We start from the raw sequence: 115,343 nt of genomic DNA on the forward strand, positions 1-115,343 counted from the left end.
TACGGTTAATTGAACCAAGTTATTATCAATAATCTGCTGCACGAGATCAAGTGTTCCATTTGGCCCGAAAGCTCCGAATTGTGCCCACTGCTTCACGTCGCCACCGTCAGTAAATTGTCTCTGTAAACTCAGGTTGTTTTTATCGTCAGGCGTCAAGTTCGACTCATCTTTACTCTCCAATGCTTTCTTTATTCGTTGCTGGATGGCGACGTTTTTGGTAGGCGGCTCAATCCAAAGTGACGGATAGTTCCATATTGCTATGCCACTATACTTACCTTGGAGTGAAACTACTTCATTATTCACGTAATATTTGTTCAATAAATAATTGGCCATTTTCACGATGGCTTCCGGATGTTCTGCTCCTTTACGTACAACATAATAGCCGGAAGTCGAGAAATTACCTGGCGACAATGCCTGCTGACCGTCCGTCGACACGAGCGCAATATGTTTCCAGCGCATAGACGGATTCTTATTAAGCGCATCTTGGAGCGGATAATATGGATTCCACCATGTACCATAGAAGAGGCCAATCTGGTTCGAAGCGATTGATTCGGAAACCTTGCCTGAGTCTTTGACACCGAATTCGGTGTCCATGAGTCCATTTTTATACATATCCTGCAGCTTCGATAACACAGTCTTAACTTCCGGCTGTATGCCGCCGAATGCCGCCTTGCCATTCTCATCTTTGATCCAAATGGTCGGATATTGGTGATAAGCGGAGAAGAAACCTTCTAACGAAGCGAGTCCGCCCCACAAATCCTTCGTTATTCCAAGACCGAATGTATCCTTCTTACCGTTTCCGTCCGGATCATTCTCCACGAATGCTTTTGCAATCGCAGCGACATCATCCAATGTCTGAGGGTCTTTCAGATTCAGCTTCTCCAGCCAATCCTCACGAACCCATAGATTGCTCTCGCCCATGGCCGGTGAGCCGGGGAGCGGAAGCGCCATTAGTTTTCCGTCAAATGTAGCCGACTTGATCGCGAACGGATCCTCCGCAATCGTCTTCGTCAATATATCGGAGGAATATTGCGGTAATATATCTGTTAAGTCCTCGATTAATCCTGATTCCACCAAATTGTTTAACTGCGTACCGTTTACTCTCATGAAATCCGGTATGTCTCCGGATGCGATGGTCACATTTAATTTTTGGTCGTATTGGCCGCCCGGCACTGTCCAAGCATTCTTCACTTTGATGCCAAGCTTCTCCTGCTCTTCCTTCGTCCAGACGTTATCATCGATATTCTCTCCATCGGCAAACACTGTGCCGTCCGGAATCGATCGGCCTGTTGTGATTTCAATCGGCGGGTCATATTTGCCTAAAGGGTCCACCACGGATGACGAAACATTGTCTGTGCTGCCAGTGTTGTCTGTGTTTGCAGTCGAAGCTTCAGAATTACCGCTGTTATTAGATGAATCAGCAGCAGCTTTCGAATTTGAATTCGAACCGTTATTGTTGCTGCATGCTGCCATCACTACTAGGATCATAATCATTGCTGCGAATGCGGTCTGCTTAAACACTGCCCTCATCGGTTTCCCTCCATACAAATCGTATTTGGAGAACGAGTGCACTCGCTCTATGACTAGATTATAAGAGAGCGCTTACAACTGGCGATACAACTGAATTTTTTACTTTCTTAATGTTTATTGACTTCTTTATAACGCATCTCACGAAATTCCTGCGGGCTAATATGAAATGCTTTTTTGAAAAACTGTGTGAAATAGGCCGGCGACACGCAGCCGACTGCTGCGGCAATTTCATGAACCTTCATTGTAGTGCTGCCAAGCAGCTCCTTTGCCTTTGCCAATCTAGCCTCGTTGATGTAGGCAAGCAGATTCGTCCCCGTAGTCTGCTTAAATAATCGAGATAGATATGATGGATTAAAATGAACCCTTTCAGCCAGCGTTACTAGGGATAAATCCTCACCGAGGTGCTCATGGATATACTGTTTCGTCTGATTCATCGCCGAGATAGTTCGGTTCTCGTCTTCATTCCGGCGCAAATCAAATAGCGCATCGGCAAGCAGTCCATAATAATCGCTGGCTTGTCTCCAATCCAAGCGCGGATCAGCAGCCATCAGTTTATCCAGATTAATAGCGGATCCTATCTTATCCCGCAGCTGTCTGCGGTTGACGTATGACAGAAACATGAGATTAATGGCACAGTTAAGCTCCATATCGTAGGGTGAGACACCAATATAGTTCGGCTGTACTCCTTCTGTTATCCGTAGTAGTAGCTTATGAAACTCCTCACGGTGTCCGCTCTCGAGACAGGTTTCCAATGTAGACAGCCATTTATGTCTCGGCTGCGCCTGCAGGCTGTTCATCTCTGCTATGTCTGCGAATTTCCGCTTGATCGGCAGCAGATAGATATTCATTCCGGAGCCCGAATCCGTATAGAAGGCCGTGCGAACCTCGTCATATCTGCGAGCGACTTCCTCCCATCCGGCTGGACACGTATCCACTACAAATGATATAGAAAGTCCAAGCGATTCGAAGCAAAGCTTCTGATATGCTTCCAACGATCCTTTGATGTACAGCGCATTTTGCTCGTATTGATCCGGCGAACCTTCATCCCCTGCGGCTTGAATGAACCACACCATGATCGAGCGCTCACAGACGCTGTGCATCCGTATCAATTCCTGCGAGATGCACTTGCCTGCCAAGAAGTGCAAGGTAAAGAACATTCGCATCTTCTCTAGCGCAGATTGCGTTTTGGGAAGCTGATCAATTCGTCCTACAACAAGCTGAACCGCCTGAATCGGGTCCATGTCGATTCCAAGCTCAATAAACTTCTCACGTCGTTCATCCCCATTCATCGGCTCCCCATGAAGCATGTCCATCCAGAACTCGCGCTGCATAAGCGGAATCACATCACGCATCCCTTCCCGGGAGGCTTGAAGCAAATCCGCAATCCGATTGTCTTGTTGAATTTTAGTCAGCGTCTTCTCCACGAGCTCCGTTATTTTCTCAAAGCCTTCGGTTTTCAGTATATAGCCGTCCACTTCCTGCCTAATCGCCGTGTACGCAAAATCGAAACTGTTATAGCCGGTTAAAAATATGATTTTACAATTTGGCCAACGCTGCCTAATTTTCTCTACCAGCTGTATCCCATTCATACCAGGCATTTGAATATCCGACATGACAATATCGATTTGCGTGCGGTTCAGCCAATCCATCGCTTCATACGCAGAGTAGGCTTTATATACATCCAGTTCCAGATGAGTAGCCTGTGACAACATCATATACAAGCCATCGACAATATCGGGCTCGTCATCAACGATCAGCATCCGGTTCATCAGCATCTGCTCCCTCCCATTTAATCGCAGCCGTCACCTTTAGTCCGCCCAATGCACCTATGGATACGGAGATTCCGCTATTCTTGCCAAATTTTAACCGAAGACGACGATGAACATTAAGCAGCCCCGTCGTTTCCTGCTCTTCATTCCAATGGTCGGTCAGGAGCGAGTTTAGCTGCGCTGCTTCTTTCGGTGTTATTTCTTCACCGTTGTCCTCAATTGAAATCAATAACATCCCATGACTAGTGTGAAAGGATACCTGAAGAAGACCACCTTTGATTTTGTTCTTTAATCCGTGCGAGAATACGTTCTCAATAAGAGGCTGTACGATAAGTCTCGGTACACGAAACGCATGGTAATCACTAGGCAGATCTGCAAATTCTACATTAATACGATTACGGAAACGGCGTGCTTGAATCAAACAATAGATTTGAGCATGCTCGATATCTTTTGCAAGCGGCACCTCTTCATCCGCACTTCGAGTTACGTATTCCAGATAACTACCTAACTGTTTGGTAAAAACGCTCACGTTCTCATAGTCCTCTGCATTTACCATGTGGTGGAGAATAAAGAAGCTGTTATACAGAAAATGAGGACTGATCTGTGATTGCAGATGCTTAAGCTCGGCACGCTGCGCCAATATTTTTTGCCGGTACACTTGATCGATGAGGGTACTCAGATTTCTCACCATTAAGTTAAACCGGGTGTACAGATACTTGAACTCGTCGTTACCGCGGTGTTCGATCTGAATGTTAAATTCACCGTATTCTACTTTGCGGAACGAGCGTACCAGCTCTAATAACGGACGATGTATAATTCGATAAATCGATATACCAACGACGGCAATGAGAATGGCGATCATGATCGTAAATAACCAGAACCAATACACGTAATCCTTCAGCTTGTGGAACACGCCTGATTCAGGCAAATATTTAACCGCGGTCAAATGCAATGTTTTCGACACGGAATAAAACACCATATATCGCTTTCCATTGATTCGAAGAGAGACGCTGCCTACTTCCTTCTCCTTTGAAAGCTGCATCACACGATCTGCTAAGCCGTAACTTAGCGACTCACCACCCTCAGCATGTACATCTGCAAGAATACCTTGATTTCCGATCAGAAAGCCTCCGCTTTCGTTCTGGTCACTGACCATGACAGGCTTTAGTGTGTCCTGCAGAGTCTTTCTATTGAGTTTAATATTCATAATGTAAAGAGGATTTCGGTTGCCACTGCTCGGTGTAGGGAAACGAGACGTTAAGATGAAGTTGTCTTCGTCCCGGATAAAAGGGGTTGAGGTGCTCTTGCTGCTCATCTTTATGGCTGCGAGATCTCTCTCATCTAGGAGGTTGTAATCATTTTCTGCGGATACTTTAAAGTTAAATGGAAGAATATAGCTGATTACGTCGACAATCATAGCGCTGCTGCTTTTCACTGCATTAAGATGCTGCTGCAGCCTTAAGATCGCTTGGTTGCGTTCATATTTATTCATAGAGCCCGGAATCGTAGCTAGCAAATAGAGATTTTCATCGTTTAACGTTTCATACTGCAATGTCTGAATGCGACTGATTTCTTTCTCCAAATTTTCCCGATAGTTAATAACTTGCGCTTGCATCGACTCCGATATCGCCCCTCGAACCGTATCGACGCCCCAATAATACATGACGACGCCAACCAAGTAGGCAAGTCCAAACACAAGTGTTAGTACCAGTAACAGACGGAAAAAGATTGAGTTGGGCCATCGCAATCCCCTCTTAACGCCTCTCAACATGAGAAACCCCTCCTGCTAGTCCGGCCATAGATTCACAATTATGCTCGTCCATCAGTACTTTTCGACTTTATATAAACGTTCTCCTTTACAGCGCTCTATAGCGATTGGGATCAACCTTGGACTAAATCTGTACAAATTTTCTCCTGACATAGGCATTTAACCATTACAGACAAGTGTCAACAGGGTATAACCATCAATAATCGATAGGAGTTGGTTTTCATAGAGTTGGGGATATAGACCAGTGCGAGCCATCTGCCTTGTACATATAAATACAGTACATCCTTGCTCTAGCAGCAATTTAGAAGGAGGCGAATCTATGAAAATGGATCACGACGGTCTGCGGCGATAATCCAAATTTGAAAGGAGAATGAGAGAATAGAGAACATCTAGAAGAGAGGTACTGCATGCACGACTTAATGGCGATCATTACAATTTGCACCTTCTTCCTGACGATAGGCTTTATCTATTGGAAGCCGAACGTCAACGAGGCGATACCGGCAACTGTAGGTGCTTTCATCGTCTTGCTCACAGGCACCGTCTCCATGACGGACCTAGGAGCCATTACGGAAACAATCAGCGGAGCTGCGATCACGATTATGGCAACCATTGTTATGGCGATCGTGCTCGAAAGTTTTGGTTTCTTCAACTGGGCGGCTGAAATTCTGACAAGACGGGCACGAGGGTCAGGTATTAGGCTGTTCTGGCTGACCAACCTATTTTGTTTTCTCATGACGCTCTTTGTCAACAATGATGGCAGCATTCTGATTACGACCCCGATCCTGCTCATGCTGCTAAAGAGCATGGGACTGAAAAATCATCAAAAGATTCCCTATCTGCTTTCCGGCGCTCTGATCGCAACAGCATCGAGTGCTCCGATCGGCGTTAGTAACATCGTCAACCTGATAGCGCTCAAAATCGTTCACATGGATCTCTACATGCACACAGCCATGATGTTCGTACCTGCCTCACTTGGGCTCGCGCTGATGGCTTTGCTCCTATTTGCCATCTTCTACAAGACACTTCCGAAGAAATTACCCCCAGTCCAGCCGTGGGGTTTAACACCGGGCGGCCATCCGCTTAAAGGGTCTAAAGAGGACATGCCTAAAGAAAACCGCTCGAAATTCATGCGCAATGTGCTTATTTTCGTCTTCTGTGTCCGCGTTAGTTTGTTTGTCGCTTCGTTCATTCATTTCCCTGTCTCCTTGATGGCTGTTATCGGCTCTGCCTTCCTGCTGACATGGCGCTGGATATACTTGAAGGTTCCCCCTACGGATATGATCAAAAAAACACCTTGGTATATTCTCATCTTTGCTTTCAGTATGTACGTGATCATCTATGGACTGCGTAATCTGGGGCTAACGGAATGGCTTATCCACTTGCTTCAGCCGCTTGTCTCCGGAGGTCTGCTGCATGCCAGCGTACTAATGGGCATGCTGCTGACTGTACTATCCAATTTGTTCAACAATCACCCTGCTCTGATGGTTGGCACGCTGACATTGACCAATATGGGACTCGACCCGCTGACGCTGAAAATCGCCTATCTCGCAAGCGTCATTGGCAGTGACGTCGGTTCACTGCTGCTGCCGATCGGAACGCTGGCTACGATCATGTGGATGCATATTATCCGAAAAGGCGGCGTGAAAATCAGTTGGGGACAGTACTTGAAGGTTACCGTGGTTGTCATTCCGGTCACCGTAATCGTTTCGTTGATCTTGCTTAGTTACTGGGTAACTTGGCTGTTCTAAGGATTAGAACAATAGAGCTGGCCATTAAGGGCTTGGAGGGACCCATTTGAACGAATTATATAATCCTTATCACAAAAAAATTGACCTCCCCGGCTAGGAAGGCCATGAAAACAATTCGTGTATAGCTACAGTTTATGTAACGGAACGAAAAATAGCGTGGGTAGATGAACTACGTGAAAAAACCACTCCGAATCCCGGAGTGGTTTCTTTATGAGTACTTATACCGTTATACGAGATGGCAAGCGACGCTGTGATCGTTCCCTACATTTCTGAACAGCGGCACTTCCTCCCGGCAACGGGCTACCGCAAAGGGACATCGAGTATGAAACTTGCAGCCGGTCGGTGGATCCGCCGGGTTCGGCAGCTCCCCGCTTAGCACGATTCGCTCGCGCTTCAGTTTCGGGATCGGGATCGGCACGGCCGAGAGCAAAGCCTTGGTGTACGGATGCAGCGGATTGCGGAACAGCTCGTCGCGAGAAGCGGTCTCCATCATCGAGCCCAGATACATGACGCCGATATGGGAGCATAAATGCTCGACGACACTTAAATCATGAGAAATGAATAAATACGTTAATCCCTGTTTCTCTTGCATCTTGCGAAATAAATTAATAATCTGTGCCTGAATGGATACATCCAGTGCAGAGACCGGCTCGTCCGCAATGATCAGATCAGGATTCAAGACCAGGGCTCGAGCGATGCCGACGCGCTGGCGCTGACCGCCTGAGAATTCATGCGGAAACCGATCGATGTGATAGGACGACAATCCGCAAGCGGCCAGAACATCCATGACCCGATCGCGTATCTCTTCCTGCGGCACGAGACCATGGTCGAGCAGCGCCTCGCCAATCGCATCGCCGATACGAACGCGGGGATTCAGCGAGCTGTACGGATCCTGGAAAATAAGCTGCATTTTCGGGCGAAGTCTGCGTAATTCCTCGGGAGGCAAATTATAGAGATCAACGCCTTTGAACTTCACTTCACCGGCCGTTTTGTCCGTCAGTCGCAGGATCGTGCGCCCTACCGTGCTTTTCCCGCTTCCGGATTCTCCAACAAGACCAAAGGTTTCGCCCTGCTTAATCGAGAAGCTGATATCGTCAACGGCCTTGACGTTGCCTACGGTGCGGCTGAACAGACCGGATTTGATCGGAAAATATTTCTTTAGCCCGTTCACCTCGAGCAGTGGTTGTTGTACCTCAGACATACGCGATCGCCTCCTCATACAACCAGCATGCGACCTTTTGCCCATTTCCGACTTCCTTCAATTCGGGCTGCTTTGTTCTGCAAATGTCCATGCAATGCGCGCACCGGTCATGAAAGTAGCAGGATGGGACGAGCTCCAGCGGATTCGGAACCTGGCCCGGAATGGAATACAGCTCTTCTTGGCGCTGGTTGATAATGGGCTTGGATTTCAGCAAGCCTTGCGTGTACGGGTGTTTCGGACTTTCGAACAAGGCGACAACTTCGCCTTCCTCTACGACTTTCCCCGCATACATGACCACGACATAATCCGCCATCTCCGCCACGACGCCAAGATCATGCGTAATGAGCAATATGGACATGTTGGATTCGTCCTTGAATCGGCGCAGCATATCGAGAATTTGAGCTTGAATCGTAACGTCAAGCGCAGTCGTCGGTTCATCGGCGATAAGCAGCTTCGGACCGCATGAGATCGCGATGGCGATCATGATTCGCTGCAGCATGCCGCCGCTTAGCTCATGCGGATACGAATCCGCAATTTGCTCCGCGCGCGCGATGCCTACTTCGCCAATGAGCTCAATTGCCCGCTTCCGCGCAGCTTTCCTGCTGAGCTTAAGATGCTCCATCAACGGCTCCATCAGCTGCTCCCCGATTCGGAGCACAGGATTGAGTGAGGTCATCGGTTCTTGGAAAATCATTGCGATTTCATTGCCCCGAACGGTACGGAGTTCATTGCGGCTCAGCGTAAGCAAGTTTTCGCCTTGAAATGAAATCCTTCCGCCAACCACCTGACCTGCCGGCGCTTCGACCAAGCCCATCACCGACATCGCAGTGATGCTCTTCCCGCTGCCTGATTCCCCGACGATACAGACGATCTCGCCTTGGCGAACCTGTAAGCTGACGTCATCTACAGCTCGAACGACACCTTCCTCGGTTTTGAAAATCGTGCTTAAGTGCTCTATATCAAGTACGTTATCCATGCTCACGTACACCTACCTTTTCTGCTTAGGATCCAAGACATCCCTTAATCCATCCCCGAAGATATTAATCGCGATGACAGTCGCGAATATCGAGAAACCGGGCGGAATCCAAAGCCACGGATGGTCTTGAAAGTCGATCATATTGTTAGCGGCATCGATCATATTGCCCCACGTTGGTGTTGGCGCCATGACCCCGAGTCCGAAATAACTTAGGACGGATTCGTATAGAATCGCCCCGCCGATGTTTAATGTGGCAATGACGATGAGTAGCGGTACCAAGTTCGGTAACAAGTGATTGAATAGCTTCCTTCGGTCACGAAGACCGAGGACGACGGTTGCTTGCATATATTCTCGTTCACGCAGGCTAAGCATCTGGCCGCGAACCATCCTGGCAAGCCCAGGCCAGCCGACAATACTTAGCATCAGCATGACGATATACATGCGATAATCCGTCGGTATTTTCCACTCTGACAGCAGCGCGCCTAAGATGAACAGAAGCGGAAGGCTTGGAATCGTCAACAGCAAATCTGCCAGACGCATGATGATTTGATCGACGATCCCCCGATAATAGCCGGCAATAACCCCAAGCAGGGAGCCAACGAAAACCGACAGCACCATCGAAGCCAATCCGACGGTCAATGAAATTCGTCCCGCTTGCAGTGCACGGGTCAGTACGTCGCGTCCCAGCGCGTCCGTGCCCAGCCAGTGCTTGAGATTCGGCGCTTTATTCATAAAGGCCATATTGATTTTGTTATCCGTGTACGGCGAGAACAACGGACCGATGAAGCAAGCCGCGAACATGAACGCCACGACAACAAAACCAAACACAGCCAGCTTATTCTTGAGCAGTCGCCTCAAGGATTGTCTCCATAGCGACGTATATACAGGTTTAGGTTTAGGGGACGACAAAACTGCAGTCCCCTCACTATGAGTCGTTGACATCCGATTGGACCTCCTACAGCCTGACCCGCGGGTCGGCGACATGGTACAGAATGTCCGAGACCAACGTGCCGATGACGGTCAAAATAGCAATAAACAAAGTGAATCCCATGAGCAGCGGATAATCCCGCAAGCCGAAGGATTGCATATAAAGCTGCCCGATGCCCGGCCAGTTGAAAATTTTCTCGATAATCAACGAACCCCCGAACAGCGCGGGAAGCTCAAAGCCGACCAGCGTGATGGCGGGCAGCAGCGCGTTGCGCAGCGCATGCGTGAACAACACCTTGCGTTCTTTTAACCCCTTCGCGCGGGCCGTACGGATATAATCCTGTTTAATTACGTCAATCATATTACTGCGGAAGTAGCGCGTCAGAGAACCGACTCCGAGCAGCGTCATGACCATGACCGGAAGAATCATATGGTGTACGACTTCTTTGACATAGGCCAGCCCCGTTGCATTGCTGCCCGTCGTCATCATGCCGCCCGGAGGCAGCCACTTCCAATCGACGGCCAGAATCTTGATCAGGAAGAGACCGATGAAGAACGAAGGGATGGACATCGCGGCGAAGAGTGCCACCATGACGAACGTATCGAACCATGAATACTGCTTGTACGCGGCGATTACGCCGACGACGACCGCGATCAGCCAAGTCAGAAACGTGGAAACGGCCGCAAGCAGGAATGAATTCCAAATATATTGGTTAAACAAAGTGAGAACCGGTTTCTGCTGTGACAACGAATAACCGAAATTGCCGTGGAACGCATTCTTCATCCAGATCGCATACCGCTCGATCACAGGCTTATTCAGCCCATAGATCTCCCGAAGCTCTGCTTTGCGCTCTGGCGTCAGCTTGATATTTCCCGTGATGAAATCTCCAGGCGTCAACGCGTACAGGCAAAATATCAAGAAGGAAGAAGCGAACAATATGACGATGATATATAGGATACGCTTCGTAATGTACGTGCTCATAATCGACTCCTTAACCTGCTATTCCCTGCCCGGGATAACCCGAACAGGGAATAGCATTCGTTTGTATCGTTATTGGCTCAGCGTCCAATTCGGCAAGCTTGGGGCAAGACCGTTGAACGGGCTGACGCTTAGATTCTGAATCCGTCCGTTATAGGCGTACACGCTCTTCTTATAATTCGTGAAAATGATCGGCAGCTGATCGTTCAGCAGCTTGTAAATATCCTTGTACACGGCTTTGCGCTCTTCAATATTCGAAGTTGCCAAACCTTTCGCATACAATTCCTTGAAGGTTGCATCATCGTAGCCTGCAATTTCGCCATCAACGAATTGCAGCAAGCCATCAGATGGATCGGTCAAGAGCGAAGTCGAGAAGGAAGCCATGTCATAATCGCCGCCTTCCACCTTAGATACAAGCGCGTTGAAATCCGCGAATACTTCAGGCTCGAATTTGATGCCCAGCGCTTCGAAATCTTCTTTGGCTACAGCGATAAAGACATCCGTTTCCGGCTTTTTGTAGCCCAAGTAATGGATCGTCAGCTTCTTGCCATCTTTCTCGCGAATGCCGTCAGCGCCTGCTTTCCAGCCAGCTTGATCCAAGAGCTCCTTGGCTTTCTCCGGATCGAACTTATACGGATTGATGCCTTCCTCCGTATATGACCATGAGATCGGAGAAGAAGGAATGTTCGCTACTTGGCCTGCCCCCTGCGCAGCATCTACATAGATACTTTGACGGTCCAAGCCGTAGGTGAGCGCTTGACGGACCAGCTTATCCTGCAATGCAGGATGCTTCAGGTTCATTTGAAGATAGCCATATGTGCTTGGCGTATAGGGAAGAATATTGACGAAGCCAAGTGCTTTCAGCTTATCGATATTTTCCTTTGTAGCCGTGAACGACGCATAATCGACCTCGCCTGTTTCCAGGTACTGCCACGTATCGCCCTGTGCTGTTTTGTATATAAAATGCTCTGTTTTCGGTTTACCGTCGAAATAATTCTCGTTCGCGATCATGCGGACTTCCTGGCCCGGAATAAATTTCTCCAGCTTATAAGGCCCGGTGCCCAGCGGACTGCCGCTTAACTTCTTCATGTAATCCAATTGTCCTTGCTTGTAGTCCTTGCCGTAATACGCCTTGGACAGCACGTCTGATCCGAGCAGAGTCAACGCACTGGCGTTCGGCTTCTCAAGCACGACGGATATCGTCTGCGGGTCGATGACCTTGATCCCCGAGATACTGTTCGCCGTACCTGCTTTATAGGCATCGCCGCCTTGGACATGCAGCGTGTTGACCATGGAGTCGCCGTCGTACGACTTGTCGTACAGGATCGTCCACGTAAAGGCGACGTCTTCAGCCGTAAGCGGCGAACCGTCACTGAATTTCAAATCCTTGCGAAGATGATACGTATAAGTCAAGTTGTCCGCGGATACTTCCCATTTCTCGGCCAAGCCGGGAATCGGAAGGCCTTTGTCGTCGACTTTGACTAGCGGCGTGTAAAGCAACGACGAGACGTTGCCGTCATATCCGCTTTGTTGGAAGTATGGAGTGAACGCGCCGCTTGGATCGGTTAAGCCGACGATGATCGTATCCGTGCGCTGCTTGGCGATGTCCGGAAGTTTAGTCATGTCTGACGCTGTGAAGAGGCCGGAAGCATCCTCTGCCGGAGCGGTTGTGTTCGCCGCATTGTTCGTTGCAGGCTGATTCACTTCCGTCTGGTTGGCAGCCCCCGTGTTATTATTATTGCCGCAAGCAGATAACAAGATGGCGCTCGCAAGTATGGCTGTTGATAAGGTTGCAATTTTTCTTTTCATGATACCCTCCTGGATTAGGCAGCTTTTGGCGCCTCTTTAATTCCGATAGAATTACTCGACTTTCTTCGTCCTTATTATAGGATTGAAATTCGGTTCTGTAAATAGAGAACTCGAAATTAATTCTTTATCTAAAGAATATATAAAGAATTGATTCGAAAAACCCGCTCGTTCGGATATGATGCAGCAAACGAAAAAACCGCTTCCGCACCGTGAAATCACGTGTGTGGAAGCGGTTAATTTATGAAAGCTGATCTTCTATCAATCCTCAGCCCTGCTCGATATACCCCAAGATTTTGCTATGAACCTGCTCCAAGGCGCTCGTTCTTAAGCTATAAGTAGTAAGCGTCTCCCCTTCGAAGTGCGCCGAAAGCATGCCGGCATATCGAAGCTTTGCAATATGATCATGGGTGATCCCTTTGGATAATTCCATATGGCGCACGATTTCGATGAACGAGCGCGGCCCTTGATTGAGATATCTCAAAATCTTCAACCGGCTCTTCTCTGCCACGCTTCGGATCATGCGATACTCATGTGGCGCCAGAAACTCGTCGTCCTCCGCATAAATTCGGGCTGCGTAATGGCAAATGGTAACTTTGCCAAAGCTGAAAATCACGTTGATCGGCTGAAAATGATACTGCGGCATAAGAATCAATTGCTCCAGTCCGTTGACCGGTGCGAACGACAGCCCGTTCGTCGTCTCATCGACGAAGGCAATCGGATCCGCCGACTGAAGCGCTTCCTTGCGTGAGCGCGCTTGCTCTTGAAGCCCTTCCAGAATAAAAGGATCGATATGGTGAAAATATTGGTCATTCCACTGCTCGAACAGATTGACGGTATGATCGCGAAATTCCCCCATCTGATCCGGGAACTGGTTACCGTAAGCGGACATTAATTCATAAAGTTCTCCCGCCGTCATCCCTTTGAGCCACTCGATGAAATCGACGACATTTTCTCCCGGGCATAAATGTACGAGTAAATACGTCAGCTTCCAGTCGCCGTCGATCTGAACACGATCCAGTAAATCCGCTAATTCAGGCGTGATCATTTGGCGGACCTGATTGGCCCAGGACGGAGTTAAATCGAGCTTTTTATGCGATTTACGGCAAACATAGGCATGCAAGCTGCCCATGATTTCGTATAATGGTTTGAATCTCACGTCCAAGCTATATACCATGACGTAACGCCCCTCTCTGCCTATCATTATAGCAACTCATCTTCGCTGAGCACCACTTCGTTTTTTTTCGGGTTCACCATCACAAAAAAAATAACCTTCCTGGCTAGGAAGGCCGTTAAATAGATTCTAGCATAGCGAATGCGCTGTGCGGATCGGATTTTGGGCTGTCCTCACTCCGTCAATGTCTGCTGCTCGCTGCGCTCCGCTCGAAGCACAATCGGACCTACAATGAGCGCAAGCAAAAGCAGGGCAACGCCCGTAAGAAGCGAGATTCCATAGCTTTGCAGCCAATACGGGCTGTCTTCGATTTGCTTATATAGCCAGCCCCCGAAGAGCGGGCCGACAAAACCTGTCACGCCGGTAAGCGCCGAGAACACGGCAACATACATCGGTCGATCAGACTTTGGCGTATCGCCGATAATAAAGTTAAAGACAAGCAAGTTGTAGCCGCCAAGTCCCGCGCCGAGCGCGATATTCACGATGGTCAGGACAAGCAGGACGGGCAGAAACTCAATCCCAACCCAGAGAACGCAAGAGCCCGCAACGATCGGCAGCGCCCATAGCAGCAGCGTCCGCGAATCAAATCTAGTATTCAAATTGCCCCAGTAATAGTAGCTGAACATCGTCGTAAGCATCTGCACCGTCGTGAGCACCGTAATGCCCCACTTGCTGATGTGCAGCGTTTCTAGCATCACATACGAGAATAACGGGATCACCGCATTTTGCAGCAAAATAAATACCGCAATGAATATCGTCGCTTTCATATACCCTCTATCTCTAAGAGGTTTGAGGAAGAGCGCTGCCGAGCTTGATGCAGCCGATTTCTCGAACGGGGGATTAGGGTAACGCCACAGCTCAATTCCATTCCAGACCGCGCACAATGCACTGACAATGTAGAGAACGGCAAACCCGGTCTCCGCGTTCATCCGCTCCAGAATCTGACCGCCGACAAGCAATGTTATACTGCCGACAGCCCAGTGAATCGTGTTTCGGATGCCGAAATAACGTCCGCGCACCTGCGCCGGCACCATATCCGCAACGATCGAGGTCCAGAAGACCGTACTGGTGGAGGCACTGATAAAGGAGATCAGAAATAAACCGATGAAGACGTCGACCTGTAGCTCCTCAGAGACGAAGAACGGAATAAGCCCCGTCGCAACCCAGAACAGTCGATGGACCGCACCGAATATCGTGAGGAGCAGCTTGCGATTATTTAATCGTTGCATGTAGAAAGCCGCCACCAACTGCACGAGATTGGCAAGCGCAGGAATAGCCATGACCAGCCCGACATCCGATGCCGAGCCACCCAAATAGACAACATAAATGGTTAAGATAGGACCGCCAAGCAGGTTCGCGATTATAACGGCCGGTATGCCTTCCATGATGGAAGTCAGTAATCCCCTGCGCTGATCAGACATTTGCTTACGGCGAAATACAGACATTAAGTGATCCCAGAAATTCATGCGGTTATCTCCCTCGTGATGTTACCCTCTAAATGGCCGCGCTATATATTATGTTAAACGAGCAGTTCGCCAAGTGTGCGCACCATAACACCTGTACCACCTTTAACTTCCCATGAACGATCCCGCTCCAGCCATGCTGTACCGCCGATATCCAAATGCACCCAAGGCTTCTCTTCTGCGAACGCGCCGATGAATAAACCGCCGATGCTTGCGCCTCCGTAACGCCCGCCGCCATTCTTCATATCCGCGGCATCGCTGTCCAGCTGCTTACGGAATTCAGGGAATGCAGGCATCGGCCAGATCCGTTCCCCCGCTCGCTTGGATGCGAGAATAACCTGCTGCTGCAGCGTCTCATCATTCGTGACGACGCCTGTCGCAATATCGCCAAGCGCCACCATAACCGCTCCGGTTAAGGTCGCAACGTCAATCAGCTTCGTCGCTCCGCGGCGGATGGCTGTCGTCAGTCCGTCAGCCAGAACGAGCCGACCCTCCGCATCCGTATTTACAATTTCAACTGTCGTACCGTTCATCATGGTCAGGACGTCGCCTGGCTTCATCGCTCGATCAGACGGCATATTCTCCGCAGTCGGAATGACGATGACCGCGTTAAGCTTAGGACGCAGCTCGCCAAGGACACGCACAAGTCCAAGTACGGCAGCAGCGCCGCCCATATCGGAAATCATCTCCTCCATGCCAAGGCCCTTCTTCAAGGATATCCCGCCTGTATCGAAGGTGATGCCTTTACCGATGATGCCCCATTTGTCCTCGTCACCCGGAGCGCCTTCATACTGAATGACAATCATCCGCGGCGGGTGAATACTGCCTTTGCCAACGCCAATAAGTCCGCCCATGCCGAGCTTCTCACAAGTCTGTTCATCCATGACTTCAACATCAAGGCTGTATGCCTGTGCCAGCGTCTTCGCTTCGTTCGCCAACACTTCCGGCGTCAGCGTGTTGCCTGGCAAGTTGATTAAATCCCGAGCAAACACAACGGATTCTGCGAATACAACACCGCGGCGGGTACCGTTCTCCCATTGCTCCGACGCTGCTGCTGCGAGCGGCTCCGGTAATGTCTGTGTTAAAGTAAACGCTACTTTATTCACGAGCGACTGCCTGCGGTTGTCGATTTTCTTCGCCGTCTTACGTGTGAATAAGCCGAGAATATAGCCTTCCGTCATCGCCTGCGCAGCCTGACACACCGTGAACACGGCTGTTCCAATGGCCAGCGCTTGAGGCAGCAGCTGTTGTACGCTCACTGCCTTTAACCGTTTGGCCGCTTTAGCCGCAGTCGCCGCTGCATCCCGCAATCCATCAACCGTTAGATGGTCTTGCGATGAGATCCCGACGAAGATTACATGGGATTCCGGCCGCAGCCCTAGCGTTGGCAGCACAAGCGTTTCGCGGAGATCGCCCTTGAAGAGCTCCTTCTCCACATGCTTCCGCAGCGCTTCATCCAGCTGTGGATGGATGCCCGCCACCGCCCCACCGGGCTGCTTTAATTCTTCTTTACTGATGAAGGATATGACGACATCGGCAGCATCAGCTGCACTGCGTACGTTCTTTGTCTCATATGTAAATGTGATATTCATCGTGTGTAAACAACTCCTGTCTTGTCACTCATAGGCTGCACAATGCTTATCAACACAAAAAAACCGGGTTTCCCCGATTTCCTGGTTCGTCCTTGTCATGCAGCTCTGATGTACAACAAGCATGATCAGCCTCTGCAAGACAACTTCTGCAATTGACACGGGTTATACCCCGATTCTAATCCTTTATTCCGCCAATGGCAAATAGATATTGAACTCCGTACCTTCACCGCTGCTGCTCGAAACACGGATCTTCCCGCCGTGGTTACGGACGATGCGGTAGCTGACCGAAAGGCCCAATCCCGTACCCGCCGCTTTCGTCGTGAAGAAGGGGTCGAACAGCTTGGATTTCGTCACGACATCCATACCTTTCCCATTATCGCGGATCGTAATTTCGGCATCTTTGCCGTCTCGCCTGGTAATAATGTCAATGCGACCGCTCCGCTCGCCGCCTAATTCGTCTATTGCGTCCATAGCGTTGCGAACGATGTTCAATATAACCTGCTTAACCTGTTTCACATCAATCGAAGTGGAGAGCTCTTCGTCGTAGGTTTCCAGATGAATTTGGCAGCCCTTCATGAGCGCCTCGCTGTCGGAGAGGAGAATGACTTCTTTCAGCAATGAATTAATAAGCACCTTCTGCTTCATCGGGGCAGATGGCTTCGAAGAGTTCAGAAACTCATAAATAATATCGTTTGCGCGATCAATTTCAGTCAAGATGATACGGGAATATTCTTCTTTCCCTAACTGGGTGAGGTGAGGCTTTAAGAGTTGGATAAAACCACGGATGGAAGTAAGAGGATTGCGAATTTCATGTGCGATGGCAGCTGCGATCTTCCCCAGCATTGCCAGTTTATCGTTCTGATAAGCCGATTGTTCAATCTGCTTATATTCGGTGACATCTTTAACACTGAATAAATAGTCGCCGTCCAGCTGGTCTCCATACGTCACGGTTACGAGCAGGAAACGTCCATTCACGTCTTGAAACTCCAGGTAGCGGCTTCTTCGCAGAAACATTTCTTTATAGAGCCTGAGAATAATGCGCTTCTTGCTCCTGCTAAGCTGGTTATGCCATAAAATATCCGTTAAATTGCAGCCGATTAGCGTCTTCCGAGGGATATCGAGCAGCTTGGCCATTTGAACATTGATAAAAGAAACAATGCCATCGCTATCCAGAATCGCAATGCCGCTGTCCATATGCTGCAGTACATTCTCATATTTATTCTTCACCATGCGGAAAGAACGGTGCGAGCTGAGCAGCATGTCCCGCATCTCGCTGAAACGCTGCTCCGGCGTTTGCTCCGGTTGGAGACGGAAGCGGAAAGCAACCATAAGCTCGATCAGAAAAATAAAAGATCGGCTGTACAGTTTGAGTGCTTCCTCGGAGTCAACGTTGGCCACGAGCATCTGCATCGATTCTTCATGAATCGCGATGATATCTTCCGGATGGATGCCATGAAGCAGCTTTCCGATTTCAGTCGCTTCAAAAAGCGATGCCTCGCTGCCGCTTCGAATATATTCAGCTAGCGCTGGGAAATATCGCTTTCGAATGGCTTGCATTGATTTACTCCTCTCCTGCTGCACAGTTCGGTGAATCCATGCGCAATGGAGAAATAATCCATTTACGGATTGTAATCATGGTTCCTCGCAACTGATCATGAGACTGCTCAATATCGTCTGCCAGTTTCTCTACCGACTGAAGATGGATTCGACTGGATCCGCGATAATGATCGAAAAGTCTGACTTCAATGCCGCTCGCAGGTTCCCCTTTGGAAGGACTGATTTGCCGAATGGTCATATGTCCCTTCTCCGAGAAAGAAATGAGCTGAAGTGCCAGCTCGGAAATCGTATAGGCAATTAACGTCTGATCAACCAGACTGAAACCGATCGCCTTCGCGATGTCTCTTCCTCTTTGTCGTGCCTTAATCGCATCAGCCTTTTCTCGAATATGGAGCATTTCCACGTTATTTCTCGCCTCCGCACATCAAAAAATTGCTTTCTTTATGCAGGTTCCGAGCCCGAGATCGCTTACAATAATCATAGTAATTACGTCCATTTTCTGTCAACAGGAGATACTGTCGAATCCTACCGAATAAACGTAGTACGAAAGGCGCAGTCGATGTCTGCGCCTTCAGTAACCTATGCTAATTGTGTTTCCCTTGTCCGCGTCCGTTCTTCCCCTCGTTGTTCCCCTCGCCGCTGCTGCTATCGTTTTTCTTCCCCGTGTCTTTGTTACTATCATTACTATTATCTTTACTGTTGTTCTTACCCGAGCCGCTGCTATTGCGATCGTCCTGTTTGTTATCATCCTTAGAAACGCCATTATGACGACCACTGGAAGTGTTTTTCACTTCGCCCTGGCCGCCTTTATGGTCGTTGCTGCGATCATCGTTCTTGCGATCGTCAACGTTTGGCTTATTTTCACTTTTTCCGTTGTCATCACGACTGTTGTCGCCGGGTTTGTCATCCTTAGAAATGACATTCCCCTTCTGAGGCGGTTTCTGAGCAGGCCCCCCGATCGTGATGCCTCCGCCAGAGGAATGATCCCAGCGATTCCAGCCGTTGCTGATGACCTTATTGTTATCCTTATTGTTGTTGCCTTTGAAATTGCCTTTATAATTCCCCTTGTTATCACCCTTAGTGTTGCCCTTACCGCTTCCTTTATTGTTCCCTTTGTTGTCGTCCTTCTTGTTGCCGGCGTTAAAGCCTTTGCCGGAGCCGCTGCTTGCAGAATCCTTCTTATCGTTCGATCCCGATTTGTTATCGGAGCCCGAATGATTGCCGCGGTGTTCCTCGCTGCTCTCCCGCTTCTCTTGCTCTTTCTTCAGCAGCTCTCTTAACTTCTCTCTCTGCTGTTCCTTCTGCTGCTCCCAAGCTTGCTTCGATGGAGCCGTTGTCGGTTGATCCGGTTTTTTGGCCGTATCCCCTTGTTCTTGACCGCTCTTCGCTGTAGACGCCGCCTGCTTGTTATCTTCATTGATAACGGCCTTCACGCCGCCCCACGGTTTCGCCGTCTTGTGAATCGATTGCGTTTTGAGCTCTTCAATCGACACCTTATGGCCCTGCTGCTTCGCCATGAGGTAAAATGCCAGCTTGCCTGCAGACAGACCTTCCTGCTTCGCCTCTTCTCGAATCTCTTTAGGCGCTGAAAGTGTCGTCACTTCAACCTTCAACTTGCGTCCTTTATCCGTCTTCGAAAGCGATTTGCGCACTGCAGCATCCATATGTGTCGTAACCGTATTCTCGTATTCTGACACTTTCGGATTCGCTACCAGCACACTTGTAATAATGACGTCGCCTTCTCCGCTGTTCAGATAAGGGCCGGCACTAATGCGATCCATAATGGCTTCCGTGACTTGCTCGAGCGTCAGCCCTTTATACGCCATACCTTCCGTTACATCTACGCCGTCATCGTTGATCGCACGCAGCTCTTCAACATGCTCATCCTCTGTGATACCAAGCTCGATACTTGGATTCACATCCATGGTCAGGTAAGCGACAACCTGCGGTCCCTGATTCATGTGGTTTAGCAGAAACGGAACAAAGAGGAGAAGCAGAATCGCTGCCGCGCCTGCACTAAAGCTGTACAGTTTTCGTGGCTGGGCGAATCTTCGCTGCTCGGTGAAACTAAACTCTTCGCCAACCTGAGGCTTCCGGCCTGTCGGTACTTTGCGGAATTGGCCATCCGGCATTAGAAGGATTACGTACTTGGGGCCTGTTTCCATCACAATTCCACGACTCATGCTCTCACTCCTTTCACCTGGGGTTGTTCCTGCTGTGGTGGTTCTTGGGGCTGTATATATTCCTGCAGATAAGGATAATCGCCATTATGTAGCAGTGCTATGGCTATTATGTATTTACGATTTCGCTCAATCGTTTTACGGGATACGCCTGCCATCTCGCATAACTCTTTAATGGGCAGCTTCTGCTTCGTCTCCATAATTTCGTAGAGCTCCGGAGCATTAGCCAGCAGCTTGCTGATCGAGATAAGGAGAATCCTTGAATCGGAATGCTTCGGCGATAGATCCGGCAGTTCGCTAAACGAAATTCCAAACTGCTTCAGCCGGCTGTCATACTCACCGATTTCAAGCCGCCTAGCCTCCATATCCTGCGAAACGGAGTAACGCTGCAAGGCTTCCTTCATCTCTATCGGATTGACGGTCATTTCTTCGTCGTCATCCTGATCAAAGGCGCTGTACGGAACAGTGCCGGAATGCCTTTGTTCTTTTCGCACATAGTCAATAAGCCTACGCCGAATGACCGTTTCGGCAAAGCCGAGAAACGATTTTCCTGCTTGACTTGAGAATTGTTCTACCGCTTCGTCGAAAGCAGCCAGCGCTATGCTGAACTCATCCGAACGAGTAGGATCAATATATCTTTTGCAGAATCGACTTGTCACCTTCGCGATATACGGCTTATACGACGCGATAAAATCATTGCGCGAAGCTTCGCCGCTGCGAATCATCTCCACCATTTCTTCCGGAGTGATTTTGGTATCTAGGGTGACAGCGGACGTATCAGGCTTACCGCCAAAAATCCGTTTGAACAGAACAAGTAACAACCGCTCCACCTCACATTTACATTTTTCGTGATATCCCTTTAGCTTGAGGGGGTCGAACACATTGGTATATAAAAGAAAAAGCCTCCTTCGTCAGGAGGCGTTTCGTAATTAACAATATCCTTCGGAGGTTCGTCGCTGCAGTAGCTTATTACGCCGCTGGTTTAACACGCCGAGCCGCTTTTTCAATTCCGCTTCCCAAGCCTCATCTGCGATTTGCTTCGCAAAGCTTAAGAGATCAAGTGCCATATCAATTTGGTTCGTCACGACATCCATTGGATCTTCGTTCTCATTGTTCACACAGTTCTCGAACAGTTCTTTCTCTTCTTGCTCTACATATTCAATAAAGTCGACTTCCGATGCGCCGTCGCCATGTGCATACTCAGCAAGAATCTCATATTCATTCTCAATCATGTGATGAATTTCAACGCGATGACATACTGGACAGAAAAGAATAGGAACATTATGAATATGCGTGCGAAAATGCTTCAGCGTGCCATTCGTGCCGATCATGCTTGCTCCACAGCAAAAGCTCATGTCAGTCTCCTCCTTAGCCTCCATTACCCTTCATCAAAACATCTGAAACTTTGTATAACTTATTCGCGCCTCTCTGGCAAAATTCCTGCTTTCCTGCGTTTCCAGAGTATAGAAAAACCCGGGGCCTCTTAGAGGACCCGGGTTGATCGTATACAAGATGTCGATTCTTATTTCGCAACCAGGTGAGCATCGCCTGGTTTCCAGTTGATTGGGCACAGACCGCCGGATTGCAGAGCTTGCAATACGCGGAAAGTTTCTTCAACGCTGCGGCCAACGTTGTTGTGGTTAACAACTTGGTATTGGATTTCGCCTTCTGGATTGATGATGAACAAACCGCGAAGCGCGATACCTTCTTCTTCGATCAAGACGCCGTAGTCACGAGCAACGTTCTTCGTGATGTCAGCAGCAAGCGGGAAGTTCAGTTGGCCAAGACCGTTGTCATTAACCGGTGTGTTGATCCAAGCGCGGTGGGAGTGTTTGCTGTCCACGGATACGCCAAGGATTTCTGCGCCGACTTTGCTGAATTGACCAGCAGCTTCGGAAAGTGCTGTAATTTCAGTTGGGCATACGAATGTGAAATCTAGAGGATAGAAGAAAAGGACCAGCCATTTGCCTTTGTAATCGGAAAGTGCTGCTGTGCTGAAATCTTGACCATTACCTGTTACTGTCTCCATCGAGAAATCCGGAGCAAGACGACCTACCAAACGTTCTGCCATTGTTGTTACCTCCTAAGATTGTGCGATGCGTTCGGAAATGAATCAGGCTTGTACCTAAAATCGCTTCCGAAGCTTACGCTTCATAATTTTGCGCTAGCAGCGCTATCGTGTGCTGCAATAGAACTCATTGTTGACTACGTTTAGAATAATACCAACACTTTATAACAAAGTCAATATTGAAATTATTACTTTTTTATAATTATTCTAAATTACTTCTTCAATGCTGCGATAATTAGATCGCCCATTTCAACGGTGCCGATCGCTTTGCTCTTATCGACAGCGATGTCACCTGTACGGTGGCCAGCGTCAAGCACGGATTTAACCGCATCTTCGATGCATTGTGCTGCTTCCGCGTAACCGAAGGTCAAACGGTACATCAGCGCAACCGAAAGGATTGTAGCGATCGGGTTCGAGATCCCTTGACCGGCAATGTCAGGCGCGGAGCCATGTACCGGCTCATACAAGCCGAAGCTGCCTTCGCCAAGCGAAGCGGAGGAAAGCATACCGATGGAACCGGTCAGCATAGCTGCCTCGTCACTGATGATATCGCCGAACATGTTCTCCGTTACGATAACGTCGAAGCTCGAAGGACGGCGAAGCAATTGCATGGCGCAGTTGTCGACCAGTACGTGCTCAAGCTCAACATCCGGGTACTCAGGAGCGATCCGGTTTACTACTTCGCGCCACAGACGGGAAGTTTCCAGTACGTTTGCTTTATCGACAGACGCCAGCTTCTTACGGCGAGTTTGGGCAATTTCGAAGCCTTGGCGAGCAATACGCTCAACTTCTTGAACGTTGTAAACGCAAGTATCTACTGCTTCTTCACCGTGCGCACCTTCGCGGCGGAATTTCTCACCGAAGTAGATGCCGCCTGTCAGCTCGCGCACAACGATCAGGTCTGTGCCTTCAAGCACTTCCGGCTTCAATGTAGAAGCTTCCATCAAGCAGTCAAATACGTTAGCTGGGCGAATGTTCGAGAACAAGCCAAGCGCTTTACGAATACCGAGCAAGCCGGTTTCCGGGCGAAGCTCTTTCGGATTGTTATCCCATTTCGGTCCGCCAACTGCTCCAAGGAGAACAGCATCGGCATTCTTACAAATGTCGAGCGTTTCTTGCGGAAGCGGAGTCCCTTTCTCGTCGATCGCGATCCCGCCGAACAAACCATGCTCAAACTCGAATTGGAAGCCGAACAGCTCCTCTGTTTTCTTCATTACTTTAATCGCTTCGCCAACAACCTCCGGCCCAATTCCGTCACCGGCGATAACTGCAATCTTTTTCACGTCTGCCATGTCTGATTGACTCTCCTTTTATTCGGGACTTGAGAAGAAACCCTTGTCACCGCCTAGTGCGGCGCAGTAAGTCTCTTCTATTGCCATCCTTTGATTATGATTCTCAGTCTACTCCTAGTTGTACCATAAGAAGCCGACAATGACAAAGATATGAAAGCTATGACTTTTATAGGCTGAGTGTATAAGCCTCGATTTATGTACATTCAAACCTATCCGCGTAGCTGAATGCTGCTGCATGTCCAGTCCTAATCGTTCACGCAAACCAATTAGCTTCCGAATGCTGCATGTCCAACCCCAATCGTTCACGCAACGCAAACCAATCAGCTTGGCCGAATGTGCTGCGAGAAAGTTGCATCTCGAGAAATCTAACGAACCACTGGGGCCTTATTTGCGAGGATATAACCTCTCGTAAATTCTAACGAACCACTGAGGCCTTATTTAGCCGAAAAAGGCTCTTGGAAGCGCTGATTGGCCCGAATAAGACCTGTACGGTTCGTTACAATTTATATTGGATCAAAATGGGGCAAATAAGGCCTCCTGGGTTCGTTAGCGTATCGGGGAGGCAACTTTAAAATAAGTCATTGTCCTTCGCTCGCTGAGCCGCTTCTTTGCTGCTCTTGCCGCCGAGCTTGCGCAGGATGTTATTCACATGGTTCTTGACCGTGCGCAGCGAAAGAAATGATTTCTCTGCGATCTGCGTCTGACTGTAGCCTTCGTGAATCATCGACAGCAGCTGAACCTCCGATGGCGTCAGCATCCGTTTGAACTTATCCGTTTCATATTCACGCTCGAGCTTCTTGAGCCGCCTGAACTCTTCGAGCATCAGTCTGGCCGCAGAGCCGTCTATCGCCGATCGATCCTCTGCTGCTTTGCGCACAGCACTTGGAATCGAAGTAAAGTCCGACTTCACCAAATAATTGACCGCACCGGCACGGAATGCCTCCACGACAAAAGCGCGATCCTCCATCGAGGTAAGCATAATCACGCGCGCATTGGAAGCGACCGACAGCTCCGCTGCCAGCCGTAATCCCTCCGGACTGTCTGCCAGCATAATATCAAGCAGAATGACATCCGGATTCCGTTCAGCCACAACGGTGAGTGCCGCATCCGCATGATCAGCTTCGCCGACGACTTCCATATCCGGCTCACCATTCAAATAGGCGATCAGTCCTCTGCGCCAGTCCGGATCGTCCTCGACCAGCACGATCGAAATTGCTTTCTCGCTCATCTCTGTGCTCCTTTCACCCGTTTGACCGCTTTAAAATGAAACCGGACCACCGTGCCGACACCCGCCTCGCTGCTGATACGCAGTTCCCCGCCTTGGCGGCTCATCAGTTGGGCACAGTAAGCCAGTCCCAGACCGAAATTCATCGCTTTGCCGCTCTTCGTCGTGAAGAACGGCTCAATGACTTTCCGCAGATGCGATCGCTCGATACCTGCGCCCGTATCGCTGATCTCGATCGTGCTGCCGCGTTTGCCGCCGATCACGGCAACGGCTAAGTTCCCGCCGCCGGGCATCGCATCGAGCGCATTTTGCAGCACATTATGTATCGCTTCCGACGTTTGCTCCGCATCGGCAATAGCCAGCGCTTGTTCGTCGTAGTGCACAGTTACGGCTATACCGCGGCTGCTTGTTTGCTCCTCAAGCATCGCCAGCTGGCCGCGTACCAGCTCCTTCAGGCGAACCTCCTGCAGCTGCAGACGCAGTTCCTGCGTCCGTTCATGCACGCTGCGAATCATCGCTTCAATATGTGCGGCCGCTGCGCTGATGACGCTCAGATCGCTGCGCAGCTCCTCATTCGCGCCTGCTTCGCGGTTCATTTTATCGGTAAACAGTTTGATTTTCCCGATATCGTTCTTGATCGCATGGTTCAGCATAGCTGTACCGCTCGTAATCGCCCGCAGCGAGTAATTCAATTGCCTGCGCTCAATGAGCAGCTGAACACCAAGGAACCCGAAATTAAACAGAGCAAAGATGAAGATGACGAAAGCAATGCTGATCGGCCATACGTTATATCGCCAGAGTCTATATAGGCCAAACAATGGCATAATGAAATTCATCGTCAGCGCGATGAGTACAGCCGGCAGCACCGCGATTAAGAGCACCGCATGAGCGCGGCGCTCCGCCGGATGCACATGCGACTTGATCAGCACCAGTATCGCGCCAAAGATGAAATACGGGATCGCCCAGATGGCGAGTATATTGTAATGCACGGGATACGACTCCGCTATTGGCAGCGCGAGCATCCCGAGCGGCAGGATAGCCGCTGCTGCCGGCAATCTGCGAGAAAGCATCGCCGGTACTCGTTCCGAATTATAGGCTGCCCCAAAGCACAGAAATCCGAAAGGCAATCCGTAGTAGCTTGTCCACGAGCACGTGCGCTGGATGATCCGCAGCACATGCTCGCCTGATACATCGATATCTTGATTGGCCAGCATGGCGGTAATCCAGCCTTCGAGCACGGATGCCAGCGCTCCCATTCCTCCGCAGAAGGCGACTAGGCTGAGCCAGCGGCCGGCAGCATTCCTCCGATTCGCCGTCACAAGCAGCACTGAAGTAATCCATAGCACAATCCACACGAACAGCATCGATTAACGTTCCCCCAATCGGCACAGCGCTCACATCTCAGGCTTCGGACCTGAGGCAACGACGATTGTCGATTTTTCTATATTATAGCATGGCTGCAGCTGATTGGTTTGCGTATCCAACCGGATACGCAACATTCAGCTAATCGGATTGGTTTGCGTATCCAATCGGATACGCAGCATTCAGCTAATCGGATTGGTTTGCGTATACATTCGAGGTTGGTTAACCCCACTAACCACAAAAAAACGCCCTGACAGGCCGATAATCGGCCGCCAGAGCGTCATTCACTTTAACAAACTAGATCAAGCTCATTTTGTCGCGTCTGCCCGGGGACTTCCGCTTCTCTACGAGACGGTTCAATGCGTCGATGTAAGCACGCGCGCTCGCTTCCAAAATATCCGTGCTGAGGCCGCGGCCTTGAGCGGATACTTCATCTTGCTTCAGCACAACATGCACCTCGCCAAGCGCATCTTTACCATGCGAAACGGATTTGATGGAGTAGTCCTCCAGCTCCACCGTTTCCGCCGTCAGCGCATCAATTGCGTTGTAAATCGCATCTACGGAGCCATTGCCTTCTGCGGATTGCTCTTTCACTTCGCCTTCTGCAGTGCGAACGCGGATCGTAGCATTAGGTACGGATTTGTTGCTATAGCTGACTTCGATCGTCTCAAGCGAATACACCTCAGGCGTATCGGTGAGCTTCTCTTCCAGCATCGCGCGAATATCTTCGTCCATGACGTTCTTCTTCTTGTCCGCCAGGTCTTTGAATTTCGCGAAAGCTGTGTTTACCGCTTCGTCATCAAGCTCATAGCCAAGGTCAATCAGCTTCTCACGGAAAGCAGCGCGTCCGGAATGCTTGCCAAGCACGAGCTTGGAATCACGCAGGCCGATCGACTCCGGAGAGATGATTTCGTATGTCGTTTTCTCTTTCAGCATGCCATCCTGATGGATACCAGACTCATGCGCAAACGCGTTCGCGCCTACGATGGCCTTGTTGCCAGGGACAACCATGCCCGTGAGCTTGCTCACAAGACGGCTTGTTTTTGCAATTTCCTTCAAGTTGAGCGACGTTGTCGCACCGAAGTAATCCGCACGCGTAGCAAGCGCCATTGCAACCTCTTCGAGTGCCGTGTTACCGGCGCGTTCGCCGATTCCGTTGATTGTACCCTCGATTTGATCCGCACCGTTTAGAATCGCTGCCAGTGCATTAGCTGTCGCCATGCCAAGATCGTCATGACAGTGTGCGCTGAGCTGAATTTTCTCGATGCCCGGCACCTGCTCCTTGAGCGTCTTGAAGATATGACCATACTCGGACGGATTCATATAGCCAACCGTATCCGGAATATTGACAACCGTTGCGCCTGCACGAATCGCCATGTCCGTAACTTGACACAAGAAATCAAGCTCCGTACGGCCCGCATCCTCAGGCGAAAATTCGATTTTGCTAAAATATTGCTTCGCATAACGGATCGCACGTTCCGCTGTCTCCAGCACTTGATCCTTCTCCATACGCAGCTTGTGCTTACGATGAATTGGGCTGGTCGCAAGGAACAGATGGATACAAGGGTCTTGAGCGCCTTTCAGCGCTTCAACTACCGCATCAATGTCCTGCTCGCGAGAACGCGACAGGCCGATGACAGAGGCATTCTTGACGGCACGCGCAACGGCATTAACCGCTGCAAGATCGCCCGGAGACGCAGCCGGGAAGCCGGCTTCGATCCGATCGACACCGAGCTTCTCCAGTTGGTACGCAATCTCAACCTTTTCCTTCGTGTTGAGGTTAACGCCCGGAGATTGCTCGCCGTCACGAAGCGTCGTATCGAAAATATAGATTTTACGCATTAGTTACACCTCGGACTCAAGAATAATCCCGGATAGCGAAACGGCCCTGACGCCTCCAGAATGGAGACGCAGGGACCGGTCACTTTATCCGGGTATGCATATTTATACATTCAACCGCAGAATGCTCGCATTCGAAACGTCTGGAATGCTATCCAATCTGCATAACCGGTTACGCGGATAATGCCTTATTATTTCTTGATCCAGTGCATCAATTCACGAAGTTGACCGCCAACCACTTCGATTGGGTGTTGTGCTTCGTTTCGGCGAGTAGCCGTCATGAATGCATTGTTGGATTGGTTTTCCAAGATGAAGTCGCGAGCGAATTTACCTTGTTGGATATCTGTAAGAACAGCTTTCATAGCTTTCTTCGTCTCGTCAGTTACAATGCGAGGACCAGTTACATAGTCGCCGTATTCAGCTGTGTTGGAGATGGAATCACGCATAGTGGAAAGGCCGCCTTCATACATCAGGTCAACGATAAGCTTCAGCTCATGCAGACACTCGAAGTATGCCATTTCCGGAGCATAACCTGCTTCAACAAGCGTTTCGAAGCCCGCTTTAACAAGTGCAGTTGCGCCGCCGCAAAGTACCGCTTGCTCGCCGAACAGATCTGTTTCTGTTTCTTCGCGGAACGAAGTTTCGATAACGCCTGCACGAGTACAGCCGATACCTTTTGCGTATGCAAGACCGATTGCTTTTGCATTGCCGGTAGCATCTTGCTCGATTGCGATAAGACCAGGTACGCCAAAGCCTTCAACATAAGTACGGCGAACCATGTGGCCCGGGGACTTAGGAGCAACTAGCAATACATCTGTGTCTTTACGAGGTTTGATTTGGCCAAAGTGAACGTTGAAACCGTGGGAGAACATCAAAGCTGCGCCTTGTTTCAGGTTCGGCTCGATTTCTTCTTTGTAAACGCGAGCTTGCGTTTCGTCAGGCATCAAAATTTGAACAACATCAGCAAGTTTTACAGCTTCGCCAACGGACAATACTTCAAAGCCGTCGTTTTTAGCTTTCTCAGCAGATTTACCAGCGCGAAGGCCGATAATTACTTTCAGACCGCTGTCACGAAGATTTTGTGCTTGAGCATGACCTTGGGAACCGTAACCGATAACTGCGATTGTTTTGCCTTGCAGAACGCTTTGGTCTGCATCTTTCTCATAGTACAATGTAACTGCCATGTGAATGTTGCCTCCTTTAATTTAACCCTTTTGAGCGGGTGTTACAGAAGGGACTTCATCCGCAAATACTAGCACCAAACAATGCGTATTCCCTCACTCTAACCCCCGCTCAAAAGCGGTTTCGACCTGTTGGATTTGGTCTGATGATATACTTGCATGCTTCTTCTAGGTTACCTATGACTAGTTATCTAGCGTTTCCACGGATCATAGCCGTTACACCTGTACGAGACAGCTCGCGAATGCCATAAGGCTTAAGCAGCTCGATCATCGCATCGATTTTCTCCGTATCGCCTACTACTTGCACCATTAGCGACGTTGTGCCGATATCGACAACAGCGGCACGGAAGGTTTCTACTACGCCAAGAATTTCAGGGCGGGACGTTGGTTCCGCACTTACTTTAATAAGCGCAAGCTCGCGGCCAACCATTGGATTGGCGCTCAAGTCCACGACTTTAATAACGTCGATGAGCTTGTACAGCTGCTTGATGACTTGCTCAAGCATCTTGTCATCGCCGGTCGTGACGATGACCATCCGGGACAAGCCGGCTTCCTCGCTCGTCCCTACTGTGATGCTTTCAATGTTGAAGCCACGGCGTCCAAACAAACCGGAAACGCGCTGGAGGACACCTGGCTGATCGTTTACGAGAACTGCTACCGTATGTCTCTTCATCATTCGGAATCCCCCATTAGCATTTGGTCAATTGTGGAGCCTTGTGTAACCATCGGATACACATTCTCATGTTTGCGAACGACAAACTCCACTACTGCCGGTCCCGGATGATTCATGGCTTCTTGCCAAACCGCACGCGCATCTTCTTTATTAGAAGCGCGGAATCCGCGAACGCCGTAAGCATCAGCCAATTTCACAAAATCAGGGCTGCCGGAGAGATCGATATGGCTGTAACGGTTGTCATAAATCAGCTCTTGCCATTGACGAACCATGCCGAGCACCTGATTGTTAATGATAACCACTTTTACCGGAATGTTGTTGATGGCACAGATCGCAAGCTCTTGCGCGCACATCTGCATACCGCCGTCACCATTAATAGAGATAACAAGACGATCCGGATTCGCCATTTGAGCACCGATTGCAGATGGGAAACCAAAGCCCATCGTACCAAGACCACCGGAAGTTACCCACGAGCGCGGCTGATTGAATTTGTAGTACTGTGCGGCCCACATTTGGTGCTGGCCGACGTCAGTCGTTACAATCGCTTCACCCTTCGACTCTTCGTAAAGCATTTCGATAACCCATTGCGGCTTCAGCTCTTCATCGGAATCCGTGTAGCTGAAAGGAACTTCCTTGCAGGATTTAGCAAGCTGCTCACGCCATGCATCGGCTTTCTCCGCATATTTCACTTCTTTGTTAGCGATTTGAAGAACCGTCTTCACATCACCGACAATCGGAATGTCCGTCGGAACGTTCTTACCGATTTCCGCTGGGTCGATATCGATGTGAACGATCTTCGCTTTCGGCGCGAAGCCGGATAGTTTGCCCGTTACGCGGTCATCGAAGCGTGCACCGATATTGATCAGCAAATCCGCCGATTGAATCGCTGTATTGGCTGTGAACGTACCGTGCATACCCGGCATGCCGAGCCATAGCTCGTTACCGCTTGGGAATGCGCCTAGTCCAAGCAATGTCGTCGTAATTGGAATACCCGATTTCGTAATGAACTCAAGCAGTTCCTCATGTCCGCCGGAGTAAACAACGCCTCCGCCTGCCAATACGATCGGACGCTCAGCTTCCGTGATCGCTTTAATCATTTTCTCAACTTGCAGTTTATTCGGCGTAACCGTTGGGTTATAACCGCGGATGCTCACTTCCGTTACCGGCTCGAACAATGCAAGCTCGGCGGAAACATCCTTCGGAATATCGATCAATACGGGACCTTTACGGCCGGTATTGGCGATGTGGAACGCTTCATGAATGATACGAGGCAAATCAGCAGCCTTACGTACCAGATAGCTATGTTTCGTAATCGGCATCGTAATGCCGGTGATGTCAGCCTCTTGGAAAGCATCCGTACCGATAAGTGTTGTCGCTACGTTGCCGGTAATGACGACAAGCGGCACCGAGTCCATATACGCAGTTGCGATTCCTGTGACGAGATTCGTAGCTCCCGGTCCTGATGTTGCGATACATACGCCAACTTTTCCGCTAGCCCGCGCATAGCCGTCGGCCGCATGAATGGCGCCTTGCTCGTGACGGGTCAGCAGATGCTGAAAATCCGAAAATCCGTGCATGGCATCATAAATGTACAACACGGCTCCGCCTGGATAGCCGAACACGCACTCCACATCCTCCAGCACCAAGCTGCGAAGCAAAATTTCTGAGCCGGTGATAACCTCCGGTTTTCTCAGGTTTTCCTTAATTTCTTCTTTTGACCTTAACGTTGCATGTTGAGCGACCATTAAGTCGTCCTCCCTTCCTAGGTGAAACGAGTTAGATATTAGAAAAACAAAAAAACCTTTCGTTCCCAGACGTCTATTGCGTCTAGGGACGAAAGGTTTAGCTTCCGTGGTACCACCCAAATATGTTATACGCCTCACAGCGAATAACCTCATGAGGTAAGAACGAACCATCGTTCATTACCTTGGCACAATAACGTGTGCCTTACGATTTCCCCTAATACGATCAATCAAGATCTTTTCAGGGAAACAGCTCCGAGGTGAGCTCGTTGGAAAGGGGTATTGGCGTCGGTTTCAGCAGATCCGATCGCTCTCTGGAGCAAAAGAGCCCTTAACACTTCGTCCTCTTCATAGCCGTTTACTTATTAGCTTATCGTTTATTATATGCTCCACAATTTCATTCGTCAAGGACTTGCTACAGCATAATTATAAAAAGTTATGTATACGCCATTCTTAGGCGCGCCTCTCCGCTAGCAGCTACATAAGATGAAGAATCATGCGCCATAGTGAAAAGGCCGCTGCGCTGAACTTCTTCATCAACAGAATCCACGGAAAGCAGGATGCCCTATGATTCGAGCAAGGCGAGCACGCACGGATGACGAGGAGATCATCCGTTTAATCAAAACCGAGCTCATACCGCTTTCGTATACAGCTTCGCCGAAAGATGCGCAAACCATTCGCGAGCTGCCCAAACGTCTAAGCGATGGCGTATCTCTCGTTTATTCACGGTCAAAAAGAAGCATTCCGCTTGGCGTCATCCATTACTACACGCGGGGTGACGTACTCCTCTTCGACATGCTCGTCGTCCATCCGCAGCATCGCGGCAAACAAATCGGTACGCTTCTTATAGCTAAAGCGGAAGCAAACGCCAAAGAAAAAGGCTGCAGCTTCGCCAGATTGTTCGTTGACCATGGAAATCCAAAAGCCCAGCGGCTCTATTCGAGGCTGGGCTATCAGACCGTCCGCTTCATTCATCAGGTTCGCTGCTACGAGATGGTTAAATCATTAGTAACCTAGATTCGTTAGTTCGATAACGGTTGCGATTAGTAGTATGGGGTATTATTGTAACCGGCAATCGGCTGACAATCGCAGCCGCCGCCCGGGTAGCCGCCTGGACCGCCAAAGCCCGGTCCGCCGTAGCCTGGTCCGCCGTAGCCTGGACCACCAAAGCCCGGTCCACCGAAGCCCGGTCCGTAGCCTGGTCCGCCGAAGCCGCCGCCCCAGCCAAAGCCACCGCCGGCGAATAAACCGATCGCAAGCAGATCGAATAATACTAGTGCTATTATCGCTCTCGTTTGAACCTCTTTGCCGTTGCTAAGCGGCATGAGCTGCAATTGATTTTGATGGGCGCGAACGAGTTTACCAGTGACGACAGAACCGTCTTTGCGAACCGCATAGACCGTTTTGCCGACCATCTTCTGAACTTGTTCTTTCGTAACGCGTTGCATAAGGATTTCCCTCCTCAACATAGCTTACAATGCATGTGATTTGCCTCCGACGACAAATGCGCATAGAGGTCATTTATCTCGGAAGTATAAACGGCGTTGTCCTATACTCTATTCACTAGCATCGGAATGCGATTGTACCGCTGTCCATATAGAAAAAAACAAAAAAAGCGCCTTTCCGCTGAGCGGAAGGACGCTTTTATCATAAAACGGTAATCCGAAGACTACGCGTTTACTTTTTGTTTTGCAAGGTTTGCAAACGTGTTGAACGAGTTGATGTCGTTAACTGCAAGGTCAGCAAGCATTTTGCGGTTTACTTCGATGCCCGCAAGTTTCAAACCGTACATGAATTTGCTGTAGGACAGGCCGTTTTGACGAGCTGCAGCATTGATACGAACGATCCACAGTTTGCGGATGTCACGTTTGTGTTGACGACGGTCGCGGTATGCGTAAAGCAAGGATTTCATTACTTGCTCTTTTGCTGTTTTAAACAGGCGATGCTTTGAACCGAAATAACCTTTTGCTAGCTTCAAAATTCTTTTACGACGACGTGCGCGGACGAATCCGCCTTTAACTCTTGCCATGAGTAGAAACCTCCCGAGTAATAGTTATACGAATTAGATCGATCTAATTAACCTTTAATGTTTGCCAGGCCTTGTTGCAGACGTTTGAAATCGCCTTTAGCCAGGTTTGGTTGAGTGTTCAGAACACGCTTCTGACGGGACGATTTGCCGGAAAGAAGGTGGTTTTTGTAAGCTTTGTAACGAATTACTTTACCAGTACCCGTAATTTTGAAACGATCTTTCAAACTGCTGTGAGTTTTCATTTTAGGCATGTGGTGTTCCTCCTCAAAGAATGTTAGTTTGTCGGTTTCGGTGCCAAAATCATAATCATACTGCGGCCCTCAAGTTTAGGAACACGCTCCATGACGCACAGATCAGCAACCTCTGTTGCAAGCCGATCAAGAATCTTCTGACCGACCGAAGCATGTGTAATTTCACGCCCGCGGAAACGGACCGAACATTTCACTTTATCGCCTTCACCCAGAAACTTTACAACATTGCGGAATTTTGTTTGGTAATCGTTCTCGTCGATGTTAGCACGGAACCAAACTTCCTTCGTGTCTACAATCTTCTGATTCTTGCGAGCTTCTTTTTCTTTCTTTTGCTGCTCATAACGGAATTTGCCATAGTCCATAATCCGGCACACCGGCGGTTTCGCTGTCGGTGCAACGTTCACTAGGTCCAAGTTCAAATCGATTGCCAATTGCAGTGCCTCGCGGAAAAGCTTGATGCCTAGTTGTTCGCCTTCAGCACCGACTACACGCACTTCTCTGGCCCGAATTTCATCGTTGATTTGATGTTCCCTGCTAATAACCTGCCACCTCCAAAAAATTATGAATCACGCAAGCAAAAATCAAAAAATGCGGATCCGCTCGGGACCCGCATTCCAATAATCAAGATTGTTGGCTGTTCAAGCAGCTGTTAAGCTGAAGCCTGTTCCAATCATCGATCGCGAACCATTCGGCCATCGCCGAGTAGGTGAGAAGCGGGTGCCTCTACTTGTGCGTATACATGTGTGAATAATTCTGTAAGACATGTTACTGAAATACTATAGCATAGCCTATTCAGGAATGTCAAGCATCGATTAACGAAGCTGACCCGAAGCTCACTAGACCTGTTTGCTCTGCACTTCTTCCAAGCGAAGTACACGCGTATGCTGCGTATGGCTCCATTGCTTGTTGTTTTGGGTGAAGAATGCGTAGCATGTGATCGGCAGCCAAGAAAGTTGGAATATCACCATGGAGAACAGATGTGCATACATCTTCCCTGAGCGGATGCCTTCAAGCATCATAACGAGCGGGAACATGATTACTGTAGCAACAATCGCAACACCTGCTACCCAATACGGCAAGTAGTAGTAGATGGATGAAAAAGCATTCTTAGCCGGGATAATATTATCCATCCACAGCAGTGCCGTAACCAAGAAGCCGATAAATGTGTTGTACACCGAGATCGAGTACAGCGCCGCATCAAACTTTACGAAGCTGCGTTCTTTAATACTTGCCCATAGCAGCGGGAAGAAATAACTGCGAGCTACGGTAAAGTGACCTTGCATCCAGCGCAGACGCTGTCTGGAAGAAGCCTTGAAGCTAAGCGGCTTCTCGTCGTAAACTTTGGCATCGTAATTCAAGACCGGATGAATGCCGCGTTTCACGCAGCGCATCGAGAACTCCAAGTCTTCAACGAGACTTGTTGCACCCCAGCCCATTTCTTTCATGAGCGCGGTATCAAAGCACATGCCCGTGCCGCCAAGATAGTTGGCCATGTTCAAGTTTCTGCGGGACAGCTGCCACAACCGGTTGCAATACCAGTAGGTGATTGCATAAGAAGCCGTAACCCAGGAATCCGTTGGGTTCTTCGTATCCAAGTAGCCTTGGATAACTTTGTGGCCTTCGCATAGATCATTGTTCATATGAATCAAGAAGTCATTGCCGACCAAGTTATCTGCGTCGAACATCACGATGGCATCATACTGACGGGGCATTGCCCACAATTCCTTCAGCATCCATTCGATCGCATGGCCTTTGCCGCGCAGATGCGGGTTCTTACGTTCGCATGCTTGCACGCCATAGCTGCGGACGATTTCTGCCGTGTTGTCCGTGCAGTTGTCGCAAATGACGAAGATATCGTAAAGTTCCTTTGGATAATCCAGCTTTTTTAAGTTTTCGACAAGCGCTCCGACTACCTGTGCTTCATTGTGCGCAGCGACCAGCACGGCAAAGGATTTCTGCGGTGCATGCTTCACTTCCTTACGTTTCCTTACAATACCGAACAGGGAAATGCTGAATTGATAAACGCCGACAAACGCCAAAAAGATTTGAAACATAATAATGATTGTATTAACCATTATTTTTTACTACCCCCTTGAGACCCCATTTTTATATTCTCTCTAGTTTTGTTTGATCTCGCTGTCAGTCAATCGCGGAAGTTCTTTTTTTATATTCCGCAACCCTACTGATTTTCCACACAATTTGTCCTTTTGTCAAAAGTAGAAATCGTCGCTTAATCGCCAAGAAGTCGAAGAAAAGCGCTTGCATTGGGTGTTGACGGGACTGATACCTTGTTTTCGTCCGTTTCACCCTTATTTTCAGCCATTTACGATAAAAACATGTTTCTTTTTCAATAAACGAATTGAATTGGCAAAGGTTTCATGTTAATTAACCCCTAGTGTGACGATTTGTTGAACTCGGGACTTCGCTTTCCGCTTGCCGGAACCTCATTAGAAGCTCTTCGAATATGGCATCCCAGGATTGTCTGAGGCTATGTGCCAATCCCCTCGCCGTGAATCGTTTGCGAAGCTCAGGGTTACGATACATGCGTTCCAGCGCCGCACTGAAGGCGTTTACGTTGCCGGCCTCGCACCTCAAACCGCTCCACTCGTGGACAACCGTATCCACCACACCTCCCGTATCCGCACAGATGACAGGCGTACCGCAAGCCATGGCTTCCAATACGACATTGCCGAAAGTTTCGGTGGGTGACGGAAACAGCATGACATCCGCTGCCGCATACCATTGCTGAAGCGCCGGCATCGCCGTAAATCCAAGAAAGCAAGTCGAAATCCCCTCGCGGATAGCTTGCTGCTTCAAGGTATTCATGGATGGACCGTCGCCGGCTATAACGAATACGGCGTCTTTACACACCTCTCGTTGAAACTTTGCAAATGCGGCAATCGCGCAATCCACGTTCTTTTCAGGTGCAAGTCTGCCTACATAAAGCACGATGAAGCGGTCCTTCGGAATGTGATACTGCGCCAGCAGCGAGGCTCTATCCACGTTCGGATGAAAGCTCTTCGTATCCATTCCCCGCGTCCAAACGGCTAAACGCTGTTCATCCCACCCCCGTTCCTTCAGCTCAAGAAGCGTCGATGCGGAGGGTACGAAAATGAACCTGCATTCCTGATGAAACCATTCCATATACCTCCATAACATCTTAACCATCCAACGGGTATTGTAAAACGCCAAATAGCGGTCAAAATGTGTATGATAGGAAGCAACCAGCGGTATTCGGTGTTTATGCGCGTAACGAATGCCGCAAAGCCCAAGATTAAATGGAGTCGCTACATGAATGATTGTAGGTCGGAACGCTTGCAAAGTGCGATGAATATGAATCGGATTCGGCAGCGCAAGGCGGCATTCAGGATAGAGGAAAAATGGCATGCTGGCAAACCGTGTGACCATAGATTCAGGTTGTTTATGCGTGGCAGCAGCAGGTTGAGGAGCGAAAACAAGGCATGGAATTTCGCGGCGGCGCAGGTACTGCTCCCACCGCTCGAGCGTTCGTGCCACTCCGTTAACCTCAGGAGTGTAAGTATCCGTAAATAAAGCAAGACGCATCGGTCATCGCCTCCATCCGCTAGTACCGCCTATATGCGCGGCCAGCTTGTGGAGCCAGTTTACACGAGTTGTATTCCCAATGTATCAATGCCAAATGAAGAGTACGTGAAGATTGGTGGCAGGTAGCTTGTACGATCCAATGATTATATTGAAGCATTAAATTTACTTCATAATCGGTTATTTATTCGTTAATACGGCAGAAACAATTCCAACCTATACTTGATTTGCAGGCGGCAAGTGCTTGGTAGCTTGCAGCCGGTAAATAGGCGTGACATTTGCATACAACCAGGAGGAGGATTCACGTGGTCAATGTCGTGTTCTGGGCTTTAACACAGGAGCAGCGCTTATTATTATGGGCTAATCGCAGATCGGCACACAGAGCTGTCAACCGGTTATTAGGGGGATGGCTGGGGACGATTACCCATGCAGGCGGGGCAACGTTCACTTTACTGACTGCATTGCTATGCGGTCTGGCCGCACCCGGCATATGGGCAACCGCCGGATGGCAAGCTTTCGCCGCCACCATAATCAGTCATATTCCCGTTGCCATCATGAAGCGCAAATTCAGCAGACTCCGTCCCTATCAAGCATTGAGCAGTGTGCATGTATGCAAAAAGCCGCTGCGCGACTCTTCGTTTCCTTCGGGTCACACAACGGCTATATTCGCTTGGCTCTTGCCTTGGCTTGTGGCCGAAACCACAATGCTGCCGATCATTCTGCCGGCAGCGGTCATCCTCGGTGTATCCGTAGGCTGGTCAAGAATGTATCTCGGCCTTCATTATCCTTCCGATATTGCGGCAGGTGCCGTAATTGGCTCGTTCGTCTCGTTGTCTGTATCCGCAGCTTGGTCACTCTTCTGAGCAGCGGCCAGCTTGGCCTCTTTATGGGCCGCGATCGCCTTCTCGCCGATCACAACCTCGACGCGGTGAATATTGTTGCCCTTCTCGACGAACTTCGCTTCATATTCCGTCAGCACGAGATCATCGCGGAGCGTTTCTTTATGAAGATGAAGCGAGATATTACGCATGTGCAGTTCCATGTCTGCGAAGCTGTTGAGCGAGAATTCGAATAACAGCTGCGAGTCCGTCTTGAAATGAATCTCCCCGTATTCATTTAGAATCTCTGTATACTTCTTCACGAAGCGCGGGTGCGTCAGTCTTCTGCGCCCGTGCTTTGCTTTGGGCCATGGATCGCTGAAATTCAAGTGGATGCGCTGAATTTCCCCAGGCGCAAACATCTCTTCAATGCCTTCAATATTCGCACGCAGCAATGCGAGGTTCGGCGGTTGCGTTACGCCTTCCTTCTCCCATGCTAACCTCGCTTTATCACTTGCACGGCGAATCAACTCATCGTACATATCAACGCCGATGAAATTAATATGAGGGTTCCGAACGCTCATGTCGCTGATAAACCGGCCTTTCCCCATTCCGAGCTCCACATAGATCGGGTTATCGTTGCCGAAAAATTCACGCCAGCGTCCTTTATGTGGCGCAGCATCCAGCACCACAAGCTCTGGCTGTGCTTCCAAGCTCTCCAGTATTCCTTTTCTTCCTCTAAGACGCATAATAATTGATTCCTCCATTGTGAAATGCTGAATGCTGTACGAGCAACCGCTCGTCCAAACCAATCAGCGTTGCCAAATGCTGAACGAGCATTCAGCGCTACTAAACTTATTGTGCCCAAATCCGCATCACTTGTAAAGTCGCGGCCAGGCGGCCATACCCAGTTGCTGAGCATATAAAAAGCCGAGGGCGCAGTTAGCGCCTTCGGCTGAAGTTCATTCTGATGCGAATAGCCTTGTTTAGTTGAGCAATTGGTTCTGAGCGGTCTCTTGCGATTCCAAGATGTCATGCAGCTTCTTCCGAGCGGAAACCTCAACATTATGATTACCGTAAAAACGGATACCTGCGAGGGACATAAGCTCTTTTCTCGTTAATTCGACCGTAACTTTCTCGTCACCATGCGGAATTTTAACTTGTGAATCCATTCCTCATCACCTCAACTTGATTATTTTCAAGCACATTTCCAGAAAATCGACCTGCTATGACAAGTGGTTGGAAGAGGGTTAAAAGTAGTGTTTTTGCTGTTCTGTCGCACTTTTAATATAACACTTCATGTTAGGTTTAGCAAGCCCTTTTCTAATCTTTTTTACAGCATTGCGCCTATTTTGAAACCGCTTTTTTGCTTCTAATAAAGTGCGAAAAAGTCGCCGCTTACACCCTCAACGTAGCGTTTTGTCTCTTTTTTCGTTATGATTGGGGATATAAGATTTAATAAAAGCAAGAGGAGCCTACCAATGAAAGTGCAAACTCAGCCGGATGCCGACTCCCTACAGCCTAGCCTGTGGAGCGACAAAAGGTTTCATACATGGAATAACGAAATGCGAGAGCAATTCGGGGGCAAAGTGTTCAAGGTTATGCTGGATGCCGGCTTTACCTGCCCGAACCGGGACGGGAAGATCGCGACAGGCGGCTGTACCTTCTGCAGTGCACGGGGCTCAGGTGATTTTGCGGGCAGCCGCAGAGACGACTTAGTGACCCAATTCAATAAAATCCGAGACTTGCAGCATCAGAAATGGCCGGAAGCGCAATATATCGGGTATTTCCAAGCGTATACGAATACGTATGCGCCTGTTGAAGAGCTTCGGGAATATTACGAGGCGATCCTCGTTCAGCCCGGCGTTGTCGGCTTGTCCATTGCGACACGGCCGGATTGCTTGCCGGATGATGTCGTCGATTATTTGGCTGAGCTGAATGAGCGGACTTATCTGTGGGTCGAGATGGGACTTCAAACGATTCATGAGTCCACTTCCACGCTGATTAACCGCGCGCATGATACGGCCTGCTACGAGGATGCGGTTAAGCGCCTTCGGGCTCGCGGCATTCGCGTTTGTGCGCATATTATTTACGGCCTGCCTCAGGAAACGCATGAAATGATGCTCGATACCGGCAAAGCTGTTGCGGCTATGGATGTGCAGGGTATTAAAATCCACCTGCTTCATCTTATGCGCAAGACGCCGATGGTCAAGCAATATGAAGCAGGCCTACTCCGCTTCCTGGATCAAGACGAATATGTGAAGCTGATCGTTGATACGCTGGAGCTGCTGCCGCCGGAAATGATTGTTCACCGGCTTACGGGCGACGCGCCCCGCGATCTGCTTATCGGTCCGATGTGGAGTCTTAAGAAATGGGAAGTGCTGAACGCGATCGACCGCGAGCTGACCACGCGCAATACATGGCAAGGCCGCTTGTGGGAGGCGCAGTAGGATGGGTTTCCTAAGCGTACTCAGCATGGCTCATAAGCTCGTCAAGGAGCGTGTCTCGCCTGGCGACATCGTCATTGACGCGACCTGCGGCAACGGCGTAGATACGCTGTTCCTGGCGGAGCTCGTTGGCCCGCGCGGGACCGTCTATGCCTTCGACATCCAGGAGGAAGCGCTGGAGCGGACGAAGCAGCGATTGAACGGAAGCGCAGCAGGCGACGGGCATGCGGCGGCGGACAAGCCGGACAAGCCCCATTCAAAGCAGCATGCTCCGGTTAAGGCAGCGCTCCACCTCGTTCATGCGAGTCACGCCGATATGGTGTCGCATCTCTCTGCCGATGCGTACGGGAAGGCGGCTGCGGTGATGTTTAACCTCGGCTATCTGCCCGGCGCGGATCAGTCCGTCATTACGACGCCTGATGGCACACTCGCCGCTCTCGAGGCCGCACTTTCAGCCCTTCGGCCTTCCGGCATCGTGACCGTCGTGCTTTATCCCGGCCACCCCGGCGGCGCCGAGGAGGCCGATGCTGCCCTGCAATGGGCATCCGCGCTGCCTCAGTCGCTGGCGCAGACGGTGGTGTACCGTATGGCGCAGAAAGCAGAGGCACCTTATTTACTTGCAATCGAGAAAAGGCAGACGTAAGACAAGCTAGCTTCGAAGCTATACTAGATTAGCCAAATTATAAGGAGGTTGCTATTCATGGCAGTTCGTAAACTTGAGCATGTTGGCATTATGGTTTCAGATTTGGAGAAGTCGATCGCTTTCTATACCGAGATTGTTGGTTTGAAATACCTTTACACCTTGAAGCACTCCAACAATGTTATCCGCCTTGCTTTCTTGGCCGGTACCGATGGCGAGGAATCCGAAATCGAACTGATCGAAGGCTATGACGGCCAATTGTCAGATGAAGGTCGCACGCATCATGTTGCATTCTCGGTCGACGATGTGGATGCAGAATTTAAACGCATCACGGATCTTGGCGTCCCGCTTAAAGATACCGAAATTACAATGCTGCCGAATGGCGCGCGTTATTTCTTCTTCTATGGCCCTGATGGCGAATTCCTAGAAATGTTCCAGCCTGCTGCACAACCGCAAGCCTTATTGTAGTTTGAGGAAACCAGGAAGTTTAGACAGAGGAGTGATTCGATTGACACAGACTTACCCATTGCAATTTAAACCCGAAATGAAAGAACGGATCTGGGGCGGCCGCGCGCTGGAGCAATTCGGCCTTGAGCTTCCGGAAGGCTCCATCGGCGAAGGCTGGATGATCGGCGATCATCCGAACGGCACAACCAAAGTCATGAACGGCGAACTGGCCGGACTTGGACTGAACGACATCCGCGAGAAATACGGACGTGAATATTTTGGTACAAAAGGCTACACCGAGCATGGTCGTTTCCCGCTCCTGATCAAGCTGCTGGATTGCAATGACGATCTGTCCATCCAGGTGCATCCTACCGATGCTTATGAAGGACTGCCAGAAGGTGAGCTTGGCAAAACCGAAATGTGGTACATACTGGCTGCAGAGCCCGGCGCCAAAATCATCTATGGTCTCAAAGAAGGCGTAGACCGCGCAGCCCTTGCTTCTGCCATTGAAGAAGGCCGCGTCATGGATTGCCTGCAAGAAGTACCGGTCGAAGCCGGAGATGCGTTCTACATCCCGGCGGGTACAGTTCACGCGCTGTGTGCAGGCGTTGTAGTCGCTGAAATTCAGCAAAACTCCGACACCACTTACCGGGTGTTTGACTACAATCGTCCGGGTCTGGATGGCAAGCTTCGCGAGCTGCATGTCGAAGATTCCCTCAACGTTACTGCGTACGAAGGCGCAGGGGCGAGCCGCATGAAGACCGATTCGATCGGCGACAATGAATGGCTCACCATCGCGGAATCCCCTTATTTCGTCGTTGAGAAAGGGCTTGTACGCGCGCCTTGGAGCCTGACAACGACACCCGAATCATTTGTTATTCTGGTCATTGCTGAAGGAACCGGCTCGCTGAGCTGGGATGGCGGCACACAAGCGGTTAAAGCAGGCGAATGCTTCTTGCTTCCTGCAAGCCTTGGCAGCTATGAGCTGGACGGCAGCATGACCGTTCTGCGCAGCGTTACGCCTTAATACGAACAACGAAGAGGCTGGCTTTCGAATCATCTGTTTAGATGATGGCGAAAGCCAGCCTCTTTTGTAACTACCTGCCTCATACCTTGATAACAAACGGAGCAACAAGCACCTTCCCCTGGTACTGAAACTGTGCCCATAGCTTATACAAGCCTGCCTTAGGGAACTGCGTATGAAACATCACGCTTGAGCTTGAGCTCATCCCGGTAACGGCATGTACATGCAAATACTGCGTGGCACTTTCATCCAGGATGACGCAATGTCCCGCTGTCCCCAGATAAGGCTCCAGCTTTATGGACTTTCCGGTAGCGGCATCCTTCAACGTAAAGTTAAGCATCGCCATTTCCCCTGCCTGCAGTTCCTTCAGGTCAGGCATGCCCGTAAGGGTAACCTCTACGCCGGAAACGATCGTTTGCATGGACTCGCTAACCGAAAGCTTCTCTCTGGCCGGCTCCGTACCGCCAACCGTGAGCCACTTCTTATATACCGTAAGCCCGGCGTCATCCGGCATAAATTCCGAAATGAGCAGAAACCGGCCGCCATGCGGGAAGCTCAGCCTCACCTTGAATTTCCCTTGTCCTTCATGGACGGGATGCACATGCGAGAACGTGGCTAAATCTGCGCTCACCACAATGAGATGCATCAGCTTCGTCATATCCTCGGTGAAGCGCTCCGCCGGTACACCGGACGGATCAAGCACTTGCAGTTCTAATTCAATCTCCCGCCCGCTCTCAACCAACTTCTCTTCGGCTACAATCACCTTATATCCCCGGTCAGACACATTGGTCATCTGATCCTGCTGCAAATAGTGAAGCAAACCGCTGGTCGGCGGATCAATCTCAACATTGCGAAGTGGTTTGGCCGTACACCCGCCTAAGAGTAACACTACTAAACCGCCGAAAACCAGCCATCTCGGCATTAAGCTCCCTTGCCGCATCCGGGGCGACTACCCTTTCCCTTTCGAAGCAGACAGGAAATGAACGCCCAGCGAAAGCAACGTCGCCTCTACAATTGAGCCTGACCATAGCTCTGCCGACCATCCGATGCCATCCACCGCATTCATGTACCCGAAATAAAAGCCCCACAGCGCAATCGGCAGCGCCGCTGCGATGATCCGCTGCGCCCACATTCTGCCTTCGCCGGCCCTCAAATAACGATAAAGCAGATCACCCAGCAGCCCTGCAGCACCTGCAATAATAATCGACTGGTAGTACACGAACCCGTCCAGTACATTCATCATCGTCGTGATCATCGCAAACAGCAGCGTCATAGTGCCAAATGGCAGCTGCCACCGTTTCATGAGCAGAAACACCGGATACATATAGATAAGCGTATCCAGCAATATGTAGGTAAGACCGCGCATCTCGTTACTTTCAGATACGATCCCGCCATTAAAGTGACTGACATACCAGTCTACGACAGCGGCTGCCGGCAAATTGTAACGGAACGTCCAGGCGTACATGAGGAAGAAGCTGACGGCACCTACGGTAATGACCAGGGATAGAAAAGCAGGCGTGAACTCCACCCAGCTTGGTTTTGTCATTTTCTCATTATGCCAGCTGGCCCGAAACGGACTCGATAATATCAAGATTCCGCCTAACAGCAGCATCAGATGCGAGGGACTCAGCAGCGCCGCCGTGCTTTGTTCAATACCGAACACAATATGCCAGTACATATCGAACAGTCCGCCAAGCAAGAAGATCGCAACGCCGATTAAACCGAGCCCGTAACCGACCGGTGCAGCCTTCAACCAAGGCGCGCCGGTCGTCCGCTTGGAGCGGTACAGCAGCCAGCACATCCAAATCGCCGAAACCATAAAACCCGAATACAGAATCGCATGCCATGGGGTAAAGAACGTTTCGACGACCCCGTGATTATGAGCAAATCCATCCACGAAAATACCGCCGATCAGCCAAATCCCAAATACGATCGTCCAATAGTCTTTCGCCGTGCTTACTCGTACTACGCGTGTATTCATTGCTTGCATCGGAACTGGTTGCATAGCGCGTCCCTCCGGATTTGTCATTTCGCAAAAGCTGAAAACGCCTTCACCATCTTGTCTTATTGTACTATGCGGAACTGCTTTCCCACTACTGGGCCAGCTAAAAAAAGAAGACCGCCGATTAAACGGCAGTCTCCTTGTCCCTCTTCCAAACGCCTCTTCGTTCCAGCAACGCCACAATAGCCGCAGCCGCAAATATCGTTAATAGACAGACGAGCGGATAACCATAGCGTCCGAAGGTAATAAATGGTAGATGAATGAACCAATAATAGAGAAAGGGCAGCAGCACCGGCAAAATCAACTTCAGGCGTCTGCGGATGCCTATCACGACGAGCCCTGCGAAGCCAACAAGCACATACAGCCAGTGCACCACGTTGATTGCCGGTCTAGGCAAACCCGGTACCGGCTTGGAGTAGAATGGACTCTCGAAGAGCTGGATGGACTTCCCGACCGTAAACCAGTACGCATAATCATATGTGTGATGTTTGAAGCCATAAGCAATAACGCGCTGCGCAGCCCGTTTCTCCGCGCTGTCGCTGCCCGAGAAGAGCTTCTGATCCTTGTACTCCGGATATTGCTCGAAGAACCCTTTTGGCGGATTGGCCCGTTTGATCAGCGCTCCCAGCAGCATAGGATTACCGGTGGACTTGGTGAATGGAATAAATTCATGAAAGTCGACGTAGTTGCGAACCCACCACGGCGAGAGCAGCAGCATGCTGCACACCCCAACGATAGCGGTATACTTGAAAATTTCCATCCAGCTGTAACGCTTCACCAGCCAGATAATCAGCAAGCAAATCGGAATCAGTGCGCATTGCGGTTTGACATAACAGGCGAGCCCCAGCATAATGCCAACAAACACATAAGCGGATGCTTTTCTACGCTGCAACGCATAAATCATGCTGCAAATCAGCAACAAAAAGAGCAGTTTAAACGTCGATTCCGTTAGAATCGCACCGGAGGCAAATAAGTTAGGCACATAAAGCGCATCGAGCAATACAGCCACGACAGCGACGCGTCTACCCAGCATTTCACGGGCAATGATGAAAATAAGATAAACCGAGGCCGCTTGCATCAAGCACTGGAGCAAACGGAAGCTCATCACCGCAGCATCGCGATCCAGAAACGACATAAATCCGCTAAGCACAACCGGAACCACCGGCATGATATAGTTGGTCGGGTTCATACCGCTGTTATACACAAGCGTATGATGCTCGAGCAGAACCTGCGCGGCATGTACATATTTGACATCATCATTGTTGCGTTTCTCATAGGAACCAAGCAGGAAATGGTCGCCGAGCGACAAGACCGTAATCACATGGATGAGTAAAACCGACGCCATTAGAATCCAAACGAACTTCCGCATCCGGGACGTTTCGGACCGTAGTGAAAACAAAGCAAAACTCCCTTTCCAATTAACTGGTATTCTATAAAGGACCGTTTTCTATTATACTATAAAAGATTTGTTGAAAAGCAAGCCGCGTTTCTAGAAGGATGGGAAAGAAGGTAATTCGATATGCAGCAACAACGGAGCAGTGATATATTGGTCATTATTCCTGCCTACAACGAAGAAGATACGCTTGCCCGCACCGTGCAGGAGCTCAAACGACACACACCCTATGATTTTGTCGTGATAGATGACGGTTCTAAGGATCGTACGCCTGAGATCATTCGCAGAGAGGGATTTCCGTCCCTTCGCCATGCGGTGAATCTCGGAATCGGCGGCTCTATGCAAAGCGGCTACAAGTATGCGGACCGCGGCGGCTATAAATATGCGATTCAACTGGATGCGGATGGGCAGCATCGCCCTGCCGACATTGAGAAGCTTGTAAACGAAATTACAAGCCATGACTATGACATGGTCATTGGCTCGCGTTTTGTCGAGCAGAGCAGCTACAAGGGAAGCCTCTCCCGCCGACTCGGGATTTTCTACTTTCACTGGCTCATTCGAATGCTGACAGGCGTACCGGTCTACGACCCTACTTCCGGCTTTCGCATCGTCGGACGCCGAGCCATTGAGCTGTTCTCACGCACCTACCCGACGGATTATCCGGAGGTCGAAGTGCTCGTCAGCTTGTCCAAGCGAGGTTATAAGCTCAAAGAGATCAGCGTGGAAATGCGCAACCGCCAAGGCGGCTCTTCCTCCATCAACTGGTCCAAATCGATTTATTATATGATGAAGGTTACGATGTTCTCGCTTATTCGCAAAAGCTTCTCTTAAACGAAAGGAACCGCCCTAGATGAATCAGCTTGTCGCTATTCTCATTACTTTGTTTTTCCTTGGGCTTATCGTTTCGTTCACGGTAACCCATAAATTAAAGGATCGCTACGCGTTCCTTTGGCTGATCACCGCTATTGCCGGCGTATTGGCCGCGGCTTGCATTCCGCTGCTTAATCGGTTTGCCTTATGGATCGGCATCGCGTACATGCCTACCTTCGTCTTTCTGGTCACCATTATCTTCATTCTCGCGCTGCTTGTGCGGCAGACGATGAGCTTGTCGAACCAGTCGGAGAAAATGAAGACGTTAACGCAGGAGTTCGCCGTCATGGAGAAGAAGCTGCTTGATCTTCAGAAGACTGTGGAAGGACGTGAGACGCTGTGAACGTGGTCCAATTCCTTCTCATTCTGGCCAATACGCTCATGCTTGTAAGCGGGCAGTTTCTATGGAAATACGGACTCATGCAGCGCGCGAAACCTTTCGAATCCCTGCGGACGATTCTTGAGCTGATGTTCTCGCCTTATATCATGGGCGGATTGTTCATCTACGGCTGCGCAACGGTATTGTGGCTGTTTATCGTATCGAAGGTTGATCTCAGCTTGGCTTATCCCATCCAGAGCCTCGCGTACATAATTTCCATCATCGGCGCTTATTACCTGTTCGGAGAGTCGTTGTCGGCACTCAAAATCATCGGCTGTCTGCTCATTCTTGCAGGCGTCGCGTGCATCGGCTTATCCGCTCGTTATGCATAAAAGCTAAAAAGCACGGTAAAGCTCGGGAGCGATCGGCTCCGAACTTTACCGTGCTTTATTTGTTTGGCTGCGCTTGTTCAGCTGCTTGCCGCTCTGCGCACTAGTTCTGCTCGTTCTCGTTCTCGCCGATCCCGCAGGAATCATCGGTGCAAACACCTGCGCTGCCATTTGAAGAAGGATCTAGAATGATCAGCGGTTTCTCCTCTTCCCAGCCTTTCTGCAGGACATCGAGGAACACATCGCTTTGAAGCGCCCCGGCCACCGCATATTTGCGGTTGATGACGAAGAACGGAACACCGTTCGCGCCAAGCATGTTTGCCTCGCTGCACTCCGCTTGCACATCGGCTTTAAACGCATCGCCGCTCAGCATCGTTTCCACTTCATCCGGGTTCAAGCCGGCTTCAACCGCGATGCCTTTGAGCGTATCCAATTCGGCAATATGCTTGGAATCGGTAAAATACGCCTTGAACAGCAGCTCCGCTACCTCTGTCCGTTTGCCATGCGTGCCCGCAAAATGAATCAAACGATGCGCATCAAGCGAGTTCGCCGGAATCGCATGCTCGAAGTTGAACGTAAGCCCCTGCGCCGCGGCTTGCTGCACCAAGTTCTCATGCAGTTGAATGGAGCGCTCGCGGCTTACGCCGTATTTGTCCGCTACCAATCCATACACATCGTGCTTCGGATATTTCTCCGCATTCGGGTCCAGTTGGAAGCTGCGATAGATAACCTCCACCTGATCTTTATGCTCAAACTGATCTAGTCCCTTCTCGAAGAGACGTTTGCCGATATAGCAAAACGGACACGCGATGTCCGACCAAATTTCCACTTTCATCTTAGCTTCACTCCTTCATCTGATAAGCCCATTATAGCCGCTTTGGCAGGTGTAGGACAACGTTTGGAAGCGTTCAACCGCTCGACTCCCGCCTCCTCCATTCGCTTGGGGGACAGCCGATTACTTTCCGGAATACATTCGTAAAGTGCTGGCTGGTCTTAAATCCAAGATCATGCGCAATTGCAATTATGGATAGGCTCGAGTTCAACAGAAGCTCGCAGGCTTGTTCAATCCGGACACGCTCCATGTAGGCAGCAGGCGATTGCCCGAACAGCTCCTGGAATAATTTATAGAAGTGCGACTCGCTCACTTGAACCGCCTGCGCCATCTCCGCAATTGAGAATCGTTTCTCCGGTGTTTTCTCCAATTGCTGAACGAGCTCCGTCATCTTTCCCCTCCATTCCGGTTCAATCGTCTTCACCGGAACCGGCTGCAGCAGTCCGAGCAGAATATCCAGCATCTGATGATGGGCAAACAGCCTCTTCGCCGGTCCATCGGATTCTAACGTCGCCTTCAGCCGCGCGAATTGCTCATGCACCCGATCATCGGCACGAAATACATGCGGCAGCTGCTGCAGACCGGCCTTGATGAAGTTACGCTCCTGCAAGCCTAAGTTGAACCAACCAGCGTCGCATGCAGGGTCCGTTATGATAAACCACCAAATGCGGCTAGGCTCGATATGGTTGAATCTGGCCTTATGCAGCTCTCCCGGAGCTGTGAAGAACCATTGCCCTGCACTGGTAGGATATTGCACGCCATCTACTTCCCAAGTAACGCTGCCATGCTCCAAATAGACAAATTCATAGCCGATCATGTGACGATGCAAGGTGAGCTGATAGGCCTCCGAATATTTTTGACAGCCCAGCACGATCAGCTCCGGAATAATGCTGGTTCCCACTGCATCCATCCCCATCCTTTCATCATAATCAGGCGGATAGATCCAGCGCATCGATGTCGGCGATTGTTTCCTTGCCATCCCGCTCCCCCCTCTCCATACTCGCTGATGTGTCTAAAACTATTTAATAATTTCTGGAAAGCCAGCTAGCGTTTCATCCCTTACACTTAGAAGCAGCAACGCTATTCTGAGTCAATAAGGGGTAATCATATGAGTGAAATCTCAAAACGGGATTACAGCATTCTAGGACCTGAAAGAGAGAAAGCGATCGCGAAAGGGCTTGTATCCGCCGAGTGGTACAAATGTCCCGTTCCCCGTAAACGCATGAAGGAGCTTATGGTCCGCAGAAACGCTCCGGCGCTTCGAGACACGCTGTTATGGTTCATCTTCCTCGCAGTATCAGGTTACCTTGCTTATTTATCTTGGGGAACCTGGTGGGCGATTCCCGCATTTGCGCTCTACGGCGTCATCTATTCCACTTCTGCCGTCTCGAAATGGCATGAATCTTGTCATGGTACACCTTTTCGAACGTCGTGGATGAATGAAGCCTTATACCAGCTATGCTCCTTCCTCATCCTCATTCAAGCGACGAATTATCGCTGGAGTCACGTGCGGCATCATACCGATACGATCATTGTCGGCAGCGATCCGGAAATTATGGAGCCTCGCCCCCCGATGTGGAGCCGGCTGCTCAAGATGATTTTCCGTTTCGGCGATATCATCGGTACGTTTAAATCCTTATTCCGGCATGCTTTCGGCCGCCTGACCAATGGCGAGAAGGAACTGATCCCTGCAACCGAATATCGCTCGCTGTTCTGGGAAGCACGTATCTTCATACTCGTTTATGCTGCTATTATCGGGCTGTGTTTCTATACGCAGAGCCTGCTGCCGCTTATGTTCGTCGGTTTACCTGCGTTCTACGGCTTCTTCCTGATGACAGCTCTAAATTCGACTCAGCATCTTGGCTTATACGAGGACACGCTTGATCACCGCTTATGCTGCCGGACCTTCTATACGAACCCTATTATTCGCTTTCTGTATACCAACATGAACTACCATATGGAGCACCATATGTTCCCGATGGTACCGTATTATAACTTGCCTGCACTGCATCAAGAGATCAAGAATGATTGTCCGGCCGCCGCATCAAGCTTCACAGCCGCCCTGCGTGAAACGATTGCAGCCCTATGGCATGCACGGAAAGACCCGACGTATGTCGTACCTAAATACCGCGTATTTGCCGAGAACATTGCACAAGCCCATTCAACCAGCCATTATGTACGAACAGGAGAACAATCATGACAACTTTACTAGCTTGGATAGAAGTTTGCAGCAGCTCCGACATCGATACAGAGGACGTCATTCGCTTCGATCATGGCGAACGCACCTTTGCCATCTATAGATCGCAAGAGGGCGACTTCTACGCAACGGACGGCTATTGCACGCATGAGAAGGTCCATCTCGAAGGCGGTCTTGTCATGGGCAGCACCATTGAGTGTCCCAAGCATAATGGCCGGTTTAATATCACGACCGGCGAACCGGTTCGCAAGCCGGCATGCAAAGCGCTCCAAACCTACCCCGTGAAAGTCCAAGACGACAAAGTTTTTATTCAACTGGACTAGCGCGTGCACGCTCAGACAAAGAGAAATGTACGTGATGAAGGGCAGCTAACGTCCTTTATCACGTACATTTTTTTATGCCATCGCAGACATTGATTATCTTACTGCTTCCGAAACTGCAGCGCCGTTCCCATTTGAATGCAACCGAATCGCGAATCTAAACTTGGTATTCTCCTCGTACCACATGCGGAAATTCGTGCCCCAAACATTATTGTGCAGGTTAAAATGCATGCCGCCATCTAATGGAGCGAATGTTTGATCGAATTGAAGCATTCTCTTCTCTCCCGGAGATAGCACCGGAGCATCCAACGTTTCCAAGTGGACCCTCCCATCGCTTCCGTGGTAATGCACGCCTGAATGAACGGCATGAAGACTGCGGTTGCCGTTCTTAACAACCTCAAGCGGCGAAACACGTTCCCCCAGCTTATCCATCTTCCAAAGGTTCGGGTTATCTACCTTCAAAGCAAAAGAGAACCAGCTTGCCTCCGGCAGACGGTATGCTTGTTTATCGAACCAGCTTAATTCGACCTCGATTGTCTTCTCTTGTTTGAAGAACCGATACAGAATCTGAAGCTTCTTGGGAGCGCCATGTGTCTGCGAGGCTTCTTGGCTCATAGTAAGCTGCAAACTAACTTCGTCAAACTGCTCGTCTTCCCGGACGACTGCATGACTGATTCGTGGTGAAAATCGCTTATTTTCCGGTCTAGGCTCCGCAAACTCCATGCCTGGCTTGCCGAAGTCCGGCTCCGACCAGAAATACGTTTCAGCCCAATTCACAACGTAATCTCTATACCAATTTTGGTAGTGATTCATACCAAACGTTTCATATTCGAATACGCCTAACCGATGCTCATCGTCAGCCCAAACTTTGCCCAGCTCGTCAACAAGCCGAATAATCGATCCGTCGGTTCCAAAATCCACATTGAAGCAGCCTAGACGTTGCTGCTGTCCCAAGGAGATATCGCGACCATTCGCATGAAACGTTTCATCCGGCGCTAACATCAACAGCGCTTGACGCGCTTCGTTTTGCAAGTCTGACGATAACATCGATATCGCCTGCGTGACGTAATTCCGTTGCTCCTCCCATGAACTTTCAAGCAGGCTGAAGCTCTTTCCCGAAGCAGCTTCGAACTTCTCCGAGTGGTCGCCGCCATAAATGCCGAAATAGCCATAACGAGGATGGATGGCATCCTTCGTGACGACATCGGCTTGCCTTGCCGCATGGAAGTCATGCACCGAATAATGCTTGAAATCGGTCAAATGTGTCTTCTCGTCCATCCCCCATGTATGTTCGGGAATGAGCATGAGCTGATCGCAGAAGTCGGCATATTGCCGGCTGCCTGCATCCAATCGGCCTTCTTCCACCCACTTACTTCGGAGCTTTAAGAGCTCTCGATAATGGGCGATTTTCAGCGGATCGGAGGCTGCCCCGTGAATCCATGAATCGCCAATTTCCTCGGTAATGACCGGGAATTGATCTTTCATAGCTATCAGTTTCTCGGCGAACGCATCCATTGTCGAGGCTTCGATCATTGCTCCAGGGAATTGTTCGGCAAGCTGCGCGAACTGTTTCCGAATATCCGCTGCCTTCGGCGGCCCCATATTATCGTTCGTATGCGCGAACACAAGCACTTCATCCAAACCGTCGATTAACGTCATATTGCCGTAACTGCCGGCATAGTTAACAACGATTTCCGATCCGTCTTGTGCTCGCCATACGAATACTTCCGGAACGTTCGGTTTCGTCGAAGCATAGTTAACGCCAAGGTGCAAGTATTGGATACCGGACTTCGCCATATAGGGAACCATGCCGATCGTATGCCCAGGTACATCCGTCATCTTTGCCGCGATCGTCCGTTTGCCATACTTCTCATCCAGCCGACGCGCGATCGACAAACCATGCTCGAATAAAGCCGGATCCATTAATTCCGTGTGCGTTGTAAACGGCAGTCCGTGCCAAACGATACTGCCCGCAGCAATCCCATCTTCCATGCGTTGTTTCTGTTCGGGATCGGCCGTTTTCAGAAATTCATGAATAAGCCATGAGCCGGTTGTCCAAACAAACCTTTCCATGCCTTGTTCGCGATTGAACTCGTCAGCCAGATCGAGCGCTTGAGGAATAAAGGAATGAAAATATTGATCCACGACATGGCTTGCCAAATCCGTAAACCCAATATCAAGATGCGTTTTAAATACAACATGAACTTTACGTATGTTGTTCATCCCTATCGTACCTCCTACTTATTCTTTAACAGATCCAAGCACGATGCCGTGAACAAAATATTTCTGAAGAAACGGATAGATTGCCAACAGCGGAATCATCGCCACGATCAGCTTCGCTGAATTGAGCGTCTTGTCAGACGCCTTCGATAGCTCAATTAATTGATCCGTCGTCAGCGATTTCATCAACTCCGGATCAATCCGTACGACAAGCTGTTGAATGTAGGTCTGCAGCGGATAGAGAGAAGGCTTATTCATGTAGATGAGTCCGTCGAAGAATGAATTCCAATGGCCGACAATGCTGAATAGCGTTACAGTCGCCAAGGCTGGCATCGATACGGGAATAAAGATACTCACTAGTGTACGCCACGGACCGGAACCGTCAACGATTGCAGCTTCTTCCAGCTCTTTAGGTAAATTTCTAAAGAAATTCATAATGAGAATGACATTAAAGATGGGTACTGCCCCTGGCAAAACGAGCGACCATAGCGTGTTCTGCAAATTTAGTTCCGTCACTGTCATATACAGCGGAATGAGTCCACCGGAGAAGAGCATGCAGAACACCAGATACCACATATAAATTTTTCTGCCCGGAAACATCTTGTTATCTCTTGCTAACGGATAAGCCATGATGACGGTCAGTACGAAGTTGATCACACCGCCAAGCAGCACTCGTTTTACGGAAATATAGAAGGCTGTAAAAAATTTATGATCTTCCAAAATAATTTTATACGATGTTAAATTGAAGCCAACAGGCCAGGCAAATACTCTACCGGCATTCACAGCAGCTTTGTCACTGAAGGACAGTGCAATCGTGTACCAGAGCGGGAACAACGAAATGCACGCAATAATGATCAAAGCCAAATAGATAAACATATCAGCGCTGCGGCTGCTCCACGATTTTGAAAAAACCATGCCCAGACCCCTTTTCTTAGAAGATGCGATAGTTGGCAAATTTGTCGGCCATTTTATTAGAGAGCGCGATCAATATTATAGCGATCACAGACTTCATTAGCCCGACAGAGGTGGCAAGTCCGTATTGTTGATCCACAAGGCCCATGCGGTATACGTACGTATCGATAATATCGCCGGACGAGTAAACGAGCGGATTGTACAGATTAAACACTTGATCGAAGCCGGCGTTCAAAATATTGCCCAGGCTAAGCGTGGATAGCAGCACGATTGTCGGCATAATGCCGGGAATCGTGACATGCCATAGCTTGCGGAACCTGGATGCGCCATCGATCTCGGCTGCTTCATAGAGCGAAGGATTAATGCCTGCAAGCGCAGCTAAGTAGACAACAGCGCTAAAACCAAATTCCTTCAGCACATCGCTCCATACGATAATATGACGAAAATAATGATTGCTGGCGAGGAACATAATAGGCTCCATGTGAAAAAATCCAGTAATCTGGTTGACAATTCCGTCTATAGATAGCATCGCAATCAGTATGCCGGATAGAATAACCCAGGACATAAAGTGCGGCAAATATACGATAGTTTGAACTAACCGTTTGAACGCACGCGCTCGAATTTCATGCAGCAGCAAGGCGAACGTAATTGGAATAATAATGCCCAGAACAATCTTCATTGAAGCGATAACTAATGTATTGATGAACACCTGTCTACTGCCCGGAAGCTGAAGCATGAATGTAAAGTTATCCAATCCGACCCATGTCTGCTCAAAGATCGGAATACCCGGTATAAAATCCTGAAACGCAATAACGGTACCAAACAGTGGAATCGTACTGAAAATGATGAGCAGCACGATGCCCGGAAGCAGCATCAGGTGATAGTTTAGTAGCCATTTCTTCGATATCATCGGTGTTCCACCTGTCCTATGGAATGATATAAGGGAAGCGCCAGCATATCGCATTGGCGCTTCCCCATCTTACTATTTGCTTATTTCTTCTTTCACTTCTTCGCTAATACGTTTACCGCCAAGCGTATTCCATTGCTCTACAAACTTATCGAAGCTGTCTAGAGGCTGCTCGCCCATAATGATCTTCAGGAACGTTTCGTTCTCGAGCTTCTCCAGAATGGACCACTTCGTTTGCATCGACTTTGTTTTTCCGAAGTACAGGTTATTAGAGAATACAACATTGTCGGCATTCATAAGCTTCGCGCCTTCGAATCTTGCCGTAGCGTTGGCCCAAGCGGCTAGATCCTTCTTCGGATTAGCTTGATTCGTAAAGTAATCCTTGTACCAGCCTTTAAGCTCCGTATCCAATGTCGAATCATCTTTTGCGTCTACGGCAGCTTGAGCTTGTGCATGCGTATCATATACTGTAGTTTCCGGGCCAACTTGAAGCGAGAATGGCCACAGCTCCCATTTCTGCTGAACAGCAGGTTGATCCTTATACAGATCAGCCGCCTCCGGGTCAATCTTACGAATACCGTTATATTCCACATTCAGTACGCGTACAACCGCATCCGGATGCTCATAGCCTTTTCTTACGACAAGGTATTGACCTGTTGGATCCTGGTCAACCGTATTGAACTTGCCTTCGCTATCAAGAGGAGCGATAAACGGCTTCCATTCCGCTTTCGGATCATTTTTGACCGAGTCGTTCAGCGGCCAGTAGGAAATCCACCATGGACCAAAGACGATACCGACTTGGTTGTTAGCTACAACTTCAGCCGGATCTTTACGGATCGCGAACTCTTTGTCGATTAAGCCTTGCTTATACATTTCACTCAATTTGCCGAGTGCCGTCTTCATCTCAGGCAATGTCGAGCTGTATACGACGTTGTCTGCAGCGTCCTTCAGCCATTGGCCTTTAAACGCGTGGAATGTGCTCAAAATGGGGTCGAAGCCCGAGAAGTTGTTCCAGCCGGCAAGCGAAGGAACACCGCTAATGCCAAGCGTTTTACCGTTGCCGGCAGCATCGTTGTCGATAAATGTTTTAGCTACCGACATCAGCTCGTCAACTGTCTTAGGCGCTTGCAAGTTATATTTGTCCAGCCAGTCCTGGCGAACCCACATAATATTGTATTGCTGACCGATATTCGTATTGGGAAGCGCCATCAATTTACCGTCAAATGTCGCTCTTTTAAGCACGCGTTCGCCATAGGAATCGTAGTAGCCTTTAATGAGCGGGCTGATGTTGTTGTTATAAGCGTCCGTCAAATCTTCAATAAGATCGGCTGCTACGAGCTGCTTGAGCTGCTGCTCATTCACGAGGAATGCATCCGGCAAATCTCGGCTCGCCATGGATACACCAAGCTTCTGCTCGTAAGCTTCAGGCGTTTCCACCTGCCATGCATGCGTTACCTTCACATTCAATTTCTTATCGACCCAGCGAGTGAACTCGTTGTCCTCAACCGTATCACCGTTTTGGAAGGTGACATTTTTGGAGTTAATCGCTTTCGCAATTGAAAGTGAAATAGGTTGATCGAATTTACCGAACGGGTCTGGCTGTGCTGCGTCCGACGCCGTATTCGTTGCAGTATCCGCCCCGGCATTCGTTGAGGAATTGGCTGTGTTGGTATTTTTGCTGCCATCTGAGTTGCTGGCGTCGTTCCCGTTATTGCCTCCGCAAGCGCTTACCAAAAGCATTAACGATACTAAACTGAGTGCTGCCCATTTGCTATTGCCCTTCATCTTTCAGCCCCCTTGATGATCTATATCACTACGTCTTTATCTTACCTTTGGCAGAGCAAATAAAGTGAGAGAAGCCTGCTGTTCCTAGTTAGAATTTGGTTCTTCATTTACCGGGGATGACCACTAATAATCTCATTTTCTCACCTGTTGTAACCATTTTCGCACCCTTCTTGCACCCAATGCGTTAAAAAGGGATCTTCAGCGTTACCGTCGTTCCCTGCCCGATCCGGCTGTCTATCGCGAATAGACAGTCATCGCCGTAGTGGGCTTGAATGACTCTTTTGACATAATCGAGTCCAATGCCGAGACCGGAATCGCGCAGCGGATTTTTCTCTTCCAGCATGACTTTGGCGATCTCCTCCGCTGTCATCCCTTCGCCGTTATCGATGACTTCGATGATCAAGTAATGATCGCTGACTTTATGAATGTCGAGCGTTATTTTTCCATTCTCGTCGCTTAGGCCGTGATAGAGCGCATTCTCAACGATCGGCTGCAGAATGAAGCGGGGAACGTCCGTATCGAGCAGCCCCTCATCAATGTCGGTAACGACCTGGAACTCGCAATCGTACCTGACACGCTGAAGCGCGATATAGTCTTGTATGGCTGCCAATTCATCTCGGAGCGGCACGATTTCTCCTTTTTTTCCAAGGTTATAGTGAAGAATGCGGGTAAAGACCGATACAAACTGGTCGATCTCCGTTTGGCCCTTCATCCGGGCAAGCCATTGGATCGTATTTAAGGTGTTGTGAATAAAGTGCGGGTTGATTTGATACAGCAGCTTCTCCACCTCTAATTGCCGCTTGTTCGTTTCTCTCAGCTCGATATCTCCGATCAGATCCTGAATCCGGGTTCTCATCTGATAGGATTTTTGCATGACAATATCAAACTCTTTAATGTTGGTGTAGCTAACCGGAGAATCGAATTTGCTGCTTGCGAGCAGTTGAATGTCATGGCCGACTTTCTTTAAGGGACGATAAACCGTTCGCCACAGCGCATAAGCAGACAACAGACTGACGAATAGGCTGCCGGAACCAATTAAGATATATTTGACCAGCCATTTATGGAACTCTTTCTCGAAATCTTGTTTCGCAATGACGACCATCAGCGTCCATCCTTGCTCATTAGGTTGACCGAAGATATAGTAGTCCCCTTGTTTCTCTTTAAACGTGCCGCCTGTGCCGGCGGTCGCAAACGGTTGTCCAACCTGATATTTCTCCGGAAAATCGCTGTAAACGATGCTGCCTTGATCATTGATCAGTACATTAGAAGCCTTCATGCCATATTGCTGCTTGTCCATGATTTGTTCGAACAATTTATTATTCGTTTCCACGTACAGGTACACTTGGTCTTCCCCCGTTAAATACACGGGCCTTACCAATGAAAATACAATCTTCTTCTTTCCATAACGATACAGCGTTTCATGCGGCCCGTAGAAGGTCACGGCTTTCCCCGCTGCCAGACGAGGCAGTTTATCGAAGCTGAAATTGCGATCCACAACCAGATTCTCAAACTTGACCTCTTTCTTTTTCGGAAAATAATAAAACATAACGCCGAGATTGGGGTTCGTAAAGTTAACCAGGTTCAAGTTTTGCTGGATATCTTGACTCAGCTCCATTTGCTGATAGATGCTCTCCGTCGTCAAATAATCCGTCAATTTCTGACCGACGTTGCCTTCATTGGTGAGCTGCAGCGAAGCGTAATCCATATTGTTCAGCGTACTGTTCAAGTTGTAGCTGCCCTGGTTGAGCGAGTTGAATAAACCGCTTTCAATTTTCTTGCTCGTGATTTCTTCAATCGATAGATACGATACCCATCCTAGCAGAGCTAATGGAATGAATGCGCTGAGCAGCAGAATGAGAATGAGTTTATTTTTGAGCGATCGTGCTCTCCGTTGTTTGGGTATAGGTGCGTTCACAATGTCCTCCCGCTTTTCTTCCCGAACTGTTTTCGATGATCCAGCGGATTTCTCCCGAACTGTTTGAAGAAGACGCGGCTAAAATATTTTTCATCCTGAAAACCCGTTTTTTCGGCAATGGTGTAGATCGGCAGCAGCGTTGACTCGATCAAGACAACTGCCTTCTCCAAACGCAAATGTTTGGTGTACTCGCTATAAGGCTTCCCTACGATATCTTTAAAGCACCGGCTGAAATAGCTGCCGCTCATTAAGAACTTTGCCGCCAATTCATCGCGATTAAAGTCATAGTCGCTGCTTTCACGGATAAGGCGGATAGCTTTCATAACAAGGATGATAATATCTGTAGAGTAAGGAAACGCTCCCGTTTTATCGCGCAAAGCTTCTCGTAAAGCTGCGAGCCACGCCGAGGTTTGTTGCCAGAAGTAAAGCGTATCTTTATCTGCCAGAATGTCTCCAAATCCATCCTCGCTTAATACGGTGAACCAAAGGGCAAGGTGCTCATCGATCAGCTTCATGATCGTATCGCGACTAGGTCTTAAATCGGCGATTGCTACGAGAATTGCTTGGAACGCTTCATCCTCATAAATCCAGTTCATCTCTCTCCAATTGCTATACAGCTTGTCCCAGTCATTCGAGCGTTTCGTTTCGTCCAATAGCGGCATGTTCAAAGAAATGAAACCGAATTTCTGACCAGGCTGAAAGTCATAATAGATTTGCTGGGATGTTTCAGACTGGACTGCTTTGCTGATCGCATGAACCGATTCTTGGCTTGCGCCTTCAATATCCACCCATAGCCAGTTCTCATGACGGGTTATAAATTGCCGGGTGTCGCTGTCGATTTCTTGATGCTCCTTGCGGAACAGCCACATGCCGCTGCTTAGATCAAGGACATGCTCGGATCTGTTTATCTCGGCGGGGAATGCAGTTTGATGCGATGTGCCGGCAGCAGCCATGTCAACCAGCAGTCCGAAATGCTGGCCTCCCGGTTTCTCCTTTCGATACGAGCCTGCGCTTTCGTGTTCAATACGGTCTAAGATCCGGCCGATGATCTCTTCGATCTTCTCTGTATCGAGCTGCGTCTTAACGATATAATCCAATGCGCCCAAGCGCAGCGCCTCTTGAATGTAGTCAAAGTCCTGATGGCAAGTAAGCACAACCATTCTGGTCTGGTGAAATTGCTCCCGTATGGCTTTCATAAGCTCGATGCCATTCATAACCGGCATAGTCAAATCTATAAAAATAAGATCAACCTGATGCTGATGCATAAACTCGAGCGCTAATTTTCCATTGACCGCTTCACCAATGATTTCGATCTCGAATTGCTCCCAGGGTACGATTGATATAAAGCCTTTCCGGGCCAGTTTCTCATCGTCTACGACGAGTGCTGTAATCATTAAAATCCCCCCTTTTGCTGGTATCTATAGAAAAGCCGCCTCAGGAACAGGCGGCTTTTTGAACTCCCTAAGTACACCTTAAGCTTTTACTTTGTTTTTCGCGCAGTTACTAAAGGCTGATAATACCCGGATTCGGTTGGCATCAACCACTCGATTTCCGAGAATCCCGCTTTCATCAACATCGTCGTTAATTCTTCACGCAATAAAGCTCTGTACCTGGTTTTATAATGCTTCGTTATCCAATTTTCGTTTATTTCTTGCATAATAAACTGGTTCGTCTGATAGGTTGTCGCATCATCTGCCCAATCCCAAACCTGAAAAACAATACGCTTACCCTGGTCGAAAATACGCGGCTCTGTAGCTCTGGGCTTTTCTCGTGCCAGCTCATCGTAATCCCGGATTGTGATCAGAAGAACGCCGTCATCATTAACTTTCGCGTACATATTGGTTAGAGCGAGATATAAATCTTCATCCGTCAGGAGGTGCGGGACTGCATTGTCTGCGGAAAGAACGACATTAAACGTACCTGAAACCTCTCGTGCCAACGAACGAAAATCAGCGACTCCAAAGTTGATTTCAACCCCGCAAGCTGCTGCCTCTTTTGTTGCTCTATCTATCGAAACTGAGCTTAAATCAGTGCCCGATACTTGAAATCCATGCTTAGCAAGCCCAATGGCTTGTGTGCCGATCCCGCAGGAGCAGTCAAGAAGCGAGAGCCCCGCTTTGTCCGGAGCTGCCATCTTTGCATGAATGATTTTGCTTAAAACCTCACCTTGTCTAGCAATAGCCTGATTCCAATCCACGAAAATGAGGTGATACGCTTCAGCCAGGTCATCATAAAAGTCTAAAACAGAATCTTCCAATATGCACACCACCTATCGGTATTCGTCGTTTTCAATGAGTTGGACCTAATTATAGTGATAAAGTGCAATCATGTATACTACATAAAACGTTATATGATATAGATCAAAAGCTATCTACTGCAATCAAATGCAGCGAGTTCACGGCGGCTTCGATTTGATCCAGCGCTTGCAGCAGAACCGAATGTGGACAGGCTATGTTCATGCGCATGAACCCTTCACCGCTCGCTCCGAAGGAATAGCCTTGATTCACGGCAACCCTCGCATTCTGAATAAAGAGATGATCCAGTTCCTCTCGTGACAGTCCCCATTCTCGGCAGTCCAGCCATACCAAATAAGTGCCCTCCGGTTCAATGACTTTGATTTGCGGAATCCGCTCCTCCATAAAGCTTTTTACCAGCTGCACGTTCTCTTGCAAATACAGGATCAACTGATCCAGCCAATCTCCGCCATGCCGGTAAGCGCTCTCTAATGCGATAACGCCAAACGTATTAGGGGAGTTTATAGATAAATCGTCCATAGCTTTGTTCAACGAATCTCGTAATTGCGGGTTAGGAATAATCAGGCTCGACGTATGCAGTCCTAATAAATTGAAGGTTTTGCTTGGTGCAATACAGGTGATGGATTGTTGTGCAAAAGCATCCGATATCGAGGCAAATGGGACATGCGTATGCTTGTTGAAGACCAAATCGGAATGAATCTCGTCAGCAACTATGAGAATGTTGTGCTTGAGGCAAAGCTGTCCCAGCCGAGTAAGCTCTTCTTGGCTCCAAACTCTTCCCACCGGGTTATGCGGGCTGCATAGAATGATCATCTTCACGCTCGGGTCGAGCTTCGATTCCAGGTCATCCAAATCCATCGTATAGCGTCCGTTGTCCAGCATGAGAGGGTTATCGACAATTTCACGTCCCTGAGCTTGAATAAGACGGAAGAAATTATGATAGACGGGCGATTGCACCACGATCTTATCTCCCGGGTTCGTAAATGTGTTTACGATCACAGATAACGAGGGAACGACACCGGGGCTGTTCGCTATCCATTCCCTCTCGATCGTCCAGCGATGTCTGTTCTTCAGCCATTCCGCGATAGCATCGAAATAAGATTCCGGCCGAACACTATAACCGAATACACCATGCTCGGCGCGTTTCTTTAATGCATCCACGACTTCCGGCGGTGAGGCAAAATCCATATCTGCCACCCACATGGGAATGGCATCCTTCATGCCAAAGAAGTTCTCGAGCTCGTCCCACTTTAAGCTGGCACTGTTGCGGCGATCAATGATTTGATCAAAATTATATTTCATATGTCCACCTCTAGTAGAGTACTCAGAATTATTAATCATTATATTGGCACTCCTCTGAAGCTGTCAAAAAAAAAGCCTTGGAGGGATTCCTCCAAGGCTACGGTACTATTTGCGTAAAATATCTTCGATGCTAGCCAGCTCTTCGCTCGTAAACGAGAGATTGTTCAGCGCTGCAACGTTGTCTTCGATTTGGCTGACGCGGCTTGCGCCGATCAGTGCCGAAGTGACGCGTCCACCGCGAAGTACCCATGCCAGCGACATTTGAGCCAGCGATTGTCCGCGCTCTGCTGCGATGGCATTAAGCTTCTGCAGCTGGGCTATACGCTCCGGCGACACCGCGCTTTCGCTCAGGAAGCCTGTTGCGCTTGCCGCACGCGAATCGCTTGGGATCCCGTTCAAATATTTGTTCGTCAGCAATCCTTGCGCCAGTGGGCAGAACGCGATGCTGCCTACGCCGTTCTCTTCCAGCACATCCTGCAAACCGTTCTCGACCCAGCGGTCGAACATGTTGTAGCTCGGCTGATGAATGACAAGCGGCGTGCCCAGCTGCTTCATGATCGCAATGGCTTGCGCCGTTTGCTCTGCACTGTAGCTGGAGATGCCGACATAAAGCGCTTTGCCGGAGCGTACCATGTGATCCAGCGCGCCCATTGTTTCTTCAAGCGGCGTTTCCGGATCCGGACGGTGAGAGTAGAAAATATCGACATACTCCAGGTTCATCCGTTTCAAGCTTTGCTCCAAGCTTGCAATCAGATACTTGCGGGAGCCCCACTCGCCGTACGGGCCAGGCCACATATAATAACCGGCTTTGGAGGAGATGATCAATTCGTCGCGGTACGGTTTAAAGTCCGAGAGCATGATTTGGCCGAACATTTCTTCTGCAGATCCTGCCGGAGGACCGTAGTTGTTCGCCAAGTCAAAATGCGTAATGCCCAAATCGAAAGCACGGTGAAGCATCGCGCGGCCGTTCTCAAACTTGTCCACGCCGCCGAAATTATGCCAAAGCCCTAACGAGATCGCAGGCAGTTTAAGGCCTGTACGTCCGCAACGGTTGTACTTCATCGTTGCATAACGCTCTTGATTAGCTGCATATACCATGTTCATTGCTCCTTAGTAGTCCGGATTATAAAACCTCTTAGAGTTTACACCATATACCAGACCGGCTCAAGTTAAGCCGGAAGGAACCAGCGATTGGGTAAAGAATTCAGGTGACCGGGAATCGCCCTTGCCGCCTCCGCTGTAAATGACGACGAGCAGCGTTTCTTCTTCCATCGAAACGACGCCTTCCTCCAAGTACCGCTTCAGCTGGAATGGCAATCTCTCGATGACAGCATGCTTCTGAAGCTCCTTCTCGCCAAGCCCCATCGCGGCAAAAGCTTCCGATACGTCCGCAGGACGCTCAGCAAGACGCTGCATCCAGCCGCTCCACTCTGCCTTCTCCATGCTGAACTCCCACCACACTTTGCGCGGCTTGTAGTTGTGATTCAAGAAGTAATCCAGCTTCATGAGGCCAAGCGCGACATCAAGTTGCCATGCAGCAGATCCATCCTTCGCATGAGCTTCCGTAAGAAACGCCCACAGCCGTGAGAACAGATCCTCCAGCTGGTGACCGATCTTCTGCCAGCCGCGGCCTTCCCAATAATCGCCGAACTGCTGGAAGAAGTCGAAGGCCGACGGGAATGCCCGCTCCACCAGATAAAGCAGCGTATGATCCATCCGATGCGCGTTCCAATACTTCTCGAGCACGTCCTCTACGCGTTTGATTCGAACGATGTCCGAGAACGGCATGATGTCATTGCCGAGAATTTCGTATGGCGCACGGTCCATATAAATATAGCCGTGCTTCTCCGCGTCAAGCCGCATGCCGGTGCCGCGCAGCATCTTCAGGAAGCCAAGCTGCAGCTCCTCGGGACGCAGCTCAAACACGTCGTTGAACGTCTTGCGGAACGAATCGTAGTTCTCGTGCGGCAGTCCGGCGATCAGATCGAGATGCTGATCGATTTTGCCGCTTTCCTTGACCTTCATGACCGTCCGCGTAAGCTTCATGAAATTCTGACGGCGCTGCACCGCTTCGTTCGTCAGATCATTGGTCGATTGCACGCCGATCTCGAAGCGGAAGATGCCCGGCGGCGCGTGCTCCGCCAAGTAATCCAGCACTTCCGGACGCATAATATCCGCCGTGATTTCAAACTGGAATACGCAGCCGCCGTGATTCTCGATGAGAAACCGGAAAATCTCCAGCGCATAATCGCGTTTAATATTAAAGGTGCGGTCAACGAATTTGATCAGCTTCGCGCCGGCATGAATCAGGTAGAGCAGATCCGATTTGGTTCGCTCCATATCGAAATAACGGACGCCGACCTCGATGCTCGACAAGCAGAATTGACAGCTGAACGGACAGCCCCGGCTTGTCTCGAAATAGACGACACGGCTTGCCAGCCGCGGCACATCTTCCTCGAAACGGTGCGGCGAAGGCAGTGTCGCCAGATCAAGCTTCGGACGAGGCGGATTCACGATAATCTCCATTCGTCCGTCCTGGTGCTCCTTGCGATAGGCAAGGCCAAATACCAGATGGAATTTGCGCGTATCCGCCAGCTCCGTGAGCAGATGATGGAACGTCTCTTCGCCTTCCCCAACGACGATATAATCGACCTGAGGCAGTCGTTCGAGCCAGAATGCAGTGTCGTAGCTCACTTCGGGACCGCCAAGAACGATGCGGATCTCGGGTTTGATTTTCCGCAGCATGTCGATCACTGTAATGGTCTCTTCAATATTCCAAATATAGCAGGAGAAACCCACAACATCCGGGTTGCGGGCGAATAAGTCAGCGACGATATTCATCGCCGGGTCCTTAATCGTGAACTCCGCGATATCAATATCAAAATCCTTCTCCGCGTATGCCTTCAAACAGCGCAGCGCGAGCGAGGTGTGTATATATTTCGCGTTTAAAGTGGAAAGTACTACTTTCATTGCACGTCATTCCTTCATTTGATTGAATGTGAACCTGGACTAGCCTAACTATCCCATTGTAACGAAAATCAACCTAAAAAAGAAGAGCAGCCCATGAAGCGCGGCGGCTGCATACGCATCCTGCCTGGCTCAACCGGTCTGCTCCTTGTCTTTTAGATCGATCCGCTATGCGCGAACGCTTACGATTACTTTATCTTTGCCTTGATACGAAATCACAGGGAATTTCACGCGCCATTTGCCGTTTCCAAGCGCAGTTACTTCATCCGGGGCGAAGCCGCGCGGCTCGAAGCTAAACTCTTGATCGTAATACACGATCAGCTGGATTGTATCGTCCGGGAGCATACGACGCAGCTCATAGCCGGTGTTCAGCGCCCACGTGCGCATATCGTCATTGGACGCATGACCGTACTGCATGTAGATCGCCGGATCGATAACCGCACTCACGACGAGCCATCCTTGCGAATCCCGGTTCACTTCGATTTGCCCAAGTTCCGTTGTGCCGCCTGTTGTATTGAGCTCCGCGAACTGATCCTTAATCAGCTTCTTAATCGTATCCGTGGATTCGCCTACCAGTGTTTTCGGAAGCGTTGGAGGCAGAAACTCGATCTTCGTTGGCGGTGTTTCTTCCAAATCGTATTTCAGCATTAAGATATTCATAGAGGATACGGCAAAATTCAAATCAGCCTGCGTGGTATCAATACCGGCAGCCGTAATCCCGATCAGTTCGCCGTAATCATTAAACAAACCGCCGCCCGAGCTTCCGTGGTCGATAGGTACGCTGATCTGGTAATACTGTGCGCCATCAAAGGTAATGTTGCTGATTACACCGTCGGAAATCGTATTTTGCAGGCCTAATGGACTGCCGATCGCTACGACATGATCGCCTTTGGCTGCGCCGACACCGATTTCAACGGGATCAACATGAAGCGCCGTCTTCGTCTTAATGATAGCCAAATCGTAATCCTCGTTATAGCCGACTACGCCTTGAATCTCAATCTCTGTGCCATTTAGAAGCAGCGCGCTTGCTTTGGTCGCATCCGCAATGACGTGATAGTTGGTCAATATCTCGTCTTTCCCAATGACAACACCGCTGCCTTGCGCAGTGTCCGTCATGATCATCACGACTTTATCATCGTTCTTCGCGACGATTTGTTTGGTTGTCATAAGAACAGGGTGCTTCTCTTGCGCTGCTTGATCAAGCGCATCCTGCTTCTTCTGCTCGATGGCCTCAGCGGACATGATCTGAATCACATGCTTCGCTTGATTAAACTGCACATCGGCTCCAAGCGCCTCTGCAATGAAACGAAGCGGCACCATGGTAGCCCCATTCAACTGCTGCGGGGCTTGTGATAGCAGAATGGTTTTGCCATTCTTGACCGCTTTCTTATTGCCAAGCTGCAAGGATATCGTTGTACGTCCCTTAACAGCAATAATTGTCTTGCTCTTCGGTTCCCAGGTTACACTCGCCTTCAGCGCCGTAAAGATTACTCGCATGGGAACGAAAGTCGTTCCTTTCTGCGTCAGCGGCGCGGGGCTGATCGCCAGCTTCTTGCCGTCTACGAGGACAGAAGTAGTCTGGTTGGTCGGTTTATTAGCGGCTGCGGCATAGGCTGCCGGGGCGGTTGCTGATGAGCCTGCTGTTGCGGCTTCTGCCGTGTTCACGTTCATGGAAAACGGTGCCAGTACAAGACCTGCAGATAAGACGGATAAGAGCCATTTTTGCTTCAATTTCATAGTCAGACTCACGCGCTGTTTCCTCCAATAATCCCTAAATCTTACATCAAACTATCGTATCATCCACCCTCTATTTTGTCTATCAAATGCATTTGCTAGATACTAGAAAAACATAGTGCTATTGCTGCTTGAATTCCGTCGGCGTAAGCCCCGTCTCTTCTTTGAAATTCCGCGAAAAATAATGAACGCTCGCATAGCCTAGCCGCTCCGCAATGACCTCCATTTTCTCCCCGCTTAGCAAATAGTACTTGGCCTTGCGAATTCGTTCGGAGATGAGATACTGCTTCGGACTCTCACCGGTGCATTTGCGAAACAGCGAAGAGAAGTAGATGACATGATAGCCGCACAATGATGCTAGCTCCGCTACGCTCCAGTTCTTCTCCGGTTCCTTGTTCATGGCATGCAGAGCCGGGTCGATCTTGCGCTGCTCCTGCGATTTGGGACGTTTGGTCAGCTGGTTTCGCACGATAACTGACAGCAGCTCCGTCATCAGAGCACGCATCACGATCGTGTAGCCGGGCTGCTCGTTTAAGTACTCTTTTACAATCCGCATCATTATCGGTTCAAGTCCTGGAATGGTGAAAAAAGGCGGCAGCTCCAGCTGCTCTTGACCTGTTATATCGAGTTTGTAGCTGCTTCGTCTGCTGGACAGAAGCGTCTCTTCGCTGCAGCTCTCAATCGTGAAGGCCGGATGCACGGGCTCAAGCGAAGCGCCGCGATAGGTAAAATGGATGCCGATAAAAACGACCTCGCTGGATATCGTCAATTTATGCGGACAATGGGGGCCATACAGCGCGCTGTCTCCCGGTCCGAGCACGCAGCGTTCTGATCCGATCAGCACCTCAGCTTCTCCTGAGAGGATGTAGAACAGCTGATAGTCCGGGATGATTCGGGGTCCAAACACCATCTGCGGCTCTGCTAGGGCATGGCTTGCAAAATTAACGGTAGGCAGCAGATCTTCGATCGCGCCAATTACATAATCGGGATGTGGCAGCGACATGTGGGGATCGACTCCTTTATCACAATATTTGAAAAGTGCAAAGCCCTGTTGTGTATGTGTAAATACACCGCTTTCAAATTGTCTTATGCTTAGCACATAGCAGTTAAGGAAAGCCAAACTAATAAGGGGTCAGGGAGGAATCATCTATGTTAAGTCAAGCACAAATCACGGAATTTGAAAACAACGGGTTTCTGAAAGGCGACGTCGTGCTAAGCGATTCGGAGGTTGAGGCACTGCGCGAAGAATTGGATAAAGTCATGAATGGCGAAACGGTGAAAAAGCCGGTTCTGAACCATAACATGCTATCTTCGGACTCCCCTTACGACAATATGAAAATGATCGCGAGCGAAAAAGTGGTCCAAATCGTAAATATTTGGCTCGCCAGCGATCGGTTCCTGCAGCATGCCGCTCATCCGGTCATCTGCGAGGAGGTTGCGCAGCTGTCGCATACGGATTCGCTGCGAATCTGGCATGATCAGATTCAGTATAAGCCTCCGGTTACCGGCGGACCGACTGCGTGGCATCAGGATCATCCGCTATGGCCGATCATCCAGCCAGCTGATCTTGTGAGCGCATGGGTTGCGCTTGATGATGCCGTCATCGAGAACGGCTGCATGTGGATGGTGCCGGGCAGCCACAAATGGGGCAACCATCAGCGTTACCTCTCCAGCACGAAGGAGTTCAAGCCATTCCACAAGCGTCCGGAGATGCTGCCGAACAATGCCGTCGTCGAAGCGGTACCGTTCGAAATCAAGAAAGGCCAAGTGGGCTACCACCACTGCCTGACCTGGCACGGCAGCCCGCATAATCGCTCCGACATGAAACGCCGCGCCATCGCGGTTCATTATATGCCGGGCCACACCCGCTACGAGCCTATTGGCGAGCATGTCATGCTCTCCTATGTGAACGTCCAGCCGGGCGAGCTGCTGGTCGGTGAGCATTTTCCGGAAGTGTACCGGAGGCAGGGGGTACAGGTATAAGATTGGAGCCGAGCGCGCTTTGTTGCTCGGCTTTTTTTGTGCCGCCTGCGGCGGCTTGGGGGTTGGGGCGGCGTTGAAGTCGCTGGGGCGGGGAGGTTGTTGGAGCGGCTGGGGCGGCGGAAAGGGTTTGCTTTTCGCGAGGGTTTCCGACTGGTTCGCCGCTGAACGTTCCATTTTCGAACTCTCGCCTCCTACCGCGGCTGAACCGGGGCTGTTTCGTGCTGAGAGTGTGATTTTGGTACTCTCAGCTGTTTTTTTCGGCTGGTTCGCCGCTGATAGTTCCATTTTGGAACTTTCGCCTCGCCTCCTGCCATGGCTGATCCAGAGCTGTTTCGTGTGCTGAGAGTGCGATTTTGGCACTCTCAGATGCGTTTTTCGGCTAGTTCGTCGCTGAGCATTCCATTTTGGAACTCTCACCTCCCACCATGGCTGATCCGGAGCTGTTTCGTGTGCTGAGAGTGCGATTTTGGTACTCTCAGCTGCGTTTTTCGGCTAGTTCGTCGCTGAGCGTTCCTTTTTTGAACTCTCACCTCCCACCATGGCTGATCCGGAGCTGTTTCGTGTGCTGCTGAGAATCGGTTTTTCCGACTCTCAGCTTCGTTTTTCTATGAATTCGCCTCTGAGAGTCGGATTTCCCCACTCTCAGACTCGGGCGATGGTTAGTTTGGTATGGTTCGCGTGCTGAGAGTCGGTTTTTCCGACTCTCAACTTCGTTTTTCTGCTGTTTTGCCGCTGAGGGTCGGATTTTTCAACTCTCATGCTCAGGCTATGGTTAGTTTCGGAGCGTTCGTGTGCTGAGAGTCTTGCTTTTCTCTAGTTACTACCATGCCACACCTCACCGAGAGCGGTATAGCCGCTTATGTGCTCCACTTTTACCCCGTTTTGATGCTGTAAGCGGTATATCCGCTTACAGCCCTCCAGAACGGCGAATTTAGTTTAGTTTCGGCGATTGTGCAGCATCTTTAGCGGTATATCCGCTTACAAGCTCCACTTCGACCTCATTTTGATGTTGTAAGCGGCATACCCGCTTACAACGTTCCGATAGCAAACCTAATCATCCCGCGCCTCACCACTTATATCAGCTACCAATTGGAGCATCCTAGACGACACTTCGCACAAGAAGCGTCCAAACGCTCAATGTCTTATTTGTATGACTGCGCTTCTTTCGGTATAGTAAAATGAATATACAATTCGTACTAGGAGCGTTTATGAATGGATAATAAGCAACAATCAAGATCGCCTAAACAAAAATCGAATGCCGGGAACAGACAGTCCGCGGCATTCGGTAAGTCCGGATCGGGAGCTTCCCGCGATTCCCGCGGCGCTTCCGACTCCCGCGGCGGCAAGCCCAGCTTTGCCGGCAACAAGCACGGCAAAGCCGCCCCAGGCGCGCGCGGCAACGCCGGCGCCGCCAGAGCAGCGGCAGCGCCGCGCCAAGCTGCACCGGCGCCGAGCCGCAGCTACCCCGTGCAAGAAAGCGCCGAGCTGCTGGCGTTCTTGCTTCAAACCGTGAAAGGCGAAGGGCGCAACGCCATCAAAGCGATGCTGAGCCGCGGACAAATCGCGGTGGACGGCAAGACGCAGAAGGTGTTCAATTTCGCGCTGAAGCCGGGACAAACCGTGACCGTCTCCAAAGAGCGCATCGTCGAAGCGCCTCCGCTGATTGGGTTGTCGATACTTTTTGAGGATGACGATCTCATCGTGGTTGTGAAGGAAGCGGGACTATTGTCCATCGCCTCCGATCAAGAGTCGGAGCTGACCGCCTATCGACAGCTAACCGCACATGTTCGCCTAACAGATCCAAGCAATCGGATCTTCGTTGTCCATCGCCTCGACCGCGACACTTCCGGCGTCATGATGTTCGCTAAGAGCGAGCACGTACAGCAAGAGCTTCAGAACGCATGGCAGGACACGGTGAAGGAACGCACTTACATCGCGCTTGTCGAAGGACAAGTCAAGAAGCAGGAAGGCACCATTTCATCGTATCTCAAAGAAAGCAAGACGCTCAAAATGTACTCCACCTCCAATCCAACTGACGCCCAGCATGCGGTAACGCATTACAAAGTGCTGCAGAGCAACAGGAACTATTCGCTGCTCGAGGTATCGCTTGAGACCGGCCGCAAAAATCAAATCCGCGTCCATATGGAAGACATCGGCCATCCGATTGTCGGCGATAAGAAGTATGGCTCCAAATCAAAGGCCATTCCTCGCCTCGGTCTCCATGCGCGTCTCTTAGCTTTCTTGCATCCGTCTACCGGCAAGCTGGTTCGCTTCGAAACCGATATTCCGAAGCTTTTCTTGAATCCGTTCAAGGACGGCTTTATTCCTAAATAAAAGGAGGCAGCCCTCCGTGTCCAAAGCAGACAACATGCTGGCCATTCTGTGGCTGCTCAAAGCAAATAAACGAATGACCGCCAAGCAGCTGGCCGACTCGCTCGAGATGCATATCCGAACCGTATACCGGTACATCGATGCGCTCTGTGCGAGCGGCGTTCCGATAGTGGCCGATTCCGGCCATAATGGCGGATACAGCCTGCTTGAGCATTTTAAAGAATCGCCGCTCTTCTTCGATCTCGAGGAGCAAAAGGCGCTCATTCATGCCGCTCTCTTCGCTCAAGAAGCGGGTTATCCGTACGGCGACGTGCTGAAGCAAGCTGTTACCAAATTAAAACGCTACACCAATGAGGCGCAGCGCAGCGAGATAGAACGGCATATGGTTGGGTTTGAGGTTGGAAATCCTTCCGCACCTCAGTCCAATAATAGCGAGGCTTTCCTTCAACAGCTGGAGCAAGCCGTCGCGAGCTGTACGACGCAGCATATGGTCTATCAGAAGGGCTACGGCCTGGATGAGCAGGAACGCTCCATCGACCCCTATGGCCTCGTGCATTGGAGAGGAAAATGGTACATCATCGCGCACTGCCATCTCCGCCAATCCACGCGCAGCTTCCGTGTGGACCGCATCATAGCGCTAAACGGATCGGACCTTATATTCGAGCGTCCGGAAGCCTTTTCGGCGCGTTCTTTTCTAATCCAGAATTTAAAGCGACAACCCGAAGGTGAAGATCAGCTCATCTCCATCGTGATTAAAGGCAATCTGCAAGCGCTGAATGCACTATCTGAAATGTGGCTGTTCAGCGAAGCGCTGGTCAATCGTTCCGTCGATACCGCCCATTTTATGATGGAGGAGCATTTGCTCCAAACCTTCGTCCCCTATCATCTGCTTAGCTTCGGAACTCGCATACATGTGCTGGAACCGTTACGGCTGCAAGATCGCCTGGTCGAAATAGCTGGTCAGCTTCTTCAGCACCATTCCCGTTAATGCGCCCTGCTTGCAGCTTGGTACGCATCGAGCTGTGCAGCGGGCTGCATCACCGGCCCCCCATGACAAATCTCCAATCGTTTCGGCTTCAGCTTTCGCACGATTTCGCTGCTTCGAACCGCTTCTTCCATATCCGCCGTAAACGTCGCCATCGGCTTGCGCAGGCGGCCTTTCTTCGAGGTAAACAAATCTCCGGCCAGCAGCATACCATCTTGCTCATGGAAATACACAACATGCCCTGGTGCATGACCCGGCGTATGATAGACGCTCAAGCTGCCGATATTTGAAAGTCCGGCATCGTCCTGTTTCAGAGGCTTCGCTAGGCCGGCTTTTACCGACTGGCCTGCTTTCTTGCGCCCCGGATAAGGTTTGCTCCCCTCCATGTACGGAAATTCAATCTCATGCGCATATACCTCGGCTTCAGGATACCGAACCAGCAGACCTGTAACTGCACCGACATGATCCGAATGTCCATGGGTAAGCACGATCCGTTTCAGCGGACCCGCCTGTAATTGATCTATAAAAGAAATGATGCCCTTCGTCATAAGCGGAATCCCTGCATCCACCAGCGTTACGCCGTCCTCCTCGCGTACCACCCACACCCGGAAGGGGATAATCATCCAGGTCCGCAAACACCATACATGTTCAGAAATTTGCTCGATTTTCATACGAAAACCACTCCTATTCCTATGTGTCTTCCTAGCTTCAATCCATTATAACCAACGGTTACTAACCACTGGTTATAATATATGCTCCGGCCAGCTTTCTGTCAATACATTTTCCGCCTCCTTCAAGAAACGACAAATTTCGATATATGGAGGAATTGTAAAGAATCCTGAGAAAAGACGAGATAATAGGCAAATATCTCGCCGCATTGGCATTATTTTGATTTTTCTGAATATTTACATAATAGGCGAATTGCCTGTACACTAAGGTCAGATCAAACAAGCAGCTCGCCCCTAAGCCGAGAGGCTCGGGTAGAGAAGAAAGCCGGTTGATCGAGAAGATCTCCACTTTCTGTGAGAGGGGATAGTCCATTGAAGAAGGTTAGCGAAGTATGTCCCTCAATGATTCGGGAAAGGAGTTATCCGGTATAGTTGTTTTCGGGACATGCGGGAAACGGTGAGCAAAGTCGTTATTCAAGACAATGGTCAGGTTGAATTGCAAAAATAACAATTTGAAATCTAAGAATGATGATCCATCAACAGTAAGAGCAAGATCAGCGAAATCTGAATGAGCGCCGGTTGTTGTTTGGAATACGGAATGGAGTGCAGTATCCAATTGAATAGGAATGGTTCATATCGATAGGGATTTCGGTTGTCATAGACAAGCGAAATCCCTATTATATTGCGTTCTTAACGATATCCGAATCCACCCCATGCCTATTTTACATATTTCGGATTGACATGTTCATCTAATTAGACTATCTTCTAATTAGATGACTATCTAACGTATATCGAAAGGCAGGCCACAGCCATGATGCAGCTTGATAAGATCGTCAATTATCATAAAGCACTCGCTGATCCGACTCGGATCCGCATGCTTATTTTGCTCGCGGAGGGTGAAATGACCGGACAATTGCTTGCGGAGAAGCTTTGCTTATCCCCCGCAACCATCACACATCATGCAGCCAAACTGCGGGCAGTCAGCCTCATTCACGAGCGCCGCGACAAGAATGCGATTTTCTTCTCGCTGGATCATTATTTTCTGGGGCAATATGAAGGCTCGCTGCAAGCAATTCTTGCGCGGCCTGCGACGAAGGAAACGAAGGAGATCGAACCGATGGACGAGAAGAACGAACGATTAAAGCAGTCTGTTCTGCGCAATTTCATCACTGCAGATGGTAAACTAAAGCATATCCCCGCTCAACTGAAGAAGAAACGGATTGTGCTGGAGCATTTGGCGCAGATGTTAGAGGAAGGCAGAAGCTACACGGAGAAGGAGCTTAACGAGTTTATCAAACAGTTCCATCCCGACTTTGCCACCATTCGCCGCGAATTCATTATGCATGCTTACTTGTATCGCGAGCAGGAAGTGTATGAACGGAACCCGCAAGAAATGTGGGAGCGTTGGGAAACGTTATCCTAATTTAATCTAGTCCATTATGGGAGGTAATCGTACCAATGAGCAATCAATCGAGCGGCCATCGCGAGCCCTCAGGCATCGCCAAAACACCGGAGCCCCCTTATTACGCCGTCATCTTCACCTCACACCGGACATCCGGTGACAATGGCTACGGCGATATGGCCGAGCAGATGAGCACGCTGGCTGCCGAACAGCCCGGTTTCCTTGGTGTAGAAAGCGCACGCGACAGCGATGGGCTGGGCATCACCGTATCCTACTGGAAATCCCTCGATGCCATTAAGAATTGGAAGGCCAACCCCCTCCATTTGACTGCGCAGGATAAAGGAAGAACAGACTGGTATGCCTCCTACAGCGTGCGAATCAGCCGTGTGGAGCGTAATTATTTTTTCTAGAATTAAACTTTCTTACGGAAAAAGGGCTGCCCGGCGAATCGTTGCAGATTCCATCCGAGCAGCCCTATTCTAATTATTCGCCGGCAATGCTGTTCTCTTTCAAAATAACGTCATGCGCGCCGCCCTCAATGATGCTCGTCGCCGAAACCAGCGTGATACGCGCATTCTGCTGGAGTTCTGCGATTGTTAGCGAACCGCAGTTGCACATGGTGGATTTGATTTTGTGAATGGTCTTGCTCAAGTTCTCATGCAAGCTGCCCGCGTAAGGAACGTATGAGTCTACGCCCTCTTCGAACATCAGACCCGCTTTGCCGCCGGTGTCGTAACGCTCCCAGTTGCGTGCACGGTTGGAGCCTTCGCCCCAGAACTCTTTTACAAAGTTGTTGCCAACCTTCAGCTTACGAGTCGGGCTCTCATCGAAACGGGCAAAATAACGGCCCATCATGACGAAGTCCGCACCCATGGCGAGTGCCAGCGTGATGTGATAATCGTGCACGATACCGCCGTCGGAACAAATCGGAACGTAGATGCCGGTTTTCTCGAAATATTCATCGCGCGCCGCAGCAACCTCGATCATCGCCGAAGCTTGTCCGCGACCAATCCCCTTCTGTTCGCGCGTAATGCAGATAGAACCGCCGCCGATGCCGACTTTGATAAAGTCCGCTCCAGCTTCCACGAGGTACAAGAAGCCTTCTCGGTCAACGACGTTACCTGCGCCGATCTTCACATCGGAGTTCGATTTCACGAAATCAATCGTTTCCTTCTGCCATTCCGAGTAGCCGTCGGAGGAATCGATAACGAGTACATCCACGCCTGCAGCCACAAGTGCCGGTACGCGTTCTGTATAATCCTTCGTATTGATACCCGCACCTACGATATAGCTCTTATTCGCATCAAGCAGCTCTGACGGATTTTCTTTGTGCTCATCGTAATCCTTACGGAAAACCAAATAATCCAAATTGCCCTGCTCGTCTACAACAGGCAGACAGTTCAGCTTATGATCCCAAATGAGATCATTGGCTTCCGAAAGCGTAATCCCGGATTTGCCGTAAATCAGCTTCGAGAACGGCGTCATGAACTCACTAACCGCCTTGGTCTGCGGGTCCCGGCTGATCCGGTAGTCACGGCCGGTCACGATGCCAACCAGTTTGCCTTTCGGCGAACCATCGCTTGTAATCGCAACGGTGGAATGGCCCGTACGCTCTTTGAGCTCCAGCACATCCTTCAGCGTGTGTTCAGGCGTCAGGTTCGAGCGGCTGACAACGAAACCCGCCTTGTAGCTCTTCGCTCTGCGCACCATCTCCGCTTGTCCTTCCACGGACTGGGAGCCGTAAATAAACGAGATGCCGCCGCTGCGCGCGAGCGCAACAGCCATTCGATCGTCAGAGACAGCCTGCATAACAGCGGATGAGAACGGAATATTCAAGGTATATGCCGGTTTCTCGCCTTTCTTGAACTTCACGATCGGGGTTTTGAGATTCACGTTTGAAGGGTTGCAATCCTTCGTTGTCAAATTTGGCACCAGCAGAAATTCGCTAAAGGTGCGGGATGGTTCCATGTAATAATGAGCCAAAGATGTCGCCTCCTGCAATCCATTTCCGGATAAATTCTTACAAGCATATCACAGTGATTTAAATCGCGCAATGGAAGTTGTCGCTTCCGACTTTACTCCAGTATTTCAACGATAATCGCTTCGAAAAGGTTGCTACTTAGCCGATTGAAGCAGCGAAACCGCCTTGTTTCGTTGTGGATCCTCGACTTCGAATTTATCGGTCAGCTTCAACATCATACGGTAAGCAGTCTTGTCGTTCATCGCGCCGGTTTGCGGTAAATCTTCATTTGCTTGGAAGCTGCGAACTGCTGCAGCCGTATCCTCATCATAGATGCCTTTGCCTGCTCCTACCGCATATCCGAGCGCTTGCAGCAAACTTTGCACCGTTTGCACCTTGTCGCCATAATCGCCAATTTCCAATTTCAAGCCAGCCGCAAGACGCGGCAGCTGCGCATAATCAGGCGCCGAAACCACATAGCCCGGCTCGATGCCCTTCTTATGAATCCATTGACCGTCCGGCGAACGCCACTGCGCCTCCGTCAGCTTAAGCACAGAGCCATCTTTCAATTGACGGAAATTCTGTACGATTCCTTTACCGAACGTCTTCTCGCCTACGACTTTGGCATCGGCAGTCGCTTTGAGCGCTGCAGTCAGCACCTCGGCAGAGCTTGCCGTATGGGCATCCACCAGAATCGCAATCGGCAGCTTCCATGGTTCTTTCTGTTTCGATTGATGAGTAATAACGCGTTTCTCGCCTTTATACACGACTTGTACGATCGTTTTCCCCTTCGGAACGAAACGATTTGCGATCGTAATGGTCGGATCAAGCAAACCGCCCGGGTTGCCGCGCAGATCGAGCAGGAGCGACTTCATCCCCTTCTTCTGCAGCGCTTCAATCGCAGCGTTAAATTCATCCGCCGTCTTCTCAGCGAATCGGCTGATGGTGATTTCTCCTACTCCATTAGGCAGCATGTTCGAAGTAACCGTCAGCACTGGAACGGCACCACGCACAACCGAAATGGCAAGCGGTTTACTTAAGCCCTCCCGCTGAACGGTCAGCTTCGCCGTCGATCCTTCTTTGCCCTGCACAAGCTCCTTCAGCTTCGTTAAGTCGAGTCCTTTGGCCGACGTTCCGTCGATCGAGACAAACACATCGCCAGCCTTCAAACCGGACTTCTCCGCAGGGGCGCTCTTAATCAATTTATCGATGATAAACCGCCCATCTTCCTCACGAATTTCAACGCCGATTCCGACAAAATGATCCTCGTAGGAGCTGATGTATTGCTCTCCGCGATCTCCCGTTAAGTAAACCGAATAAGGATCGCCAAGCGAGCCGACCATGCCTTCCGTAGCACCGTCGACAAGCGCCTTCGAATCCGCGCCTTCCAAGTAACGATTCATGATTTCTTTATACGCGTAAGATAAATTGCGGAATGCCGGCTCCTTCATTATGGGGTACTGAAGCAGCATGCTGAACCTTCCCCCTGCAAATCCAACCACAACCGCTACTGTCAGCAGTACAGCCATGGAAACGCGCCGCCGCTGTTTTACCGCTTTCTCACCATAAATACTCACTCAGACACCTCTTCCAAAATGAACCTGTAACTCACTCTATCGCATTCGAGCGGCTGTCGCAAGTTCCTTCCCGGCAAAGCAAAAAGACGCCCCCGCGCACAGGAAACAGACCCTATTGCTGCAACGCTGCAACAGTCTGTTCGTGCTAGGAGACGCCTTATAAAGTTCTATTCGTGTCGCTGAAGTGCTACAGCGCCGCTTTCTCTGTAAGCAGGTTTAGCCAATCACGCTCGGCATCGGATAGTGCAACCGGCAATGCCTTGAGGCTGTCATGCAGCTCGCTTGGCTTATGCGGTCCGATAATTGCCGCGACCGGAAATGGCTGATTCAGTACATAGGCCAGTGCGATATGATTCGCGGTTACGCCGTATTTCTCCGCGAGCAAAGCCGCCCTGCGCTTGCGCTCCCAGTTCTCAGCGCTGTAATTGACGCGAACCATCTCAGCGTCTTCGCGATTATCTTCGGAATAGCGGTCTGTAAAGAACCCGCCGGATTGCGAAGACCAAGATAAAATCGGCAGCTGCGACTTCTCATGCCAAGCTTCGTCCTCCGCTGTTGTCGTGACACAGCCTGCCCAGCGCGCCTCATTAGGTCTTGCCAGCGCTAAATTCGGACTGCTGCAAGCGAAGCCTGTCATGCCATGTTTCGCGGCATAAGCATTGGCTTCTTGTATGCGGGCCACGCTCCAGTTCGATGCGCCGATTGCACGGCAGCGACCTGCGGCGAGCTGATCATTGAGTCCTTCCAGAATATAGCCGACGTTCACATTCGGATCGTCGCGGTGAAGCATGTACATATCCATATAATCCGTTTGCAGCCGCTCAAGCGACTCCACCAAATCACTTTGAATGCACGTTTTGGTCATGCGGGATTGCTCGTAAGGATGTGCGCCTTTCCCGATGATGACAATCTCACTGCGGTTCCCGCGCTCCACCATCCATTGCCCGATAGCCTGGGCTGAGCTCGCACCGTAAATATGCCCCGTATCAATGGCGTTGCCTCCGGCTGCTACATAAGCGTCAAGCAGTTCGCCGGAATAATCCATCCGATCAATATTAAGCATCATCGAGCCTTGAATGAGCTGCGTAACTCCCTGCTCAATGCCTGCAATTGCGATTCGTTTCATAGTCGTCATCAATTTGCGCTCCTTCATATCGTTATATTGATCATTATAGTAAAGGATTTCACTTTAAAAAATCGAAATATATTGCATGGACTACAACGATATTGCTCAATCAAGGAGTGTGCCGATGGCTAAGCATCATTTGACGCTTCCGCTGCTGCGGAGGAACAGGTTCTATTGTTTCCCGGAGTCTGCCGGATATTATGAACGTAATCAAGGGCATGATGTGCGCCGAGCGTCCGGAATGCTGCAGGAATTCAACCTGCATCTCGTCATCTCAGGCAAAGGTTATGTCGAGCATGAGGGTCAACGCTATGAGCTGAACGCAGGCGATGCCTTTCTATATTTCCCGGGCGATAAACAGGCGTACTTCGCCGACGATGATCAGCCGTGGGACATCAAGTGGATCCATTTCTATGGCAGCGGTGTCCTTGCTGATCTGACCGAGCGCGGCTTCCATCGCTCAATTGGATGGCGAGTTCGGTCTCCGTTAGTGCTCGAGAGCCTCATCGATGAGCTGCTTGAAGAGATCAATCAGCACAAGATGCTGCATCCCAGCCGCATTTCCATGCTGATGTATGGCATTATCGCAGAATTCATCGAACAAGCTGAGCCTATTACAGCTCCAAGCGCCGGTGCATCTGCAATTGAACGGATGCTGAAGCTTCTGCCTGAGCTGCAAGCCGCTGCAGCCGATCCATTCGACCTTGATGAATGGGCAGCACGCGCGGGAACGAATCGGTTTGCTTTCTGCAGATGGTTTCGCCGCGCCGCCGGTCAAACCCCGCTCGAATTCGTGACGATGTGCCGCATCCAGCGGGCCAAACAGCTGCTCGTCGAACGGCAAGACCTCAGTGTGAATGAGGTAGCGAGGCTGTCCGGTTACGTCCACCCGAGTTATTTTAACAAGCGCTTTCAAGAAAGCGAGAACATGACGCCGACTTCCTATCGTCAGCAATTTACAATGTCGACATAGGGATTAGGGTTGTTCCCACCTCTGATTTCCGCTACAATCAATGAAAATGCGTACGCAGGAGAGAGAAGGAGCAGAGAGAAATCATGTATAAATTAATTGCCATTGATATTGATGACACGCTCTTAACAGATGAATGTACGGTTACACCGGGAACGAAGGAAGCACTGACAGCAGCTATGGAGAAAGGCGTGTTCGTCACTTTGGCGACAGGCCGCATGTTCCCATCCGCGAAGAAGATTGCTCATCAAATCGAACTGAATGTCCCGATCATCACGTACCAGGGCTCCAGCGTCAAAACATTACTGGACGAGCAAGTGCTCTATGAGCGCTACGTTCCTCAGGATGCTGCCGAGCTGCTGATGCAATACTGCGAGGATCACAATATCCATCTGCAGCTGTATACGGATGATGTTATTTATGTAAAAGAAGATAATCAGAAGGCGCGCGACTACTCGAAGCTGGCGAACATTCCGTTCGTGGTAGAGCCGGATCTGAAATCGCTCATCAATCGCCCGACGGCCAAGATGCTGATGATCGACGATCCTGCGCGCCTTGATGAAGTTGCCGCAGATCTTGCTCCATTGATCGGGAATCAGGCGCATATTACGAAATCTAAGCCGCACTTCCTTGAGGTTACGCATAAGGAAGGTACGAAAGGGCATGCGATTGCGTTTATGGCGGAGCATATCGGCTGTTCGTTGGATGAAGTGATCGCAATCGGCGACTCTTGGAACGACCACGAGATGATTGAAACGGCAGGACTTGGCGTAGCGATGGGCAACGCCGTGCAGAAGCTGAAAGACATCGCGCAGTTTGTCACGAAATCCAACAATGATGAAGGCGTTCGCCATGTCATTGAGAAGTTCATTCTTCAAACCGTTTAATCCCTAACGAAAGAGCTGCACCGACAGTCGATTGTGACGACTGAGATGGTGCAGCTCTTTTTTTGCTAATTCAGATTGTAAAATAAACACCTACTGCGAGTAGGATAGATGCAATAAACATGGCCGCTAGCGGCTTCATTATCGCTTTGCCTCTGCCGCGCAGATCTACATTTAGCCCAAGCGCCACCATCGCCATGGTCAACAAGAAGGTGGTTATTTTCGTAATAGCGTTCATTACATCCGGTGCATGATGGATAAAGGCCTGCCCGGCGCTGGTGCTCCCAAGCGCGCTAAGTGCGAGAAAACCAAGCAGAAACCACGGAAGCTGAAGCTTAGCCGTCCGGTGTATCTGTTCCTTATCATCCGCTCCGGTTGCCTGTAGCTGCTTTGACCGCTGCCTCTTCTGCTGCACCAGAATAAGCACAAGGCTTAACGGCACAAGCAGGAACACTCGGCCGAGCTTCGCAAGCAGCGCGCTCGCGAGCGCATCTTCTCCGGCAGGCGCAGCCGCCAGCGCAACATGGGCAATTTCATGCAAGCTCGTTCCGGACCAGATGCCATATTGCAGCTCCGTCAGCGCAAGGACGGGACGAAGCATCGTATACCCGACGGCAAATACCGTCCCTACTAATGCGATGAGGCCGACGCTTAGAGCGGTGTCTTCCTCCTTGCTGCGCAAAATCGGCGATACCGCTGCAATAGCCGCAGCGCCGCAAATCGCAGTGCCGATGCCAAGCAGCAGCGACAGCTTCTGATCGGCCTTCATCAACTTCGCCAGCAGCAGTGCGCAGCCTATGGCGAATACAGCAGCTGCGATATCCCGAATGAGCAAGCTCGGTCCATCTTGGAATACTTGCAGCAGATTAAGCTTTACCCCGTAGAGGATAATAGCGAGTCGAAGTAAGCTTTTTCCCGAGAATGTGATGCCCTCGCGAAGGACCTCCGCCGGATATCCCCACACCTGCCTAAAAATAACCGCAAGCAGAATAGCGCATGCCATCTGCCCTACATAATGGACAACCGGCAGCTGTGATAATCCATAACCGGCAGCCGCCAATAGAAAGGTAAATCCGATTCCGCCTGCTTTCTTACCGCCTGCTGAGCCAAGGTTTGCTATATAGGGACCAATCGGTTTCATCGTCTGCTCAAGCGTCATAACCGTCTGCCACCTCCGTGTCTGGTTGTTGGTTTTCATTATACGTGGCAGCCGTTGATAAGAGAAATCAATCATAATGATGAAAAGAATAAAGGATTGTTATGTTACTCATGAGAAAAACCAGCCCTATCCCTTTCGTTACCATTTTGACACTCCTAGTTGGTTGATGCCCGTTATACTGAAGTCCTAGCCTAAACAAACCTGGAGGGATTATTTATGTTCAACATACAGCAACCATTCAAACTAATCACCACTATCGGAGCCGTAAGTTCGCTTCTTCTTACTCTGTCGGCACCGCTCGCTTTCGCTGATCAAGCCACACCCGTAACTACACAAGCAGCTGTTAGCGTTCAAGCCGGCGCTGTCCAATTGACTTCCAAGTCTGTTACGGATAAAACCGACTATTACGAGTCCGAGCTTAATATCCCCGTCATCAGCGGGATGCAAGATAAAAGCTACCAGAATACACTGAATGCCAACCTTGCGGCACGTTCGCATGCAGAGCTTGAGAAGTTAAAAAAACAAGCGAAAGATGATGCTGCCGCTGCAGTCGGTGTCTATGAATTCAGACCTTATCTCTTCAAAGTCAGCTATGAACTCATCGGCAATGGCAGTAAAGACGCAGGCGGCGTCCTTTCCTTCAAATTGATTACCTCTGCCTATACCGGCGGAGCTCATGGCTGGACACGCGTTGACACATACAATGTGCGCAATGAAGTGAAGGCTTCCGCTGTGAAGCTTAAGGAACTATTTGGCGTAGGCTATAAAACCATCCTCAATAAGGCGGTTATCGCCGAAATTGCCGCACATTCCGATATTTATTTCAAAGATACCTTTAAGTCGATCGCTGACAATCAACCCTTCTACATCAAGAACGGCAAAGCCGTACTCGTCTTCCAGCAATACGAGATCGCGCCTTTTGCGGCAGGGATTCGGGAAATCGCCGTAGCCATTCCGGGCAGCAAACCAGATGCAGCCGTACCGGGTAACCTCAGTTCCTTGTCCATAAAAGTCGGTGGCAAAACAATCTCCGGCGCTCATCTCTTCGTAGGCAAAGATGGCATCGCTATGGCTCCGCTTCGCGCAATTTCGGCACAATTAGGCTACGAGCTTAGCTGGAGTGCGGGTTGGATCGACGTTGACAAAGGTACGCAGCATGTCTCCCTCCAAGTTGGCAAAGACAACTATGCCGCTACTGCTGCTCAAGTCACGCTTGGTGCAGCGCCTATCATGAAAGACAATACCCTTTATGTGCCGCTGTCTTTCTTCTCTAAAGTGCTGAACGCCACTGTTTCCTACTCGAAGGATGCCGTAGCCATCGGCTAAATCGAATACAATCCAGCAAAAAAAGCTCCCTGCTTCAGGGAGCTTTTTACTACTGATACTATAAGACCGACTAAATTTAAATACCGGCCAACACTTGATACCATACGCCTTTCGGTGAATAGAGCGACTCGCGAACTTTCGCCCATCCTCCCAAGTAGCTAATATCAAACAAATCCTCAGGGGTCTTATAGTTGCCTTTGACCTCTTCCATTACCTTTTCGTTAACCGGACGGAAGCCGTTGTCCGCGAAAATACGCTGCGCTTCTTCACTGAACAAATAGGCGAGCAGAGCTTCAGCCGCTTTACGAGTACCGTGCTTATCGACGTTCACATCGACAATTGCAGCCGGATTCTCAATCAGGATGGTTGATTTCGGTACGATCACCTCATACGGAATGCCTTTCTTTATCCGCGCAAGCAGCTCATTCTCGTAAGTGATGATGACATCGCCTACGCCATATTCAAAGGCAGCCATGGATGCACGGCCGCTCTTATCCAGCGACTCTACATTATGATGAATCCGTTCCAGAAACGCCTTGGCGTATGCCGGATCTTTCTGTCCTGTTTTCGCTTCCGATTCCTTGAGTCCCGCACCGTACATCGCATTGATGTCCCACTGCGCGCCGCCGGAGGTTTTCGGATTCGGATATAGCACCTTCACGCCTTTACGGGTGAGATCCTCCCAATCATGAATCCCTTTAGGATTACCTTCACGCGTGCCCATTACTGCGATGGAGCGTGTAATCATCCCGCCGGTGCCGACTTTCCGCCAATCGTGCGTAATGAAGCCCGCCTTCTGAATCTTATCGATATCGCTTTCCATTGCAAGCGCCGCTATATCTGCTTCGAATCCGCCTGCGATCGCGCGAGCCTGAGTACCGGACGCTTCGTACGATTCCTGGAACGTAATCGTCTGCCCTGTCTCCGCTTTCCACTGCTCCGCAAATTTCGGCAATAACACATCGAATGCATCCTTAGCTACGGAATAAGCACCGATCACGAGTGTAAGATCACCTTTTGCAGCAGTAGGCTCATTCCCCTTAACCGAAGTCGATGTGTCATTCCCGCATGCTGCTGTGAAGAGAAGTGAAGACGCCATAAGCGCCGCCACCGCAATGCGCCAACCTGTTGTTAGGATCGATTTCATTGTGTACACAACGCTTTCTTAAGTTAAATATGCATCGGCATCGGATCTTCTTTCAGCTTGTTCTCCATAATCCACGTGTCATTGTCATTAAACAGATAGGCGCGGTGAATGAGGACACTGATTTCCTCGCCCGGTTGCAGCACATCCTTCTCAAGCGAACGATACGTAATCAGCTTGATGTCGCCGACCTCTACCTCAACCATCCACTCGCTTCCGCGGAAATGCAGATGTTTCACTTTGCCGATCACGGTTGCAGAAGGAAGGCGGAATTCATGGCGCTTGCCGATCTCAATATATTCCGGACGTATGAGTGCTTTAGTACCTGGCCAGTTCTTAGCTTCTTCGAAGCCTTTAAGCATTTCCACTTTATCCACGATCGTGGACTCCCCAATGAAGCTGGCCACAAATTGGGTTTGCGGACTTTTATAAATATCCCAAGGCGTCCCCTTCTGTTCCAGGCGGCCCTTGTTAATGATCATAATTTCGTCGGCTACTTCAATCGCTTCATCTTGGTCATGCGTAACGAAAATCGACGTAATCCCAAGACGCTCAATCATTTCCTTCAGCCAAGTGCGAAGCTCATGCCGAATCTTCGCGTCAATCGCGGCAAACGGCTCATCCAGCAGCAGCAGCTGCGGCTGCGGAGCAAGTGCCCGGGCAAAAGCTACACGCTGGCGTTGACCGCCGGAGAGCTGGTGCGGGTAACGGTGTTCGAAGCCCTTCAAGCCCGTAAGCTCAAGCAGCGACATGACACGCTCGCGGATGGCATCTTTGGGTTCCTTCTTGACCTTCAAGCCGAAAGCAACATTATCATAAACCGTCATATGTTTGAACAGGGCATAGTTCTGGAATACAAACCCGATTCCGCGTTCTTGCGGCGGCAGGTCATTAACCCGTTTGCCATGAAACACGATATCGCCGGAGGTTGGCGTCTCCAGCCCCGCAAGCATGCGGAGAATCGACGTTTTGCCGCCGCCGCTCGGTCCAAGCAGACCAATCAGCTGCCCTTTTGCAATCTCAAAGCTAACATCCTTCACCGCTTGAAAATCACCGAACTGTTTATTTAAACCGCGCACCTCGATATGCATCGCTTAATGCACTTCCTTTCTCTTCTTCGCCCATTCCATAAGCAGCAGCAAGCCGACAGAGAATGCAGCCAGCACAAGCGCCACACTGCTTGCCGCGATAACATTGAAATTCTCGACATCCTGATAAACGAGCGTTGTCGCCGTTTGCGTCTTGTTCATGATATTGCCTGAAACGACCAGTACTGCACCAAACTCACCGAGCGACCTTGCAACGGTCAATACAACCCCATAGATGACGCCCCAGCGAATCGAAGGCCATGTCACCTTCCAGAAGGTGTACCAGGAGTAGGCACCAAGCGTTGATGCCGCTTCTTCCTGCTGAGAGCCAATCTCCTGCAGCACCGGCATGACTTCGCGCACCATAAGCGGGAACGTCACGAAGAGCGTAGCAAGGATCATTCCGGGCAATGCATAAACCACTTTGAAGCCGATCTCTTCGAAAAATGTGCCGAGCACCGAGCTCGGACCGAGCATAAGGACGATCATCAAACCGCCGATGACCGGCGAAACCGCAAACGGCAAATCCACGATGCTGTTCATCAGCCCTTTGATCCGTTTGCTCAGCCACGTCCCTCTAACGAGATAGAGGGCTAACATGACGCCGAAAAGCGTATTTAGGAGCGTTACGACAACGACGATTAGGCCCGTCATCATAAGCGCATGCAAGGATTGTTTGCGAGTCAGCGCTTCGGCGAAGCCGCTCCAGCCGTCTCCCCAGGAGCCGGTAAAAATCTTCACGAGCGGTGCAATCAGCAGAATCAAAAACACCAGATAGGTTAGCGTGATCCAAAGCTTTCTCATTTGTCATGCCTCCTTGATTGGACGAGGTTAACCGCCCAAAGAATGAGGAACGACAGTGTCAGCAGCATAACGGAAACGGCCGCGGCCCCCTGCACGTTATCGCTTTCAATTTCGCCGAAAATATAAACGGCCGCGATCAGCGTTTTTCCCGGAATGTTGCCTGCTACGAGAACGACAGCGCCGAACTCTGCCAGCGCGCGTGAGAAAGCCAGCATCGCCCCGCTGATAATACCCGGGAGCATGGAAGGGAATATCACTTGAAAGAAGGTTCTCGCCCTCGATGCGCCAAGCGTATACGAGGCTTCTTCTTCCGACTTGTCGAGCTCTTCCAGCAGCGGCTGAACGCCGCGAATGACAAAGGGAAAGGTCACGAACACCATGGCTACGATAATAGCAGGTTCATGAAATACGATCTGAAATCCGAGCTTATCGGCGATTCCGCCTGCGAAGCTGTTCGGACCCAGGAGCAGCAATATCATCAAGCCACCGACAGCCGTCGGCAGCGCAAATGGCAAATCTACTAAACTATTAAGTATTCTTCGCCCCGGAAATCGGTAACGAATCAATACCCATCCAATCATGGTGCCAAGAAAGACGTTGATAAGTGCAGCAATAACGGAGAGTTTAATCGTGAGCAGCACGGCCTTCCAAGCAAGTGGGTCCGTGATGCTGTCCCAGAAAGGCTGCAAGCCAAGCTCAAAGGATTGCGAGTAAATCCCGATAATCGGCAAAACAATCAGCAATACGAAATAAAGCATAATGGTGCTGCGGAAGCCAAAGCTCCACAAGCGGCTGCGCATGATGATATTCAAGCTGACTTACCCCCTGACACTTTCCTTGAGGAATCGTTGTAGTGGATTTTACGGATTTTAATTCCCATCAAACTACTTGGTATTAAATGTAGCAGACGGAGGCGCGTCTAGTCAATCCTAATTATTCTTCATTTGGCAGAGGTACTAGGTGATGGAACAAGAAAGCTCCCCGGCACATCTGGCCCGGGGAGCTTCTTATGGCGTTATTCGCCTTCAATATAGTACTTCTCTTCGCCAAGAGAAAGTACCGCTTGTCCTTGCGTGACATCGGTTATCCACGCGCTGAATCGCTCTGCCTCCGGCGCTTCCGGCAGACAGGTGATGACAACACGGTCCGTGAATTCGGTACCGCCGATTCGCACGTTACGGGCGTGGAATTCATTCTCGAGCTTGCCATACCAGGTGTAATCGACATCGACGATCACTTCGCGATGCAGAATGTTCACGATGGGCTCGGCCGCTTCAATCGCCGCAACCGCTCCATCCGTATAGGCTCGAATAAGGCCGCCTGCACCGAGCATAATGCCTCCGAAATACCGAGTTACGACAATGACAACGTTCTTGAGGCCATGATGCTTAATGACCTCCAGAATCGGTTTGCCGGCTGTACCGCTTGGCTCCCCGTCATCGGACTGCTTCTGGATCTCGTCGCGTTCACCGAGGACATAGGCCGAGCAGTTATGCGACGCGTTCCAGTGAAGCTTCTTCAGCTCCTCTATGTAGGCAATCGCTTCTGCCTCCGACGTTACCGGCTTGCCGTAGCCGATGAAGCGCGATTTCTTAATGACGATCTCTTTGCTGGCCTGCTGACGCAGCGTTTTGTATCTCGGCAGCATGACAATGAGAGCTTACAGGCGAGCTTCCAGCTCAGCCTTCTCTTTCTCATAGCCCGGTTTGCCAAGCAATGCAAACATGTTCTTCTTGTACGCTTCAACGCCCGGTTGGTCGAACGGATTGACGCCCAGCAGGTAACCGCTGATGCCGCATGCGATTTCAAAGAAATACACCAGGTAGCCGAATGTATAAGGTGTCATGTCCGCAATGTTCACGACAAAGTTAGGCACTTGTCCGTCTGTATGTGCAAGAAGTGTGCCTTCGAAGGCTTTCTTGTTTACGAAATCCATCGTTTTGCCAGTCAAGAAGTTAAGCCCGTCCAGGTCTCCCGCATCGTGACCGATCGTAATTTGCTCCGCTACGTTCTTCACTTGGATGACCGTTTCGAAGATGTTACGGTTACCCTCTTGAATGAATTGACCCATGGAGTGCAGGTCCGTCGAGAAGTCTACGGCAGCCGGGAAGATCCCTTTGAAGTCTTTGCCTTCGCTCTCGCCGTATAGTTGTTTCCACCACTCCGACACGAAGTGAAGCGCCGGCTCGTAGTTAACGAGAATTTCCGTTGCTTTGCCTTTACGGTAAAGGGCATTACGCGCTGCTGCGTATTGGTACGCTTCGTTCTCGGCAAGCACTGGGCTGCTGTACGCTTGCTGCGCATCCGCTGCGCCTTTCATCATCTCATCGATATTGATGCCTGCAGCTGCGATTGGCAGCAAACCAACTGCCGTCAGCACGGAATAACGTCCGCCAACATCATCCGGAATGATGAAGGATTCGTAGCCTTCTTCCGTTGCCAGCTTCTTCAGTGCACCCTTCTCGCGATCTGTTGTCGCATAGATACGTGTGCGCGCTTCTGCTTTGCCATACTTCGCTTCCAATGCTTCGCGGAAGACGCGGAATGCGATTGCCGGTTCAGTCGTAGTACCGGACTTGGAGATCACGTTGATCGACCAGTCGCGGCCTTCCAGCAATTGTAGCAGATGCGTTACATACGTAGAGCTGATGTTATTGCCTGCGAACAAAATTTGCGGCGTCTTGCGTTGTTCTTTCGGCTGCAAGTTATAGAAAGAGTGTGACAGCATTTCAATGGCAGCGCGAGCGCCCAGATAAGAACCGCCGATGCCGATAACGATAAGCACCTCGGAGTCGGATCCGATCTTCGCAGCTGCTTTCTGAATGCGGGAAAACTCTTCTTTATCATAATTCGTCGGCAGGTCGATCCAGCCCAGGTAGTCCGAGCCTGCGCCCGTACCTTCACGAAGCTGGTCATGTGCTGCGCGTACTTGCCCTGCCAGATTATCGATTTCATGCTGGCCGATGAACGACAATGCCTTGCTATAATCAAACTGAACTGCTTTACTCATTCGTATTAAACCTCCCACAAATTATCCTGTTTACAGCTAGGATAAGGATAATGGATTTGTTAGGTAAAAACAAGCGATGAAGGGGGCCAATACTTCTTCCCATAATTTTGTGATAAAATGAAATCACATAAAATTCGCTTTCGAGGAGATGAACATACATGTATAAAATTGCTTTTATCGGCCTAGGGGTTATGGGCGAGCCCATGGCTGCCAACTTGCTTCGCAAAGGGTACCCTGTTACGGTATTTAACCGTACGCCGGGCAAAGCGGACAAGCTTCTCGAGCTTGGTGCGGATGAGCTTTCATCGCCTGCAGCAGCAGCACGCGTATCGGATTTGATTATTACGATGATCAGCAACGATGACGCGATTCGTGAAGTTTACTACGGTGAGAACGGTCTGCTCGGAGCTATGATGCCGGGCACGGTTGTTATCGACAGCAGTACGATTTCTCCGGCTTTATCACGTCAGTTACATACGGATGTTTCGGCTAAATTCGGCGACTTCCTCGATGCTCCGGTAACGGGAAGCAAGCCTGCCGCTGAGAGCGGCTCCCTTGTCTTCATGGTTGGCGGCGATATCGAAGTCATCCATAAAGTGCATGATGTCTTGAACGCCATGGGACGCAAGGTTATTCCAATGGGTCCGAGCGGCAGCGGTTCAACTGCGAAGCTGGCTCATAACACGATTGTCGGCATCAACGTTGCAGCCCTGCTTGAAGGGATGGCTATTGCCGCAAGCGGCGGAATCGACGCCAAGTCGTTCCTTGAGCTTGTACAATCCGGTGGAGCAGCGAGCAAAATGGCCGAGCTGAAAGCGCCGAAGCTGCTGGAACGCGATTTCAGCGTTCAATTCTCGCTCGCGCTCATGCTGAAGGATTTGCGCCTGGCTTCCTCGCTATCTGACGAGCTGAAGACGCCAACGCCGATTCTTGAAACGGTAAAGAGCCTCTATCAAGTCGGAGACGCGATGGGTCTTGGAGAGCTTGATCTCTCCGCGCTCGCACACGGTTATGAGCAATGGATCAACAAACGGATTACGACTCACAGCGATGTCGAAGATATAGTTGCAGCCGCTGTTGAAGCACCGGCTTCAGTGCAAGCTTCCGATAACGGTCAGAACCGCCGCCGTGCAGAACGCCTTGCACTGAATGTGCCGCTTAAGCTCTCCGTTTATCAATGGGCGCAGGAAGGTTCCTTCTCCGGTCAACTGATCGATGGAACACTTTGCGATATTTCCGAAAGCGGCCTTCAAATTTCGTCCAACTTCCCGCTTGAGTGCGATATGTTCGTCGTCATCCATTTCCCTCAGGATTCGGAGCTGCCTCCGGTAACCGGACGCATTATCCGCATTGAAACCAATGGCAGCCGCTTCCGTTATGGCTGCTTGCTGGCAGGACTCGCTCCTTATCAGCGTTTGCAGCTGGAAGCTTATATCAACAAACAACGCATTACGGCTGACTAAATCGAAGTTTACCTTTAACGCCAAAAAAAGCTGCTCCGTTCTCGCCTTGGATCATTCCAAGTTGATGAGCGGGGCAGCTTTTCATTTAAGAAGACTATTCTTGAATATAAGAGCAGATATAATCCGTTACTGATGCCACTTGAAGCTTAAACTTTGCATTTGCCGGAACCGTAAACTCACCTTCGCCGGAGATGCTGATCCATTCGGAATCGCCTGGAAGCAGTACTTTCAAATCGCCTGCCACGATTTCCATAATTTCCTTCACATCTGTACCGAATTCATATTCGCCCGGCATCATGATGCCCAGCGTTTTCTTCGTTCCATCCGCGAACAGCACGGTGCGGCTTGTTACTTTACCATCGAAGTATACATTAGCTTTCTTGACGATTGAAACATTCTCGAATTGAGACATTCGGCATTAGCTCCTTTGTGGTATAAGCTTAGAATGAGGACAGGAAAGCAGGGCTTTCAGCCGCGTTACTTAGAGACGGCCTTCAGCCCCGCAGTTGACTACAGCAAACCTTTTACTTTGTTGACAACATTCTCAACCGTGAAGCCGTACTCTGCAATTACGCGGTCGCCTTTTGCGGAAGCACCGAATGTATGGATTCCCAATACTGCGCCGCTGTCGCCCACGTAACGCTCCCAACCGAATGGTGAACCCATTTCGATCGCAAGACGTGCTTTAACACCCGGAAGAATAACGGAATCTTTGTAAGCTTTAGGCTGGCGCTCGAACAGATCGAAGCTCGGCATACTGATGACACGAACTTGAATGCCTTCCGCTGCAAGTGCCTTCTGAGCTGCAACCGCAAGCTGTACTTCGGAACCGGTCGCGATCAGCTGTGCTTGAGGATTGCCGTCAGCCGCTTCAGAAACGACATAAGCGCCTTTCGCGATGCCTTCGCGAGCTTGTTCGTTCGTACCTTCCAGAACCGGCAGGTTCTGACGAGTCAGAACAAGTGCAACCGGCTGATCCGCTTTGGAAATCGCATAAGCCCATGCTGCCGAAGTTTCGTTCGCATCCGCCGGACGCAATACAGTCAGCTGCGGAATGATACGCAGGGAAGCAATTTGCTCGATCGGTTCATGCGTAGGACCATCTTCACCAACTGCGATACTGTCATGCGTCAGTACGTAAACTACCGGCTGTTTCATCAGCGCGGACAGACGTACTGCCGGACGCAGGTAATCCGTGAATACGAAGAATGTAGCGCCGAATGCTTTAACGCCGCCATGCAAGCTCATCCCGTTGATTGCTGCTGCCATTGCAAACTCACGTACGCCGAAATAAACGTTGCGGCCTTCGTAGCTGCCTGGCTTGAATACAGGCAAACCTTTCAGGTGAGTCATTGTGGAGCTCTCAAGGTCAGCAGATCCGCCCAGCAGGTTTGGTACGTTCTTCGCTAGTCCGTTAAGTGCGTTACCGGAAGCAACGCGAGTCGAAAGTGCTTTGTCTGCAGGTGTGTATGCAGGCAAATCTTTATCCCAGCCCTCAGGCAGGTTGCCGCTGATTGCGGTTTCGAATTGTGCGGCCAGCTCAGGGTTAGCTGCCTTATACGTTGCATACATAGCATCCCATGCAGCATTGGCTTTCTCGCCGTTTGCTTTCACTTCTGCGAAATGTGCAGCAACTTCTGCCGGCACGTGGAAAGCTTCGTTCTCCCAGCCGTAGAATTGCTTAGTCAGAACAGTCTCGTCAGCGCCAAGCGGGCTGCCGTGCGTACCCAAATGACCGCCTTTGCCGCCTTTGTTCGGGCTGCCGTAACCGATTGTTGTTTTCACTTCGATCAGAGTCGGTTTGCTTGTATCCGCTTGTGCGGCAGCTACTGCTTTAGCCAGCGCGTTCAGATCGTTGCCGTCTTCTACGCGAATGACTTGCCAGCCGTAAGCTTCGAAGCGGCCTTGTACATTCTCGGAGAACGAAAGGTTCAGCTCGCCATCCAGCGATATATCGTTTGAATCGTACAGGACGACTAGTTTGCCAAGCTTCAGGTGAGCTGCGAGCGAAGCTGCTTCGCTTGCAACGCCTTCCATCAAGTCGCCGTCGCCGCAAATTGCAAATGTATAGTGGTCAATCACGTTAAGTTCTTGTTTATTGTACGTTGCGCCAAGGTGCGCTTCAGCCATAGCCATACCAACTGCCATTGCAATCCCTTGTCCAAGTGGACCGGTTGTTGCATCTACGCCGGCTGTGTGGCCGAACTCTGGGTGACCTGGTGTCTTGGAGCCCCATTGACGGAAGTTTTGAAGTTCTTCGATTGGAAGATCGTAGCCCGACAGGTGCAGTAGGCTGTACAGCAGCATGGAACCATGACCTGCGGAAAGCACGAAACGATCGCGGTTGATCCATGTTGGGTTAGACGGGTTGTGGTTCATTGTTTTCGCAAACAATTGATACCCCATCGGAGCCGCTCCCATAGGCATGCCCGGGTGGCCGGAATTTGCTTTCTCAATAGAATCGATCGCAAGTGTGCGGATCGTGTCGATGGAAAGCTGGTCGATGGACTTCTGTGTTACTGTCATTACGTAAACTCCTCCTAAATCCGAATAGACTTGCATCAAAGTGAAACGGCTGTCGCCATCTTGGGGAGGCTCGGCGCGTTTCATGAAGTGTGGTGCTCTCTCTTTAATTCACTTTGGCGGTGTTCCCGCACTGGCTTTGAAATATTGTACCATTACCATTGAGCCTTTTCCATCCTTAATGCGTTAGTGCGCTAAAAATCGACATGAAAAAGGCGCGTTCACAGGGAGAATTCCGCGTAAACACGCCAATGCTGTCAGCTAAACGCTGATGATTGCGTCAATTAATTGAAAACGACGGTCTTGTTCTTGTGCACAAGAATCCGGTCCTCGACATGCCATTTCACAGCACGTGCAAGTACGACGCGTTCGATCGTACGTCCGATACGCTTTAGGTTGTCCACTTCATCGCGATGGCTGACGCGCTGCACGTCCTGCTCGATGATCGGTCCGCCGTCGAGCTCTTCCGTTACATAATGCGCCGTAGCTCCGATGATTTTGACGCCGCGCGTATACGCTTGAGCATACGGTTTGCCGCCGACGAAAGCCGGCAAGAAGGAATGATGAATGTTAATAATCCGGTTCGGGAACTGCTCGATGAACTTCGGCGAAATAATTTGCATATAACGCGCCAGAACGATCAGATCTGCTTTATCCGATACCAGCTCCAGCTGTTTCTTCTCTGCTTCGGCTTTCGTGTCAGCCGTAACCGGAACGTGGTGGAACGGAATACCGAACGATTCCACGAGCGCTTTCATGTCCGGATGATTGCTGATTACCATGGCAATATCCGCTTCCAGATCACCTGCTTGCCACTGCCACAGCAGCTCCAGCAAGCAGTGATCTTCTTTGGAAACGAAGATAGCCAAACGTTTCTTACGGCTTGCGCGGAACGTATGCCACTTCATCTCGAACCGGTCTGCCACGCGGGCAAAATCCTCCTGGAGCACCGGCAGTTCGGCGTCCAGGTCGCTGAGATCAAATTCAAAACGAATAAAGAACATGCCGCCGCCGGGATCCATGGAATACTGGTCGGACTGCACGATATTCGCGCCATGCTCGTACAAGAAGTGCGAGACAGCCGCTACAATTCCGGGCCGATCCGGACAAGAGATGAGCATTGTCGCACGTTTGCGCTTATCCGGGCGCTGCGAGGACGGTCCGGGCTGATAGATGTTTTGCATAATAGACAAGTCTTCCTTCCGTCAACAAGTAGAGTAGCTATAGGTCAGCTTATGCGTTCACAAGCAGCGTTTTGCCCGCGAACCAAGCCGTAATCCGTTGATTAATGGCTTCTTCCGAAAGCTCAGGCAAAATGCGGTGCTCGGCTACCAGATCATACAAACGATCCATCGGCTCGCGCGGATCGGCTTTCTTCGCTTTCGCGTCGTTCTTCAGTACATCCCAAACGGACAATACGTAGCCGCGGTGGTTGATGTCCTGTTTATTGAAGAAATGGTGCAGGCGCTCCACGTCCTCCAAGAACTCGCTGCCGAAACGTGTATGCGCATCGCCGCGAAGCAAAGCAATTTCCGCTTCGTACATCGGACGCTGCGTCTTGTCTTCTTGACCAATCCACGGCGTTTCAAGGATAAACGGACGTCCTTTAAGCGCTTCATGATGCACGATATTGCGAATTGCATCGTGTCCGATCCAGCCGGCACCGATCGGTGCATGACGGTCTTTACCCGCTCCGCGCGGATTTTTACTGTCATTAACGTGGACAACAGCGACGCGGTTAAGGCCAACAATGCGGTCAAACTCTGTCAGTACGCCATCGATATCATCGACGATGTCATAACCGGCATCATGCATGTGGCATGTATCCATACAAACTGTAAGGCGATCGTTGGCAGCTACTTTGTCAATGATGGCTGCAAGCTCATCGAAGCTGCGACCTATTTCGGTGCCTTTGCCTGCCATAGTTTCCAGAGCAATGTTCACGTTTGTTTCTTTCGTACCATTTAGCACTTCATTCAAGCCTTCCGCAATGCGAGCAATTCCGTATTCCGCATCCTTGTCCGTATAAGCACCTGGATGAAGCACGATGTTGCGTACGCCGATCGCGTCAGTACGGCGAATTTCTTCCTGCAGGAAGCGGACCGCCAACTCGAACGTATCGTCTTTGTAAGAACCGAGGTTTACGATGTATGGGGCATGAACGACGATCTCGTCAATTCCTGCCTTGCCCATTGCGTCTCTTCCATCGGGAATATATAAATCTTCAATCGGTTTACGCCGTGTATTCTGTGGTGCTCCGGTGTAAATCATGAATGTACTTGATCCGTAGGATACGGCTTCATTTGCTGCTGTTAACAGACCTTTATCGGAAAATGAAACGTGGGATCCGATTTTTAACATGGACTCATTCGCTCCTTTCGTTACGAGGCACGGACCACTGTGTATCCGGTTCCTCGCAAACGCTTGTCCTTCCTATTTTACAAGGAATGCTCAAATAAATCTAGGCGTATGACCCCAAGGAAAGTTTGGATACATGCATAGCGTGTTAGAAAATGCCATGTCGGTTGCGGGAGATAGACGTCATCGCTTATAATGGAAACAATTTGTTACGTATAATTCGCATATCTGAGTTAGCTAGAGGTGAATCGATCGAATGGCACCAAATTGGTTTATGTATTTCATATTGTTTTGGGCAGTTGTAATGATCGGCTTTATGTCGATCGGCGGCTATTTTATGTTCCGTAAATTCCTTAAAGTGCTCCCGATGCGAGATGGCAAATCGAAGCTCGATTGGCAGAACTATTGGGTAGAGCGCAGCCGCGGCATGTGGCCTGAGGACTCCAAGAGTTTTCTGGATCAGCTCGTCTCTCCTGTACCAAGCGCATTTCGGGACATTGCGAGACATTCCATTGCAGCCAAAATCGCTCAAGTAGCCGTTGAAGGCGGTGCATCGGAAGTATCGCGCAATCACTGCATCGAAGGTTATATTCGGGCAACACCTAAGCGGGATTACCGCAGCTTAATTTCTTTTCTGGATAGGGAGAAGATCGACTATTCCGCCTATACACATTTACTCAATAAATAAGCCGCCCGCTTGGGCGGCTTTTGCAGTATTATTGAAGCAATTGGATGCTCTCAGTGGAGTTAAAGGAGGTCTCTTTAGATGAAGGTAGCCGTCACCGGAGGAACGGGATATGTCGGGGCCATGCTTGTCGATGCACTTCTAAAGCGAGGTGATGAAGTATGGATTATCTCCAGATTTGAGAAGCAGATGAGCTCGAATCCGAAGCTGCATACGATTACTTGGTCCAAACTGGCCGACTCTCCCGTTAAGCTGGAAGGGATCGACGCAATCGTCAATCTGGCAGGGGAATCCATCAGCCGCCGCTGGACGAAAGAAGGCAAATCCGCTATTTTGCAATCGAGGCTAAATGCCGCACGCTCCATCGGCAAAGTTGTAGAATCACTTCAGCGTAAGCCCTCCGTTGTTATAAACGCATCGGGAATCTCCATCTATGGTACAGATGGCAGTAAAGTAAGCGATGAGTGGAGCCCTGCTCGCGTAACTGATTTCCTCGCATCTGTCGTAGAGAAATGGGAAGCCGCTGCGGATCGCATCGAGGTCAAGCGGCTTGTGAAGCTGCGGATCGGACTTGTGCTCGGCATGACGGGCGGCGCCTTCCCGAAGATGCTGCTGCCCTATCGGTTAATGGCAGGCGGTAGAATGGGAAGCGGCAAACAGTGGATCCCTTGGATTCATGAAGACGATATGATTCGACTGATTCTGTTCTGCCTCGACGAGCCGGAAGTTCAGGGACCGGTTAATGCATGTGCGCCAGAGCCGGTAACGAACGATGAATTCGGAAGAGCAATCGGTAAGGCCATGAGAAGACCGCATTGGTTTCCGGTGCCGGCATTCTTGCTCAAGGCATTGCTCGGTGAGCTGTCTTTCCTGCTGCTGGAAGGCTCAAGAGCGGTCCCGCGCAAATCGTTGGAGCTTGGATTTGAGTTCCGCTATGATACAGTACGAGATGCATTGCGGCAGTTAATTACCGGGAAGTAAGAGATTTCTTGAATAATAAGCCTTATATCGTATGAACTTTTTCCTTATGGGACTGCCCTTCATCCTGCTTGCCGTGCGGGACCGGAGGGTAAGTCCGATCGGAATTTATAGGTCGGTCCTCTATCGCCGGCTAACTGAATCATATCGTTATCATTCAACGGATAGACTTTGTATGGAATCATAGCCACTCCATTAAGGGTACTTCCATTTCGAGAGCCCATATCTTTCACCGACCAGCTCTTCTGCTTTACGCTTAGTTCCAGATGCGCTCTGGAAATACCTGCTGACAAGTCCACGTGGTTCACTCCCTCACTCGCACGGCCGATGACAAACTGGTTCTGTTCCAGTTTAACGACCACCGCTGATTCTCCTTCTATAGTACGCTCAAGATATGGAACACTCTTATTATCCACTTCACTTTGCGGCTCGGCATTCTGGCCGAGCAGTACGGTTGCGTCGCCTGTCGATGCTTCAAGAGAAGCTGTCTTTCCGATGAGAGGAGCAGGTGTATAAGGTAATGGCATGCCGTTTGACTTAACTTCGGAATGGATATCTTCATCAGAAGATTCTTCACGGTATAAGTTCAACCGCTTTTGTTTAATGTGGATTGGTATGGAGTTTGGGACGAAACCATCCTCGTCCGACCATTCCTGTTTCTCTTTCCAGCCATCGCGCCTTTCTTCCTTCCTCGTGTCAGAACTTATCCTTCGATTCACTATTAAACATGCCGCTGCTGTCATGAATGTCAAACCAGAGCAAATGAACAGACTGGTTTGAGACGGAGATGGCAAATAGAGAAATCTCCAAATGACTGCAGTGACAATAAGCCCAGCCGCTCCCAGTATCCAACCCTTCTTTATTGAAGAAGCCACTTGCTCTTGGACAGGCACTTCCATGATCGGAAGCTCGAATCCCCCTTGGTTACGCTCACTTGCCCTTTCCTTTTGGAAAGTAAGCTGAGCTCTAGGTGGCACAGATTCGTTCTTTAATACGAACAGATCATGATTAGCTGAAAGTGCAGCCACATCGCCTGGTATTCCTTTGGCTTGAACTAATGAGGTACCATGATTATGATTTAGCGATTCTTCGTTCACTGACTCCCTATATTCACTTCCAAGAAGCGCTAGCAGAGTCCGCCTAAGCAGTCCCCATGACACATACTCGCCTCTTAAATGCTGAAAGATTTGCTGTAAACCCGCTCCATCAGGCTGCACAATGTAACCAACCCATCGAATAGCCATTGCGAGCACCGCTTCACCTGCTGACGATACGATAGTTGTATCTCGGAGCGGCACGTACACGAGCTCTGCATCCTCCCAATGATCTCCGATGTAAATGTACTGCTCGTGCAGCATAAAGCCTTCTTCGCGCAGCATGTATTGCTTGCAGTCATCCAGTACTTCTACGATAGCAAGCAGCAAGGCATAGAATTTAATCATTGTCAGCTGCTGAGTTTGCAAGCGATGCAGTAAGATTCGTTTGCCATTCAATCGATATCGGAAAGTCATCTTTCCATCGATATCGACCCACTCCACGGGCAGCAATTTGGGAATACGCTGGCTTTGCAGCATCTTGATTTCAATTGGATCCAGCTGCTCCCTCGAAATGCCAGATTCCAAATCAACGATCATTTCAAGTCCGCGCTTCATCGTAAAATCGACCTTTAACTCTTTAAACACCATAGACGTATCTCTCCTTTCTATCCGTTGAACAGCGAATCGCCCATGAAGCAGCAAGCCGTAATTGCCCCAGGCACCACTGCGATCATAAACGGAAACCGCAAACCGTCCTTCTTCAGCGTCATGAAACCAGCTGTATGTAGATTTCGATTTAAAGCAAACAGCGTGACCGTAAATACCGTCAGTCGTTTGGCAAAGGCTTGATTCGTGACTAGAACTACGATTCCAAACAGCCCCCCATACAAAATGGAATACATAAGGACTTGCAAGGAGGCAGCCGCACCAACAAGCGAACCGAGTGCTCCGAACAGCTTCACATCCCCCGCTCCAATGCCCTTCAGCATATACAAGGCAAGCAGTGGAAGCATGCCGGCTATTACCCCCATTAAGGAGAACGCCCCTCCACGCAAGCCATCGCTGCTCAGATGATAAATGAGTCCAGCGGCAAAGAAAGCTACAGTCAATTTGTTCGGTATGCGCATTGCCCGTATATCACAGACAAAAGCAAATCCAATCAGCAATGCTGCCAAAATGAACTCGATATGAGCCATCATCCGAAACCTCCGTCCCACTCTACTGTGAAGCTTTCCTCTTCTCCACTACAAAATGTCTGGCCGCTCGCGCCGAACCTTCACTTGCCGTAACGATAAGCTCCCATACACCTGGAGTGGTGTTACCTGATATTAGCCATGTCCATTCCGCTAATCCTTCGTTATCTGTATAGGTATCGCCCAGATGCTTAGCCACGCTATGCCCGCTCTTGTAAATGACTTGAATGGACAGCTTTCTGCCTGGACTGGTTTGGACGACAACTCGTGCCTTGCGTCCGGGATTAACCGGTGAAGGTTCAAGAAGTATAATTTGGATTGGAGCTTCATCGGATTGATCCTGTTCTTGATCAAGCGGCGCTGGAATGGAATCGCGCACCCAAACCCGTTCCTCAGCACGTTCCCTTAGTACGATCGTCTTCTTCGTAAACGGAAATCCAAGCTTAAACGCATACTCCGCCTCGATGAGTAGGGAAAGCTCTGATTTATTCTTCAAATTTGGAAGCGATAACTTACTGAGATGCAACTCCTGAGGATCGAGAACAGACTTATCGGCTTCTTGGCGAAGTAGCGGTTCGATAATCCCCCTTCCGGCTTCTGTAGCTGCTGCATCCACTACCGGCTTCCAATCCCCCCGCATTGCTGAAGCGAGCAATAGACCGGCCGGAGCTGGGAGCCAATCCTCCAGCTTCTCAGCAATAATGTCGACTCCAGGTAATTGTTCCAATACCGGTATAGCAGCTCCTGATTCTGTATCTTCTTCTACCTGCGGCTGCGGCTTCCTCGCCGAAATTTCTAACGATCCCGATGCTTGTGTGTCTCCCTCAGCTGCGTTCAACTTCTGCAGAGTTAGGTCGACAGGGTGGATATTCGCCGCAGCCTGTCTTACCGTTTGCGAAACTGTACTATGAAGCGCCATTTGCACCGTATTAAGCCGAATCAAGCAAATAAAGAACATAACGACCATCAGCACAATCGGAAGTATCAAAGCCGCTTCCAATGTGATGCTTCCTGTTTCGCCGCACCGTCTACCCGTACGACCAGCCAATGGTATGCGTCGCTTCATAACGGTTGCCCTTCACCTTTCCGCTCAGAACTCCTGCGCTAGTAAAGCTCTTCATGAGCCCGGGCAAAAACCATAACTTCACGGAAGAGGTCAACTCTCCCGTCAAACCTGTAGAAACGCTCGATAATGAAACGCCGCCTAAATTACGCTCGATGACAGCGATGACGCGAGCTGTCCTGGCTTCGCTGCTGCCATGCAAAATCAGGAAAACTCTTAAATAATCCAAATAACTTAATTCCACAGGAACATACTTGGATAGTTCCACTTTCCCCTGACGCGAAATCGTGGTCATATCTGCAAGCGACTTTTCTAAACCATACAGCACCGCGGCGGACAGAATTAATAATGGATGTCCTAGCCCTTTGCATGCAATGAACCCTTCCATTGTTCGAATCGCAAGCCTCGCAGCGAACAGCTCACCATATGCGGCAGCCACATTCGCGGCTGGCTCATGAAAGCCATACAAAATATATTCAACCTCTTGGTGCTCAATTGCGACCGCGGAGGAGAAGGCTTCATTACCCGCTGGCTCCCCTCCTCGCGAAGAGGGGAACAGCTTAGGATCAAACGAATGAAATCGATGAACGATATATTCATTCACGTAGAGCGGATCTCTGATGCCTTCAAGAGCATCTGCCATCCCTGTGAAGATCGTTCCCATAGAAGTCATGGATAGCCTTGCTTTTTCACCTGCGTCTGCATCTACGTCAACAGCCTGATCTTGAAGCGGCGACTCTGCCGCTTCATTGAATTTCAAATTCGCTTGCATTCGCTCTTTCACTTCACGAAATGCTTCACGGTGGTCCTCCTGATTCGGGGAAGATGTCATGGATTGCAGCTGCTGCTTCACTTGCCCCCATTTGGACTCGGCTGCCGCTTCATTCGTTTTTCGTTCCTGATCATTGGACTGCCGACTTTCCATCTCCGTCTGCCTGCGCTGGATGACGGTTCCCGGTTGAAGATAGCGATCCTCGTAGCTGTGATACGCATTCTCGAGCTTCTGATAGGATTCGCTCAATAATCCGGACCTGCCAGTTCCCCCGAGTGCAGCTTGAACCTCTTGATGGAAATTTGCACCCATTGTACCTACCTGCTGAATATCTTCTGTTTGCTGATTCAGTTCTTCCAGATAAGCTTCAAACCAGGCTTGTTCCAGCACGAGCCCCTCCGCGGCATCTCGTGACTCTCGAAAAGGCGACAGCTCACCGTCTTGGAATGAACCGGATTGCTGAGCAGTGAGCTGCCGCTGATTCATCCGGTCATATCCATCGCCGGTTCCTTCTTCTCTCATCCGCTTAATCGCATCTTCCATAGCCCTGTTCAGACCCTCGGCTTCTTGCAGCAAAATCACTGCCTTGCGCTCCGATTCACGTTGAAGTATTGCCGCATCATCCAGCACGGCCATAATGGAATTAGCTTCAATACTCGCATAGCTCCGATAGAAGTTAATCGCATCCACTCGAAGAGGGGGCAAATCCTCCATTGCGCGTATCGTATCTTCTCTAATCCACTGCTCGTAGGAGCCATATAGGCTCACAATTTCACTAGCCGAACCGCTAATCTGTGATCCCACTGCTTTCTTGACACCTGCGGCGGCTTGTTTCTGAATCGTAATTACTTCCTGCAGTCGCTTCTCCCGTTTATCGTAAAGCTGTCGAAGCCGCTCCAGCAATTCCACAGACAACGAGGCTTCCTTCATTACCGAAGCCATCGGTGCAAACTTTGAAGCTACCTCCAATGTGAAATCGATCGGCGCTTTGTATTTCATTTCCTCCAGCACCTGCCTGCTAAACACCTGTTGATTGCCTAATACCTCATAGCTGTCCACATGCGATGCTTCCGTTCTTCCGTCAAGAAGCCTAAAGTCGCCCTCATCCGAAGTCCAGTTATGTGACACTGCTTGCGCGAACAATTCACTCCGATCAGAACCGCCTGTACCGAATAGCCCATATTGCTCGTATAACGCCCCGTCATAGGCTGATAAAGCGGAACGAATACCGGATTGCGCAGCGAGCCTGCTCTGTTTCTCAAAAGCTGCGATTCGCGCAAAATCGATGAGCATCGCCGTAAACAACAGCATGGCTGCTGTCGATACGATCAAGTAAATCGAGACGGCACCGTCACTGCTTCTCCAGAAAAATGTCGGGTTAAGGGCATCATGCCGACTCCTATCATTCCATCGGTGCATTTCATCCGCCTCCTATTGCGCCAGATCCTGAAGGGATTGCCGATTATGCAGCACCTCACGGGCTTGTTCCTTGCCTTGCTCCGACTGACCGGCAAATCTTCCTGCGTAATACCGGACGAGGTCCACATTTCGTATGAGCTCAACGGGGTCGACTATGACAGCATCCGTTACAGCCCTCGGCTCCGAATGACCAAGAACAGCTTCCAGAGGAGGGATCGATAATGGCTGACGAAGATGCACTTCAATTCGTTTCACCCAAACACCGCCATACATCATGACCCCTTCGAGCGGCTCCCGAACTTTGACTGCTCCTAATTCCATCTTCTTGAGGGGAAGCGCAACATTAGTTGTTGCGCTGGCATCTACACCAGAAGCTCTGTCAGAGGCGTCCCCAATGGGGATACTCAAGCTGCTCGGATTGGGACTTTCCAATCCGAACAACGTCTGTAGTGCACCATTATCAGACAGTCGCCAATATAAGCCGTCATATTTCCCGGTCACGCCTATGCCACTGACAGTTTCTCTAGCACTGTTATCCCAGCGGAACGCGGTTCTCTCAGCCGTTTGTGAGGCAATTGTATAAAGGACAACCTTCTGGTAGGTATATATACCAAGCATGAGTAGTGTGATTAATGCAACGAAAATCATGGGAAACACCATACTTGCTTCAAGCGTAAAGCTTCCTTCCTCCTGCGCTGCCAGTACGCGCCACCTTGCAAGACTAGTTGAAAATTTCGTTCGCTTTATCATCCGCATCGCCCATCAATTTCTCCATCAACGCGATAATCCAATCCTTGAAAAGCAGCGCCAATATAATGACTACCGCAATGATGAGCACGATCTCAAGCGTACCAAGGCCCTCCTCGTCATTCCAAAATGTACGCAGTGCGTTCTTCCTGTTCTCCATATTCGACCGCTCCTCTAGTAGTAATAGTTATCCGCGCATCATTAAGATCGCGGGTGAGGCGACAAGCACCATGAGCACCATAAAGATACCGACAAGCGGAAACACAAGCTTCGAGGAAGCCTCTTCGCCTCTCGCACGAGCAACAGATTTACGCTTCTCCCATAAGGAATAAGAGAGCTCCTTCAAAGAAAGGACAAGCTGATCGCCTCCCCGGCGATAATTGAGCAGCAGCGTGGTCGTAAAAAGCGATACCTCCTGCACGCCGCAGCGCCTGCTCAACGTCTCCATTGCCGCCGCAAAGGACTCGCCATTACGCACGGCTTCGTTCACTTTACGAAGCTCAATGAACAGCGGATTTCCGCTTTTCTCATCCTTCCGTTCACTTGCTCGCACTAATGCCCGCTGCAGTGTCTCTCCCGCTCCGAGAAGCAGCATCAGCTTACTGATGACCTCCGGCAGCAGCAGTAAAATGTCCTGCTTGCGGCGCTCCACTTTCGCGGCGGTATCCCGCCATTTTGCCGCAGGCAGAAGAACGCCAAGCAGCATGCCGATATACAGCATCGTCTGCTCCTTGCTGAGAACGCTAAGCCATGCTCCGGCACATGCTGCCGTATAACCTGTCCCGATGGACAGAGCGACGAAACCATTTGTGGCATCGACCGTCCAGTTCCGTCCGTTAAGAATGAACAGTCTGCCGTGTAAGCTCGCGAGAAATGGCTGCATTCGGTTTAGCAATCCGCTCTGATCCAGCAAGAAGCGAAAGGGGAGCATTAATAACCGTTCTGTTACGTTTAACCGGCTTCCCTTGTCATGTCTCTTGCATCGCAGCAGAGCCCAGCTCCATAAAGCCGTAAGTGATGACCCAATAGTAATGGACAGCAGCAAGCCGCCAACTCCTTCCAACAATTACATGCGAATGTTCATGATTCTCGTCATCAGCATGAAGCAAAGTCCGAGAAGAATGAGCGCTGCTGTCAATATGACGTAACCGATACCACTGTACAAAGGTGCCATATAGTCTGGCGCTGTTAGGCTAAGGAAGGCTAGGAAAACAAACGGTATAACCATCATGATGCGAGATTCCAGCCGCTTCTGCGCTACCATGACGGCGATTTCCTGCTGCACATCCAGCTTCTCACCGATCATCTGGGATGTACGCCTGATCACTTCAACCAAATCACCGCCGGATCGTTTACAGGTTGTAAAGACATCGGTGAACTGTGAAATATCATCCAGTTGTGCACGCTGGCTAAAATCGATCAACCCGTGCTCAAGCGATTCCCCATAGCCCATTCTCGCCGAAAGAATTTCAAATTCGACTAATATCTCCGTCTTCGGATTCGGGTAGAGCAGTCTTAGATCCTCGAGTGCGGTGACGAAAGCATTCTCGACAGAACGCCCTGCGGCAAGTGAAGATGCAATTGAATAGAGTGCTTCTTTAAATTGAATAGCCAACCGAACTCTACGCTGCTCCAGCAAGGAGCGCCTGTGGATACGAGGAGCCATGATTCCTGCTAACGACAGCACTAATGCAGCAATAACAGAACGATAAAACAAGAACGCGGCAACAAAAACCAGAAAACCTCCAACAACCGTTGCTGTCCCGAATTGCCGTCTGGACAATTGGTACTCCCAGTAACAAGGCAACACCTCAGCGGTTGCGGTTACGGTTGTGCATCCGGATGTGCTTGCGGCTGCGCTTGTGCTTTCACCTGCAATTGCTCCTACACCTGCTCTTGCACTTGTACCTCCTACTTGAGCTGGACTAGCCCATCCCAGCCAAAGCTTCCAGTCAGCACGCGTACCCTTCAAGGCCCTTCACCTTCCGAAATTTCAGCTTCAACATCAGCCATTCCCGCCATCCGCAGCTTCCATGTCCGTTCCAATCTGCTGTTCTCGCAGCGTCGCAATGCACCGAGAACCCGACCTTCTTGCTCGCCTTCTTCTTGAAACCGGTAAAGGGATTGCAGCACTACCTCTCCTTCACGAACACCGACTACCTCGGAAATTTCATGTATGAGTTTAATTTTTAACTTTACTGCTGTCTCAGTAACATCAAGGCTTTGTTGTCGCCTAACTTTCAAGGAGTTAATTATTTAACTTTACTGACATTTTCACACCATAAAATGACAAATTAATAATTATCTTTACTTGTTATAACTTCAAATTGAGTTAGTCTGATTGCAAAGTAAAAAGACCGGTCATTTAGTCCGGTCTAGCGTTATCTATGATTATACAAACCAGCTACGAAGCTACTTTTCCCACTTCGTGATCAATCGCTGCTTTCACACGTTCACTTATTTTTGATCGTACTAAACAAGCCATTCGAATGATTGGATAGCTCTCCACTCTTAACTGTTGACTTAACAAGTCTTGCGCAGCCCATTGGACACGTCTAATTTGAAAATCCTCGGTTGTTTCAACTAAGGCTTCCAAAGCTGACTGTGTCTTTGGCAACCTTCCTAAATGAAAGAGTATCGTAGTATATACACCTGAGCGTTTGCAAATCGAACTGGTAGTAATTCGTACAGGTTTGCCCTCCTGCGACAGTAGTCTGCTAGCCCCGTCAATTACCGCATTTGCAAGCATTTCATCTCGTAGCATCCAATTAATAGCGCGTCCGTTTTTTTTCTGCTTGTGCCTTACAACTTCTGGTTTATGAGAGCGAAACCAATTTTTATCATTGCGACTAAGCCACAGAATTTCAGCATTTGCTATCTTCCTTAATTCCGAAATTGACTTCCCTTGGTGTTTATTCATAATTGTTGTCCAGCGCTTTCGGTAAGATTCTCGCTTTTGAAGGGAGACTTGTTGCATGGGCTTGTCATTCACCTTGTGGGATCGAATCTTCTTATAATGCCGACTTATGGTCTTAGGGTCAGCATTTAATATTTCGCCAATTTGGATGAACGTCTTTCGTTCTTCTTTTAACCGCATTAATTCCTTCTCCCAAACGGATCCATACTCCTTTACAAGCCCTATTCGACAACGATCTTCATCGTTTTGATCGGGTCCTCTTCTTGAGTATATAAAGCCGCACTTGCAAACAAATGTGCCAACAGGAACACCTAGATGGCAATCACGACTTATTCGAACTTCAGAAATGACAGGCTCATTATAATGCAGTGCCGCTGGGTTATGACAAATCCAAGGACCCGTTCCGAAGGGGGGCTTGTCTTGAAGTTCATCCAAAAAAAATGATTCTGGAGTTACTCCCAGAAAATTCATAAATAGAATGTGTCTTAAAGGATGTGCTAAGGACGTAGTATTCCGGTACAAAGATGAGAGCCATTCAGTTTGTACCTCATCTACCCGACAGTTCAGTTCTGAAAGGAATAAATCCGAATAGAAATTCCTGAATTGTCCGATTAATTCTTTTACCTTCACAGAACCGTTAAAGGTAGTTAGGTTATTTTTCTCTAGGTAAAAAAGGTACCTTTTATATAACATCTCGGGTCCCAAAATTGGCACCTTGTTATTTAATAACCAGCTTGCGGCAGTGGCTACCGCCTTATAATGGTTATAACAAGAACCCTGGATAGAAAATATGTTCTTAACCAAACTGCGCCTTGCGATTTCTTCGCCTAGATCTTTAAAGTAGTGGTAGTTGTGAGTGTTTAAAGCGGCAGAACTGCCAACTTCACTGTCAATTAAAACACTATCGTGGATATGACATATCCCCACACCACTCATCTGATGAGAGCGATGCCAGTAGACTTCACCAACTCTTTCGACGTCAGCACTTAAACAGTCGGGACAAAAGCGTAAGAATTGGGGTTGTCGAATAACACTCTGTGATATACCGGAAACGGTATGTGTAACCCAGCCTTTTGTTCCTTTCATACCCTCTACAATCCTTTCAACACGAGCCTTCGGGAGAAATGGACTGTAAAACGGCAGAAGAGAATGTTCTGCTATTATTTTTTCGGAAGAATAGCACGATCCCTTTGGAAGTTTACTACATAAAAAGTCTAGCCGATTTGGAAGCGCAATGATCGCGTTGGCGTTTTTACTACCAAAGAGCTCCAAAAGCGTTTCCTTTTGTGAAATATTGCGTCTCCCCAAATGAAAACGCGCGCATGTGCTGTAAAGTAGTTCATCTTGGTATGGAATAAAATTGTGTAAAATTGATATTTCACCTCATTTCTATTATGTCCATATAAAAGTTTTTATATAAAAAAAACCCCGAAATCGGGGATTTTTCATTATTGATATAATTGCGATTGACTTCGTGTAAAATCTTCAATTATTGCGGTTATGGTATCGTCTGAAAGTTTATTCGATGAAACTTGTCTCCTAACTGCATTTTTCGTTACAGTTAAGCCTTTTGCAAATAACTCAGCGGCTACCCATTTGACACGACGAATCTGAATTTGCTCAATAGATTCACAAACCATCTCTAAAACAGCTTTCGAATATGGCATTTTATGAATATTTCGTCCAATTGCATTACTACCTAGCCTAGAGCTCAGCCATCCCTTTGTAATTCTAATAGGTTTGCCGCTCTCATTTTTATTTATATCAGCCAAATCAATAATCTTCTTACTGAGCTCTGTATCTAGCTTTAACCAGTAATTTAAAGACGATTTGCCACTATTCCTTCTTGCCATCTCAGTTGCACTATTTCCCATTAACCACTCCTTATCGTGTTTAAGCAACCATTTATACGTACCTGAGATCGCTTTTATATATTGCGACCTTGACCATTCGGGTTGGGCTTTACGTAACGCTAGCCATCGTGATCGATGGATTTCGAGCTTTTTTTCGTACTCTCTCCTGCTCCGTTGAAGCGCACCTAATTGACCGTCCTCTCTTATTTTTCTTATTTGCGCACAAATTGTCGTATGGTGGACACCTAGTTTTCTGGCGACTTCACGCCTCGAAACCTTATCATCAGTCAATCGTACAACCTCTCGCTCATATACATGACCAAATTCTATAATACTGTTGTACCTAAGTTTATCGTCGATCGATTTATCAGGACCAAATCTTCGATAAACAAAACCGCAAGAACAATGAAACTCTCCTACAATTCTCCTTCTTACCTTTGATGGATAAATGATGGAATCAATCACCGGCTGTAAGTAATGCTCGGCTGCTCGATTTAAGCAGAGCCACGGACCCTGACCAAATGGTGGTTGTTTTATATGTTCATCACCGAATAGTTCTTCCATCCGAACATTCATAAAAATTGTCAACAAGATATGGTACAGCGGTTGATGGACTCGATTTTTTTGATGGATTACTTTTCTAAGCCAGTGTACAGTCCCCGGAACAAAGTCGCAGCCTATTTGTCGCAGCCATTCAATACCATGAAATTCGATGAAGGCTGCTTCGAAACGTGCAAACTTTATTTGCTTGTCCGAAAAGTAATCATTTTGCTCGAGAATCAATTTATAACGACGTTTTATCTCAGTTAAGTCCAAGTCTTGCACCTTGGACTCCAAAAGCCATCGTACTGCTACTGCCACCTGCAAATACTGTTTAAAAAACGGCTCCTTACCTTGCGACATTATTTTTCCTGAAGCAAGTCCGGTACTAATATCGACAAATTTGAAGCGATTAATATTATTTAAAACCCATATATCACTCTCTATCAACCAGCATTCATGAGTTGCACATACTTCTACCCCAAACACTTGATGTTCACGATGCCAGTAAGCCTCTCCAAATTTATCTTCATCTTCTTTGACACATTTAAGGCAATATCGGAAGAACCTGGGCAGTACGCTAAGAGTTCCTCTTATCTGCGAACTTGCAAATTTTACTGACCCTCTCATGCCCTCGATTGCTCGGTCATAGCGTTCTCTTGGCAAATAGGGTCTGTATAATGGGAGAAGCGTATGGTGCTGGATCAACACATCCGCAGTGATTTCCGTTTGAGTCATTAGCTTTCCTACGACCGTATCTATCATACAGGGTAAGTCATAGGATACAGAAACGCTACGGCTAAATAAATTGTATTGTGTCTGCATCGAGCTAGAACGACTACGAATATGATACCTTGCGAAAACCGAATACAAGAGCTCATTCGGGTAAGGAGTCGGGAAATTATGAATTCTTTCAGGAATATGGTAATGCATATATTTCTCTCCTTTTCATGGAAATTAAAAAGGAACACGGCATCGCTGTCGTATTCCTTTTTTAATTAATAGATCGGATTTACAAATTGATAAGACTTTTCACCGCTTCTTCGCCAAGCGAAAGGGCACCGCCGATATCGTAATCAAGCGCCTTTTTTTCTTCGGCTTTTCCTTCGTTTCCAGAATCCTCTATTTCATAAGCTGCAAGCGAATAAGCGTAATGCATTGCCTTCCGCATATCAAGCTCGTCACCAAATACAGCGATCGTCTTATTCGAGACCTCTTTGGCAATTATCGGATCAATCCCCGCATCGACAAGCCATTGGGCAATGCGAACATACGGCGATGGCTCATCGAATCTTGTTTTTGAAGCGGCTTGTTGCGTTTGTAGCGTGTTTTGCCGACCGCTAATTCGAACCGCTTCCATTGCCTTCTCGAAATACTTTTCTACCTCCTCCATTGGAGGGGAGAGATCTGTATATCGTGAGAGCACCCCCGGATCTCTGCTTTTGAGCGCATCTAAGAACTTTCGAGACAACTGTAAATTCTCTTTTGCCACTCCTCGAATTAAACCAACTGTAATTTTTTCCTTTCTTCGATCGCCCAGCTCTGGAGTAATCATGGCGCGCCACTGTGCAAACATATAAAGCTTTACAGCTATATCCGGAATGCCTTGCGATTCATCATACATTACTTGGCTCAACTTTTCCGAAAGTGGCGTCTCCGTGCTTGTCCACTGATGTTTCCAAAGCTTCGAAATAAAATCATCCCACTCTTGGTCTTTTGCGTAGTTCCACCACAACATATCGCCTTGCCCTGCCGCACGGCGAGTGGATGCAAAGTCAGCCGATAACAGTTTCATCGCACTAAATGTTCCGCATAATACAACTGGAACGCCAACTGTATTGATCAATTGAACAAAAAAATTAAGCATCCGCTCGGCTCCACCACTCTTAGCAGCGTTAAGCCACTGTATTTCATCGATGACGAGCACGCCTAACCCGTGATTAAATGCTATCATCCCCATCTCCGGGATCAATTGATCTACTGTATAACTCTTAAACTGCCGAAGGTAAACTGTGCCAAGGAGTGAATCAATTACTTGAAAAAAAATGAGACACATGCCTTTTAACGATCCATCACTCGGGCAATCGAGTTTAATCCATACTACTTGCGAAAATGGGAATGGTGCTCCTGCATAGTGTGCATGAACGATGATCTGCGGATATAAAAGAAGTGTTGTTTCTAGCGCCGTCGATTTACCCAAACCACTAACACCAATCATTGAAAATCCTGATGCAGTCGAACGAAGCACAGGTTTGTAACTTGGATCAGGAGCTTTTCCATCCAATTGCGTAAAGCCCATTCGCATCTGTCGTTTCCATGCAGCTTCAGTAGGGTTACGAGCGACATACCCATGACGGATCATGCGAGAGAACCGCATTTCCATATCAAGCTGATTTATCGTCGGTTCTATAAAATCTGATAATGTTTGCACCGCATGAAGGCGCATCTCCGTTGGCATCTGGCGATCCTCATCGCTGTGCGATGGGTGATATTGCATTTGTTTATAAACATCACTCATCGTGTTGATAGCCGGTAATGCCTCGATAAGCGGATTGTTACGATAAGCTGAAATCAATCTATCGCTTTTATAAGAAGCTTCGATTATTTCACCGCGTAAAATTTGTCCAGCCACAATCTCATCCTCCTCTTACATGTTTCAAACCTTGGGCGAGTGCATCCCTTAGTGAAACAATCGGTTCAAAATCATCATCATCCTCGTCATTGCCATAAATCGGAGCCGTTTTTTGTACCAATTCCGGCGCAAATTGTTCAAGCTGCTTGTTTAATTGCTCCGACGACCTTCGTTGTTTCTCTTTCCTTCCATTTTCGGTCATGTCCCTCTTTTGTGCCGTTTTGCTCTTACCACTGCTCTCATTGGCTGCAGTAGTCTCCATCTTCGCTTTTATGCTGCGAGCGGCTTTATCTGCATATCGATTCGCCTTGGCTTGATAATCAGCTGCGGCGCGTTCCGTTCTCTTGCTTGCACTTTTCTTAGCAATCGCGTCCATTTCTTCCCATCGCCGATGTCCGAATCTTTTATCTCGTTCAACGAGGGTACACACTTCTATTTGCCTGCCTTCATCTAAAAGCAGATAAATACATGCAATTGAAGTACCATGCAATACAGGGAACTCCTGAGTCCTATGATGTGAGCCGGTACGTACAAACCAACCTTCATCATTCGCTCTTTGGCTTTCGTAATATTTGCCTTTAAATTTAATGCCCATATGTGTAACAGTCGCACTTCCTCGAGAAAACAGTTGAACCATGACCTCTCGAGCTGGGAGTTCATTAAATTCTGCTTTAGCATTTTCGATGCCCCAATCCCACAAATCCATTGGGTATGCCTCCACATCGTCGAATAGCATTTGCTCACTCAATGGATACGACTTGATGCAATTGTGTTCATTGTGCCACTTAATCTGTTCATCTATCTCTGCTTCAAGCTCTTCAATTGTAAAGCACGCTTCATCTCGAGCATCTTTCTCACCACGCTCTGGCACACCCTTTTTGACGTATCCGAGGGCATCTAGAAGCCTCTGTCGAAATCCATTGAAGCCCTGTTCGATATGCGGCTTTAAATCAGCACGATAAGGCGCTGTATTTACTAGATGAACGCCTAACATATCGTTCAACATATCGGACTTTTTTCCAATCATCTCGGAACCACGATCCCAATAGATCTTTTTCGGAAGAAGGCATGACCTCTCAATAGCAAGTATGTTCAATTTATCGCTGTCGCCGTGGGTTAAAAAAGCGTCATACAAAGCAAATTTCAACCCTTCCCAACCCTCCTCTTTTCCCAGATGTCTTCCAACTATCCTGCGTGACATCACGTCTTTGATCAGGTACATGGTCGCTTTCCCGATTTTTTGGGATCGATCATATGCATTCACAAGATGCATGCCAAGTATTGTAGCATCTACCTGATAAACGGAGCCTGGACCCAAGAGCTCATCTTGCGATGCGCTATTAATTACAGGTCGGTGTTTTAGGTTGAAGTTGCGCTCTCCAACACGCTTTTTGACCGCCACTTCTAAGTTACGGGTTTTGTAATACCAATATTTAAACTGCTCTAACGTTGGATACCGCCCTGAAGGATCAATAATTGCTACCTTATTTCCGTTTTCAGTGATCGTATGACCAACGTTATAGTATTCCGTAAGCAAAAATTGATGAGAATCAGAAAATGTAGGTTTTGGCTTCATTTTCAGATAATGATTTTTTACAACTCGCAGGATGTTTTTTTTTGCCGTTTTATCGATATTGATACCTTCCATGGAAGGATCCTTCTTAGCAGCCTCTCTTTGTCTTCCGCGCTTTTTTCTCGGCTCAATTTCGTCGTTATCGACTATCTCGCGTTCGATCCCTCGACCACCTCTAAGGTAATACCTCGGGTGAAGCGCTTTTGCCGTTTTGCCCCATCGCCAGTATTTGCGTAATCGTTCGTAAATTGTTACTTTCGATACACCAAATTTCTTAACGGCGTCAGCGATTAGAATTCCTCGCTCTTTTGAGAAATAGCAATCCGGCTCATCTGTAACGATTGCCTTAATGCTCTCAAATATCTCATCCCTTTGACGAACTTCTCTCTCATATTTAGGTGACGATTCGTCGACCATAACAACGAAAGGATGTGAAGTTCTTTTAAGCGCTCTATCATCCGCTATAGCTTCCAAAAGTTCGGAAAGTGATTCTATCTTTGGAATCAAGTTGTCATCATTTTCTTGTGAAAGTGGAAAGAGGACTACCATATCTCTCTCTTTATCCATCCACAATACCCTATCCATCTGCAGATTTTCTGATCCATCATTCCGTTGAATGACTGTGTTTATTGAAATCATTTGAAGATTACTCCTTTCAATCACCCTACCTCGCGGATGATACCGACGTGCACATAATATGCGCTCCATTCCTAAAACTTTGATCGTTTCTCTGTGCATGGAAGGTTACATCAAATATGAACTCTGGCGATAATCACGCTGCTTCGTTTGAAAGGAGCAGCAACAATAAGGAATTTATCTTCAGAAGGCTAGGTTTCCCTTTCGCGAATTGCTTTGATAATCAAGGACCAGAGGTGCAATCCGACTTCTTGTTATTTTTAGCGGCTTTCTCACATCGATCTCTTCGAACATGTCAACCACCCATGCTCTTATTGCGAACAAATGCTTTACTGCCCAAATGCTGGTGCCGAGCTTCACGCCTATCAATTTATCAACTTGTTCACATGCCCGGTTTAACGGTACGGCATTAAAATGGATTGTCTCAAAGAGCACAGGTTCCATCCGGCGCAATAGTGAAGCGTTAATTCCCGGCGAAAATTTGAGATTACTACATGAATGGATCCAATCAATGTTTCGCACCAGCGCCCTTGGAATTTGATCTGACGTGACTATTACATAGTCGATGCCGTGTGACCTCCAATAAAATTGCTCGATAAGTGACCTCTCGATAAATTGACGAGAGCCTGCTTTTTCAGTCGGTACGACAGAATATGCAACGAATTTAACGTCGACGCCATTTCGCTCCTCCACTAAAAAGTCTGTCACCAGAACAATCGGCTCAAGAGTTTTACTTATTTTACGGTGCGAAATCCCCAGTTGTCTGGCAATGCTTAGCGTTTTAGTTATGGGCAAAAGCGGATATTTCTCCCGTATGTCTACCACAACTGGCGATCGCTCAAGCAAATAAAAGAAAGACAATTCTAAGTTGGAAAGCAAATGATGGGTGCGATTTGCTTTCCAACCTAGAACCCGGTGGCTAAAACCGGTTGATGGCACATCTCGGACG

General features: G+C 49.4%; 101 protein-coding genes (2 of these 101 cut by a window edge). 23 read left to right on the forward strand and 78 right to left on the reverse strand.

Annotation, left to right across the window (positions count from 1 at the left end):
• The 3 genes from AC50Y3_RS17865 to AC50Y3_RS17875 all read right to left on the reverse strand — a co-directional run.
• Positions 1-1,530, reverse strand: the 5' portion of a protein-coding gene (locus AC50Y3_RS17865; RefSeq protein WP_494820088.1) for an extracellular solute-binding protein. The gene continues 195 nt to the left of window position 1, outside the view; only the first 1,530 of its 1,725 coding nucleotides appear in the window; the start codon lies at positions 1,528-1,530; its stop codon lies off the left edge, out of view.
• A 107-nt stretch (positions 1,531-1,637) separates the two neighbouring features.
• Positions 1,638-3,305: a response regulator transcription factor gene (locus tag AC50Y3_RS17870; RefSeq protein WP_494820089.1), complete on the reverse strand. Its 1,668-nt coding sequence runs from the start codon at positions 3,303-3,305 to the stop codon at positions 1,638-1,640.
• Complete coding sequence (locus AC50Y3_RS17875) at positions 3,277-5,070, reverse strand: sensor histidine kinase (RefSeq protein ID WP_494820090.1); 1,794 nt, start codon at positions 5,068-5,070, stop codon at positions 3,277-3,279. Before AC50Y3_RS17875 ends, AC50Y3_RS17870 begins: the two co-directional genes overlap by 29 nt.
• 404 nt (positions 5,071-5,474) lie before the next feature.
• On the opposite strand from AC50Y3_RS17875, the gene AC50Y3_RS17880 reads away from it, so the two are divergent.
• The gene (locus AC50Y3_RS17880; protein ID WP_494820091.1) at positions 5,475-6,815 is read left to right on the forward strand and encodes an arsenic transporter; all 1,341 of its coding nucleotides are present in this window, start codon (positions 5,475-5,477) and stop codon (positions 6,813-6,815) included.
• A 226-nt stretch (positions 6,816-7,041) separates the two neighbouring features.
• On the opposite strand, the gene AC50Y3_RS17885 is transcribed toward AC50Y3_RS17880, so the two are convergent.
• From AC50Y3_RS17885 to ilvB, 21 genes are all read right to left on the reverse strand, one after another.
• Entirely contained in the window at positions 7,042-8,016 is a 975-nt protein-coding gene (locus tag AC50Y3_RS17885) for an ABC transporter ATP-binding protein (protein ID WP_494820092.1), read from the reverse strand.
• A complete protein-coding gene (locus tag AC50Y3_RS17890) occupies positions 8,009-8,992 on the reverse strand; it encodes an ABC transporter ATP-binding protein (RefSeq protein WP_494820093.1) in 984 nt (327 codons plus the stop codon). The genes AC50Y3_RS17885 and AC50Y3_RS17890 overlap by 8 nt, the downstream gene beginning before the upstream one ends.
• Before the next feature lie 12 nt (positions 8,993-9,004).
• The gene (gene opp4C, locus AC50Y3_RS17895; protein WP_494820094.1) at positions 9,005-9,934 is read right to left on the reverse strand and encodes an oligopeptide ABC transporter permease; all 930 of its coding nucleotides are present in this window, start codon (positions 9,932-9,934) and stop codon (positions 9,005-9,007) included.
• A 13-nt stretch (positions 9,935-9,947) separates the two neighbouring features.
• Positions 9,948-10,901 (reverse strand): ABC transporter permease, encoded by a 954-nt coding sequence (locus AC50Y3_RS17900; protein WP_210662328.1) that lies wholly within the window; start codon positions 10,899-10,901, stop codon positions 9,948-9,950.
• Between the two features lie 69 nt (positions 10,902-10,970).
• On the reverse strand, positions 10,971-12,707 hold the full coding sequence (locus AC50Y3_RS17905; protein WP_494820095.1) for an ABC transporter substrate-binding protein: 1,737 nt from the start codon (positions 12,705-12,707) through the stop codon (positions 10,971-10,973).
• A gap of 265 nt (positions 12,708-12,972) precedes the next feature.
• Positions 12,973-13,881, reverse strand: a complete 909-nt coding sequence (locus AC50Y3_RS17910) for an ArsR/SmtB family transcription factor (RefSeq protein WP_494820096.1) — start codon at positions 13,879-13,881, stop codon at positions 12,973-12,975.
• A 170-nt stretch (positions 13,882-14,051) separates the two neighbouring features.
• Entirely contained in the window at positions 14,052-15,344 is a 1,293-nt protein-coding gene (locus AC50Y3_RS17915) for an MFS transporter (RefSeq protein WP_494820097.1), read from the reverse strand.
• A 53-nt stretch (positions 15,345-15,397) separates the two neighbouring features.
• Positions 15,398-16,933, reverse strand: coding sequence for a leucyl aminopeptidase (locus AC50Y3_RS17920; protein WP_494820098.1), 1,536 nt, complete (start codon positions 16,931-16,933; stop codon positions 15,398-15,400).
• Positions 16,934-17,116: 183 nt separating this feature from the next.
• On the reverse strand, positions 17,117-18,490 hold the full coding sequence (locus AC50Y3_RS17925) for an ATP-binding protein (protein WP_494820099.1): 1,374 nt from the start codon (positions 18,488-18,490) through the stop codon (positions 17,117-17,119).
• Positions 18,491-18,494: 4 nt separating this feature from the next.
• The gene (locus AC50Y3_RS17930) at positions 18,495-18,893 is read right to left on the reverse strand and encodes an ATP-binding protein (RefSeq protein WP_494820100.1); all 399 of its coding nucleotides are present in this window, start codon (positions 18,891-18,893) and stop codon (positions 18,495-18,497) included.
• A 181-nt stretch (positions 18,894-19,074) separates the two neighbouring features.
• A complete protein-coding gene (locus AC50Y3_RS17935) occupies positions 19,075-20,673 on the reverse strand; it encodes an anti-sigma factor domain-containing protein (RefSeq protein WP_494820101.1) in 1,599 nt (532 codons plus the stop codon).
• Positions 20,670-21,491, reverse strand: coding sequence for an RNA polymerase sigma factor SigI (gene sigI, locus AC50Y3_RS17940; RefSeq protein WP_494820102.1), 822 nt, complete (start codon positions 21,489-21,491; stop codon positions 20,670-20,672). The genes AC50Y3_RS17935 and sigI overlap by 4 nt, the downstream gene beginning before the upstream one ends.
• A 108-nt stretch (positions 21,492-21,599) precedes the next feature.
• Positions 21,600-22,025: a hypothetical protein gene (locus AC50Y3_RS17945; protein WP_091212707.1), complete on the reverse strand. Its 426-nt coding sequence runs from the start codon at positions 22,023-22,025 to the stop codon at positions 21,600-21,602.
• 167 nt (positions 22,026-22,192) lie between these two features.
• Entirely contained in the window at positions 22,193-22,741 is a 549-nt protein-coding gene (locus AC50Y3_RS17950; protein WP_494820103.1) for a peroxiredoxin, read from the reverse strand.
• A 209-nt stretch (positions 22,742-22,950) separates the two neighbouring features.
• A complete protein-coding gene (gene leuB, locus AC50Y3_RS17955; RefSeq protein WP_494820104.1) occupies positions 22,951-24,030 on the reverse strand; it encodes a 3-isopropylmalate dehydrogenase in 1,080 nt (359 codons plus the stop codon).
• A 568-nt stretch (positions 24,031-24,598) separates the two neighbouring features.
• Positions 24,599-25,258 carry a response regulator gene (locus tag AC50Y3_RS17960; protein ID WP_494820105.1) on the reverse strand — a complete coding sequence of 220 codons (660 nt, stop codon included), beginning with the start codon at positions 25,256-25,258 and terminating at the stop codon, positions 24,599-24,601.
• Positions 25,255-26,619, reverse strand: a complete 1,365-nt coding sequence (locus tag AC50Y3_RS17965; protein WP_494820106.1) for a sensor histidine kinase — start codon at positions 26,617-26,619, stop codon at positions 25,255-25,257. Before AC50Y3_RS17965 ends, AC50Y3_RS17960 begins: the two co-directional genes overlap by 4 nt.
• Before the next feature lie 295 nt (positions 26,620-26,914).
• Positions 26,915-28,459 (reverse strand): 2-isopropylmalate synthase, encoded by a 1,545-nt coding sequence (locus tag AC50Y3_RS17970; protein ID WP_494820107.1) that lies wholly within the window; start codon positions 28,457-28,459, stop codon positions 26,915-26,917.
• Positions 28,460-28,647: 188 nt separating this feature from the next.
• Positions 28,648-29,640, reverse strand: a complete 993-nt coding sequence (gene ilvC / locus AC50Y3_RS17975; protein ID WP_091212692.1) for a ketol-acid reductoisomerase — start codon at positions 29,638-29,640, stop codon at positions 28,648-28,650.
• 184 nt (positions 29,641-29,824) lie between these two features.
• Positions 29,825-30,313, reverse strand: a complete 489-nt coding sequence (ilvN, locus tag AC50Y3_RS17980) for an acetolactate synthase small subunit (protein ID WP_494820108.1) — start codon at positions 30,311-30,313, stop codon at positions 29,825-29,827.
• Positions 30,310-32,055, reverse strand: coding sequence for a biosynthetic-type acetolactate synthase large subunit (gene ilvB / locus AC50Y3_RS17985; protein ID WP_494820109.1), 1,746 nt, complete (start codon positions 32,053-32,055; stop codon positions 30,310-30,312). Before ilvB ends, ilvN begins: the two co-directional genes overlap by 4 nt.
• Positions 32,056-32,619: 564 nt before the next feature.
• Between ilvB and AC50Y3_RS17990 the strand changes: the two genes are divergently transcribed.
• Positions 32,620-33,069 carry a GNAT family N-acetyltransferase gene (locus AC50Y3_RS17990; RefSeq protein ID WP_494820110.1) on the forward strand — a complete coding sequence of 150 codons (450 nt, stop codon included), beginning with the start codon at positions 32,620-32,622 and terminating at the stop codon, positions 33,067-33,069.
• A 26-nt stretch (positions 33,070-33,095) separates the two neighbouring features.
• Here the strand turns inward: AC50Y3_RS17990 and AC50Y3_RS17995 are convergent, their stop codons facing one another.
• The 6 genes from AC50Y3_RS17995 to AC50Y3_RS18020 all read right to left on the reverse strand — a co-directional run bounded on the left by AC50Y3_RS17995 (position 33,096) and on the right by AC50Y3_RS18020 (position 37,896).
• A complete protein-coding gene (locus AC50Y3_RS17995) occupies positions 33,096-33,500 on the reverse strand; it encodes a hypothetical protein (RefSeq protein ID WP_494820111.1) in 405 nt (134 codons plus the stop codon).
• Positions 33,501-33,721: 221 nt separating this feature from the next.
• Positions 33,722-34,081: a 50S ribosomal protein L20 gene (rplT, locus tag AC50Y3_RS18000; protein ID WP_090977446.1), complete on the reverse strand. Its 360-nt coding sequence runs from the start codon at positions 34,079-34,081 to the stop codon at positions 33,722-33,724.
• A 47-nt stretch (positions 34,082-34,128) separates the two neighbouring features.
• On the reverse strand, positions 34,129-34,332 hold the full coding sequence (gene rpmI, locus AC50Y3_RS18005; RefSeq protein ID WP_090576365.1) for a 50S ribosomal protein L35: 204 nt from the start codon (positions 34,330-34,332) through the stop codon (positions 34,129-34,131).
• Positions 34,333-34,355: 23 nt separating this feature from the next.
• Entirely contained in the window at positions 34,356-34,853 is a 498-nt protein-coding gene (gene infC, locus AC50Y3_RS18010; RefSeq protein WP_143111540.1) for a translation initiation factor IF-3, read from the reverse strand.
• Between the two features lie 315 nt (positions 34,854-35,168).
• The gene (locus AC50Y3_RS18015) at positions 35,169-36,407 is read right to left on the reverse strand and encodes a glycosyltransferase family 2 protein (RefSeq protein ID WP_494820112.1); all 1,239 of its coding nucleotides are present in this window, start codon (positions 36,405-36,407) and stop codon (positions 35,169-35,171) included.
• Positions 36,408-36,717: 310 nt separating this feature from the next.
• A complete protein-coding gene (locus tag AC50Y3_RS18020; RefSeq protein ID WP_494820113.1) occupies positions 36,718-37,896 on the reverse strand; it encodes a glycosyltransferase family 4 protein in 1,179 nt (392 codons plus the stop codon).
• A 302-nt stretch (positions 37,897-38,198) separates the two neighbouring features.
• On the opposite strand from AC50Y3_RS18020, the gene AC50Y3_RS18025 reads away from it, so the two are divergent.
• Entirely contained in the window at positions 38,199-38,756 is a 558-nt protein-coding gene (locus tag AC50Y3_RS18025) for a phosphatase PAP2 family protein (RefSeq protein WP_494820114.1), read from the forward strand.
• Here AC50Y3_RS18025 and trmB read toward each other — a convergent pair.
• Positions 38,675-39,460, reverse strand: a complete 786-nt coding sequence (trmB, locus tag AC50Y3_RS18030) for a tRNA (guanosine(46)-N7)-methyltransferase TrmB (RefSeq protein WP_494820115.1) — start codon at positions 39,458-39,460, stop codon at positions 38,675-38,677. The genes AC50Y3_RS18025 and trmB overlap by 82 nt on opposite strands.
• Positions 39,461-39,697: 237 nt before the next feature.
• A complete protein-coding gene (locus tag AC50Y3_RS18035) occupies positions 39,698-39,883 on the reverse strand; it encodes a hypothetical protein (RefSeq protein WP_475781205.1) in 186 nt (61 codons plus the stop codon).
• A 309-nt stretch (positions 39,884-40,192) separates the two neighbouring features.
• Here AC50Y3_RS18035 and mnmL point away from each other — a divergent pair, with 309 nt between their 5' ends.
• From mnmL to AC50Y3_RS18055, 4 genes are read left to right on the forward strand one after another with little or no spacing between them, the layout of a single operon-like run.
• Positions 40,193-41,161: a tRNA modification radical SAM protein MnmL/YtqA gene (mnmL, locus tag AC50Y3_RS18040; RefSeq protein WP_494820116.1), complete on the forward strand. Its 969-nt coding sequence runs from the start codon at positions 40,193-40,195 to the stop codon at positions 41,159-41,161.
• Position 41,162: 1 nt separating this feature from the next.
• Positions 41,163-41,801 (forward strand): tRNA (mnm(5)s(2)U34)-methyltransferase, encoded by a 639-nt coding sequence (locus tag AC50Y3_RS18045; protein WP_494820117.1) that lies wholly within the window; start codon positions 41,163-41,165, stop codon positions 41,799-41,801.
• Positions 41,802-41,858: 57 nt separating this feature from the next.
• Complete coding sequence (locus tag AC50Y3_RS18050) at positions 41,859-42,266, forward strand: VOC family protein (RefSeq protein WP_494820118.1); 408 nt, start codon at positions 41,859-41,861, stop codon at positions 42,264-42,266.
• A gap of 40 nt (positions 42,267-42,306) precedes the next feature.
• Positions 42,307-43,272, forward strand: coding sequence for a type I phosphomannose isomerase catalytic subunit (locus tag AC50Y3_RS18055; RefSeq protein WP_494820119.1), 966 nt, complete (start codon positions 42,307-42,309; stop codon positions 43,270-43,272).
• A 79-nt stretch (positions 43,273-43,351) separates the two neighbouring features.
• On the opposite strand, the gene AC50Y3_RS18060 is transcribed toward AC50Y3_RS18055, so the two are convergent.
• The 3 genes from AC50Y3_RS18060 to AC50Y3_RS18070 form a co-directional block, all read right to left on the reverse strand.
• Positions 43,352-44,191, reverse strand: a complete 840-nt coding sequence (locus AC50Y3_RS18060; protein WP_494820120.1) for a DUF8832 domain-containing protein — start codon at positions 44,189-44,191, stop codon at positions 43,352-43,354.
• A gap of 27 nt (positions 44,192-44,218) precedes the next feature.
• A complete protein-coding gene (locus AC50Y3_RS18065; protein WP_494820121.1) occupies positions 44,219-45,274 on the reverse strand; it encodes a hypothetical protein in 1,056 nt (351 codons plus the stop codon).
• Positions 45,275-45,395: 121 nt separating this feature from the next.
• Complete coding sequence (locus AC50Y3_RS18070) at positions 45,396-46,670, reverse strand: glycosyltransferase family 39 protein (RefSeq protein WP_494820122.1); 1,275 nt, start codon at positions 46,668-46,670, stop codon at positions 45,396-45,398.
• 120 nt (positions 46,671-46,790) lie between these two features.
• Between AC50Y3_RS18070 and AC50Y3_RS18075 the strand changes: the two genes are divergently transcribed.
• From AC50Y3_RS18075 to AC50Y3_RS18085, 3 genes are read left to right on the forward strand one after another with little or no spacing between them, the layout of a single operon-like run.
• Positions 46,791-47,495 carry a glycosyltransferase family 2 protein gene (locus AC50Y3_RS18075; RefSeq protein WP_494820123.1) on the forward strand — a complete coding sequence of 235 codons (705 nt, stop codon included), beginning with the start codon at positions 46,791-46,793 and terminating at the stop codon, positions 47,493-47,495.
• A gap of 19 nt (positions 47,496-47,514) precedes the next feature.
• Positions 47,515-47,877 (forward strand): DUF2304 domain-containing protein, encoded by a 363-nt coding sequence (locus AC50Y3_RS18080; RefSeq protein WP_494820124.1) that lies wholly within the window; start codon positions 47,515-47,517, stop codon positions 47,875-47,877.
• Positions 47,874-48,245, forward strand: a complete 372-nt coding sequence (locus tag AC50Y3_RS18085) for an EamA family transporter (protein ID WP_177245598.1) — start codon at positions 47,874-47,876, stop codon at positions 48,243-48,245. Before AC50Y3_RS18080 ends, AC50Y3_RS18085 begins: the two co-directional genes overlap by 4 nt.
• A 100-nt stretch (positions 48,246-48,345) precedes the next feature.
• Here AC50Y3_RS18085 and AC50Y3_RS18090 read toward each other — a convergent pair whose 3' ends face one another.
• Both AC50Y3_RS18090 and AC50Y3_RS18095 read right to left on the reverse strand, forming a co-directional pair.
• A complete protein-coding gene (locus tag AC50Y3_RS18090) occupies positions 48,346-49,077 on the reverse strand; it encodes a DsbA family oxidoreductase (RefSeq protein WP_494820125.1) in 732 nt (243 codons plus the stop codon).
• Between the two features lie 73 nt (positions 49,078-49,150).
• Positions 49,151-50,053: a helix-turn-helix domain-containing protein gene (locus tag AC50Y3_RS18095; protein WP_494820126.1), complete on the reverse strand. Its 903-nt coding sequence runs from the start codon at positions 50,051-50,053 to the stop codon at positions 49,151-49,153.
• A 129-nt stretch (positions 50,054-50,182) separates the two neighbouring features.
• Between AC50Y3_RS18095 and AC50Y3_RS18100 the strand changes: the two genes are divergently transcribed.
• Together AC50Y3_RS18100 and AC50Y3_RS18105 are read left to right on the forward strand one after the other, a co-directional pair.
• Positions 50,183-51,274, forward strand: coding sequence for a fatty acid desaturase family protein (locus tag AC50Y3_RS18100; RefSeq protein ID WP_494820127.1), 1,092 nt, complete (start codon positions 50,183-50,185; stop codon positions 51,272-51,274).
• Positions 51,271-51,594 carry a MocE family 2Fe-2S type ferredoxin gene (locus AC50Y3_RS18105; RefSeq protein ID WP_494820128.1) on the forward strand — a complete coding sequence of 108 codons (324 nt, stop codon included), beginning with the start codon at positions 51,271-51,273 and terminating at the stop codon, positions 51,592-51,594. The genes AC50Y3_RS18100 and AC50Y3_RS18105 overlap by 4 nt, the downstream gene beginning before the upstream one ends.
• Before the next feature lie 93 nt (positions 51,595-51,687).
• Here AC50Y3_RS18105 and AC50Y3_RS18110 read toward each other — a convergent pair whose 3' ends face one another.
• From AC50Y3_RS18110 to AC50Y3_RS18165, 12 genes are all read right to left on the reverse strand, one after another.
• The gene (locus AC50Y3_RS18110) at positions 51,688-53,814 is read right to left on the reverse strand and encodes a DUF5054 domain-containing protein (RefSeq protein WP_494820129.1); all 2,127 of its coding nucleotides are present in this window, start codon (positions 53,812-53,814) and stop codon (positions 51,688-51,690) included.
• Positions 53,815-53,832: 18 nt separating this feature from the next.
• Positions 53,833-54,726: a carbohydrate ABC transporter permease gene (locus AC50Y3_RS18115; protein ID WP_494820130.1), complete on the reverse strand. Its 894-nt coding sequence runs from the start codon at positions 54,724-54,726 to the stop codon at positions 53,833-53,835.
• A 16-nt stretch (positions 54,727-54,742) separates the two neighbouring features.
• The gene (locus AC50Y3_RS18120) at positions 54,743-55,633 is read right to left on the reverse strand and encodes an ABC transporter permease (protein ID WP_091212628.1); all 891 of its coding nucleotides are present in this window, start codon (positions 55,631-55,633) and stop codon (positions 54,743-54,745) included.
• A 72-nt stretch (positions 55,634-55,705) separates the two neighbouring features.
• Entirely contained in the window at positions 55,706-57,415 is a 1,710-nt protein-coding gene (locus AC50Y3_RS18125) for a type 2 periplasmic-binding domain-containing protein (RefSeq protein WP_494820131.1), read from the reverse strand.
• A 184-nt stretch (positions 57,416-57,599) separates the two neighbouring features.
• A complete protein-coding gene (locus AC50Y3_RS18130) occupies positions 57,600-59,330 on the reverse strand; it encodes a cache domain-containing sensor histidine kinase (protein ID WP_494820132.1) in 1,731 nt (576 codons plus the stop codon).
• The gene (locus AC50Y3_RS18135; RefSeq protein WP_494820133.1) at positions 59,327-60,724 is read right to left on the reverse strand and encodes a response regulator; all 1,398 of its coding nucleotides are present in this window, start codon (positions 60,722-60,724) and stop codon (positions 59,327-59,329) included. Before AC50Y3_RS18135 ends, AC50Y3_RS18130 begins: the two co-directional genes overlap by 4 nt.
• 86 nt (positions 60,725-60,810) lie before the next feature.
• The gene (locus tag AC50Y3_RS18140; protein WP_494820134.1) at positions 60,811-61,587 is read right to left on the reverse strand and encodes a class I SAM-dependent methyltransferase; all 777 of its coding nucleotides are present in this window, start codon (positions 61,585-61,587) and stop codon (positions 60,811-60,813) included.
• 103 nt (positions 61,588-61,690) lie between these two features.
• Entirely contained in the window at positions 61,691-62,887 is a 1,197-nt protein-coding gene (locus tag AC50Y3_RS18145; protein WP_494820135.1) for a MalY/PatB family protein, read from the reverse strand.
• Between the two features lie 105 nt (positions 62,888-62,992).
• Positions 62,993-63,985: an L-glyceraldehyde 3-phosphate reductase gene (gene mgrA, locus AC50Y3_RS18150; RefSeq protein ID WP_494820136.1), complete on the reverse strand. Its 993-nt coding sequence runs from the start codon at positions 63,983-63,985 to the stop codon at positions 62,993-62,995.
• Between the two features lie 66 nt (positions 63,986-64,051).
• A complete protein-coding gene (locus tag AC50Y3_RS18155; protein ID WP_494820137.1) occupies positions 64,052-65,857 on the reverse strand; it encodes a B12-binding domain-containing radical SAM protein in 1,806 nt (601 codons plus the stop codon).
• 165 nt (positions 65,858-66,022) lie between these two features.
• Entirely contained in the window at positions 66,023-67,603 is a 1,581-nt protein-coding gene (locus tag AC50Y3_RS18160; RefSeq protein ID WP_494820138.1) for a stalk domain-containing protein, read from the reverse strand.
• A gap of 106 nt (positions 67,604-67,709) precedes the next feature.
• Positions 67,710-68,591 (reverse strand): helix-turn-helix domain-containing protein, encoded by an 882-nt coding sequence (locus AC50Y3_RS18165; protein WP_494820139.1) that lies wholly within the window; start codon positions 68,589-68,591, stop codon positions 67,710-67,712.
• A 146-nt stretch (positions 68,592-68,737) separates the two neighbouring features.
• On the opposite strand from AC50Y3_RS18165, the gene AC50Y3_RS18170 reads away from it, so the two are divergent.
• From AC50Y3_RS18170 to AC50Y3_RS18180, 3 genes are all read left to right on the forward strand, one after another.
• Complete coding sequence (locus AC50Y3_RS18170) at positions 68,738-69,571, forward strand: phytanoyl-CoA dioxygenase family protein (RefSeq protein ID WP_494820140.1); 834 nt, start codon at positions 68,738-68,740, stop codon at positions 69,569-69,571.
• A gap of 1,212 nt (positions 69,572-70,783) precedes the next feature.
• Positions 70,784-71,905 carry an RluA family pseudouridine synthase gene (locus tag AC50Y3_RS18175; protein WP_494820141.1) on the forward strand — a complete coding sequence of 374 codons (1,122 nt, stop codon included), beginning with the start codon at positions 70,784-70,786 and terminating at the stop codon, positions 71,903-71,905.
• 16 nt (positions 71,906-71,921) lie between these two features.
• Positions 71,922-72,890 (forward strand): helix-turn-helix transcriptional regulator, encoded by a 969-nt coding sequence (locus AC50Y3_RS18180; RefSeq protein WP_494820142.1) that lies wholly within the window; start codon positions 71,922-71,924, stop codon positions 72,888-72,890.
• Here the strand turns inward: AC50Y3_RS18180 and AC50Y3_RS18185 are convergent.
• The gene (locus AC50Y3_RS18185; protein WP_494820143.1) at positions 72,887-73,558 is read right to left on the reverse strand and encodes an MBL fold metallo-hydrolase; all 672 of its coding nucleotides are present in this window, start codon (positions 73,556-73,558) and stop codon (positions 72,887-72,889) included. The two genes, AC50Y3_RS18180 and AC50Y3_RS18185, sit on opposite strands and share 4 nt — an antisense overlap.
• An 811-nt stretch (positions 73,559-74,369) precedes the next feature.
• On the opposite strand from AC50Y3_RS18185, the gene AC50Y3_RS18190 reads away from it, so the two are divergent.
• Both AC50Y3_RS18190 and AC50Y3_RS18195 read left to right on the forward strand, forming a co-directional pair.
• Positions 74,370-74,978 (forward strand): DUF2087 domain-containing protein, encoded by a 609-nt coding sequence (locus tag AC50Y3_RS18190; RefSeq protein ID WP_494820374.1) that lies wholly within the window; start codon positions 74,370-74,372, stop codon positions 74,976-74,978.
• Positions 74,979-75,013: 35 nt separating this feature from the next.
• Complete coding sequence (locus AC50Y3_RS18195) at positions 75,014-75,367, forward strand: antibiotic biosynthesis monooxygenase family protein (RefSeq protein ID WP_494820144.1); 354 nt, start codon at positions 75,014-75,016, stop codon at positions 75,365-75,367.
• A gap of 73 nt (positions 75,368-75,440) precedes the next feature.
• Here the strand turns inward: AC50Y3_RS18195 and AC50Y3_RS18200 are convergent, their stop codons facing one another.
• The 3 genes from AC50Y3_RS18200 to AC50Y3_RS18210 form a co-directional block, all read right to left on the reverse strand.
• On the reverse strand, positions 75,441-76,940 hold the full coding sequence (locus tag AC50Y3_RS18200) for an IMP dehydrogenase (RefSeq protein ID WP_494820145.1): 1,500 nt from the start codon (positions 76,938-76,940) through the stop codon (positions 75,441-75,443).
• A gap of 132 nt (positions 76,941-77,072) precedes the next feature.
• On the reverse strand, positions 77,073-78,494 hold the full coding sequence (locus AC50Y3_RS18205) for a S41 family peptidase (RefSeq protein ID WP_494820146.1): 1,422 nt from the start codon (positions 78,492-78,494) through the stop codon (positions 77,073-77,075).
• 187 nt (positions 78,495-78,681) lie between these two features.
• Entirely contained in the window at positions 78,682-79,629 is a 948-nt protein-coding gene (locus tag AC50Y3_RS18210; protein ID WP_494820147.1) for an aldo/keto reductase, read from the reverse strand.
• A gap of 115 nt (positions 79,630-79,744) precedes the next feature.
• On the opposite strand from AC50Y3_RS18210, the gene AC50Y3_RS18215 reads away from it, so the two are divergent.
• On the forward strand, positions 79,745-80,593 hold the full coding sequence (locus tag AC50Y3_RS18215; RefSeq protein WP_494820148.1) for a helix-turn-helix transcriptional regulator: 849 nt from the start codon (positions 79,745-79,747) through the stop codon (positions 80,591-80,593).
• A gap of 83 nt (positions 80,594-80,676) precedes the next feature.
• Positions 80,677-81,477 carry a Cof-type HAD-IIB family hydrolase gene (locus AC50Y3_RS18220; RefSeq protein ID WP_494820149.1) on the forward strand — a complete coding sequence of 267 codons (801 nt, stop codon included), beginning with the start codon at positions 80,677-80,679 and terminating at the stop codon, positions 81,475-81,477.
• Positions 81,478-81,547: 70 nt separating this feature from the next.
• Here AC50Y3_RS18220 and AC50Y3_RS18225 read toward each other — a convergent pair whose 3' ends face one another.
• Positions 81,548-82,633, reverse strand: coding sequence for a YeiH family protein (locus AC50Y3_RS18225; protein WP_494820150.1), 1,086 nt, complete (start codon positions 82,631-82,633; stop codon positions 81,548-81,550).
• 216 nt (positions 82,634-82,849) lie between these two features.
• Here AC50Y3_RS18225 and AC50Y3_RS18230 point away from each other — a divergent pair, with 216 nt between their 5' ends.
• Entirely contained in the window at positions 82,850-83,959 is a 1,110-nt protein-coding gene (locus AC50Y3_RS18230; protein ID WP_494820151.1) for a PdaC/SigV domain-containing protein, read from the forward strand.
• A 76-nt stretch (positions 83,960-84,035) separates the two neighbouring features.
• Here AC50Y3_RS18230 and AC50Y3_RS18235 read toward each other — a convergent pair whose 3' ends face one another.
• The 6 genes from AC50Y3_RS18235 to AC50Y3_RS18260 form a co-directional block, all read right to left on the reverse strand.
• Positions 84,036-85,106 (reverse strand): sulfate ABC transporter substrate-binding protein, encoded by a 1,071-nt coding sequence (locus AC50Y3_RS18235; RefSeq protein WP_494820152.1) that lies wholly within the window; start codon positions 85,104-85,106, stop codon positions 84,036-84,038.
• Positions 85,107-85,129: 23 nt separating this feature from the next.
• Positions 85,130-86,194, reverse strand: a complete 1,065-nt coding sequence (locus AC50Y3_RS18240; protein WP_494820153.1) for a sulfate/molybdate ABC transporter ATP-binding protein — start codon at positions 86,192-86,194, stop codon at positions 85,130-85,132.
• Between the two features lie 3 nt (positions 86,195-86,197).
• Complete coding sequence (locus AC50Y3_RS18245) at positions 86,198-86,995, reverse strand: sulfate ABC transporter permease subunit (protein ID WP_494820154.1); 798 nt, start codon at positions 86,993-86,995, stop codon at positions 86,198-86,200.
• Positions 86,992-87,795 carry a sulfate ABC transporter permease subunit CysT gene (gene cysT, locus AC50Y3_RS18250; RefSeq protein WP_494820375.1) on the reverse strand — a complete coding sequence of 268 codons (804 nt, stop codon included), beginning with the start codon at positions 87,793-87,795 and terminating at the stop codon, positions 86,992-86,994. Before cysT ends, AC50Y3_RS18245 begins: the two co-directional genes overlap by 4 nt.
• A 215-nt stretch (positions 87,796-88,010) precedes the next feature.
• Positions 88,011-88,643 carry a YigZ family protein gene (locus AC50Y3_RS18255; protein ID WP_494820155.1) on the reverse strand — a complete coding sequence of 211 codons (633 nt, stop codon included), beginning with the start codon at positions 88,641-88,643 and terminating at the stop codon, positions 88,011-88,013.
• 12 nt (positions 88,644-88,655) lie between these two features.
• Positions 88,656-90,005, reverse strand: coding sequence for a glucose-6-phosphate isomerase (locus AC50Y3_RS18260; RefSeq protein WP_494820156.1), 1,350 nt, complete (start codon positions 90,003-90,005; stop codon positions 88,656-88,658).
• A 158-nt stretch (positions 90,006-90,163) separates the two neighbouring features.
• Here AC50Y3_RS18260 and AC50Y3_RS18265 point away from each other — a divergent pair, with 158 nt between their 5' ends.
• The gene (locus tag AC50Y3_RS18265) at positions 90,164-91,468 is read left to right on the forward strand and encodes an NAD(P)-binding domain-containing protein (protein ID WP_494820157.1); all 1,305 of its coding nucleotides are present in this window, start codon (positions 90,164-90,166) and stop codon (positions 91,466-91,468) included.
• A 94-nt stretch (positions 91,469-91,562) separates the two neighbouring features.
• Here the strand turns inward: AC50Y3_RS18265 and ppnP are convergent, their stop codons facing one another.
• The 4 genes from ppnP to AC50Y3_RS18285 all read right to left on the reverse strand — a co-directional run bounded on the left by ppnP (position 91,563) and on the right by AC50Y3_RS18285 (position 96,352).
• Positions 91,563-91,880 (reverse strand): pyrimidine/purine nucleoside phosphorylase, encoded by a 318-nt coding sequence (gene ppnP, locus AC50Y3_RS18270; RefSeq protein ID WP_494820158.1) that lies wholly within the window; start codon positions 91,878-91,880, stop codon positions 91,563-91,565.
• Positions 91,881-91,978: 98 nt separating this feature from the next.
• The gene (gene tkt, locus AC50Y3_RS18275) at positions 91,979-93,994 is read right to left on the reverse strand and encodes a transketolase (RefSeq protein WP_494820159.1); all 2,016 of its coding nucleotides are present in this window, start codon (positions 93,992-93,994) and stop codon (positions 91,979-91,981) included.
• Positions 93,995-94,275: 281 nt separating this feature from the next.
• A complete protein-coding gene (gene purU / locus AC50Y3_RS18280) occupies positions 94,276-95,175 on the reverse strand; it encodes a formyltetrahydrofolate deformylase (RefSeq protein ID WP_494820160.1) in 900 nt (299 codons plus the stop codon).
• Between the two features lie 49 nt (positions 95,176-95,224).
• A complete protein-coding gene (locus AC50Y3_RS18285) occupies positions 95,225-96,352 on the reverse strand; it encodes a deoxyribonuclease IV (protein ID WP_494820161.1) in 1,128 nt (375 codons plus the stop codon).
• A gap of 253 nt (positions 96,353-96,605) precedes the next feature.
• Here AC50Y3_RS18285 and AC50Y3_RS18290 point away from each other — a divergent pair, with 253 nt between their 5' ends.
• Positions 96,606-97,037 carry a DUF2621 family protein gene (locus AC50Y3_RS18290; protein ID WP_494820162.1) on the forward strand — a complete coding sequence of 144 codons (432 nt, stop codon included), beginning with the start codon at positions 96,606-96,608 and terminating at the stop codon, positions 97,035-97,037.
• A gap of 78 nt (positions 97,038-97,115) precedes the next feature.
• Entirely contained in the window at positions 97,116-98,015 is a 900-nt protein-coding gene (locus AC50Y3_RS18295; RefSeq protein WP_494820163.1) for a TIGR01777 family oxidoreductase, read from the forward strand.
• A 59-nt stretch (positions 98,016-98,074) separates the two neighbouring features.
• Here the strand turns inward: AC50Y3_RS18295 and AC50Y3_RS18300 are convergent, their stop codons facing one another.
• From AC50Y3_RS18300 to AC50Y3_RS18365, 14 genes are all read right to left on the reverse strand, one after another.
• On the reverse strand, positions 98,075-99,697 hold the full coding sequence (locus tag AC50Y3_RS18300; protein WP_494820164.1) for a DUF6382 and FHA domain-containing protein: 1,623 nt from the start codon (positions 99,695-99,697) through the stop codon (positions 98,075-98,077).
• Positions 99,698-99,714: 17 nt separating this feature from the next.
• Positions 99,715-100,248: an A24 family peptidase gene (locus tag AC50Y3_RS18305; protein WP_494820165.1), complete on the reverse strand. Its 534-nt coding sequence runs from the start codon at positions 100,246-100,248 to the stop codon at positions 99,715-99,717.
• A gap of 19 nt (positions 100,249-100,267) precedes the next feature.
• Complete coding sequence (locus tag AC50Y3_RS18310) at positions 100,268-101,308, reverse strand: TadE/TadG family type IV pilus assembly protein (protein ID WP_494820166.1); 1,041 nt, start codon at positions 101,306-101,308, stop codon at positions 100,268-100,270.
• The gene (locus AC50Y3_RS18315; RefSeq protein WP_494820167.1) at positions 101,271-103,496 is read right to left on the reverse strand and encodes a hypothetical protein; all 2,226 of its coding nucleotides are present in this window, start codon (positions 103,494-103,496) and stop codon (positions 101,271-101,273) included. The genes AC50Y3_RS18310 and AC50Y3_RS18315 overlap by 38 nt, the downstream gene beginning before the upstream one ends.
• Positions 103,497-103,508: 12 nt before the next feature.
• Positions 103,509-104,252: a hypothetical protein gene (locus AC50Y3_RS18320; protein WP_494820168.1), complete on the reverse strand. Its 744-nt coding sequence runs from the start codon at positions 104,250-104,252 to the stop codon at positions 103,509-103,511.
• A complete protein-coding gene (locus AC50Y3_RS18325; protein ID WP_494820169.1) occupies positions 104,218-104,403 on the reverse strand; it encodes a Flp1 family type IVb pilin in 186 nt (61 codons plus the stop codon). The genes AC50Y3_RS18320 and AC50Y3_RS18325 overlap by 35 nt, the downstream gene beginning before the upstream one ends.
• Positions 104,404-104,430: 27 nt before the next feature.
• Positions 104,431-105,288: a type II secretion system F family protein gene (locus AC50Y3_RS18330; protein WP_494820170.1), complete on the reverse strand. Its 858-nt coding sequence runs from the start codon at positions 105,286-105,288 to the stop codon at positions 104,431-104,433.
• Positions 105,289-105,309: 21 nt separating this feature from the next.
• Positions 105,310-106,215, reverse strand: a complete 906-nt coding sequence (locus AC50Y3_RS18335; RefSeq protein WP_494820171.1) for a type II secretion system F family protein — start codon at positions 106,213-106,215, stop codon at positions 105,310-105,312.
• Positions 106,212-106,376, reverse strand: a complete 165-nt coding sequence (locus tag AC50Y3_RS18340) for a hypothetical protein (RefSeq protein ID WP_494820172.1) — start codon at positions 106,374-106,376, stop codon at positions 106,212-106,214. Before AC50Y3_RS18340 ends, AC50Y3_RS18335 begins: the two co-directional genes overlap by 4 nt.
• A 271-nt stretch (positions 106,377-106,647) precedes the next feature.
• On the reverse strand, positions 106,648-108,537 hold the full coding sequence (locus tag AC50Y3_RS18345; protein ID WP_494820376.1) for a TnsD family transposase: 1,890 nt from the start codon (positions 108,535-108,537) through the stop codon (positions 106,648-106,650).
• 71 nt (positions 108,538-108,608) lie between these two features.
• A complete protein-coding gene (locus AC50Y3_RS18350; protein ID WP_494820173.1) occupies positions 108,609-110,486 on the reverse strand; it encodes a TnsD family Tn7-like transposition protein in 1,878 nt (625 codons plus the stop codon).
• A gap of 79 nt (positions 110,487-110,565) precedes the next feature.
• Positions 110,566-112,185, reverse strand: a complete 1,620-nt coding sequence (locus tag AC50Y3_RS18355; protein ID WP_494820174.1) for an ATP-binding protein — start codon at positions 112,183-112,185, stop codon at positions 110,566-110,568.
• Positions 112,186-112,189: 4 nt separating this feature from the next.
• Positions 112,190-114,397, reverse strand: a complete 2,208-nt coding sequence (locus AC50Y3_RS18360) for an integrase catalytic domain-containing protein (protein ID WP_494820175.1) — start codon at positions 114,395-114,397, stop codon at positions 112,190-112,192.
• Between the two features lie 180 nt (positions 114,398-114,577).
• A protein-coding gene (locus AC50Y3_RS18365; RefSeq protein WP_494820176.1) for a TnsA endonuclease C-terminal domain-containing protein crosses the window boundary here: on the reverse strand, positions 114,578-115,343 show its 3' portion. Its footprint extends 98 nt past the window's final position; the window shows 766 of its 864 coding nt (coding positions 99-864); its start codon lies beyond the right edge, outside the window; its stop codon occupies positions 114,578-114,580.

It is taken from the genome of Paenibacillus sp. J22R98, from assembly GCF_059383835.1.

Excerpts from the sequence above, each read along its gene's own strand:
- AC50Y3_RS17870 (WP_494820089.1), bottom strand. The coding sequence starts at position 3,305 with ATGCTGATGAACCGGATGCTGATCGTTGATGACGAGCCCGATATTGTC.
- AC50Y3_RS17875 (WP_494820090.1), bottom strand. The coding sequence starts at position 5,070 with ATGTTGAGAGGCGTTAAGAGGGGATTGCGATGGCCCAACTCAATCTTT.
- AC50Y3_RS17880 (WP_494820091.1), top strand. The coding sequence starts at position 5,475 with ATGCACGACTTAATGGCGATCATTACAATTTGCACCTTCTTCCTGACG.
- AC50Y3_RS17885 (WP_494820092.1), bottom strand. The coding sequence starts at position 8,016 with ATGTCTGAGGTACAACAACCACTGCTCGAGGTGAACGGGCTAAAGAAA.
- AC50Y3_RS17890 (WP_494820093.1), bottom strand. The coding sequence starts at position 8,992 with ATGGATAACGTACTTGATATAGAGCACTTAAGCACGATTTTCAAAACC.
- opp4C (WP_494820094.1), bottom strand. The coding sequence starts at position 9,934 with ATGTCAACGACTCATAGTGAGGGGACTGCAGTTTTGTCGTCCCCTAAA.
- AC50Y3_RS17900 (WP_210662328.1), bottom strand. The coding sequence starts at position 10,901 with ATGAGCACGTACATTACGAAGCGTATCCTATATATCATCGTCATATTG.
- AC50Y3_RS17905 (WP_494820095.1), bottom strand. The coding sequence starts at position 12,707 with ATGAAAAGAAAAATTGCAACCTTATCAACAGCCATACTTGCGAGCGCC.
- AC50Y3_RS17910 (WP_494820096.1), bottom strand. The coding sequence starts at position 13,881 with ATGGTATATAGCTTGGACGTGAGATTCAAACCATTATACGAAATCATG.
- AC50Y3_RS17915 (WP_494820097.1), bottom strand. The coding sequence starts at position 15,344 with ATGAATTTCTGGGATCACTTAATGTCTGTATTTCGCCGTAAGCAAATG.
- AC50Y3_RS17920 (WP_494820098.1), bottom strand. The coding sequence starts at position 16,933 with ATGAATATCACATTTACATATGAGACAAAGAACGTACGCAGTGCAGCT.
- AC50Y3_RS17925 (WP_494820099.1), bottom strand. The coding sequence starts at position 18,490 with ATGCAAGCCATTCGAAAGCGATATTTCCCAGCGCTAGCTGAATATATT.
- AC50Y3_RS17935 (WP_494820101.1), bottom strand. The coding sequence starts at position 20,673 with ATGAGTCGTGGAATTGTGATGGAAACAGGCCCCAAGTACGTAATCCTT.
- AC50Y3_RS17945 (WP_091212707.1), bottom strand. The coding sequence starts at position 22,025 with ATGAGCTTTTGCTGTGGAGCAAGCATGATCGGCACGAATGGCACGCTG.
- AC50Y3_RS17950 (WP_494820103.1), bottom strand. The coding sequence starts at position 22,741 with ATGGCAGAACGTTTGGTAGGTCGTCTTGCTCCGGATTTCTCGATGGAG.
- leuB (WP_494820104.1), bottom strand. The coding sequence starts at position 24,030 with ATGGCAGACGTGAAAAAGATTGCAGTTATCGCCGGTGACGGAATTGGG.
- AC50Y3_RS17960 (WP_494820105.1), bottom strand. The coding sequence starts at position 25,258 with ATGAGCGAGAAAGCAATTTCGATCGTGCTGGTCGAGGACGATCCGGAC.
- AC50Y3_RS17965 (WP_494820106.1), bottom strand. The coding sequence starts at position 26,619 with ATGCTGTTCGTGTGGATTGTGCTATGGATTACTTCAGTGCTGCTTGTG.
- AC50Y3_RS17970 (WP_494820107.1), bottom strand. The coding sequence starts at position 28,459 with ATGCGTAAAATCTATATTTTCGATACGACGCTTCGTGACGGCGAGCAA.
- ilvC (WP_091212692.1), bottom strand. The coding sequence starts at position 29,640 with ATGGCAGTTACATTGTACTATGAGAAAGATGCAGACCAAAGCGTTCTG.
- ilvN (WP_494820108.1), bottom strand. The coding sequence starts at position 30,313 with ATGATGAAGAGACATACGGTAGCAGTTCTCGTAAACGATCAGCCAGGT.
- ilvB (WP_494820109.1), bottom strand. The coding sequence starts at position 32,055 with ATGGTCGCTCAACATGCAACGTTAAGGTCAAAAGAAGAAATTAAGGAA.
- AC50Y3_RS17990 (WP_494820110.1), top strand. The coding sequence starts at position 32,620 with ATGATTCGAGCAAGGCGAGCACGCACGGATGACGAGGAGATCATCCGT.
- AC50Y3_RS17995 (WP_494820111.1), bottom strand. The coding sequence starts at position 33,500 with ATGCAACGCGTTACGAAAGAACAAGTTCAGAAGATGGTCGGCAAAACG.
- rplT (WP_090977446.1), bottom strand. The coding sequence starts at position 34,081 with ATGGCAAGAGTTAAAGGCGGATTCGTCCGCGCACGTCGTCGTAAAAGA.
- rpmI (WP_090576365.1), bottom strand. The coding sequence starts at position 34,332 with ATGCCTAAAATGAAAACTCACAGCAGTTTGAAAGATCGTTTCAAAATT.
- AC50Y3_RS18015 (WP_494820112.1), bottom strand. The coding sequence starts at position 36,407 with ATGGTTAATACAATCATTATTATGTTTCAAATCTTTTTGGCGTTTGTC.
- AC50Y3_RS18020 (WP_494820113.1), bottom strand. The coding sequence starts at position 37,896 with ATGCGTCTTGCTTTATTTACGGATACTTACACTCCTGAGGTTAACGGA.
- trmB (WP_494820115.1), bottom strand. The coding sequence starts at position 39,460 with ATGCGTCTTAGAGGAAGAAAAGGAATACTGGAGAGCTTGGAAGCACAG.
- AC50Y3_RS18035 (WP_475781205.1), bottom strand. The coding sequence starts at position 39,883 with ATGGATTCACAAGTTAAAATTCCGCATGGTGACGAGAAAGTTACGGTC.
- mnmL (WP_494820116.1), top strand. The coding sequence starts at position 40,193 with ATGAAAGTGCAAACTCAGCCGGATGCCGACTCCCTACAGCCTAGCCTG.
- AC50Y3_RS18045 (WP_494820117.1), top strand. The coding sequence starts at position 41,163 with ATGGGTTTCCTAAGCGTACTCAGCATGGCTCATAAGCTCGTCAAGGAG.
- AC50Y3_RS18050 (WP_494820118.1), top strand. The coding sequence starts at position 41,859 with ATGGCAGTTCGTAAACTTGAGCATGTTGGCATTATGGTTTCAGATTTG.
- AC50Y3_RS18060 (WP_494820120.1), bottom strand. The coding sequence starts at position 44,191 with ATGCCGAGATGGCTGGTTTTCGGCGGTTTAGTAGTGTTACTCTTAGGC.
- AC50Y3_RS18065 (WP_494820121.1), bottom strand. The coding sequence starts at position 45,274 with ATGCAACCAGTTCCGATGCAAGCAATGAATACACGCGTAGTACGAGTA.
- AC50Y3_RS18075 (WP_494820123.1), top strand. The coding sequence starts at position 46,791 with ATGCAGCAACAACGGAGCAGTGATATATTGGTCATTATTCCTGCCTAC.
- AC50Y3_RS18080 (WP_494820124.1), top strand. The coding sequence starts at position 47,515 with ATGAATCAGCTTGTCGCTATTCTCATTACTTTGTTTTTCCTTGGGCTT.
- AC50Y3_RS18090 (WP_494820125.1), bottom strand. The coding sequence starts at position 49,077 with ATGAAAGTGGAAATTTGGTCGGACATCGCGTGTCCGTTTTGCTATATC.
- AC50Y3_RS18095 (WP_494820126.1), bottom strand. The coding sequence starts at position 50,053 with ATGGCAAGGAAACAATCGCCGACATCGATGCGCTGGATCTATCCGCCT.
- AC50Y3_RS18100 (WP_494820127.1), top strand. The coding sequence starts at position 50,183 with ATGAGTGAAATCTCAAAACGGGATTACAGCATTCTAGGACCTGAAAGA.
- AC50Y3_RS18105 (WP_494820128.1), top strand. The coding sequence starts at position 51,271 with ATGACAACTTTACTAGCTTGGATAGAAGTTTGCAGCAGCTCCGACATC.
- AC50Y3_RS18110 (WP_494820129.1), bottom strand. The coding sequence starts at position 53,814 with ATGAACAACATACGTAAAGTTCATGTTGTATTTAAAACGCATCTTGAT.
- AC50Y3_RS18115 (WP_494820130.1), bottom strand. The coding sequence starts at position 54,726 with ATGGTTTTTTCAAAATCGTGGAGCAGCCGCAGCGCTGATATGTTTATC.
- AC50Y3_RS18120 (WP_091212628.1), bottom strand. The coding sequence starts at position 55,633 with ATGATATCGAAGAAATGGCTACTAAACTATCACCTGATGCTGCTTCCG.
- AC50Y3_RS18125 (WP_494820131.1), bottom strand. The coding sequence starts at position 57,415 with ATGAAGGGCAATAGCAAATGGGCAGCACTCAGTTTAGTATCGTTAATG.
- AC50Y3_RS18135 (WP_494820133.1), bottom strand. The coding sequence starts at position 60,724 with ATGATTACAGCACTCGTCGTAGACGATGAGAAACTGGCCCGGAAAGGC.
- AC50Y3_RS18145 (WP_494820135.1), bottom strand. The coding sequence starts at position 62,887 with ATGAAATATAATTTTGATCAAATCATTGATCGCCGCAACAGTGCCAGC.
- mgrA (WP_494820136.1), bottom strand. The coding sequence starts at position 63,985 with ATGGTATATGCAGCTAATCAAGAGCGTTATGCAACGATGAAGTACAAC.
- AC50Y3_RS18155 (WP_494820137.1), bottom strand. The coding sequence starts at position 65,857 with ATGAAAGTAGTACTTTCCACTTTAAACGCGAAATATATACACACCTCG.
- AC50Y3_RS18165 (WP_494820139.1), bottom strand. The coding sequence starts at position 68,591 with ATGTCGCTGCCACATCCCGATTATGTAATTGGCGCGATCGAAGATCTG.
- AC50Y3_RS18170 (WP_494820140.1), top strand. The coding sequence starts at position 68,738 with ATGTTAAGTCAAGCACAAATCACGGAATTTGAAAACAACGGGTTTCTG.
- AC50Y3_RS18175 (WP_494820141.1), top strand. The coding sequence starts at position 70,784 with ATGGATAATAAGCAACAATCAAGATCGCCTAAACAAAAATCGAATGCC.
- AC50Y3_RS18185 (WP_494820143.1), bottom strand. The coding sequence starts at position 73,558 with ATGAAAATCGAGCAAATTTCTGAACATGTATGGTGTTTGCGGACCTGG.
- AC50Y3_RS18190 (WP_494820374.1), top strand. The coding sequence starts at position 74,370 with ATGCAGCTTGATAAGATCGTCAATTATCATAAAGCACTCGCTGATCCG.
- AC50Y3_RS18195 (WP_494820144.1), top strand. The coding sequence starts at position 75,014 with ATGAGCAATCAATCGAGCGGCCATCGCGAGCCCTCAGGCATCGCCAAA.
- AC50Y3_RS18210 (WP_494820147.1), bottom strand. The coding sequence starts at position 79,629 with ATGACGACTATGAAACGAATCGCAATTGCAGGCATTGAGCAGGGAGTT.
- AC50Y3_RS18215 (WP_494820148.1), top strand. The coding sequence starts at position 79,745 with ATGGCTAAGCATCATTTGACGCTTCCGCTGCTGCGGAGGAACAGGTTC.
- AC50Y3_RS18220 (WP_494820149.1), top strand. The coding sequence starts at position 80,677 with ATGTATAAATTAATTGCCATTGATATTGATGACACGCTCTTAACAGAT.
- AC50Y3_RS18225 (WP_494820150.1), bottom strand. The coding sequence starts at position 82,633 with ATGACGCTTGAGCAGACGATGAAACCGATTGGTCCCTATATAGCAAAC.
- AC50Y3_RS18230 (WP_494820151.1), top strand. The coding sequence starts at position 82,850 with ATGTTCAACATACAGCAACCATTCAAACTAATCACCACTATCGGAGCC.
- AC50Y3_RS18235 (WP_494820152.1), bottom strand. The coding sequence starts at position 85,106 with ATGAAATCGATCCTAACAACAGGTTGGCGCATTGCGGTGGCGGCGCTT.
- AC50Y3_RS18240 (WP_494820153.1), bottom strand. The coding sequence starts at position 86,194 with ATGCATATCGAGGTGCGCGGTTTAAATAAACAGTTCGGTGATTTTCAA.
- AC50Y3_RS18245 (WP_494820154.1), bottom strand. The coding sequence starts at position 86,995 with ATGAGAAAGCTTTGGATCACGCTAACCTATCTGGTGTTTTTGATTCTG.
- cysT (WP_494820375.1), bottom strand. The coding sequence starts at position 87,795 with ATGCGCAGCCGCTTGTGGAGCTTTGGCTTCCGCAGCACCATTATGCTT.
- AC50Y3_RS18255 (WP_494820155.1), bottom strand. The coding sequence starts at position 88,643 with ATGCTGCCGAGATACAAAACGCTGCGTCAGCAGGCCAGCAAAGAGATC.
- AC50Y3_RS18260 (WP_494820156.1), bottom strand. The coding sequence starts at position 90,005 with ATGAGTAAAGCAGTTCAGTTTGATTATAGCAAGGCATTGTCGTTCATC.
- AC50Y3_RS18265 (WP_494820157.1), top strand. The coding sequence starts at position 90,164 with ATGTATAAAATTGCTTTTATCGGCCTAGGGGTTATGGGCGAGCCCATG.
- ppnP (WP_494820158.1), bottom strand. The coding sequence starts at position 91,880 with ATGTCTCAATTCGAGAATGTTTCAATCGTCAAGAAAGCTAATGTATAC.
- tkt (WP_494820159.1), bottom strand. The coding sequence starts at position 93,994 with ATGACAGTAACACAGAAGTCCATCGACCAGCTTTCCATCGACACGATC.
- purU (WP_494820160.1), bottom strand. The coding sequence starts at position 95,175 with ATGCAAAACATCTATCAGCCCGGACCGTCCTCGCAGCGCCCGGATAAG.
- AC50Y3_RS18285 (WP_494820161.1), bottom strand. The coding sequence starts at position 96,352 with ATGTTAAAAATCGGATCCCACGTTTCATTTTCCGATAAAGGTCTGTTA.
- AC50Y3_RS18290 (WP_494820162.1), top strand. The coding sequence starts at position 96,606 with ATGGCACCAAATTGGTTTATGTATTTCATATTGTTTTGGGCAGTTGTA.
- AC50Y3_RS18295 (WP_494820163.1), top strand. The coding sequence starts at position 97,116 with ATGAAGGTAGCCGTCACCGGAGGAACGGGATATGTCGGGGCCATGCTT.
- AC50Y3_RS18300 (WP_494820164.1), bottom strand. The coding sequence starts at position 99,697 with ATGGTGTTTAAAGAGTTAAAGGTCGATTTTACGATGAAGCGCGGACTT.
- AC50Y3_RS18305 (WP_494820165.1), bottom strand. The coding sequence starts at position 100,248 with ATGATGGCTCATATCGAGTTCATTTTGGCAGCATTGCTGATTGGATTT.
- AC50Y3_RS18310 (WP_494820166.1), bottom strand. The coding sequence starts at position 101,308 with ATGAAGCGACGCATACCATTGGCTGGTCGTACGGGTAGACGGTGCGGC.
- AC50Y3_RS18315 (WP_494820167.1), bottom strand. The coding sequence starts at position 103,496 with ATGCACCGATGGAATGATAGGAGTCGGCATGATGCCCTTAACCCGACA.
- AC50Y3_RS18320 (WP_494820168.1), bottom strand. The coding sequence starts at position 104,252 with ATGCGGATGATAAAGCGAACGAAATTTTCAACTAGTCTTGCAAGGTGG.
- AC50Y3_RS18325 (WP_494820169.1), bottom strand. The coding sequence starts at position 104,403 with ATGGAGAACAGGAAGAACGCACTGCGTACATTTTGGAATGACGAGGAG.
- AC50Y3_RS18350 (WP_494820173.1), bottom strand. The coding sequence starts at position 110,486 with ATGCATTACCATATTCCTGAAAGAATTCATAATTTCCCGACTCCTTAC.
- AC50Y3_RS18360 (WP_494820175.1), bottom strand. The coding sequence starts at position 114,397 with ATGATTTCAATAAACACAGTCATTCAACGGAATGATGGATCAGAAAAT.